This is a genomic window from Haloarcula nitratireducens (assembly GCF_019599505.1).
Genome location: NZ_RKLT01000001.1, coordinates 938,885 through 1,048,665, shown reverse-complemented (window position 1 = coordinate 1,048,665; position 109,781 = coordinate 938,885). Strand labels below are relative to the sequence as shown.

Sequence of the window (109,781 nt, the reverse complement as noted above, 5' to 3'; positions counted from 1 at the left end):
ACGCCGGACTCGCCGCCGTGCGAGCTGCGGTAGTCCGCGATGAACGCCTCGTTGGCCCACCCGGCGAGTCCGCCGAGGAGGCCCAGTGTGCCGACGGCGACGAGGACTATCGGAATGATCGACGGAACCAGGTTCTGACCGACGAAGTAGAAGCCAGCGCCGAGATACAGCGCGCCGGCCCCGATCGCCGCCGGCAGCGGCCAGCGACTCTCGTGGGCGTGTTCCTCCTCCTCGTCGCCTGCGTGTTCGCTCGCCACTTCGGTGGCCTCGGCCATGTCCCACGCTGGGGGTGCTGTCGTTAAATAACTGGCCGGAACGAGCGCGGTTCGTCGGCGTCGCGGGGTTTCGCGTATCGAGTGAAATAGCCGGTCGCTGCTGAAGGTCGATAATACAAAGCATCGCACACTGGCCGGGAGTGCGCTCTGTCGCACGACCTGGGGAAGGGCAGGCCTGCCTGAGAAGCATCCGCGCGCCGAAGGCGCGCGGTTCACCGGTCGCGCGGAGCGCGACCGGCCTTTTTCATCGACGTTTTTCAACGAGCGGTGCGCGAAGCGCACCCGAGGCAGAAAAAGGTCGTTCTACTGGAACGTCCGGCTGACCTTCTCGTCGTCGCTCAGCGAGGGCTCCGCGGTGTCGAAGCGCTGTTCGATCTCGTCGTAGCGCTCGCGGGTCTCCTCGGTGACGCTGGGGCCGACCTCGTCGAGCGCGTGCTCGAAGTGGTCCATCGTCACGCGGACGTTCGAGACCGAGTCGCCGATGTCCTCGGGGTCGACGTTGTTGATGAACTCGCGGGTCGCGGCCATCGACGCCTCGCGGCAGACCGCCTCGATGTCGGCACCGACGTAGCCCTCGGTCCGGCGGGCGAGGCTGTCGAGGTCGACGCCCTCGGCCAGCGGTTTCTCGCGGGTGTGCACGTCGAGGATGGCGCGGCGCGCCGCCTCGTCGGGCACCGGGACGTGGACGTGGCGGTCCAGGCGGCCCGGGCGCAGGAGCGCGTCGTCGATGAGGTCGGGTCGGTTGGTCGTGGCGACCACGACGACGTCCTCCATCTCCTCGATGCCGTCGAGTTCGGTCAGCAGCTGCGAGACGACGCGCTCGCCGACGCCGGAGTCGAACCCGCCGCTCCCGCGTTCACCGGCGATGGAGTCGATCTCGTCGAAGAACACCACGGTCGGGGCGTTCTCGCGGGCCTTGCTGAACACTTCGCGGACGCCCTTCTCGGACTCGCCGACGAACTTGTTCAGCAGCTCCGGCCCCTTCACGGAGATGAAGTTCGACTGGGCCTCGTTGGCGACGGCCTTCGCCAGCAGGGTCTTCCCCGTGCCCGGCGGGCCGTAGAGCAGGACGCCCTTCGCGGCTTCCAGGTCCATCGACTCGAACACGTCGGTGTATTCGAGCGGCCACTGGATGGTCTCGCGGAGCCGCTCTTTGGTGTCCTCTAGGCCACCGACGGAGTCCCACGTGATGTCGGGGACTTCGACGAACACCTCGCGGAGCGCGGAGGGTTCGATGCCTCTCTTGGCTTCCTTGAGGTCCTGCTCGGTGACTTCGAGCTTCTCGAGCACCTCGGCGTCGATCTCGTCGGCTTCGAGGTCGAGCTCCGGACGGATGCGCCGGAGCGCGTTCATCGCGCCCTCCTTGGTCAGCTGTTCGAGGTCGGCCCCGACGAAGCCGTGCGTGCTCTCGGCGTAGCCGTCCAGGTCGATGTCGTCGGCGACGGGCATCCCGCGGGTGTGGACCTGCAGGATCTCCTTGCGCCCTTCCTTGTCCGGGACGCCGATCTCGATCTCGCGGTCGAAGCGGCCACCGCGGCGGAGCGCGGGGTCGATGGCGTCGACGCGGTTGGTCGCGCCGATGACGATGACCTGGCCGCGCTCTTCGAGGCCGTCCATCAGCGAGAGCAGTTGCGCGACGACGCGGCGTTCCACGTCGCCCTGCGTCTCGCCGCGTTTGGGGGCGATGGAGTCGATCTCGTCGATGAAGACGATGGCCGGGGCCTCCTCTTCGGCCTCCTCGAATATCTCGCGGAGCTGCTCCTCGCTCTCGCCGTAGTACTTCGACATGATCTCCGGCCCGGAGATCGTCGTGAAGTAGGCGTCTATCTCGTTGGCGACGGCCTTCGCCATGAGGGTCTTCCCCGTGCCGGGCGGGCCGTGCAGGAGGACGCCTTTCGGCGGTTCGATGCCGAGCTGCTGGAACAGTTCGGGGTGGCGCATCGGCAACTCGATCATCTCGCGGACCTGTTCGAGCTCGTCGTCGAGTCCGCCGATGTCCTCGTAGGCCACGTCGGGCGACTCGCGGTCGTCCGCGCCTTCCTCGCCGCCGCGGATCTGCTCGGCGGGCTTCTCGCTGACCTGGATGTCAGTCGAGTCCGTGACGACGACCGTCCCGGAGGGGTCGGTCTCGGCGATCTTCAGCGGGATCTTCTGGCCCGACATCGACGAGAGCGGGCCGAGTCCGAAGCTCACGGGGACGGTCTGGCCCTGCGTGACGGCCTGCCCGCTGAGGTTGTTCCGAATCATGGGACCGACGTTCCCGCGGACCCGGAGGTTCTGCGGGAGCGCGACGGTGATCGCCGTCGCCGGCTTCACGTCGGCCTTCTCGACCGTGACGCTGTCGTCGATGCCGACGCCGGCCTCCTGGCGGAGCTGCCCGTCGATGCGGACGATGCCGTTGGCCTCGTCTTCGGGGTAGCCGGGCCAGACGCGCGCGACGGCGCGCTGTCCCTGCTTGCCTTCGAGGACGATGTAGTCGCCGTTCTCGAGGTCCATCTCGCTCATCGCGGCCCGATCGATGGCCGCGAGTCCGCGCCCTGCGTCCTTCTGCTTAAGTGGTTTGACGGTGAGTTTCATCAGATATCACTCTCCTCGTCCGACACTTCGATAGTGAGGACGCCGTTGTTGATAAACGCTCGTGCCTCGGCGGCTTCGGGGAGTTCCCGCTCGTACTGCTCGTCGTCGCGGACGACGATGACCGTGCCGTCGACGACGTCCACGCTGGCGTCGTCGGCGGCTCCCACGTCCGCCGCGAGCACGACGCCGTCTTCGTACTCGAACCGGCGGAGGGGCGTCTCGTCGAACAACTGCTGTTCTGAATTCATCCTAACTCTGAGTAAGTGAGACAACTATATAAACCTATCGCCCACATTCGCTGTACGGAAGCCCTTTACGGAAATAGATGCTTGAATGCGGTTCACACCGAATTCGCGTCCTACGTTCTTTTATCTGTCGGGTGCGTTCACACGGCGTATGCAGACGGTCGTCCACGACGGGCGGACGACGGCGTATCGGGTAGTCGAAGGAGACGAATCGGGACCGGTCGCTCTGTACGTTCACGGCAGCGGCGGCTCACATCGGGTGTGGGCCAACCAGTACGCCCCCGGCGGTCCCACGCACCCGGCCGCCGCGGTCGACCTGAGCGGGCACGGGGAGTCCGAGGACGTGGACACGCCGCCGGGGACAGACACCTTGACCGCGTACGCGAGCGACGTCGTCGCCGTCGCTCGGGAAATAGACGCGAACGTCCTCGTCGGCAACTCCCTGGGCGGGGCCGTCGCCCTGTGGGCGGTTTTAGAGACCGACTGGCGACCGGACGCGCTCGTGTTGACGGGGTCGGGACCGTCGCTCCCGGTCTACGACGCGCTCAGGGAGTGGCTGGACGACGACTTCGACCGGGCCGTCGAGTTCCTCCACGGCCGGGACCGACTCTTACACTCGACGGACGAGACGCTTCTCTCCCGGTCACGAGAACAGATGCGAGCGGTCGGCCGGGCCGTCACGCGTCGGGACTTCCTGACCTGTCACGAGTTCGATGTCACCGACCGCCTCGGCGAGATCGACGCGCCGACGCTCGCGCTGTGCGGCGAACACGACAAGCTCACGCCGCGAGAGTACCACGAACGACTGGCCGCCGAGATTCCGGACGGCGAGTTCGCGTTCGTCCCCGACGCCGCTCACCTCGCTATGCTCGAACGGCCGGCGGCGTTCAACGATATCGTCGCCGATTTCCTTCGGTCCCGTCTCGGTACGAACGAGGACTGACCGCTCTCAGCGGCTCGGAGACCCGTCAGTAGTACCGCGGCGAGAACGCGAAGAAGAGCAGGGCGATGCCGAGCATGATTCGCGGGCCCGCCCGCCCGAACGCCATCGGCGCGACGACCGAGAGGAACAGGACCACGCCCATCGGCACGACGGTCTTCACTCCGGGCTTGGGGTAGTCGAACGGCGCGACCTGCGCGACCGCCAGGGCGGTGACCGCCGCGGCGAGTGGCACGGGGTTCGTGATACCGGCGAGATAGGCGGTGGCCAGGACGATCGCGCCCAGCGAGTTTGGCATTCCCGGTCGCTCGTTAGGACCGTCGAAGTACGTCGAGTAGAACGCCGTGCGAACGATGGAGAGGACGGCGTAGAGGGACGCGACCACCGAGACGGCGACGAATATCAGCGGACTTGCGTCTGTGACACTCCCGAACCGGCCGGTCAGCAGGACGTAGACGAACAGGCTCGGCGTGACGCCGAAGGAGATGACGTCCGTGATAGAGTCGAGCAGCGGTCCGACCTCGGAGCTATCGCCGTTTCGGGCGATGATTCCGTCCAACGCGTCGACGATGACCGAGAGCAGGAGGAGGCGAGCGGCGAGATGGAGGTCGGTGAAGGCGACGGCCCCGGCGACGAACCCGACGACGGCGTTGACCAGCGTCACGCCATCGGCGACACTGAGTCGGCGCTGTACCTCGAATCCCATGCCTGCCCGGTCGGACACCGCCTACATGAAAGAGTCGAAACGGAGTTCACGGCGGACCCATCGTAGCCGGCCTCCGTCCGACGGCCCCGGGCCGGTCGAGGCGTCGCTGTCGGCGCGACCCGACTCGGTGTCGTTCTGCGAGACTCCCGCTCACTCCTCGGGGAGGTCGTAGCCGACGACGAAGCGGGCGGCCGTCGCCAGCGTCCCGGTGACGAGGACGTACAGTTGCCAGCCGCCGCGGACGACGGGGAAGATTCGGTCCACGTTCTCCGGCTCTGCCCGTCCGGGAGTGGGGTCGACGCCGGTATCCATCTGGACGGTGCTGGTGTTGCCGATGGATTTCAGGGAGGGCCTGCTCGACCCGCCCGAACCCGTCTCCCACTCCACGAACGTCTGGACGATACCCCGCTGCGTCGAGAGTTCGAGTCGCCCCCTGAACACGTAGAACTCGTCGTGGATCGGCCAGAGGAGGTTCGCACCGCCGGTGACGGTGTCGAAGAGGACGTGGCCGACGGCGTAGACGACGATGCAGAACCACGCGACGCGGACGCCGTAGGCTCCCCACTGCGTACGTACGTACGATTCGTCTCGCCAGTAGAGGTCCACCGCGAGGACGAGCGCGAGTATCGCGGGGATGACGAGGTTCGTCGTCGCGGTCCGATGACCCGCTCGCGAGAACAGCGCGATGAACGCGTCGACGTCGGGAATCGTCACGACGACGAGCGAGAGGAGGAGCGATCGCTTATCGAACGCCGCGCCGAGCAGCGTCGCCGCCAGCAGACCGACGAACGCGTAGTGGACGACCAGCGATGGCATACGTTCACTGTTGTCACTACAGTGATGAGCGTTGCGGCAGTCCGAACAGAGTAGGTTTATAACGGTTCTGAGAGCGTCGAGAAAGACTGCCGGTGACCGCTAAACGAGACGAACCGCCGGGCGTTTCATGGTCCACCCGGCTCGTTCGAGCCGTCCGCGCCCGGCTACTGAAGTTCGGTCGCGCGTCGGCGGAGACCGACGTTCATCTGCTCGAACCCGCGGACCAGTCGCCGGTCGAACCGGTCGACGAGACGGGCCGCGAGGGGACCGTCGACGGTCTCTCGCTGGACGAACCGACAGTCGCCGCCGGTCGTCGGTTCGAGCAGGAACCGGTGCTCGGCGTCGACGCCGAACAGCGTCGACTGCCAGCTGAGTTCTCGCTGCGGGTCGACGACCGTGACCTCCGGGGAGAACGACACCGTCGGCAGTCCGGGGACCGAGAGCCTCGCGTCGACCGTTTCGCCGACGGCGAACTCGCCGCGCACCGAGAGCAGCGTGTTCCAGCGGGGATACGCGGAGACGTCGGTCAGTACGTCCCAGACCGTAGCCGGCGTCGCGGGAACGTCGATTGCGGTGGCGACCTCTGTCATCGCCCCTCTCTAAGGGCGGTCCGGTGAAAAGCCTCTCGCGTCTTTCGGTTAGTGTGGCTAACGCGACCGATCGGCGACGCGCTGGTCCCGCGCCGCGGCGGTAGTCGCGCGGCGCAATGAAGCTTTAAGACCCGCCCGCTCCAGCACAGGCGTATGGATAAGGAGAGCATTCCACAGGAGATAACCACGCTCGTCGGGCGCGAGGTCTACTCGAACAACGGGGTCTTCGTCGGCGAGGTCGAGGACCTCCGGCTGGACCTCGACCGGCACGAGATCACGGGGCTGGCGCTGTATCAGCTGAACACCGAGCTGTTCGACGCCGAGACCCAGTCCGCCCGCGGCGTCATCGTCCCCTACCGCTGGGTGCAGGCCGTCGGCGACGTCATCATCATCAACGACGTCGTCGAACGCCTCCACCAGACCGACGCCGAGGAAGACGAAGAAGAGGTCGCGGCCTAACTCCCGTTCGTTCCCTCGCCGCTCGAACTATCGACGCCCATCGCTTCGAACAGTTTTCGCTTGACCGCCTCTTCCGTGAGCTCGAGTAACGTATCGCGGTTGTCGTCGTTCGTCTCCAGCCCGGTGAAGATGCCGAGCGGAATCTCGACGCTGGCGTCCGTCGAGTGACCCGCCGTCTCGCCCATCTCGCCGAAGGCGTCGGCGAGGACTTTCCCGATGTTCATGCGGATGTCCTTCGACCGGGCCGCCAGGTAGATGGTGTCGTCGGCGATGGCGAAGACGGCCGTCGTCGTGATGCCTTCGAGGTTGAGGAGGTGCTGTGCGGCCTGTGAGAGCGCGTCGCGGTCCCGGATGAACCCGGCGTTCGAGACGAGGTGACTCCCCTGCACCTCGCGGTTCCGGATGGCCTCGGCGAGGACGTCGAGCGTCTCCGGGCTCATCGACGGCGACTCGACCTGTTCGAGCGTGTCGTGGTCCGCGAACGGATACAGGTACGCCGCGGCGGTCAGGTCCGCCGGCGTCGTGTCGCGCTTGAAGTCCAGCGTCTCGGCGCGAATGCCGTACAGCAGGGCGGTGGCGACGGTCTGGTCCAGCGTGAGATCGAGCTCCTGGATGTACTTCGTCAGGATGGTCGAGGTGGCCGAGACGTTCGGCCGGATGTCCGAGAACGTGGCGTCGTGTTCGTCCTCGTGCTCGTAGTGGTCGATGATGACGTCGACGCTGTCGACGTCCGGCTCGCCGCCCTTCGCCACGTCGACCAGCGCGAACGTGTCGTAGTCGGTCAAGTCGACGGACTCCCGCGAGGCGAGTTCGATACCGAGCAAGTTCACGAACGCCCGGTTCTCCTGATGGCCGATCTCGCCCTCGTAGATGATGTCCGCCTCGACGTCGCGGCTCTCCGCGATGGCTCGAAGCGCAGCGGCCGACGCGATGGAGTCCGGGTCGGGCGAGCGGTGGATGAGAATCGCCATCCTATCTTCGGTGGCGTCGATGACGTCGCTCAGCTGCGACGCCTTGAACTCCAACTCGCCGGTTTCGAGCGCCCGGAGCGCCGAGTCGGCGATGACCGTCGAGGGGTTGATGACCACGTCGGCTCCCAACTCGGTGAGTTCGTCGCCCGATACCGGGTCGTCGGCGCGGGCGACGACGAACTGCTCGCCGTCGGCGTTCCGGATGTTCTCGACGGCCTCGGCGTTGGCGTCGACGTCCGAGGACATGATGAGGACGACGTCGCGATCGCGCAGCGTCTCGACGACGTCGGGCTCGCGGATGTCGGCCTGCTGTGCGTTGAGGTCCTGGTCGCGCAGCGCCTCTACTCGGCCGTCGTCCGCGTCGAGGATGAGGACGTCTTTCCCCTCGTCGACGAGTTCCTCCGCCACGGCGTGGCCAACGCTCCCACACCCCAGGATGGCGTACGTAGACATCGAGGCCATCGTAATGCCGCTGGCTGCACTCATTAGCTCTTGATGTGGCCGGCACACACTTATATCACACCGTCTCTGCCACCGTGACTGCGGCCCCGGAATGCCGCTCGCAGACCGGGCGAGCCGCCGGTGTCTCCCGATTCGAAAGGAAACGTATTTACAAAGCCCCCCGCAACCTGTGTGTGCAGGGCCGGTAGCTCAGTCTGGCAGAGCGACGGCCTCTTAAGCCGTCGGTCGAGGGTTCAAATCCCTTCCGGCCCGCTTCTGCCCGAACACTTCGTGAGGAGCGACGCGGCTACGGAGGATTTGAACGATGGCACGAGCGAGCGAAAGCGAGCGACGTGCAGGTAGTTCAAATACCGAAAGACGCCACAGGCGTCTTTCGACCTTCGCAAACGCGTAGCGTTTGCTCAGTCCCTTCCGACCCGCTTCCCTACGTCGTTTACCGCGGCCGGTCTGTCTCTCCAATGACAGCAAGCGCAAGCAGGGGGCTCATGCGAACTCGGGGGTAAAATCGCCGTATGGGAAGCTATCCACGATCCGCGCGAAGTGCCCAGATGAAGTGCATATCCTGCAACGCGCCGGTAGTCCAGCGAGTAGACGACCGATACGTCTGTGTCGACTGCGGCGAATCGCCGATCTCGACGGCGGAAGCTCAGTAAGCGGTCTCAATACGTAGCGAAACCGAATCGAGTGCGAGTTCGAACTACTCGGAGCGCGACCGCCGACGCTTTCGCCCGTTGACCGGTCTATCCCGGGCGAACGTGTCAGGTTCTGCCACCAGAAAGGATTTACTCCTCTCTTGAGTGGACCGACGTATGACGTTGCCCCTCCTCCAGATGCCGGGCGCACCGGAACTACTCATCATTCTGTTCATCTTCGTCATCGGGCTGGTGATTCTCGTCGGTGCAACCTACTGGGTGTACAACGACGCGCAGAGCCGCGGGAACGATAACGCGGCCCTCTGGGCCGTCCTGACCGCGCTGGGGTTCTTTATCGGGCTCGTCCCCGGTTTCCTCGTGATCGTCATCTATCTCGTCGTCGGCCGCGAATAATCCCGCTCAGTCGAGGGGTTTCACCATCTCGACGTGCGGAATCCCCGCTTCTTCGAACTCCTCGCCGACGGCTTCGTAGCCGAGACGCTCGTAGAACCCTCGCACCTGTGTCTGCCCGTGTAGTTTCGCGTCGGTCGCGCCGCGGTCCACGGCCACTGTCTCGACGGCGTCCATCACGCGGACGCCCAGTCCCTCGCCGCGGTAGTCGGCGAGGACGGCGACCCGTTCGACCTTCGCAGTCGCCTCTCCGACGAGTCGGAGGCGAGCGGTCGCCACCGGCTCGTCGCCCTCTGTCAACAGAACGTGCGTGGCGACGTCGTCCTTGTCGTCCATCTCCTCGGCCTCGGAGACGCCCTGCTCCTCGATGAAGACGGTTCGGCGAACCGACCGGGCTCGGTCGCCGAGCGCCGCCTCGGAGCCGACGTAACAGTCGTAGGTGGTCATGGACCACTGTATCCCGCCGTTCAGGGAGTATCTTGCGCTCGGCGGACCGCGCTCGCCGGAAACACCTATCTGTTGGCGAGACAACGTGTAGTTGCATGTCTCACGAATACGTCAGCGACCACGAACACGACGTGTCGGTCGAGTACCTCTATCCCGCGGACTCGGACGTACTGGACATCTACGAGCGCGACGACCGCCTCTACCTCGAGGTGGCGACGGTCTGTCCGGAGTGTAGCGAGACGCTGGCGCTGACCGCGCCCGTCGAGTCCGTGACCGAGGTAGACGTAGACCTGCCGCTGGACGAGGAGTACTACGACTGAACGATTCGAGAACGATTCGAGCGGTCGGGACGAACCGCCGGAAGGCGAGCCCAGTTAGCTCTCGGGGCTGTAGTTGGGCGCTTCGTCGGTAATCATCACGTCGTGGGGGTGGCTCTCCTGCTGGCCCGCCGCGGAGACGCGGACGAACTCGGAGCGCTCCTTGAACTCCGGGATCGTCTCGGCACCGACGTAGCCCATGCCGGACTGCATCCCGCCGACGAGCTGGTGGAGCTCGGATTCGAGCGACCCCTTGTACGGCGTCGCGGCCTCGACGCCCTCGGGGACGTACTCCTCGTTCTCGTCGTCCTCCTTGAGGTAGCGCTCGCCGCCGCCCTCGTTCATCGCGCCGACGCTGCCCATCCCGCGGTACTGCTTGTACTTCTTGCCGTTCATCGTGATGACGCGGCCCGGTGCCTCGTCCGTGCCGGCGAAGTACGACCCGAGCATCACCGCGTCGGCACCGGCGGCGATGGCCTTGATGGCGTCGCCGGAGTAGCGGATGCCGCCGTCGGCGATGACGGGCACGTCCCGCTTGCTGGCCACGTCTGCGACCTGTGCGACCGCGGAGATCTGGGGCATCCCGGACCCGGTGACGACGCGCGTCGTACAGATCGAGCCGGGGCCGATGCCGACCTTGACGCCGTCGGCGAAGTCGACGACGGCTTCCGCGGCCTCGCGGGTGCCGATGTTGCCGACGACGACGTCGGCGTCGACCTCGGCCTTTATCTCGCGGGCGCTGTCGATGACGTTGGCGTTGTGCGCGTGGGCGCAGTCGATGAAGAGGATGTCCGCGCCGGCCTCGTCGGCGATCTGGGCGCGGTCGACCTCGAACGGGCCGACGGCGGCCCCGGCGCGGAGTTTGCCGTCGTCGTCGCGGGCGGCCTCGTCGTACTCGCGGCGCTGGAGGACGCCCTTCATCGTCACGAGTCCGACGAGCCGGTTGCCGTCGTCGACGATGGGGACGCGCTCAATCTTGTGGTCGTACATCAGTTCGAGCGCCTCGCGGGGGCTCACGTCCTCGGGGGCCGTGACGACCTCGTCGGTCATGGCCTCGGTGACCGCGTCGGACTCGCCGACTTCGAGGTACGGGCGGATGTCGGTCCCGGAGATGACGCCGAGCACTTCGTTGTTCGCTTCGTCGACGACGGGCGCGCCGGAGACGCCCGCTCGCTCCATCATCTCGTCGACCTCTCGCACCGTCTGCTCGGGACTGGCGGTGACGACGTCGCGGATGATGAGCTCGTCGGCGCGCTTGATGCGCTCGATCTCGGCGGCCATCTCGTCCGCGTCCATGTTGCGGTGGAGGACGCCGAGGCCGCCCTGTCGGGCCATGGCGATCGCCATGTCGCTCTCGGTGACGGTGTCCATCGCCGCCGTCAGCACGGGGACGTTGAGCTGCACGCTCTTCGAGACGCGTGTCGCGGTGTCTGCCTCGTCGGGTTCGACGCGGGACTCCTTCGGTCGCAGCAGTACGTCGTCGAAGGTCAACGCCTCCGGAACGCGGAGCTTCTCTGAGAAGGGCTCGGAATCGTTCGCCATGTAAACCGTCCAGTACGGCCGGGGAAAAACGTTGCGAGACTCGCCAGGAGTGGGGTTCGCTGACATACGAGGGTGTTCAGCAAAACCCCCCGCATCGACACAGTTGTCCAGTTCGATGTGGCTGTTTCGCACGTTTCACGGGGTGTGGGGGCGTTTCTCACACAACGTTTAATACTCTACTGAAAGATAGTTACAGATATGTGTCCCTTCGAACCCACCTCTGTGGCCACCGACCGGCAAGCGCTGTGCTCGACGGCGGCTGAGAATACATTTCAGGGTGGGTTCGACAAGCAGAAACGGTGTGTCCGCGGCTCTCGGGACGACGTAAGAGACACCCACCGGGTACCGGGATATCCCCGACTCGCCCACTAGATGAGCAGCTCCAGACACCCGGTCGCCCTCGACATCGAGCGGCGGGTCGGTCGCGGCGGCCGACTGTTAGCGACTGTCATGGCCCTGCCGTTAGTCGACGGTATCTTCCCGGTGCTCGTCCTCGCCGGCGCGCTCTCGACGTGGACCGGCATGCTCGAAGTCGGCCTGCTGGTCTTCGGCGGGTCCGCGATGGTCGCCGTCGTGCTGGCCGAGATGGAGGGCGGTCCCCGCGAACAGGCCCGAGCGGTGCTCCTCATCGGGGCCGTCCTCGTGCCGCTCGCGGTCGTCGAAGCGGCTATCGCACCGACGATCGCCGGCGTCGTCCAGCTCCCCGTCTTCCAGCGGTTCGCCGGCATCGTCATCCTCGCCATCGCCGCCCAGACCGCGAGCGCTCGGATCGGCGAGATACTGCCGCGACCGGCGGTCATCGTCGGCCTCGGCCTGCTCGCCAGCGTCGACCCGTCCGGCGCGACGCTGGTCGTCGAGGCCAACCCCGAGATGCTCGCCCGCGCCGCGGCCACCGCCGGCGTCGGCGTCGGGTTCGCGCTCCTCGTCGCGCTGGCCAGCCCGTGGCTCCGCAACGCCGTCGACATCGACCGCTTCCGCTTCGGGAGCGCCGTCGCGCTCGGCATCCTCGCGCTCTCCGTGCTCGGACTGGTCCCCACGGACGCGCCGGTCGCGCTCGCCGCGTTGGCCGTCACCGCCCTCCTCTCGTTCGACCCGGACAACGCCCGCGAGCGCCACAGCGAGTACCGCCCCGACGCGGTGGACCTGACGGCCGCCTTCGCCGACGGCGGTGCCTCTCAGGGCGTCGCCGCCGACGAGCAGACCGACGAGGGCGAGACCGTCGAGTACGACGCCAATCAGGAGCGCGCCCCGTGGCTCTGAACGGGAAGGCTTAGGACTCTCACGCCCGGCGGATTCGACATGGCCGACAACCGCGTCGTGCAAGGGCGAATGCAGACTCCCGAGAGCCTCGCCGAACTCGTCGAGGGAGAGAGTGTCATGGACGCCGAACCGATCGAGGACGCCGACCGCGAGTGCCCGGAGTGCGGCGGCAACGTCCTCGAAGTGGGGTACATGCCCTCCGCGATGGAGTTCGTCACCGGCTACAAGTGCCAGGACTGCGACTGGTCCGAGGTCGACCGCGACTGACCGCCGTCTGCCAATCGAAATCCCTTTAGTGCAACTGCTCAAACGACGGAGTGCGGGGTCGTGGCCTAGTCCGGGAAGGCGGCTGACTCCAGAGGCCACGTGCCTGGGACGAAACTCCAAGGGCTGATATACTGAGCGGCCGGCTGATCACCGGTCCGCGACGATGACCCTCTGGAGTTCCGAGGCACAGGACGGAGATATCAGCCGATCGGGGGTTCAAATCCCTCCGACCCCATTTCCTGCCGCGAGCAACACCGCGAGCGGCAGGAATATTGACGAGGTGGATTTGAACCTCGGCAGTCGCAGCGCGAACGCAGTGAGCGACCGTCTGCCTCTGGTTCACAATCCCTCCGACCCATCTCTCGCCCTCCACACTCGAAACAGCTCCGTGAGTGTGTCTACCGACTGATTAGTTCCGCTGGTCTCTCGCTAGCTAAGTCGAGAGATCAAGACTCCCGATCGTCGGTATCGTCCAGCAGTCCATCTACGACGTCGCCGTCTATGCGCTCGTCGGTCGCCTCTCCTGACTCTGCGTACCCGTAGGCTAATCCGGCCGCACCGCCGAGTAGGCCCGCTCGCTGTGGGTCGTCGAACTCGCCTGCTTGACCGACGTACCGCGTCGCCATCTTCTGGCCTTCGATCACGGCCTCGATATCGACCTCCGAGAGCCACTTCGCGTACGCTTCGTCGAGGTCGCCGTGGTTCATCTGGCTCAGATACTCGGCCGTGCCCAGCGTGGCACCGGCCCCATGGCTCCCGGCGCCCGGCGTGGACGCGAGCTGTGAGCTCCGGTCCTTGGCGTTCACGGCGAGCTGTAACGGCTCGATTCTGGCCGCTAGTGACTGGGGGTTTGCACTGGCGTAGGCTCCGGTCGCTGCGCCGCCGGCCAGAAGCGCGGCGATCCCGGCGGTCGTAGAGAAGGGGGCTGACACCGCAGCGGTGCCGAATCCGAGCACGGCCCCCAGCGAGTACTTCCCCACGTCCTTCGGGTCGGCGTTGCTCGCACTCCGAGCTAGTCGCTGTCGGAGGCCCGTCACGTCGACCGACGGTTTGGCTAACTGCGTCGTGGACGCAGACTCCGACGTCTCCGGCTGGGAATCGCCGATCCCCGGCATCGCGGCTATCTGCTGTCCCAGCTCCGCCATCGAATCGGATTCGGCGACGACCTGGTCGAGATGGGTCTCTTCGGACCGTTTTCCGAACAGCGCCGCGACCGCGTACAGAGCGGATTCCGCGTCGTCCGCGTCGGCGATCTCCGCGTCGATCTCGTCGTGGAACTTCGCGGCGCTCGACTCCTCGGAGTCCACGCTCTCGTTCAGATCCTCGGCGGTACGAGCGGCCGTCTCGAACGTCTCCTGGTCGGTATCCAGAGCGAACTCGTACTGGTATCCCTGTAGGTCCGTAACTACGAGTTTGTCCGACCGCCAACTCGAAGACCTATCGACTCCGACAGTCTCGGTGAGGGGAACTTCGACGAGTTGCGCTTCCCCGTCGCGCGGAAAGAGGGCGAGAACTCGTTCGTCGGTGATGAGGAGATGTCCCGAATCGAGTACCCCCGCCGAGATCTTCCACGACGAACCCTCCACTGTCTCTACGGTACACTTCTTGAGTTCGCAGATGAACTCGGGTCGCTCGTCCCGTCTCAGATAGCCGCCCAGTGGTTTGTCGTAGGACTCGTGTCTCGAGCGGAGGTTGTGAAAGGAGACGCTCTCGTGCGGGGCATCTGTCGCTATTTCGGAGAAGTGCTTCCCCATCTCGTTGTCATCGACACCTTCGATTGCTGCGACTTCTCCTGGCGAGGGTGACCCGCATTCAGGACAGTAGCGAGCAGATGGAACGGTCCGCTGACACTCCTCACACAGATAGCCGGGCATAGTAAGAAATCGTCATCAGCCCACTTGTGACTTCCTCCGCCCTACTCGCTCACCGCTGACGCGGTTCGGTCTGTGAGGGCTGGGGATCCCGAAATGACGCGAGACCGAACGCTGCCCGATCGACGCTCCGAAAAATTGGGTTCGCGGCTGGCGTCGTTATCTCTCTGTGAGACCGAGCTGTTCGAGCATTTCCCGCGTGTCGTAGTGCGCCCGGTGTTCCAGAATCTTCCCGTCTTCGAGCAGGACCTTATCCATTCCCTCGAGTTCCATCGCGTTACCGGTCGGCGGGAACTCGCCGAACTGTCCCTCGTGCGTCCCCGTGACTGTCCACTTCGCCATGACGATGTCGCCGCTCGTGAGCATCTCTTCGATGGTCACGTGGAAGTCCGGAAACCCCTCGTGGAGCTCTCTGAGATACGCTTCCAACCCGTCGCGGCCCGTTACGACTTCCGGATGGCCGGGGTCGTGGACGGTGATAGACTCGGCGGTCACCTCGGGTATCTTCCCGTACTGCTTCTCGTTCCAGAGCTCCTGGTAGTCCCGCATGAGCCGTTCGACGTCTGGTGTGGCTGTTGCCATATGCGTCCTCCCTGGCGAACGTTCGTCCCGATACTCTCCCGTCGCTCGGCGCGTCAGAACGTTCGTCCGTAGCTACGGTCGCCGATGTGTTAATAGTTACCACGGATCGGGCGAGCGGACTCGTCTCGGAGCGTTGTTTCGATAGGCGCGGGCGTCTTGGAACGAGACGGTCGAAGTCAAGAATCGCCGGCAGAGAAAGAGACAGCGTCGAGGCCTACAACCGCTGATCGAACTGCTGTTGGAACTTCGAGCGGAGTTCCGTCTCGGAGGTGGACTCGTCGTGGTCGGCGAGCGCGTCGACGATCTCGGACGCTTCGGGTCGGGAGAACTCGATCTCGTGGTCGTCGTCGGTGTCGAAGACGTCCAGGAACGCGTCGTCGAGGGTGTGCTCGTCGCTGTCGAAGTGTTCGTCCTTGAACCCGAACTCGCGCTGGAGGAACTCCTTGACGTTGAGGGCGCGTCGCTCGTCGCGTCCGGACTCCGCCACTCGGTGCTCGGCGAGGGCGTTGATCACTTCTCTGCCTTCGCTCTCTGTGAGTTCGACCGTTTCGGTCTCTGTGTCGCTCATGTGTGCCTCCATCGGGCTATACCACGTTTCGGGAAAAAGCGAGCTGTGCTTGCATGTTCCACGGGCGACGCGGTGACCGCCGGCCCGTCGCTCGGTAATCCCGGATTACGCGAGCGACCGGATACCGGGTGGTCGGGGGTTAGCACGACGCTATCGTGATAGAGTCTGCCATACAAAGTGCTTCTCGCGGGAGGTTGTCGCGTAGATGGCGCACAGCAGCGGACGCCGAGAGCGGCCGACGTTCCCGCGAGAGACGCGCGATAGGTTCGCCGACGACCGATGAATCGCGCTCTCGTCGTCGTGGTCGTGCTGGTAGCTACCGCACCGATAGCGACCGTTACCGGCGGCTCGCTCGCGGCGACGACGGACATGGGCGCTGCGGATGGCGGTATGGACGGCGGAACAGACGACGGCACGGACGGCGGTAGCGGTGACGAGGAGACGACGCAGAGCGACTCGTCGGGGACCGGGGGAGTCCGACTCGTGGACGTCGACGAGGACCTCCGGATCAACGAAACGGGGACCGTCTCGATCAAACTGGAGAACGAGGACCTCGGGGATCTCTCGGACGCGACGGTCGTGCTGCGCTCTGCGAACCCCGAGATCCGCGTCGGGAGCGGGCTCAACGGGAGCCGGTTCGTCGGCGACTGGGAGGAAGGCGAGCGAAAGCGGGTGAAGTTCGCCGTCACGCCCACCGCGGACGCCAGTCGACAGCGCTACCCGCTCACGGTTGTCGTCCGCTATCCGGACTCCGAGGGGGACACTGTCCAGTCGGCACCGCTCTCCTTCGGCGTGAAGCCCGAGCGGGAACAGGGGTTCCACGTCGACGACGTCGACGGGTCGCTCCGGGCGGGCGACGACGGCGAGATCGACGTGACCGTCGAGAACGACGGCCCCCGAGATGTCGAGCGGACGGTGCTGGTCGTCCGCGAGACGGCCGACGGCGTCGCGCCGCTGAAGTCCGAGGTCGCCCTCGGCGAGTTCGAGAAGGACGACTCCCGGACCGTCACGCTCCCGTTCCGGGTCGACCGGACGGCGAAACCGACGACGCGGCAGTTCGAGTTCGCGCTCCGGTACACGACGAAAGACGGCGAGCGACGGGCGAGCGGGCCGCTGTTCGGCGACGTCAAGATACGGGAACGGGAAGACGTCATCGACGTCGCGGACGTGGATTCCGACGCGCAGGTCGGCGCGCGCGGGACCGTGACCGTCACCCTCGAAAACGAGGGGGACGAGGATCTGACGGACGCCAGAGTGACGTTCTCCTCGCTCGACGCCGGGTTCCGCTTCGGCGACGCGCGGAACACGACGCGGTTCGCCGGCGAGTGGGAGGCCGGCGAGGAACGGACGTTCGACCTCCCGACGCGGTTCTCGAACGACTCGGCGACCGACGAGTACCCCGTCTCGGTGACGACCCGCTACACCGACGAGGACGGGGACGACCAGGTGGCCGACGACGTGCAGTTCGGCGTCGAACCGGACGACGAGCAGTCCTTCGACCTGGAGGACGTCTCCGGGGACCTCCGGGTGGGCGACGACGGGACCATCGAGGGGACGGTGACGAACGACGGGCCGCGCGACGTCACCGACGCGGTGCTGGTGTACCGGTCCGACATCGAGGGAGTGACGCCGCGACAGCGCGAGGTTCCCCTCCGTGACCTCGACGAGGACGAGGAGGTCGACTTCGAACTGCCGCTGCGAGTCGACGACACCGTCGAGCCGACCGACCGGCAGTTCGAGTTCGCCGTCCGCTACACGAACGACGAGGGGGAGCGGCGGACGAGCGACCCGCTGTTCGCGACGGTGCGGATACGCGAGGAAGTCGACGTGATCGAGGTGGTCGAAGTCGACTCGGCCTCGCAGGTCGGCGACCGCGGGACGGCGAGCGTGACGCTCGTCAACGACGGCGAGGAGGAGCTACGCGACGCCCGGGTGACGTTCTCCTCGCTCGACCGTTCGCTCCGCTTCGGCAACGCCTCGAACACGTCGCGGTTCGTCGCCCGGTGGGACCCCGGCGAGGAGCGGACCTTCGACCTCGCGACGCGGCTCCCGGCGGAAGCCGCGACAGGCGAGTATCCCGTGTCGGTGAGGACGCGCTACACCGACGAGGACGGCGACGAGCAGGTCGCGGACGACGTTCAGTTCGGGGTCACGCCGGACGCCGAACAGGGGTTCGACGTCGACGACCCCGAGGGACAGCTGCGGGTCGGCCGGGACGGCACGATCTCCGGCGTCGTCGAGAACGAGGGGCCACAGGACGCCGAGTCGGCAGTTCTCCGGGTGATTCCGCCCGGCGACGACTTCGCGGCGCTCGAATCGGAGTACGTCCTCGGGAACTTCGACAGCGGCGAGAACGCGACCTTCGAGTTCCCGATCCGCGTTCGCGACGGGGCGCGACCGGGTCGCAAGCAGTTCGAGTTCGTCGTCGAGTACCGCAACGACGAGGGCGACGTGCTGGAGAGTCAGCGGCTGGCGGCCCGCTATCGGGTCGCGGGCGCGGCCGACCAGTTCCGGGTGACGAACGCCGAGAGCGACGTGCAGGTCGGCGAGGACGGCACCGTCGCGCTCACCCTTCGCTATACGGGCGAGGAGGAACTCACCGATGCGGTGGTCCAGTTACAGTCGGTGAGCGGCGACCTGACCGTCGGCGCGGGCGGCGGGGTCAACGGGAGTCGCGCAGTGGGCCAGTGGGACCCCGGCGAGCGCCGGACTGTCAGGTTCCAGGTGGCCGCACCGAACGACACGGCTCCACAGGACTACCCGTTCGACGTGCGGGTCACCTACGAGGACGAAGACGGCGACCGGCAGCGCTCGGAGGCGATCTCCCTCGCCATCCGGCCCGCCCCGGAACAGTCGTTCTCCGTCAGCGGCGTCAGCGGCGCGCTCGAAGTCGGGGCCGAGAGCGACCTCACCGGACGGGTCGTGAACGACGGGCCGCGCGACGTCGAGAACGTCGTCGTCGAGATCCGTTCGACGACCGAGTCGCTCGCGCCGCGGGAGACGGAGTACGCCGTCGGCAACCTCTCTGAGGGCGAGTTCTCGCGGTTCCGGTTGCCAGTCGTCGTCCCGGAAGACGCGGCGGCCATCCCGAAGCAGGCCCAGTTCGTCGTGCGCTACACGACCGCCGACGGCGACCGGCGCGCGACCGACCCCCTCTCCTCGACGCTGTCGGTCGCGGGCGAGACCGACACCGTCCGCGTCGTCGACTTGAACGAGAGTGTCCGGGCGGGCGAGGACGGCAACGTCACGGTGACGCTCGAAAACGCCGGCGAGGAAGCCATACGGCAAGTCAGGGTCTCGCTTCGCTCACAGAGCGGCGAACTGCAGGTCCAGGACTCGGCGAACGCGTCGCGGTTCGTCGACGAGTTAGCGCCCGACGAGCGGCGGACGGTCTCGTATCAGGTGACGGCCCCCGAGGACGGGGGCGGCCAGCGCTACCCGCTCCGACTCCGGGCCACCTACGAGGACGAGACGGGCGACAGCCAACCGGCCGAGAGCACCCTCCTCGGCGTGACCGCCGCGCCGGAACAATCGTTCGCCGTCGGCAACGTCTCGGGGACGCTCCGGGTCGGGTCGGAGGGGACGCTCCTGGCGACGGTCACCAACCGCGGCCCGACGACGGTCACCGACGCCGTCGTCCGCCTCTCCGCGGGGAGCGAGAACGTCGTGATCCGGGAGAACGAGTCGCCAGTCGGCCGCCTCGCACCCGAGGAAGCGGCCACCGTCTCGTTCCCCGTCGAGGTGCTGGACGAGACCGAACCCGGCGACCGGCGGGTCTCCTTCGTCGTCGAGTACCGGAACCGCGACCGCGAGAACCGCGAGAGCGACTCGCTGCCCGGCGTCGTCGGCGTCGCCGACAGACGCCCGGTGTTCGGCGTCACCACCGGGAACGCCGCTATCGAGGCCGGCGACACCGAGCTGATAACGCTCAACGTCACGAACAACGCGGACGTTCCGGTCGCCAACGTCGACGCCCGAGTGTTCGTCGACGACCCGCTGAGCACCGACGACGAGCAGGCGTTCGTCGACCGCCTCGAACCGAACGAGACCGTCCGGTTGACGTTCGCGATAAGCGCGACCGAGAGCGCGACCCTGAAGGACTACCCGCTGCTCGTGGACTTCCAGTACGACGAACCCGACGAGGAGACGAAGCTCTCGGACACCTATCGGGTCGCCGTCGGCATCGTCGAACCGGTCGACGACGGGATCCCGTGGCTCCTCCTGTTGGCCGTTCTCCTGGTCCTCCTCGCCGTCGCGGCGGTGCTCTATCGCCGTCGGCGTTCGGCCGACGAGAACGGGAGAGAGGGGGGAACCGGGACGGACGACGACCCGGAGACGGCCGGAGGCTGACCCGTGGCGTCACTGGACGACGTTCTGGGTCGCATCAACGACGTCGTCGTCGGGCGGCCGACCACCGTGGTCGTCGCCTTCCTCCTCGTGACGGGGCTGTTCGCCCCGGGGCTGACGACCATCTCGACCGAGGCGGGGACCGAGCAGTTCACGCAGGACAGCCCCGCCCAGACGGCGTTCGACCGGGTGAACGAGGACTTCGGTCCGACGTTCGAGACCGGCGGCGGCAGTACGCAGTTGATTCACCGGGGGCGGAACGTCCTCTCGAAACCCGAACTCCTGCGGATGCTGGGAATCTTGGAACGCCTCGAATCGCGCGAGGACCTCCGGGTCGCCTCGACGAACAGCGCGGCCGGGACCGTCGCCCGGACGCTGGACCCGTCGGCGACGACGCCCGACGAACAGATCCGCGCCGTCGAGGACGCCGCTCCGGCGGAGATCGACCGCGCGGTGGGCGAGGCCGCCGAGGGGCCGGGCTTCCGGAGCCTCCTGAGCGAGGACTTCAACGCGGAGTCGGCCCGGGCGTCGGCGACGATAACCGTCGTCCAGCACCGCATCCCCGGCGGCGTCGACGAGGCCGCGGGAATGGGCGGAGACAGCCCGCTGACACCGATTCAACAGCGAATCCAGCGAATGGTCCAACCGGCGGGCGGGAACGTCGTCGTCTTCGGGTCGGGGCTCGTCGCGGCGGAGTTCTCGACCATCATCTTCGACTCGCTGTTCATCGTGGTCCCCGCCGCCGTCGCGCTCATCTTCGTCTTCCTCCTCTACGCCTACCGCAACCCCGTGGACCTCTTTCTCGGCGTTCTCTCGCTGCTCATGACCGTCGTCTGGACGCTCGGCTTTCTGGGGCTCACGGGCATCCCCTTCACCCAGTTGCTCATCGCGATCCCGCCGCTGTTGCTCGCGGTGGGCATCGACTTCGGCTTGCACGCCATCAACCGCTACCGCGAGGAGCGCGCCGAGGGATTCGACGTCCGTGAGTCGATGGCCGTGTCGAACCGCCAGTTGCTGGTCGCCTTCTTCATCGTCACCGGGACGACGGTCATCGGGTTCAGCGCGAACACGGTCAGCGACCTCGGGCCGATACGGGACTTCGGTATCATCGCGGCCGTCGGCATCGTCTTCACCTTCCTCATCTTCGGCGTGTTCCTCCCGGCGGCGAAGGTGGCGGTGGACGAACTGTTCGAATCGCTGGGGATCCCGATGCCGTTCCAGCGACCGCTCGGCCGCGAGGAGACGCCGCTCGGGCGCGTCCTCCCGGTCGGGGTCGCCGTCGCGCGACGGGCGCCCGCGGCGTTTCTCGTCGTCGTGCTGCTCGGGTCCGCGTGGGCGGGCTACTACGGCACCGGCGTCGACACGGCGTTCTCACAGGACGACTTCCTCCCGCCGGAGGACAATCCCGACTACCTCGAAGAGCTGCCCGAGCCGTTCCGACCGGGCGAGTACACCGTCACGGAGCGGACGAACTTCCTCGAAGAGAACTTCGCCTCGGCACAGGACGACACCGTCGTCGTCTACCTCAGGCGGCCGTTGCGCCAGGACGACGCCCTGGAATCCATCCAGCGGGCGGGGCTGGACCCGCCGGAGTCGTTCGTCGCGGAGAACCGGCGGGCCGAGGCCGAGAGTATCCTCGACGTGATCCGGTCGCACGCGAACCAATCCGCGTCGTTCGCTCGCCTGCTCCGCCGGAGCGACGTCGACGGCGACGGCGTTCCCGACGACAACGTCGAGGCCATCTTCGACGCGCTCCTGTCCTCGTCGGCCCGCGAGCAGGCGCTTCGCTACGTCACCGAGGACCTCCGGAGCACGCGCGTCGTCTACACGACCGAGAGCGACGCCGAGCAGTCGGCCGTCACGCGCGACGCGCGGGTCGTCGCCGACCGCTATCGGTACGACGCCACCGCGACCGGGGCCGTCGTCGTCTTTCAGGACGTCGCCGACGCGATCCTCCTGTCGTCGGTCCGGAGCCTCCTCGTCGCGCTGACCGCGACGGCCGTCTTCCTCGTCGTGATCTACTACGCGCTCGTCGGCCGGCCGTCGCTCGGCGTCGTCAACCTCGTCCCGATTCTCGTCACGATCGCCCTGCTCGCCGGAACGATGCGGTACTTCGGCCTCCCGTTCAACGCGCTCACCGCGACCATCCTCTCCATCTCGCTGGGGCTGGGCATCGACTACTCGGCGCACTTCGTCCACCGGTTCGTCGACGAGTACGACGCGCGCGTCGACGACGAGAGCGAACTCGCCTCCGAAGGACGGGGGACGGAGACGCGGACCGACGCGGTCGTCTCGGCGCTTCGGGCCACCGTCACCGGTACCGGCGGCGCGCTCACCGGCAGCATGCTGACTACGGTCAGCGGAACCGGCGTCCTCGTGCTCGCCATCACCCCGGTTCTGGGACAGTTCGGCGTGCTCACGGCGCTCTCCATCCTCTACTCGTATCTCACGGCGATGGTCGTCACGCCGAGCGTCGTCGTGCTCTGGGCGCGGTACGTCGGCTGATCCCCCTCAGGGGTCGAACTCCACGTCGCCGAACTCGAAGCGGGCCCCGCCGCTCTCGCTCTCGCTTATCTCGAAGGTCCAGCCGTGCGTGGTCGCCACTTGCGCGACGATTGTCAGGCCGAACCCGGTCGTCTCGCCGGTCGAGTAGCCGGCTTCGAGGACCCGCTCTCGCTCCGCCTCCGGGATGCCTGTGCCGTCGTCCTCGACGAAGAACCCGTCGGCCGTCCGTCCGGTCCGAACGGTCACGTCCTCTCCGGCGTGGGCCGCCACGTTCCGGTAGAGGTTGGCGAACAGTTCCTTCAGTCTCGGTTCGCTCGCGACGACGCGCGCGTCGCCGAACTCGTTCTCGAGCGAGGCGTTCTCGGTCTCCGTGTTCTCCCACGTCTCGCCGGCCAGCGCCGAGAGCGAGACGGAGTCGTCCGTCTCGATCTCCTCCGTGCGAGCCAGCGCGAGGAGGTCGGAGACGATGTCCTTCATTCGGTCGGTGGCCGCCTCGATCTCGTCGAAGTACTCCTCGTCGCCGGTCTTGCGCGCTTCCTCCGTGTAGAGTTCGACGATGTTGATGGGGTTTCGAAGGTCGTGGGACACCATGCTCGCGAACTGGTCGAGGCGCTCGTTCTCGCGTTCGAGGGCCGCTTCGCGCTCCTTTCGCTCGGTGACGTTCTCGACGGTACAGACGAACCCGTCGTTCGTGATCGGCGAGACGGTGACGTGAAGCGTCATCTCGGAGCCGTCCGGTTCGGTGACCGTCGTCTCCGTCTCCCACTGGTCCATGGCGGGCTCGAACGTCGGTTCGACGTACGCGGTCACTGCTTCGGGAACGACACAGCCCCAGTCTCTTCCCAGTAGTTCGTTCTGGTCGTAGCCGAACAGGTGTGCGAACGCCTCGTTGACGTAGTTGAACTCGAAGTCGGGGGTCACGAGCGCGATGCCCTCGTTCGTGACCTCGATGGCCTTGAATCCGCGGTGGATCTCCTTCTCGGCGCGCCGGTTCTCGACGGCCTGTCTGATATGTTTCGCGAGGACCGCGAACCGGATGTCGTCGCTGCCCTTCTGTAGGTAGTTCGTCGCGCCGGCGGAGAGCGCGTCCGACGCCGCGTCCTCGCTCCCGGCCCCCGTGAAGATGATGAAGGGGAGGTTCGGGTCGGCGTCGCGAACGGTTCGCAGGAGGTCGATGCCGGTCCGGTTCTGGAGTTCGTAGTCGCTGACGATACAGTCGATATCTACCCCCTCGTCGGCGTAGCGGTCGAGCGCGGCGTCGACCGAACCGGCCGAGCGTATCTCGGTGATGTTCGGCTCCCGGCCCAGCTTCAGCTCCGTCGCTCGACGGAACTGCTCGTCGTCGTCGACGTGGAGGACAACGATGTCGGAAGCGAGCGTTCGGTCCGGGGATACTGGCTCTACGCTGTCCATCCTGTCACTCGGCGTAACCAAGACCGGTCGGTAGTTAACTGTAGTGATATCTGGGATATCTCGCCCGATTCTGTCGGTAACTGGCCGAAAATAGCGGCGTCGATCGCCGCCCCGCCGAATCGGGGTGCCTCGGTGCGGGCGACTTAGATTCGCCCTCGGTTCGTCGGTACTCGACGGGGGCGTGTCGCTCGGCGTGAACAAGATTGAAGTAGTGTCGTGATCAATGGTAACATGGAGCCACCGACGCTCCCGGCGGGAACGACCGCCGTCGCCACAGGATTGGTATCGGTGGCCGAGTGTACGTCGGCGGGACGGCGAACTCGCCGACGTATTCGTTTCGGTTCTGCGACAGTCGTTTCAGTGAGCGACGCGTCGTCTCTCTAACCATGAGCGTGCTGGCCGCAGTCATCAGAGCGGGCGAGACGCCGCCCATCGGCGCAGGGATGGTCCCGCGGACCGAGGCGCACCTCTACGCCGACGGTCTCTCTCGGCTGGTGGCGTTCCGCGTGACCGACGGGCCGGCGTTCGAGCGGATCGACGGCGCGTACGCTCCCGACCTCGGCGACCGACCGGCGTACCCGGTCACCGACCTCTTGCTCGCGGTCCCGGCGCTGCGCTCGCTCTCGTCGGTCGGCCAGCGACTCGACGCGCTCTCGACGAAGGCCGAGGCGAACTACGGCCGCGATTTCGCCGCGATGGTGTTCACGACGGCCGTCGAGTGGGGCAGCGACGGCTACGGTCGCCTGTTCGAAGCGCGGAGTCAACTGGAGGCCCACCCGTTCGACGGCGAGATAACCGTGACGCTGACGCCGGCGGCGACGGACGAACAGGCCCGCGCGCTGCGCTCGAACCTGGAGCGTATCGACGGCCCGACCAGAGTGTACGCGCAGTCCGACGAAGCGGCGGACGAGCAGCGGTAGGACGGCGGGACCGCCGGAGGGGTTTTTACTACGGACGCGTAGCCCCTGATATGGACGCCGCGCGGCTCCCCGGGACCAGTCAGCCGGCGCAGGTGGTCGCCCACGTCGACATGGACTGCTTCTACGCGGCGTGCGAACGGCGGCGCGAACCGGCACTTGAGGGCGAGCCCCTCGTCGTCGGCATGGGCTACGAGGGCGGCGAGACCCACGGGGCCGTCGCCACGGCGAGCTACGAGGCCCGCGAGTTCGGCGTCGAGTCGGCGATGGCCATCTCCGAGGCGCTGGAGCGCCTCCCGCGGAAAGTCGAGGCGGTCGACGATCCCGACCTCTCCGTCGAGGAAGCGGGACACTATCGCTCCGTCGACCTCGATTACTACGAGGCCGTCGCCGGCGAGGTCAAAGAGATCATCCGCGACGCGGCCGACGTGGTCCGCGAGGTCAGCATCGACGAGGCCTACCTCGACGTCACCGAGACGGTGGCGTGGGACGACGCCGAGGCGTGGGCCGCCGACCTGAAGGCGACCATCGAATCCGAGGTGGACGTGGCGGCGAGCGTCGGTCTCGCACCCACGCTGAGCGCCGCGAAGGTGGCGAGCGACCGCGAGAAACCCGACGGACTGGTCGTCGTCCGCCCCGGCGAAGTCCGCGAGTTCTTCGCCGACCTCCCTGTCGAGGAGGTCCACGGCGTCGGCCCGGTGACCGCTCGCGAACTCGCCGGGCTGGGCATCGAGACGGCGGGAGACCTCGCCGACGCGGACCCGGGGACGCTCGACGACCGCTTCGGCGAGCGCGGCCGGGAGATCCGCCGCTACGCCCGCGGCGAGGACACCCGCGCCGTCACGCCCAAGGGCGACCCCAAGAGCCTCTCGCGGGAGTCCGCCTTCACCGAGGCCGTCGACGACCCGGCGGAGAAACGGCGGAAGGTCGAGACGCTCGCGGCGGCGGTCGCCGACCGCGCACACCGGAAGGAGGTCCGCTATCAGACCATCGGCATCAAGGTGGTCGAACCCCCCTACGAGATCCACACGCGCGCCCGGTCGCTGCCCGGTCCCGTCGCGGACGCCGACCTCGTCGAGTCGGTGGCGCTGGACCTGCTCTCGGAGTTCGCGGACGCCGCCGTCCGGAAGGTCGGCGTGCGCGTCTCGAACCTGGACTTCTCCGCCGGCGAGCAGGCCAGTCTCACCGGGTTCGAGGGCGACGACTCGGCTACCGAGACGCAGGCGGAAGGCGGTCGGACGCCGGACGAGCGGACGGAGAACGGGCGGACGCGGCGCGACGCCGCCGTCGCGTCCTCGCCCGAGACGTCGGACGGTCAGATATCGCTGACCGATTTCGAGCGCGGCGAGGCGGGGACCGAAGGCGCGGACGGCGAGCCGAGCGGCGAGACGACCGAGGGCGACGCGGATACGACCCAGAGCGACGGACAGGCGTCGCTGGGCGACTTCGAGTGAGCCGACTCAGGAGACGCCGTTCTCCAGGTTCTCCAGCAACTTGCCGACGAACAGCCCCGCGCGCGGCGATATCGTGTCTTCTTCGGGGACCGTCGTCGGGTGGGCCGCGAGCGTCGCCACGAACCGCTCGCCGTGGGTCATCGCGTTGAGCATGTCGACGACGTCCACGACCAGCCCCTCGTCGTCGACGTTCATCTCCGGGTGCCGCGCTTTCTCGGCGTCGGAGTAGGTTATCGTCCACGCCGGGCCGCCGACGGCGTCGACGACGGCCGAGAGCGGCGCGACCTCGATCGGTCCGTCGGCGCTCCCGACGTAGACCGTTCCGTCCTCGACGAAGGTGTCGTAGCGGGTCATGTGGTCGCGGGCCGGTTCGAGTAGTACGAGACGAGCCAGCGCAATAGCCCTTGCTCACGTATCAGCCGCGAAACCGTTCCGTAATCTGACATTCGTCTGACGGAGAGTTATGGGACGCGGCGTGGTGGGTCCGGACACGAACGCATGGCAGAGACTGAACGAATCACCGTCGCGGACACGAGTTCCGGACCCGGTGGGGGCGAGGAACCGGGACGGTCCGTCGACATCCCGGTCGTCGAACTGCTAACGGGCCGGGGGTTCATCACGGGCAAATCGGGGTCGGGGAAGTCGAACACCGCGAGCGTCGTCGCCGAGAAGTTACTCGACAACGGCTTCGGCCTGCTCATCGTCGACATCGACGGCGAGTACTACGGCCTGAAAGAGGAGTACGAGATCCTCCACGTCGGCGGCGACGAGGAGTGCGACATCCAGGTGACGGAGGAGCACGCGGGCAAGATCGCCTCGCTCGCGCTCGAACAGAACGTCCCCATCATCTTAGACGTCTCCTCGTTCTTGGACGAACAGGAGGCCGAGGACCTGCTGACGCAGGTCTCGAAACAGTTGTTCGCGAAAGCGAAGAAGCAGAAGCAGCCGTTCCTGATGCTCGTCGAGGAGTGCCACGAGTGGATTCCCGAGAAGGGCGGCATGGGCGAGGTCGGGCGGATGCTCATCAAGATCGGGAAGCGCGGACGCAAACACGGCCTGGGCATCGTCGGCATCAGCCAGCGGCCCGCGGACGTCAAGAAGGACTACATCACCCAGTGCGACTGGCTGGTGTGGCACCGGTTGACGTGGAACAACGACACGAAGGTCGTCGGGCGCATCCTCGACAACGACTACGCGGACGCCGTCGAGGACCTGAACGACGGCGAGGCGTTCATGATGACCGACTGGGCCGAGTCCGTCCGCCGGGTGCAGTTCCACCGCAAGAAGACGTTCGACGCCGGCGCGACGCCCGGACTGGACGACTTCGAGCGCCCCGAGCTCAAGTCCGTCAGCGACGACCTGGTCTCGGAGTTGGAGACGATAAGCGAGGAGAAACAGGCCACCGAGAGCCGCATCAAGGAACTCCGCGAGGAACTCGACAAGAAGAACTCCCGCATCGCGGAACTGGAGACGGAACTGCAGGACGCCCGCGACCTCCAGCGGATGGCCGAGCAGTTCACGAACGCGCTGGTGGGCCACGTCGAAGGGGTGAACCCCGGCCGCACCGCACAGGAGGAGATGCGTCGACAACACGCCAGTCTGAACTCCTTCGCCGAGGGCGAGGACGGGAGCGAACAGACGAACGCCGACGCGACGGGGACCGAAGCGGCGGCAGACGACGAGACCGCGGACCCGGACTCGGTGGCCGACACCACCTCCGGCGGCGGGTTCGGCGACGCCTTCAGCGCGTTCGCGGCCGACGAGATGGCGATGAACGGCGGGAGCGACGGTGAGACGACCGTCGAATCGAGCGAAACGTCGGCGAACGGCACGGCGGTCGACGACGCGTCGGCGAACGGCGCGTCTGCGAACGGCGAGTCCGCGGACGACGCGGAGACGGCCGACGACGCGGCGCTCGCGGCGGCCATCGCCGCGGTGGAGGACGACGCCGACGCCGACTCGGCGGGCGAGACCGAGGCCGACGACGCGGTCGTCGGGGAGATCCTCGCCGAGATCGAGGAACTGGAGGACAAGACTCGGCGGATGCTCGCCTACTACATGGAGCAGGGGCCGGGGACGCCGCTGAACGCCCACTTCTCGGCCGGTGGCTCGGGCGACCGCACGTCGGCGTACGCCCGAAATCGCGTCCTCAGACTCCAGGGTCTCGTCGAGCACGTCGGCCGCGGGAAGTACGGCTACCGGCTCCGCGACCTCGTCCGCGAGGAGAGCGACGAAACGCTCGACGAGGGGACCGTCGAGGAGTACGCCTCGCGCGTCGAGCGGGCGGCTATCGAGACGCACACCGAAGAATAGCGAAACTCCCTTCTCCGCTCAGTTCAGCGGCTCGACGAGGTCTTCGAGCGCCGCTCGCGGGTCGTCTGCCTTCGCCACGCCGCTGGCGAGCAGGACGCCCGTCGCGCCGAGGTCGCTTGCGGAGACGAGGTCCTCGCCCGAGGAGATGCCGGCCCCGCAGAGCACGTCCACGTCGCCGTCGACGCGGGAGGCGGCGTCGACTGCACCCGTGACGATGTCCGGGTCGGCCTGGCTGACCGGCGTGCCGGTGCCGATGAGTTCCGGCGGTTCGACGGCGACGGCGTCCGGACCCAGCGCGGCGGCCGCGCCGATCTGGTTGGGGTTGTTCGCGCAGACGATGGTCTCCAGGTCGGCCCGGTCGGCGGCGTCCAGCGAGGCGTCGATGTCGGCGAGTTTCAGGCGGTTCTCGGAGTGGTTCAGGAGCGTGCCGACCGCGCCGGCGTCGGCGACGGCCTCCGCGAGCGTGCTCCCGGTGTGACTGCCGTGCTCGTTCGGGCTGACGTGCTGTGCCCAGGTCTCGACGCCGGTGTCGGCGACGGCGTCTATCTGGGCCGCCTGCGGCGCGACGGCGATGCGGACGTCGGAGTCGTCGCTCACGTCGGCCGCGGCGGTCGCTACCTCGATCGGATCGCACGGATACGCCTTCAGGTTGACGAGTACGAACATGTCCCACCAACCGCAGGCCGCCGGGAAATAGGTTGCGAGCCAGCGGTTGACACGCCGGTAGCGACCGAGAGTGACCGTTAAGACGCTGGACGAAATACACCTCCAGAGATACCCCGTGACCCCCGCGGACGACCTCCCGACGGTACTCGTCGTCGAAGACGAACAGCACCTCGCAGACCTCTATACGGACTATCTGGACGACAGCTACGACGTGAAGACGGCCTACAGCGGCGAGGAGGGAATCGCGATGCTCTCGGACGACGTGGATATCGTCCTCTTGGACCGGCGGATGCCGGTCGTCTCCGGCAACGAGGTCCTCGCCGAAATCGAAGAGCGGGGACTCCGGTGTCGGGTGGCGATGGTGACGGCGGTCAACCCCGACTTCGACATCCTCGAGATGCGCGTCGACGACTACCTCGTGAAGCCGGTGACCCGCGAGGCCCTCTTCTCGGTCGTCGAACGCCTCCGAAAGGTGGCGTCTTACAGCGATAACCTCCAGGAACTCACGACGCGAAAGCTGAAGCGAAACGTCCTCCAGGTCGAGAAGACACAGACCGAACTCGACGAGAGCGAGCGGTATCAGCGGCTACAGACCGAGATCGCGGACATCGAAGAACGCGTCGACGAACTCTCGGCGGAGCTAGACGTCGAAGAGAGAGACCTGCGCCTCTAGTCTTTCCGTTCGACCACGTCGCCGAGCGTGTAACTGCCCTCGCTGCTGCCGCCCGACCACTCGGTCTCCTCGCTGTCGCCGCCGGCGCTCAGGTCGACGCCGAGCGAGCGTTCGAGCTTCTTGCGCACGTCGTCGCTGGGCAGGGAGTTGCCCTGTTCGAGCTTGCGGATGAGGCTCGCCTTCTCGTTGAGTTGCTGTGCCAGTTCCTGCTGGCTGAGCCCCTTCGACTCCCGCGCATTTCGTATCTGGTCGTCGAAGTCCTGCGCGATCTCGTCCATCTCGTCGAACATGTCCCGGCGGCGCGAGGAGCCGCCCGAGGACGAACTGGACGACGAGGAGGAGGAAGACGACCCGCCGGACCCGCTCGACGACGTCGAGTACTTCGTCGACGCGGACGACGACTCCTGGGTCTTCACCTCGGTCCCGAAGTCGGTACACTCGTCGCAGACGTCGAGTTCGGCCCCCTCGATTTTGACGCGGTTAGGAGACGAGACCTCCTTTCCGCACATCTCGCACTGAACCATACGGCGGGGTTGGAGGTGCCACGGTATAAATGGTGCGCTGACCCTACTCCAGCGCCTGCATCGAGTAGTAGAAGCGCTGGACGGCGGTGAGGTGGCCGACGACGGCGAAGACGACGAGCAGCCACCCGACCAGCGAGAGCGGGCCGAGCGGCAGCGTGACGAACGCGGCCACACCCGTTGTGATTCCCACGAGGGCAAGACGGTCGGCACGGCCGAGCAGCCCGCCGTAGACGCGGTCCAGCCCGACGGCTTGAGCCTGCGTCCCGAGATAGGAGGTCATCAGGACGCCGGTCACCGCGGCGATGCCGAGCGCCCATCGATCGATACCCGCGGCCAGGCCGACGATGATGACGATGTCGGCGTAGCGGTCCAGGACGTGGTCCAAGAGGTCGCCGCCCGACGACGCGACGTTCATCTCGCGGGCGAGCGCGCCGTCGACGAGGTCCAGCCAGCCGTTCAGGAAGACGAGGAGAGCCCCGACGAAGTAGAGGAACGGGTTGGTCGCGGCGACGCCGTAGACGACGCCGGCGGCCACGGCCAGCAGGAACGCGATGACGCTGACGCCGTTGGGCGAGAGGCCGACGGTCCGTGCGGCCCCGACGAAGGGGCCGAGCGCGCGGTCGGCGACCGAGCGGAATCTGTCGAGGGTCATAGCCAGTCGACGTAGGAGACGGTTCCGGCGCTCGGTTCGCGGTCGTCGGCGAGGACGGCCTCTATCTCGGCCGCCACCTCGTCGGGGTCGCGCTCTGTCGTGTCTATCTCGTAGACGTTCTCGGCCCCGTGGTGGTGGACGGCCTCCGAGAGAATCACGTCGAGGGCTTCCGATTCCGCATTCTCGTCGGCCTTCGGATCCGAGTCACCGCGTTCTCGCAGGCGCTCGACGACGGTGTCGGGATGCGCACGCAAGACGACCACGCGGTCGGCGTCGAAGTTGTGCGCGAGGTGGGACTCGAAGAGCACGTCCTCTCTCCCGTCGAGCCACTCGGCCACGGCGTCCATGTCGGCGACCAGACTGCCGCGCTCCTCGTCCATCTCGGTCGAGAACTCCTCGGATTTGATGACGTCGTTGAGGTGGACCACGTCGAGGTCCGTCTCCACTCGCCCGGTCGCCGTGGTCTTGCCCGTCCCGGGCGTCCCGGTCACCGCGACCCTCACGCCTCGACCACCTCGATGACGTCGTTCAGGACCGAGACGGCGTGTTCGGTGTCCTCCTCGGTCCCGCAGGTGATGCGGATGCACTCGGGGAGGCCGAACGACGAGCAGTCCCGGACGATGACGCCCTCCTCTTGGGCGGCCTCGGCGACGGCGGACGCGTCCTCTACCTCCGCGAGGACGAAGTTGCCCGAACTCTCCCACGTGTCGGCGGCCAAGTTGTCGTAGATGTACTCCCGCGCCCACGCCGCCGTCTCGACGGAGCGCTCGACGTGGTCGTCGTCGGAGAGCGCGGCGAGCCCGGCGCGACAGGCCAGTTCGCTCGCCGAGAAGGGCGTGTTGATGCGGGCGTAGGCGTCGGCCCACGCCTCGGGGACGAGCGCGTAGCCGAGTCGGACGCCGGCCAGTCCGTACGCCTTCGAGAAGGTCCGCAGGAGCGCCACGTCGTCGCGGTCGGCCAGCAGCGACCGCTTGCTCGGCGAGTCGCTGAACTCGCCGTAGGCCTCGTCGACGAGGACGAGCGTCTGCTCGTCGGTCTCCTCGGCGATCTGCCGGACGGCCTCTGTCGTGAACTCCGCGCCCGTCGGGTTGTGCGGGCTGGTGAGGTAGACGATGCGCTCGCCGTCGTAGGCGGAGCGGACGACGTCGGCGGTCTGGGCGAAGTCCTCGCCCTTCGAGAGTTCGTACTCGCTGACCTCGCCGTGGTGGTAGCGAGCGCTCATCGCGTAGTAGGCGAAGCCGGGTTCCGGCACCAGCACCCCGTCGCCGGGTTCGAGCATGGCGCGGGCGAGGCAGTCGAGCGCGCCGTCGCCGCCGTTACTCAGCCACACCTGTTCCGGCGTGGCGTCCCACTTCTCGGCGAGTCGCTCGACGAGGTCGGCGTGCGACGATTTGGGATACGAGTGCATCCGCCCGGCGGCGTCGCGGATGGCCTCGACCGCCTTCGGACTGGGGCCGAACATGTTCTCGTTCGAGGCGAGTTTCACCATCTCCTCGGGGTCGAGACCGAGTTCCCGAGCGACTTCCTCGATGCCGCGACCCGCCCGGTAGACGGTGTGAGCGGAGAGGTCCCGTGGTTCCATGGATGTGCCAAGCGGGTGGGGCGGCTTAAGCGTGCTCACATCTGCGCTCGCTGGAATCCCCTTCGTCGTCGGCACTACCGAAAGCTGGTGCATTTCCGACAGCGTCTGAGCAGCATTTCATATGCAATATGACGGAAAGTCAGATGCGGCTAGGCGTAAATTATATTTTCTCTCACTCTTTGCCATCTATAACCCGGGACGAGTTCACCGGGCGTGTCGAATCACGCTCTCTCGGTGAAGGGACCCACTTGTTCCCGCAAAAGCGGTACCTACCTATGCCAGCAGACAATACCGACAATCACGAACGTACCGGGCCGTCCCCTGTGGCTGGTGAACACGCGGAGGTCCTCGACGTGCTGGAGCAGGCTCTCGACGCTGCCGATTCCGAGGACAAGAACTACTACGTCCGAGAGGCGCTCCAGTACGTTTATCTCAAGAACAGAGAGGAGATAGCGGGTCTATTGAACGACGCGATCGACGCCGAAGACGCCGATTCGACGGATTTCCTCGTCCGCGAAGTGATCGAACTCCTCGACATCGAGACCCAGGTCACGTCTGTCGGTCAGACTGGCCGAGACGGAGGGTCGGAGTGACTTCGCCGACGGTTCGGGCGTTCGATAGGAGCGCGTCGTCGCGTGGGAGACCTCACAGAGGGGTCGCGTTTCCCGAGAGCAGTCACCAGGACCATGGCCCGACCGAGTGACGACGACCACCGCGACCGCACGGCGACCGACGCCGTTGACGGGGAACCGGCGAGACGAGAGTCCGAGGGGGGCCAGAACGCCGACGACACCGACAGCACCGTTTCGAAAGGCGAGCCGGTCGCCGGGGACGACGAGACGATGTCGGTCCCGTGCCTGGACCCGTCGTGTGACGGAGACGCGACTACCCGATGTTACGATAGCAACGTCGAGCAGCGCGTAGCTTTCTGCGACGACCATATCGACGAGTGGCTGGCGAAGAGCCACATCACCGAAATCGACGACGATTGACCGGTCCGGATAACCGGGGAACCCGGACTCCCCGGCGATGGCCAATGACTCGTCAGCGCCGACGACGCGCGGGTCTTCGCGAACGCCTTCGACAGTAGGCGAGCGGGTCGCGGCCTGCCGATTTCCGGACGTTCAAGGGGATACCGCCTCACCGCCGAGTATGACCGCTATCGACGCCGCGATGTACGCGACGCACCTCGTGTTCGCCGGCTTGTGGGCGGGAAGCGTCCTGTTCGTCACCTACGCCGTCCTCCCGACGGCGATGAACGGGGACGCCCGGCCGGGACCGCTCTCGAAGGTTACGGGCAAACTTCAGACCGTCTCGCGGGCAAGCGCGCTCCTCCTGTTGCTGACCGGCGGGCACCTCGCCGCCACCAACTATACCGTCGGATCGCTGACCGGGTCGGGTCGGGGTCATCTGGTCATCGCGATGGTCGTGCTCTGGTTCACGCTCGCGGCCCTCGTGGAAGTCGGGACGGCGAAACTCTCCGACGGTTTCGACCGGCAGAAGGTCCGCGAACCGGCCCGCGAGGCCCGACCGTTCCTGCTCGGCGCGTCGCTGGTCGCGGTTCTCCTCCTCGTCGACGCCGGCGCGATCCTCGGCCTCTATTACTGACCGGATCTCCGAGAGGAGCGGCCGTCGAACCGATTTCGACCCCATAGACCTGTCCCGCGGGCGACAGTGGCGTTACTAACCGTGATATTGGGGGGGGGGTAACAGTTTTCCCCGACATGTCCTCTGACAACGTATGAGCGAAATAGCGAGCGCTGGGTCGGACAGGCTCGGAGCGGCCGACGTAGAGCAGAAAATTCGGGAGTTCGTCCGATACGTTCCGGCGGGCGATACGATCCCCGACGATACCTGGCGGGGGCGACACCGGAACATCCTCCTCGTCGTCCTCGCGCACGTCCCGTTTCTCCTCGTGCTCGGTCTGTACGACGGCACCGAGTCGCTGGTGACCGGCGCGACGATCCCCGAGGTACCGCTGACGACCCTCGCGTTCGAACTCGGGATCGTCGTCACCCTCGTCGGTCTGGCGGCGCTCCCGCGGTTCGGCCGGCGCGTGCGCACCGCGTTGGCCTCCACGGCGCTCCTGTCCTGTTCGGTCGTCCTCGTCCACCTCTCGGGGGGGTTCATCGAGGCCCACTTTCACTTCTTCGTCGGGATGGCGGTCATCGCCGTCTACGAGGACTGGGTGCCGTTCGCGCTGGGCATCACCTACGTCGTCCTCGGCCACGGCGTCTTCGGGATGGTGAATCCCGAGCGCGTTTACAACCACCCGGCGGCGATCGAACACCCGTGGGTCTGGGGGCTCGTCCACGGCGTCTTCGTCCTCGGACTGGCCGCGGCGCTGATGACGCACTGGTACTCGACCGAGCGGTCCCGCGAGGAGACCGAACAGAAACTGCGGGAGGTCCGAGCGAAGACCGAAGAGGTCGAGAACCTCGAAGCCAAGCGCGAGGAGATCGCGGCCGAGAAGGCCGAGGCCGAGGAGCTGAAAGCCGAGGCGGAGTCTCGACAGGCCGAGGTCGAAGCGCTCGTCACGCACCTCGAAGCGAAGGCCGACGCCTACAGCGACGGGATGGCGGCGGCGGCAGACGGGGACCTGACCGTCCGACTGGACCCCGAGAGCGAGAGCGAGGCGATGACCCAGATCGGGACGTCGTTCAACGAGATGTTAGACGAGACCGCCTCGGCGATGCGAGAGATCCAGTCGTTCGCGGAGACGGTGAAGGCGGCGAGCGAGGAGGCCGACGCCGGGACGGCCGAGGCCAGGACGGCCAGCGAGGAGGTGGGTCGCTCCATCCAGGAGATCTCCGACGAGACGGCCGATCAGCGCGAGCGCCTCGAACAGGTATCCGGCGAGATGACCGAACTGTCGGCGACGGTCGAGGAGGTCGCCGCCTCCGCCGAGACGGTCGCCCGGCGGTCCCGGGAGACGACAGAGATCGCCGAGGACGGCGAGCGGACGGCGACCGACGCGATAGCCGACGCGAGAGACGTGCAGGCGGCCATCGACGCCACCGTGGACAACGTCGAGACGCTCGACGAGCAGATGGCCGAGATCGGCGAGATCATCGAACTCATCAGCGACGTCGCCGAGCAGACGAACATGCTGGCGCTCAACGCGAACATCGAGGCCGCGCGAGCCGGCGACGGTGGCGGCGGTGACGGGTTCGCCGTCGTCGCCGACGAGGTGAAGCAGTTGGCCGAGGAGACGCGGGATTCGGCGACCGAGATCGAGCAACTCATCGAGCAGACCCAGACCCAGACGACCGCGACCGTCGAGCGGGCGCGGGAGGCCGAACGCGACGTGGCCGAGAGCGTCGAGGCGGTCGAGGAGGTCGTCGACGCGTTCGGCCGGGTCGCGGAGAACGCCGACGACACCGACGGTGGTATCCAGGAGATACGCGACACGACGGAGGAGCAGGCCGCGAGCACCGAGGAGGCGGCGTCGATGGTCGAGGAAGTCACCGACAGCAGCCGGGCGACGGCGACGGAGGCCGAGACCGCTTCCGCGGCCGCGGAGGAACAGGCCGCGTCCATGTCGCAGGTCAGCGCGAACGTCGAGTCGCTCAGCGACCAGGCGGACCGACTCCGCTCGCTGCTGGCGACGTTCGAGGTGGGAACCGGGTCACAGGCGCGGTCGGCGGGCGGAGACCGGGCGACGGTGCTGGAAGACGGCGGACGGCCGGAGTAAGCGTTCGCTCACAGCCGCTCTTCGACGTGATCGGCGCACTTCAGCGCCAGCGCCGCGATGGTCAGCGTCGGGTTCATCGACCCCGCCGTGACGAACACCGACGAGGAGGCTATCGAGAGGTTCGCCACGTCGTGCGTCCGCAACTGCGGGTTCACGACGCTCTCCTCGGGGTCGGTCCCCATCCGCGTCGTTCCCATGTGGTGATACGCCGGGCCGGACCCACCGTTGCCCGACCCGGCCGTCCACCTGATATCGACCCCCAGTTCCGACAGAACGGCGTGCTGGACGTCGTTGGCTCGGGCCATGGACCGCTTCACGCGCGGCCCCCACGACCACTGAATATCGGGGACGGGGTTGCCGTGGTCGTCGGTGGTCGAGGTGTCGAGCGTAACTCGATTCTCCCTCTTGGGTGGCTGGCCGACAAGGCCGCCCATCGCGGTGCTGTTACCGTACGCCTCGCGCAGGTCGCCCAGCAGCTCGTCGCCCCAGTTCTCGGCCGAGAGGGCCAGTTCGACGGGCGACGGGCCGGCGTAGTTCAGGAACTCCAGCTTGATGGGCGAGAACCGCGCGTCGCTGGCCGGGACGACCGTCTCGCCGTCGGCGACTCGCTCGACGGCCTGCCCCGGGTCGTCGTAGAACTGGTGGCACTCGCTGGTGATGAACCCGACGTGGTTCTGTCGGGTACGCTCCCCCAGAACTCCCCCCGAACCGGCGAAGAGGTGGTCCATGAAGTACCGGCCGACCGCTCCCGAGGAGTTGGCGAGGCCGTCCGGATGCGATTCGGATTTCGAGAGGAGCAACAGGCGCGGGATCTCGACGCCGCCGGCCGCGAGGACGAACTCGCGGGCTTCCTGCCGGCGTTCGGTGCCGTTCGGCGTCGCGTAGACGGCCGCGGTGACTCGACCCTCGCCGTCGGTTTCGAGGCGCTGGACCGGCACGCGGTCCAGCACCGTCGCACCCGCTTCCTCCGCGTCCTCGATGTGGACGCTCGCGTCGTACTTCGCCCCGGAGGGACACACCGGCTGGCAGGTGCCGTAGCCGACGCAGGGACCGCGGCCGTCGTAGGACTCGGAGTTGCGGGCGTTGGGGACGCCGTGCATCGTGATACCGAGCGACTCGCACGCCTCGGCGAACAGCGAGTCGCTGTAGGAGGGAGGGAAGCCCGCCATCGGATACGGCTCCTCGCGCGGCGGCGCGAACGGGTTGTCCGCGTCGCCCGCGACGCCCATCGCCGTCTCCGCGTCGGCGTAGTACGGCCGCAAGTCTTCGTAACCGATGGGCCACGCCGGATCGCCGTTGTCGTGGCTCCCCTCGAAATCCGACGGGTGCAGCCGCATCACCATCCCCTGCCAGTGGAGCGTGGACCCGCCGACGCCCTTCACCCGCGAGACGTTGAGCGGGTAGTATCGCTCGCCGCTGGCCGAGAAGGCGTCGCGCTGGCCGCCCATCTCCCACACCGACCCGCGGTGAGCGGGGCGGATCGACTCCTCCATGCGCTCCTGCCGGTCGGAGAAATCGAACCGCGGCCCGGCCTCTAAGACGACTACGTCGTGGCCGTCGCTGGCGAGACGACTGGCGACGAGCGCGCCCGCTGGCCCGGCACCGACGACACAGACGTCGGCCCGGGGGGCAGGCTCTCTGTCCATCTGAGGCCAGATTAGGCGAGCCTAAACTTATGCGTTGCCATGCCGATCGCTCGGCGAGTCGGCCGCGCGAAAACCGGTTCCGTCGCCGCCGCTAGGGGATCTTCACGGAGTGTTTCAGCGTGCCGATACCCTCGACCTCGATCTCCACTTCGTCGCCGTCTTCGAGCGGACCGACGCCCTCCGGCGTCCCGGTGGCGATGACGTCGCCGGGTTCGAGCGTCATGTACTCGGTGATCTCGGCGATGAGTTCCTCGACGGAGAAGATGAGGTGGTCGCGCGAGGAGGACTGCCTGGTCTCGCCGTTGACGCGGCACTCGATGCCGGCGTCGTCGGGGACGTGTTCCGGCGTGGCGACGAGCGGGCCGATGGGACAGGCGTTGTCGAAGGCCTTCCCACGGACCCAGTTCTGCTCTCGCTCCTGGTCGTCGCGGTTCGAGATGTCGTTGAGGCAGGTGTAGCCCGCGACGACGTCCATCGCGCCGGACTCGCTGACGTTCTTGCACTGCTCGCCGATGACGACGGCGAGTTCCGCCTCGTGGTCGATGCGTTCCTTGCCCGACGGCATCGTGAGGTTCTTGCCGTGAGAGGCGACGGCGTTCGGCGCTTTCAGGAACAGCAACGGCCGATCCGGCAGGTCGTTGCCCATCTCGTCGGCGTGATCGGCGTAGTTGCGACCGACGCAGACGATCTTGGTCGGCTCGCACGGCGGGAGGATGTCCACCTCCTCGGGCGAGTAGCTCTCGTCGCCGAAGGCGATACGGCCGTACGGCCCGGCGGCCGCGGTGACCTTGGGTTCCCCGTCCTCGACGGTCCAGCGACCGCCCCGGACGTTCCCCGCGGAGTCGCGGAATCGAACGCGCTTCATGGAAACGACGACTCGGGGCCGACGGATAAGCGTTTAGGAGGCTCGCGCCCCGTCGTCCTCTCCGGTTTCGACCATCGTCTATCCGCCCATCGGCAGTCGTTCAAAACCGGGCCGCGACGGGTGACCGAACGCCTTTTGAGACGGGACGGGCTACGCTCGTCGCATGAACGTCCTCGTCGTCGGTGCCGGGTCGATGGGGGAGTGGTTCGCCCGGACGCTGCGGGACCACACCGACGCGACGCTCGCCTTCACGGACACCGACAGCGACGCCGCTCGACGGGCGGCCGAGGCGGTCGGTGGGAGCGCGGTCCCGACCGACACCGACGACCGCTTCGACGCGGTCTGTATCGCCGTGCCGATGCCGGTCGCCGAGGTCGCCATCGAGGAGTACGCCCCCCGTGCGACCGACGCCGTCGTCGACGTGACCGGGAGCATGACCGCCCCGCTCTCGGCGATGGCGGCCGCCGCTCCGGAGATGCAGCGAGCGAGCCTCCATCCGCTGTTCGCGCCGGAGAACGCGCCGGGCAACGTCGCCGTCGTCACGGACGCGGGCGGCGACGCCGTCGACGTGGTGGTCGGCGCGCTCGCCGCGGCCGGCAACGACACGTTCGAGACGACCCCCGAGGAACACGACGAGGCGATGGAGACGGTACAGGCGGGCGCACACGCCGCCGTCATCGCCTACGCGCTCGCGGCCGCCGACGTCCCCGATCGGTTCCACACGCCCGTCTCCGCGGGCATGGCCGACCTCGTCGAACAGGTGACCGGCGGCGACGCCCACGTCTACGCCGACATCCAGGAGACCTTCGAGGGGGCCGACCGCGTCGCCGAGGCGGCCCGCCGCGTCGCCGACGCCGACCGCGACGACTTCGCCGCGCTCTACGAGACCCTACCATGAACCCCGAGACGCGCCAGCAGATACGCGAGAACGCCCAGTACCTCCGAAACGTCCGCCCGCTGGACCCCGAGGAGATCTTCGAGTACGTCGAGGGACAGCCACATCCCGCGGTCGTCAAACAGGTCCTTCGCGAGGAGGCGGTCGACCTCGCCATCGTCGAAGAAGACGACGGCACGTTCGTCCCCGCCCCCGAGGGGCCGCTCTCGCCGGCGGGACCGTTCCACGGCGTCGAGCGCTTCCCCGACGAGTACGAACGCCGCGTCGAGTCGATGCTCGCGGACGCCTACGGCGACGACTGGGCGCACGGCGAGAGCGGCGACCGACTCCGCGAGCGCATCCGCGAGGTCAAGGAGCGATACCTCGACCGCGCCGCCGTCGAGTACGACGACCTGACGGCTCACGGCTACGCTATCTACCACCTGCCGGATTACTACGCCGTCGCGCAGTACGTCCTCGCGGACCTGCTGGCCGAGGGCCTGCTCCCGTCGCAGCTCCGCGTCCTCGACGTGGGCGCGGGCGTCGGCGGCCCGGCGCTCGGCCTGCTCGACCTGCTGCCCGACGAGGCCCTCGTCGAGTACCACGCCGTCGAACCGAGCGCCGCGGCAGACGTGCTCGAAACGCTCCTTTCAGACGCCGGGCAGAACGTCGACGTCACCGTCCACCGAGAGACGGCGGAGGACTTCGATATCGAGGCCGAGACGGGCGAGGACCCGTTCGACCTCGTGCTGTTCGGCAACGTCCTCAACGAACTGTCCGACCCGGTCGCCGTCGTCGAGCGGTACTTCGACGCGCTCGCCGAGGACGGGACGATAGTGGCGCTAGAACCGGCCGACCGGAACACCGCGACGGGGCTGCGCGAGATCGAGCGGGCCGTCGCCGACGACGGACCCGCGACGGTCTACGCGCCGACGATTCGCCTCTGGCCCCACCAGTCCCCCGAGGGCGAGTGCTGGTCGTTCGACCGGAAACCGGACATCGAGGCGCCGTCGATGCAGCAGCGCCTCGACGACGCCGCGGGCGGCACCGGCGAGTTCGTCAACGTCGACGTTCAGTACGCCTACAGCGTCCTCCGGAAGGACGACCGGCGGGCCATCGAGCTGACTCCCGACCGGGGCACGCACGCCCCGATGTCTGACGCCGAGAACTACGTCACCGGCCGGGTGAACCTGCTGGGGATCAAGCTCAGCCACGACCTCTCGGAGGGCGACTCGAACCCGCTGTACCTGCTGGGCGACGGCAGTCAGGAGGTCGATCACTTCGCCGTCGTCACCGAGCCGTCGCTGTTGAACGACGACCTCCGAGAGGCCGACTACGGCGACCTGCTCTCGCTGCAGAACGCGCTCGTCCTCTGGAACGACGATGAGGAGGCGTACAACGTCGTCGTCGACGGCGAGACGACGGTTGATAGAGCGCGGTAGGAGAGGGGCCGGGTGGAACGAGGTGACGGCGGGCCCTCGGAACCGCGAGCGCGATAGGCAAGGGGTTTTTCTCACAGACCGCCCCAGACGCCGTATGGACGAGCCGACCATCCTGCTGACGAACGACGACGGCATCGAGAGCGCCGGCTTGCGGGCCGTCTACGACGGGCTCGACGCGGTCGGCGACGTGACGGTGGTCGCGCCGGCGGACGACCAGAGCGCCGTCGGCCGCGCCATCTCCCACGAGGTCTCGGTTCGAGAGCACGAACTGGGCTACGTCGTCGAGGGGACGCCGACGGACTGCGTCGTCGCCGGGCTGGAGGCGCTGGTGCCCGAGACTGACCTCGTGGTCGCCGGCTGTAACCGCGGCGCGAACCTCGGGGCGTACGTCCTCGGGCGCTCGGGAACCGTCAGCGCCGCCGTCGAAGCGACGTTCTTCGAGGTGCCGGCGATCGCCGTCTCGATGTACATCCCGGTTCGCGACGACACCGCCTTCGCCGACATCGAAGCCGACGGCGACAGCTACGCCGAGGCCGTCCGCGCGACGTCGTATCTCGCCGACCACGCCTTCGAGGCGGGCGTCTTCGAGCAGTGCGACTACCTCAACGTCAACGCGCCCGTCGCCGAGTGGGGACCGGCGGAGCTCGAGGTGACACAGCCCTCGCGGGTGTACGAGATGGGGGCCGTCCGCGACGGCGACGCCGTGACGCTCCACGACCGGATATGGGAGCGAATGGCCGAGGGCGACATCCCCGACCCCGAGGGGAGCGACCGCCGGGCCGTCGTCGACGGGAAGGTCAGCGTCTCGCCGCTGACCGCGCCCCACACCACCGAGCACCACGAGTCGCTCGACGCCCTCGCCGAGACGTACGACCCGGCCGCCGGCCCGTAGATTGATACGCGACGACGGTCGAACACGACGCAATGGCGACGACGGCGACGGCACGGGAGAGCTCCTACCGTCTACTCGTGGGGGCGCTCGCCGCCGTCCTCCTGCTCTCGTTGCTGTTCCTCTCCGTCGACACCGACCGGATGCTCTCGGCGCTCGCCGCGGCCGACCACGCTTTCGTCGCCCTCGCGGCTATCGCGGCGGTCGGCGCGCAACTGTGCTGGGGCACGGCGACGGCGACGATCCTGCGCGGCACCGACGCCTCGCTCTCCAGACGCCTCGTGCAGCTCTGTTACCTGTCGGGGACGTTCGGCAAACTGGTGCTCCCGCTGGGGAACGCGGGCGGGTCGGCCATCATCGCCTACGTCCTCTCGGAGAACAGCGACGGGCGCTTCCGCGACCTGTTCGGCGCGGTCGCGGCCAGCGAACTCCTGATCTTCGCCGGCTCGCTGGGCGGGACGGCGATCGGACTGTCGGCGCTGCTCCTCGACCCGCCGGTCGCGTTCGGTGGACCGTTCGTCTTCGGCCTGCTGACTGTCGTCGTCCTCACGCTACTGGTCAGCGGGACCGTCGTGGCCTACCACCAGCAGACCGTCGCGGCGCTCGTCGAACGCGTCGCCGCCGTCGTCAGAGGGACGGTCGGCCGCGTCTCGGCGCGGGTCGCCACGGCGCTCGAACCCGACCGGGTCGCCGACGGCGTCGCCACCTTCCTCGACCGGTTCGGCACCGCCACGAGCGACTCCCGCCGCCTCGCCGTCGCCAGCGCGTTCGCGCTCTTCGGCTGGCTCGCGTTCTCGTCGGCGCTGCTGTTCGGCCTCGCGGCCGTCGAGGTCTCCGTCTCGCTCGGACTCGCGCTGTTCCTCGTCCCCGCGGCCGGCGTCCTCGGGTTCCTGCCGACGCCGGGCGGCCTGGGGACCACGGAGGTCGGGCTCACCGGGGCGCTCGTCGTCGCCGGCGTCCCGCCGGAACTGGCCGCGGCCGGCGTCGTCGTCTTCCGACTCGCGACCTACTGGCTCGTCGTCGCCGTCGGCGGGGCGGCCTCGCTGTACCTCTCGGTCACGGTCTGGCGGGCGCTGGAGTGACCGCGGCTCGCCGCCGACGCCCGCCGATGGCCACCGTTATCCACCTGCCGCGGCATCGTCGGATATGAGCGACCGCCGATCGGCCGCGCTGTTCGTTCTGCTGGCGGCACTCTGGGGGACGTCGTTCATGGCGATCAAGGCGGGTCTCGACGCGTTCCCGCCGGTCCTCTTCGCGGCGATCCGGTACGACGTCGCCGGCGCGTTGATGCTCGCGTACGCCGCGACGACCAGCGACTACTGGCTCCCTCGCACCCGCGCGGACTGGCTCACGCTGCTGGTCGAGGGGACGCTCATCATCGCGCTGTACAACGCCTTCCTGTTCGTCGGCGAGACCGGCGTCACGAGCGGCGTCGCGGCCATCCTCGTCGGGATGAGTCCCATCCTCTCGACGGTGTTCTCCCGGCTCTTTCTCCCCGGGGAGCGGCTGTCGCTGCTCGGGACGTGCGGTCTCGCGCTCGGCTTCGTCGGCGTCGTCCTCGTCGCCCGCCCGGACCCCGCGAACGTGCTCGGTGCCGAGGCTATCGCGCCGGCGTTCGTCCTGCTCGCGGCGGCGTCCGTCGCGCTGGGAAGCGTCCTCGTCCAGCGCCTCGACGGCGGCATCTCCTCGGAAGGCATGGTCGCGTGGTCGAACGCGTTCGGCGCGGTCTTGCTCCACGCCATCAGTCTCTCCCTCCCTGGCGAGTCGCTCGCCCAGGCGGAGTTCTCCGCCGTCGGCGTCGCCGCGCTCCTGTATCTCGCGGTGTTCGCCAGCGCCGTCGGCTACGTCATCTACTTCGACTTACTGGCCAGCCTCGGCGCTATCGAGATCAACCTCGTCTCCTACGCCGCCCCGATATTCGCTGCTGTCGCGGGCTGGCTGGCGCTGGAGGAGACGCTCGCGCCGCTCGACGTCGCCGGCTTCCTCGTCATCTTCCTCGGGTTCGTCCTGCTCAAGCGGCGGGCGCTCGCGGCGGAGCTCTCGCCGGTGTTCGCCCGTCTCGACGGCTGGCTCCCCGGCCGCTGACGGCGCGTCGAGAGTCTCCCAGTCTACGTCGGCGAACGTATTTGCCGGTTCACCCCGAAGCGTCCCGCATGGAACCGGACCTCCGTTATCTGGCTCGTCTCGTCGTCCTCTTTCTGTTCGCCGGCGCGTTGCTGGGGGCGGGTATCTGGGCGTACTGGGGACTCGGACTGGTCGTCGGTCTCGCGGCCATCGCGGCGAGCGTGGCGATGGTCTCCTACGCCGGCTACGACACCTATCGGCTCGCGGCCGCGGCCTGATCAGAACAGGCCGGCGACGAATCCGAGCCCCATCCCGACGAGGACGACGGCCGAGAAGACCGGCAGATAGCCCGCGTAGGACTCGACGGTCTCCTCGAAGCGCTCGTAGCCCGCGAGCAACAGCAGCGTCAGGCCGACGATGCCGACGATAACGGTGAGCGCGTACGCGCTCATCAGCTCGAAGCAGTGAGTCGACCCGGCACACAGCGCGATGATCTCGAACTCCTCCTCGTGGGCGAACCCGAGGAGGAAGGCGAACCACGCGATGCCGAGCATTCCTCGGTCGGTGGCGTCGTCGAGTTCGCCGTGCGAGTGGGAGTGGCCGCCCACGGACGGGAGAGCGCCCTTCAGTCGAGCAACGAAACCGTCCGAGGGGTGGTCAGCGGGGTGGTCGTGGGTATGGTCGTGGTCGGTGCGGTGGTCGTGACTATCACTGTGAGTGTGGTTATCGTGATGGCCGTGTTCGCCGCCGCTCCCGTGAGCGTGGTCGTGTTGACCGTCACCGCCGCCCGCTGCGTGTCCGTGGGAGTGACCGTGCGCGTACTCGCGGACGCCGAGCGCGATCAGGAGAACGCCGGCGACGATGCTCACCGGGCCGCCGATTTCCACGCCGGGGGCCAGCGTCAGCGGTTCGTTGACCTGCGTCAACTCGAAGTAGGACTTGGCGTAGAAGAACACGGCGACCATGGCGATGCTGCTGACGAGGTGGCCGACGCCGATGAGGAGGCTCGCGGCGAACCCGTACAGCCACTTGTTCGACTGGTCGAGGGCGTAGGAAGCCGCGACGGGCCAGCCGTGGCCCGGTTCGATGCCGTGGATTGCACCGAGTGCCACCGCGCCGAGGAGCAACCCGAGGGCGTCGCCGTGCAACATCAGTGTCTCTGCATTCTCGGACGCATTCTTAGTGGTTGTTAATACTCGGTGGGGGGTTCCCTCATATTCGTCCAGCCGGCTCGATCATATTCGGTAAGAAATTTCTTGCTCGGACGTGCACTGCCCGCTATGCACGAGACGGTAATCGACCTGCTCGCACAGAACGAGAGCCATGCCGAGGAGTTCGACGCCCGCTTCGACGACGTACAGGACGGGCAGGCCCCCGACGCCGTCACGGTCTGTTGTTCCGACTCCCGCGTCCTGCAGGACCAGATGTGGGGCAACGAGGAACCCGGGCACATCTTCACCTGCGGCAACATCGGCAACCGCGTCGTCCAGCAGACCGAGGCGGGGCAAGTCGTCTCGGGCGACGTGCTTTATCCGCTGGTCCACACCGGCACCGAGACGGCGGTCGTCGTCGGACACACCGGCTGTGGCGCGGTGACGGCCACCTACGACGCCCTGACCGACGGCGTGGACGAACCGGCGGGCATCGAACACTGCCTCGACCTGCTGAAACCCCATCTCGAACCGGGCGTCGAGGCGCTCCCCGACGACCTCGACCGGGCGGACGCGATCAATCACCTCGTCGAATACAACGTCGACCGACAGGTCGAACTCCTCCGCGAGAGCGACGACGTGCCCGACGCGGTGGACGTCGTCGGCGTCGTCTACGACTTCCAGGACGTCTACGGCGGCCGGCGCGGCGAGGTCCACGTCGTCAACGTCGCCGGCGAGACCGACGTCGAGACGCTCCGAGAGGACCACGACGAGATCGCCGACCGAATCGACCGACTCTGGGAGTACTGACGTTCGACCCGCGTCGGACGATTCGCTATTCTCGCGACTGAGCGCCTGTTGCACTTGCAAGTACGCCCGTTAGGGATTCCAGACCCGTACGCCGGCCCGATGCCTGACAACCCGCAGAAACAGCCGAGCGACGAGGTGGACCGCAACCAGATCCAACAGTCGAAGACCGAGGGCGCGGCCTACCAGACCTCGGTGGCGTACATGGCGAACACCGTCGCCAACGACGGCGGTAAGAAGGAGGTCGGCGAGTACGTCGTCGGGTACGCACAGGAGGAGGCCGAAGGGATGTACGAACTCGTCGGGGAGGGCGAGTTCGAGTTCGTCGAACCGGACGACGAGAACTGCCACCTCGAAGTCGTCGTCGCCGACGCCGGCGACGAGCGGTTCGTCCCGTACTGCGACGTGAGCGCGACGCTCGAACGCGACGGCGAGGCGTACGGCCCCTTCGAGCTATCCTTCCTCTGGCACCCGGGCGTCTACCACTACGGGTCGAACGTCGAGGTGCCCGAGAGCGGGACCTACGACCTGCACGTCACCGTCGAACCGCCGGAGTTCCACCGCCACGACGAACAGAACGGCGACCGCTTCGGCGAGACTGCCGAAGTTACGTTCGAGGAGATCGACGTGGAAGCCGGACAGGACTGAGACGGCGGTTCTCGATGGGTCTGAGGCGTCGACGGTGCGTACACCGCGACGTAGCGGACTCTCGCCGTCGCTACGGCGCGTGTGGGACGAGAGCATTTCGGAGCTCGCCGGCACCGAAGACGCTGAGGCAGGCGACGAAGGCGACGGTGCCCAGTTTACCGCCGGCCCCGCCGAAAGCGGGGGCGACGGCGACGAAGACGACGCCGCAGAGCGCGCCGGCGAGTCCGGCTCCACCCGCGCTCTCCACTCGCTCGGTCGTCGACATGCCGACGAACGACGAACAGAACGCGACGGTCGCGACGAGGTCGCCGACGTCGGGAAACGCGACGGGAGCGACGAGCCCGGCGGCGAGACCGACGAGCGACGAGGCCAGCACCGGGCCGAGGTCGAGGCGCTCGCTCAGGGCGATAGTGAGGACGGCGCTGCCGACAGCGACCGGAACCGTGAACGCTAGATTACCCCACTGCGGCGGCGCCCCGGGGCCGAACGCGACGCCGGGCAGCAGTCCCGTCGTCACACAGCCGAACAGGGCGAGCGTGCCGAGCTTCCCGCCCAGTCCGGCGAACGTCTCCTTCGCGGCGACGAACGCGAGACCGGCGAGTGCCCCCGCGAGCAGGACGAACTCGACCGCGGGGAAGACCGCGGGCGACGCCATCCCGACGAACGACCCGCAGTAAGCGGCGGTATCGACGTCGGGGACGCCGACGCCGGTGACGGCTCCGACCAGCGCCGACGCGACCACCGGTCCGAGTCCGGCGTCGACGCTCAGGAGGGACGTCACGGCGGCCGCGGCCGCGACGACGGCAACGCTCGTGGCGTCCGTATATTCGGCTGTCGGTGTTTTCGACCCGGTGAGCGCGTCGTCGTACTCGACGGCCGCGGCCACACCGCCGGCGAGTGCGACTCCGCCGCCGAGGCCGAGCACCGCGACCGAGCTATCGGTCGGGACGGCGATGGACCGACCGAGCAACGCCGCAGGCGTCACGAGCAACGTCGCGTACCCCGCGAGTCGAGCCAGTCTCTGCACGCGTCACACTCTTCGAATACCACGGGAAAGCGTTGCGTTTCGTCGCTTACCGGGCGGCCGGACGCGACGGGAGAGACCGTCGACTCCGACGCTGTTACCACACCTCGGACGGCGATGCGATGCCGCTATCTGCCGCCGTCGCTGGCGGTAGTGCCCGCTCTCTCGTCCTTCGCTGTGACGGGTTCCGGTCTCCCCTATTCCGCGAGGAACGATTCGAGGTGGTCGCGGTACGCCGCCGGTCGGTCTTCGGTCACCCAGTGCCCGGCGTCGTCGAGGGCGACGACGTCGCCACCGACCTCCCTCGCGAGCCGATACCCGTCGTCGACCGGCTGTTCCGCGTCCGCCGCTCCCCAGAGGCACAGCAGGTCGGCGTCGCCGGTAGTCGATGCGCGTCCGCCGTCCGTACCGGCGTCCCCGACCGCGTCGTACTCGACTTCGGTCGTGTGATTCGTGTTGGTCGCCACGGCCGCCCGGGCGAACGCTCGCTGTCCCCCCGCTCGGAGCCAGGGCTCGGTCATCCCCTCGACCCACTCCGGGTCCGGCTCCTCGCGTTCGAGCCCGTCGACGAACGCCCGGTCGAGCCGCTCCCGGAACGCGTCTTCGTCCATCTCGAGCGTGGCGGGAAGTCCGAGCGAAGTGATGTACTCCACCGGCCAGGAGTCGTACAGCGTCGCGTTCGAGAGAACCAGCTTATCGACCCGGCCCTCCGTGTGGGCGGCGTACCGGACCGCGACGCCACCGCCGATGTCGTGACCGACGACGTGGAATTCGTCGAGTCCCAACTGGTCGACGAGGTCGGCGACGGCCTGCTCCTGGGCGCGGATAGAGCGGTCGAACCCGTCGCGCCGGTCGCTGTTACCGTAGCCGACGAAGTCCGGAACGACCGTTCGGAACTGCTCCGTCAGCGGGGGCGCGGTCCGCCGCCAGAGGAACGACCACGTCGGGATACCGTGGAGGAACAGGACCGGCGTTCCGGTGCCCTCGTCGCGGTACGCGAGCGACAGGTCGTGACCGTCGACGGTGACTGTCGTCTCCGCCTGTGACTCGGTCCAGGACTGGTGGTCCACGTCCGGGGTTCGTCGGCGACCGTTATAACGCCTGTCGAGCGTTCGGACGGCGACGCGTCCGGTCGGCCGGAGATTTAAAGAGCAGCTATCGGAAAGGAGTTCGACGGGCAAACAGGTAACAAACGGTCTGAGACGCGTGTTTGGAGCTATCTGGACTCACGTTGCTCGACCTTGTTCGGGTCTGTATTCACGTTACACAGTCCTGCGTACTTTACCGCTTCTCTGCTACAAAAAGTTCGACGACGGAACCAGCAGCATTGAGGAGCACGAGTGAGTAGTCCGTTAGAACCCACCGCCGGTGATGAGTTCAGTGAAGTCCTGGATCGACAGGGCCGCTAGGACGACTGCTAGGAGTACAAGCAACGCGTTGACCACGTTTAGTGCATTGGTGTTGCAGTACTCTCCCATCGTCTCGCGATCATTAACCGCCCAGAACAGCAGCGTAGCCGCGACCGGCAGTGCGAAGATCCCATTGTACATCGGAAACAAAATCACCATATCGACGACTGAGAGATCCAGCCACCAGCTCACCACCGGCGAGAGGCTCCCGATTCCGGTCAGTACCGCGAACAGCACGTTGAACAGCCGATCTCCCTTCTGAACCGTGTATCCCGCGGCCTGCGGAATAATGTAGGCCGGCGTCCACATAATCGGGATAATGCTGTTGAACGCCGCGGCAATCACACCGCCAACGAATAATACCATCGCCCACGCCCCGAGCACCTCGACCATCGCTTTGCCCGGCGTAATAAACGACTCGAGTTCCGTAAAGCCCATTGGACGCAGCAGCGCCGCCGCGGCGATCAAGATCGCGATCGTTGTGATCCCACCGACAGCATAGCCGATCGCCAGATCCGTCCGAGCCTCCGGCAGGTCGCTCTCATCTGTCCAACCCTTCGTATGGACGAGAATCGACTCCAGGAAGAAGTTCGGCCACAGTGCGGTCGTGCCAAGCAGACCTGCTGCCATCGCTAGCGCACCCAGTGTGTCAGTGCCTGGTACGAATCCGGCCATGACACTACTCGGGTCGGCGCCGCTCGGCAGGGCGACGATCACATAGACGACCATTAGCGAGAGCATCATCGCGATCATCATGTTCTCGACGGTGTCGTAGTGTAGCAGTCCGACGCCAATCGCAACGAACGTCGTGAGTACGGCGATGGGCTGCCACGCCACACTACCCCCGAGCAGGAACGAGATACCAGCGCCGACCGCAGCGACGAGCCCGAGCGTCCAGGCAACGCAGCCGACCGACAGGAAAATTGCGATTGTCGTTGCCAGTGGTCGACCCAGTTTCTCGCGAGTGAACACCATCAGCGACTCTCCATGGATTCCCAGCCGAGCGCTCATATCTTGGGCGACAAATCCGAGCGACGCCGCTCCGACGACGGCCCATAGCAGCGTGTACCCATGCATGACGCCAGCCTGGCTGGCAATGAATACCGAGCCGGAGCCAAAGTAACTGGCAACCATCACGAACGCTAGTCCATACTTCTGTGAGAACCCCACCAGACCCCGAAATGGAGTCCTGTTTTCCGTGCTCATGGCCTGCTAGTCATTCGTCGATGGTCAATTTGCAATGACGACTGAAATCCGATACGTGCCCACGTTTTTCGCCGGGGATATAATTTAGTTGATATGAAGCTCACTTTCTTGGTAGTAGAGGCGGTTGAATCGCTCCGCCTGGTCAGCTTTGCTTTGAGACGAGTTCTGGTCTCACTTGCGCAGTTACTGACGAGACGTCAGCGTCCTACTCTGGTACTCCGACGCCAGACAATCCGAATCAATCAGCCAGAATTGGATTGGGATATATCACTGATAGCTATCGGAGAGGGATAAGTTGCTTGGATATGACTGCTCCCGTGGCGGCTGCGCTCAGTCACGACGACAGTTATGTGATGGCGGTTCTGGTGCTAACTACCAGAACTAACTGTTATGCGTTACCGACTCCCCCGCTGCTCTACTTTGTTCAACTCGACAAAATCCACCACGGTTCGACACGGAATCATCTGTGACGTACCATAGAAGTTTGACTGGTGGTAAGATTCTTGTTTCTTCCCACCATAGTCTATTCTATGTCAGCGGAGACGGACCGGCAAGGTCGGCTGTACATCCCCAAGGAAGTGCGGGCGAAGTACGGCGAGAGGTATCACATCGTGACCTACGAAGACAGGATCGAACTCATCCCTGTCGCAGACGACCCGCTCGCCGCCGTCCGTGAGGCGGCAGGCGGTCTTCGTGATGCGTCCGTCGAGGAGATTCGAGAGGACATCGAAGCGGAAGCCAAAGCCGAGGCCCAAGAGAAGGACGCCGATAGATGACGGTGTACGTCGAGACTGACTTCTTGCTCGCACTCGCCAAGGACTCCGACTGGTTGCAGGGGTCGGCGGAAGAAGCGCTCGACGAGTACGAGGTCGAAACGTCGCCGTTCTCGTATCTTGAACTCGTCCTCGCCCGAGAACGCTACGAGTTCGACTACGTGCCGCTCGTGGCGAACCTGCTCGAACTCGTCCCCGTACGAGACGAAGAAGAGAAACAGGTGGTACTGAAAGCCGTCAACTACTACGACGAAGGGATGACGCCGTTCGATGCGTTCCACGCGGCGACTGCGGAGACGCGGGGAATGGACGTACTCTCGTCCGAGAAAGACTACGAGGACATCGAGGTATCGAGAGTGCCGTTGAAGCCGACGGACGAGGAGTAGTTTCGGGTCCTCAGCGACTCTCGCGCTGCTCCACTTTGTTCAACTCGATGAGCAGGCGGAACATCGCCTTCACGAGGTTGGCGTCGACGTCGAACCGCTGGGCGTTCTCGCCGGCGCGGTCCATCACGGCCTGTTCCTGTTCCTCGTCGGTCGTCGGTAAGTCCTTCTCGGCTTTGACCTGCGCGATGGTATCGGCCACGTAAGTCCGCTGGGCGATCTTCTCGACGATCTCGCGGTCGATCGTCTGAATCTCTTCGCGCAGTTCCTCAAGCGACATGTCCTCGGGGTTGGGTGGCTCGTTTTCGCTCATACTGTGTGTGTTCCCTCCGTCTGCGTGGTCGTCAGCAGGGTCGTACCGGGCCGCTCGTCCCAGCGTTCCTCGACGGTTTCGAGCGCCGGGCGGTCGCCGACGGCGGTGAAAGAGGGGCCGGTTCCCGACAGCGAGACGCCGCCGACGTCGGCCATCGACTCGACGATGGGCTCGGCGTCGAACCCGAGCGCCGCACAGAAGGCCAGTCCGTTGACCGTCATCGCTCGCTGGTAGTCGCCGTCGAGCGCGAGGTCCTCGACGAGGCGGGCCATCGGGGCGACGTGCCGACAGCGCTCTACGTCGGCGTCGGCCGAGAACGCCCGTTCGGGCGGCGACCAGACAAGCACGTCCCAGTCGACTTCCTCGCGGGAGAGCACCTCGTCGCTGTCGTTGTCGGTGACGGTGACGCCGCCGAGCATGGACGCCGAGGCGTCGTCGAAAGCCCCGGTAGCGGTGACGCCCACGTCGCGGGCCGCCATCACGCCGAGTCGCGCCATGTCCGCTCTGGTCATCCGGTCGGTGGCGTCGAGGGCGTCGAGCGTCGCCATCACGGCGGCGTTGGCCGCCGCGCTGGAACTCTTCAGTCCGGCGGCCATCGGCACGTCGCTCTCGGTGCGGACGCGACCGCCGACGACGGGCGGCGTGCCGACCGCGCCGCCGTGGGCGTCGACGACGTACTCGACGCAGCGTTCGACGAGCCGAGTGTCGCCGTCCGGCGCGCCGGCTATCTCGCCGGTGACCCCCTCGTCGTCGGTCGAGAGCGACACCGTCGCCGTCGTGTACTCGTCGATCGCGAACGCCGACCCGCGGCCGGTGGCGAGCGCGTTCAGGACCGTGCCAGCGGCCGGTGCTGCTGCCGTGCCTTCCATCGCTCGTCTCTCCCGGCGCGGACTATTTACCAACTGCGGAAGCGGTCGTACAACGCGTCGTTTTTCCCCCGGCGGCTGGAAATCCGACTATGAGCCACCGGTCCGACATCGCCCCCGACACCCTCTCCGTCGAACTCACCGAGGACGGCATCGCCGTCGAGTACCTCGACGGCCGGACGGCCTTCTACCGCGGCGTCCCCGCGAAAACCGAGGGGAGCGTCCGAACCGCTCCGGGCAAGGACACCCACGTCCTCATCACCGACGAGACGGAGACCTCCGGCATCCTCGTCTACGTCAACGACCTGCGAACCCACGACGACATCATCGAGTCCAGCGGCGTCGGCCGCGTCCTCCTCGACAATGGGGACGAAGACGAGCTGTTCCCCGGCGTGACGGTGCGCGACAGGGAGATGCGCGTCGAAGTGGACGTGGACTTCGACGTGGCCGACGGTCGCGTGTTCGTCTTCGAGGAGGACGAGATGGGCGAGCGCAGTTACGAGGTCGTCGCCGAGGAGTAGCGCCGGCGATAGACGGCTCTCGCCGGGCTTCCACAGGGCGGCCGTAGAACGCGAGAGCGCTACTGGATGTACGAGGGGTCCTCGTCGTCGCAGTTCGATTCGTGCTGGCGTGCGTCGTTCTCGTCGTCGAACATCAGCCCGCACGTCTCGCACTTGTACCAGGTCATCTCGTCGCGTTCGGTAGAGACCACCATGTGAGTCTCTCCGACGGCCGGGCGTAAATTGTTTTCCCGCGAGACGACACGGGGACTCGCACCGGCGTGCGTGCACCCGGCAGTCTCAAGGGGGCCGGACGGCTAGCCGATGGCATGAGCGGTTCTAGCGAGACGGGAATCGAACTCGCGGTCGAGGGGGCGCACAAGCGCGACGCCGGGCGCGGCATCGCGCGCCTCCCCGAGTCCGTGCGGAGCGAACTCGGCGTCCTGAGCGGGTCGCCGGTCGTCGTCGAGGGCGACCGGATGACCGTCGTGAAGGTCTGGCCGGGCGACGAGGAGGGGGCGACGGTCCGCATCGACTCCGATACGCGGGCCAACGCCGGCGTCAACATCGGCGACACGGTGACCGTCAGAGCGGGGTCGGTCACGGAGGCGACGGAGATCACCATCCAGCCGATGGCTCCGCTGCCGGGGGGCGACGAGTACGAGCACATGGTCCGGACGCGGCTCGTCGATCAGATGGTGCAGGCCGACGAGCGGACCCACATCGACGGGCTGGGCACGTTCCTCGTCCGGACGACGAGTCCGGACGGCCCGGTACGGGTCACCGACGGGACGAACGTGACGCTCCTGCCGCCGAGCGACGAGAGCGGTAGCGGAGAGTCGAGTTCCGGAGCGGCAGGACCGAACGAGCAAACGAATGCTCAGACGGGCGAGACGGACACGGGCGTTAGTTACGAGGACATCGGCGGACTGGACGAGGAGTTAGACCGCATCCGCGAGATGATAGAGATGCCCCTCTCCGAACCCGAGGAGTTCCGGAAACTGGGCATCGACCCGCCCAGCGGCGTCCTCATGCACGGCCCGCCGGGGACCGGGAAGACGCTCATCGCCCGCGCCGTCGCCAACGAGGTGGACGCGTACTTCGACACCATCTCCGGGCCGGAGATCGTCTCGAAGTACAAGGGCGAGAGCGAGGAGCGACTGCGGGAGGCCTTCGAGAGAGCCGAGGAGAACGCCCCGGCCATCCTCTTCGTCGACGAGATAGACTCCATCGCGGGGTCTCGCGACGAGGACGCCGACATGGAGAACCGCGTGGTCGCGCAGTTGCTCACGCTGATGGACGGCCTCGAAGACCGGGGGCGCGTCGTCGTCATCGGCGCGACCAACCGCGTCGACGCCGTCGACCCCGCGCTCCGCCGCGGCGGCCGCTTCGACCGCGAGATCGAGATCGGCGTCCCGGACGAGAGCGGCCGCCGCGAGATTCTGGACGTCCACACGCGGGACATGCCGATTCACGAGGACGTGGACCTAGACCGCATCGCCGCCCAGACCCACGGCTTCGTCGGGGCCGACCTCGCGTCGCTGACCACCGAGGCGGCGATGGCGGCGTTGCGGGCGGAGCGCGAGGATAGCGAGGTCCGCGGCGAGGACTTCGACGAGGCGCTGGCGACCGTCGAACCCAGCGCGATGCGGGAGTACGTCGCCGAGTCGCCGGCGGTCTCCTTCGACGACGTGGGCGGGCTTCCCGAGGTCAAGCAGACGCTGACCGAGGCCATCGAGTGGCCCCTGGAGTACGGTGACCTGTTCTCGGCGACGAAGACGGACCCGCCCAGCGGCATCCTCATGTACGGCCCGCCGGGGACCGGCAAGACGCTGCTCGCCCGCGCCGTCGCCGGCGAGAGCGACGTGAACTTCATCCACGTCGCCGGGCCGGAGATCATGGACCGCTACGTCGGCGAGAGCGAGGAGGCGGTGCGAGAACTGTTCGAACGCGCCCGACAGACCGCCCCGAGCATCATCTTCTTGGACGAGATCGACGCCATCGCCAGCCACCGCGGCCAGGGCAACGAGGTGACCGAGCGCGTCGTCTCCCAACTGCTCGCGGAACTCGACGGCATCACCGAGAACCCGAACCTCGTGGTGCTGGCCGCGACCAACCGCCGGGACATGATAGACGATGCCCTCCTGCGACCGGGCCGACTCGAACAGCACGTCGAGGTGCCGAACCCGGACCACGACGCCCGCGAGGCGATTCTCGCGGTCCACACCGAGGGCAAACCCGTCGCCGAGGACGTCTCGCTATCGGACCTCGCCGCCGAGACGGAGGGGTTCTCGGGGGCTGAACTCGAAGCCGTCGTCCGCGAGGCGTCGATGCTGGCCATCCGCGAGGCCGCCGAGGAGATGGGGCCGGCCGAGGCCAGCGAGCGCGCCGACGAGGTGACTATCGGAGCCGAACACTTCGAACGCGCGCTGGAACGGGAACGCGAGCGCTGACCGCCGGGGAATCGGCGTTCCGACGGTCTCCGCGTTCGCGCCGTCCGCCGGTTCGGGGTGTGTTGACGCATAACTTTTCACAGCCGCCGGCGTACCGCCTGGTATGCGCGACGACCAGACCGAACCGCTCCGGCACTACGTCGACGGCGAGTGGCGAAGCGGGCACGGAACCGAGACGTTCGAGACGGTGAACCCCGCGACGCGGGAGACGCTGCAGACGGTCCACCGCGGGACAGAGGAAGACGTCAGCGACGCCGTCTCGGCCGCCGAATCGGCCGTCGAGGAGTGGCGCGCCCTCTCGTACATCGATCGGGCGGAGTACCTCTGGGACGTGTATCACGAACTCCGCGACCGAACCGACGAACTCGGCGAGATCGTCACGAAGGAGTGCGGCAAAGAGATATCCGAGGGCCGCGCGGACGTCGTCGAAGCGGCCCACATGGTGGAACTCGCGGCCGGCAACGCCCGCCACCCGCACGGCGACGTGGTCCCCTCGGAGATCCCGAGCAAGGACGCCTACATGCGCCGCAGTCCGAAGGGCGTCGTCGGCTGTATCACGCCGTGGAACTTCCCGGTGGCCATCCCCTACTGGCACATGGCGGTCACGCTGGTCGAGGGCAACACCGTCGTCTGGAAGCCCGCCGAACAGACGCCGTGGTGCGGCCAGACCGTCGCCGAGATGTTCGAGGACGCGGGGATACCCGACGGCGTGTTCAACCTCGTGCAGGGCTACGGCGAGGCCGGAAACGCAATCGTCGAGGACGACCGGGTCGATACGGTCCTCTTTACCGGCAGCGCCGAGGTCGGCCACAAGGTCGACGAGAAGATCGGCGGCCGCGCGGGGCGCAACGCCTGCTGTGAGATGGGCGGGAAGAACAGTGTCGTCGTCACCGACGCCGCCGACATGGACATCGCGCTGCACTCGACGGTCATGTCCTCGTTCAAGACGACGGGCCAGCGCTGTGTCTCCGCTGAACGCCTCGTCGTCCACACGGACGTCTACGAGGAGTTCAAGCGCAAGTTCGTGGACCTCGCCGAGGACGTGACCGTCGGCGACCCGCTCTCCGAGGACACGTTCATGGGACCGCTGGCCGACGAGGACCAGATAGCGAAGTTCCAGCGGTACAACGACGCGGTCCGGGATTCGGACGACGCGACGGTGCTCGTCGACCGCGCGGAACTCGACGCCGAGGAGATTCCCGAGGGGCACGAGGACGGCTTCTGGGTCGGTCCGTTCGTCTACGAGGTCGACGCCGACACCGACCTCGACCCGTTCCACGAGGAGGTGTTCGGGCCGCACGTCGCCCTCGTGGAGTACGACGGCGACATCGAGCGCGGCGTCGAGATACAGAACGACACGGAGTACGGACTGGCCGGCGCGGTCGTCTCCGAGGACTACCGGCAGATAAACTACTACCGCGACCACGCGGAGGTCGGCCTCGCCTACGGCAACCTCCCGTGTATCGGCGCTGAGGTCCAGCTACCGTTCGGCGGCGTCAAGAAGTCCGGGAGCGGCCCGCCCCACGCCCGCGAGGTCGTCGAGGCCGTCACCGAGCGGACGGCGTGGACGCTCAACAACTCGAAGGAGATCGAGATGGCACAGGGCCTCTCAGCGGAGATAAAGACGGACGAGGAGCGGTAAGCGAAGCGGACGAAAGCGGTGGACGAGGAGTGACGAGAAAGGCTGTCCGGACAGCCTTCGGCGGACGAGCGACGCCGTGTGGCCGAGCAGCGAGACGGGCTGTAGCGCTGGCATCGACGTGAAAAGCGCCTTGCCAGCGAGATATCGTTACGGACCCAACGGTAAAAAACACCCGGTGTCGGTCGACTAGCGGTCCTCGTTGTCGTCTATCACAGTCGTCTCGTTACTGGTGTCGTTCGCTTCGCTGTCGTCCACGTCACTATCGCCCGTCTCGCTGTCGCCACCGCGGAGCCGACCGACCAGCGGGACGCCCCGACCGCCGAGCAGCCAGCGAAGTCCGAGCGCCGGCACCGCCAGGACTCCGAGCCACGGCGCGACGGCCGCGATCGTCACCAGCGTCGCCCGACCGAAGACGTAGACGTCCCGCACCGACCCCATGAACACGGCCGCGAGCGACTGCTCGTGGTACTGAGTCCGTATCTGCGTGACGCCCGGTTGAGGCTCGTTTAGCTCGACCCGGAGCGTCGAGTACGCCACCCGCTGTTCGAGCGAGCGCTTCTGCGCCTCCAGTCGCTCTATCTCGCCCTGCACGTCCGAGAGTTCCTCCTCGATTCGGAGCAGTTCCTCCGTGTCGTTGGCCCGGTCGTAGAACGTCCGGAGCCGGTCGCGGCGCTGTTCGAGGTTCTCCAGTCGCGCTTCGAGGTCGACCAACTGGTCGGTGACGTCCTTCGTCGTCGTCTCCTCGGTCACGACGGTCCCCTCCGAGCCGACGGCCGCTTGCATCGCCCGGTAACGCTCGCTCGGGACTCTGAGGACGACGTAGCCGGAGACCCATTTCGCCTCGCCGTTGCGGTGGAGGCGCTGGTTCGAGTCGCTGACGTAGCCGCCGTACTCTCGGGCCTGCGACACGATAGCGTTGCGCCGCTGCGAGAAGTTGTCCACCTCGACGACCATCCGTCCGGTCCTGATTATCGCGCGCTGCTGGGCGGCGGCGTTCACTTGGGCGTTTCCGTTCGTGCTAGCGTCGGAGTTCTCCTGGCCGCCGCTCGTAGCGCCAGCGTCGTCGCCACCGCTGCCCCCGTTACCGCCGTCGCCGGCCATTTGGGCACCGTCGCCCCCAGCCGAATTACCGCCGAGGCCGGCACACCCGGCGAGCAGGAGCGTCGCCGCGACCGCGAGGACCACTATCTTTCTCGACATGACGGCTAGCAGTGCTCGTCCGCCGAGTATAGTGTCGCCGATGGCTCAAAACGCGTTTTTTGTGAAAGAGCGGCTGGACCTATCGCAACGCCGTCCGGCGGTCGGCGAGCGCCGGGAACTCCTCGCGGACCCGTTCGACCTGTTCGGGATCGACCTCGGCGGTCACCAGCGCCGCGTCGTCGCCGGAACTGGCGAGCGCCGTCCCCCACGGGTCGTACACCGTCGAGCGACCGAGTAACTCGCTCTCGTCGAACGTGCCGACGCCGTTGGCCGCCGCGACGTACAGCAGGTTCTCGACGGCGCGAGTCCGGGGGAAGAGATTCCAGTGTTCGACGCGGGGGTAGGGCCACGCGCTCGGGACCAGCGCCAGCGTCACGCCGTCGTCGACGAGACGCCGGTACAGCTCCGGGAACCGAAGGTCGTAGCAGGTGGTCACGCCGATAGTAAAGCCCTCGAAATCGACGGTCGGGAGGCGCTCGCCGGGTTCCAGCAGGTCCTGTTCGGCCGACCCGTAGCCGAAGAGGTGGTGTTTGCGGTACACCGCCCGTCGCTTCCCGTCACGGTCGAAGAAGACGGCGGTGTTCGCCAGGCCCTCTTCGGCCGGGACGGCGAGGCCGTCGGCCGCGCTGGTCTCTAAATCCTCGACGATACTCCCGGCGAGGACGCCGACGCCGTGCTCGACGGCGGCTTCGCGGACCGCCGAGAGCGTCTCGCCGTCGAGCGCCTCGGCGTTCCGGGCGTAGCTGTCGAACGCGAAGTAGCCGACGTTGAACAGCTCGGGCAGGACGACGAGGTCGGCGTCTCGCCGCCCGGCGGCGGCGATGGCTTCGACGGCGCGTTCGACGTTCTCTGTCACTTTCGCCGGTTCGACCTCGAGCTGGGCGAGCGCGAGCTTCATGCCTCGACTTCCAGTTCGTCCCGCAGCGCCTGTTCGAGGTTCCGCATCTCGTCGTCCAGATTGCGCTTGAAGAACCGTTCGACGCCGGGGAGCTTCCCGTCGACGATGAACCGGTTGGTGAGGCGAGTCCCGCCCTCGTCGGTCGGTTCGAGTTCGTGTTCGCCCTGTACCTTCATCACCTTCGACCGGCCGACGAAGCGGACGAACTCCGGTTCGCGCCGCTCTACGTCCTCGGTCTCGACCCGGATAGTCCGGTCGACGAACGGGATGGGGAGCGAGAGGAACCACGTGGACTCCGTCTCGCTTTCCACTTCCCAGTCCTCGACGACGCTGATCGGACGCGCTCGCTGCTCCGGGTCGGCGATAAAGTCCCAGACGCGCTCGGGCGATGCCGACACTGTCATCGACCGCTCTACCCGGACAGTCATACGGGACTCTCAGGGGTCCGGACGAATGAATCCACCGACTGTAATGACAATCGAAACGGTTTCTACACCGACCGAACGGCGCAGTTCGGGCCGGCGAGCGCGTCTCTTCCGTGGCTACGTTAGCTCGGTGTGACGCGCCACGTCGTCGACTTCGACCGCCCCCACTTCTCGATGTCGACCTCGTCGGCTTCCTCGGCCAGCCGGGGCAAGCGAGCGCCCACCTGTTTGGCCGAGAGACCGAGCTGTGAGGCGATGTTCTTCGCGCGGAAGTAGCTGTCTCCGCGCGAGACGCTGTCCCGGAGGTAGTCCAGAATGCGTCGGTCTTCCTCGCTGAAATCGGCCATACCCGCGTTACGTGCCGAGCGTTCTTAATCGTTCCTTTCGGACACCGCGCTCACACGGACTGTTGTAGCTGTTTGCCGGTGATCGCCGACCGGACCGGCGTACCGGAAAGAGATTACAACAATCCGTATCAGCCGTCGTAGGCGTGGATAGCGACCAGTGCCAGTCCCGCCGCGAGCATGGCGACGCCGAAGGCGACGCCGCTGTTTGCCAGCAGTCCCGCGGTCTCTCCGCCCTGTGCGTCCAAGATGGCGTAGTTGTAGCTGTAGAGCGCCGTCATCACCGACGCGCCGACGGCGACGAGTCCGAGCGCTAGTCCGAGCCCGACGCCCATGTCCGACTTCGTCTGCGTAGCCATGTCAGAGCGTATCGCTGTGGCGCACTTAGTTCATTCGGGGTGAGGTAGACACAGCACATATAACGACCGACGAGAGAGACCTGTGTGATGGCAGGATTCGGACTACTGAAGATCGCCGCTGCCGTCTTCGTGGTGCTCGGCCTGAGCGTGGGGGGCGCGTTCGCGCTCGGCGTCGTCGGGACGCCGACGGTCGAATCCGTCGAGAACCACTTCAGCGACGTCTCGAACGAGACGACGGGGGTACGGACGACGCTTCTGCTGCACAACCCGAACCCGGATTTCGTCGGGAGTCTGCTCGGCAGCACGTCCGTCGAGTACACCGTGGCGATGAACGGCGTTCGGATGGCCTCGGGGAACAAGAGCGGTCTGGCACTGGAACAGGGTAACACGAGCCTCGACTTCTCGACGCGGATGCGAAACGGGCAGATTCCCCCGTGGTGGCACACCCACATCGAGAACGGCGAGCGGACGCAGGTGACCATCGACGCCGACGTCTCCTCCTCGCTCGTCGGCGGTCGCTCCATCTCGGTTCAGCAGGACAAAGAGATAGAGACGGACATCATCGGGCAGTTCAACTCGACCGAGACGCGACCGATAGAGTCCGAACGGGCGCTGCTCTCGAACCCGCTCCTCTACGTCAACGAGACCCGAGGGCAGTGGGACCAGGGGAACCTCACGCAGGCGGAGACGCCGATGAAGCTCGATTTCACGGTGTTCAATCCCAAGCCCTACCCCTACACGATCACGAAGATCGGTTACGAAATCACGATGAACGACGTGACCGTGGGCGAGGGTGAGACGGACCGCGGCTACACCATCGGTCCGGGGCAGACGAAGACGCTCGGGACCACTACGGCCATCGAGAACGAGAACTTAGACGAGTGGTGGGTCACCCATCTCGAACGCAATCAGGTGACGGACCTCTACATCGACTTCTACCTGATCGTCGAGGCCGGCGGCGAGCGGTTCCGCGTCGACCTGCGCTCGCTCGACTACTCGAAGACCATCGAGACGGACGTCTTCGGGAACAAGGGACAGTACCCGACCGGAGCGAACGCGAGCGCCGACGGCGATGCGGACGCCGACGGCGGGCCCGACGACGGAACTGATGCGGGAACGCCGACGCCGACCGAGACGGCGACGGACTCCGACGGCGGCCTGTTCGGCGACGACGGCGAGACGGCGACGCAGACGCCGACGGACGCCGAGACGCCGACGGAGGAGGCGTCACCGGCCGAACCGTCGAAGACGCCGATACCGCCCTCGACCGGCGTGACGACCGAGACGGACGACGGCCTGCTCGCGCTCGGCCGCTGACGGACCGCTGCGGCCCAGCGGTGGCAGTCTCAGCTCGTGCCTTCGACCGGCACCTCGATGAGGGCCATGTCGCCGCCGACGGCCTCGTCGAGCGCGCTCTCGAGTTCTTCGGCCGAATCGGCTCGGTAGCCGTCGATGCCGAAGCTCTCGGCGAACGTGACGAGGTCGGGCGTGGTGAGTGTCGTCCCGAAGGACTCGCCGGTGTGGTCCGACTGCTTCCGAGAGATGAGTCCGTAGTCGTCGTCGCAGAAGACGACGATGGTGTACGAACAGCCCAGTCTGGTCGCGGTCTCGATCTCGGCGGCGTTCATCAGGAAGCCGCCGTCGCCCGTGCCGACGACGACGTTCGAGTCGACCGCGAGGTCCGCGGCCAGTCCGCCGGGGACGCCGATCCCCATCGACGCCAACCCGTTCGAGATGATGCAGGTGTTGGGTTCGTAGGTGGGGAAGTTCTGGGCGATGGCCATCTTGTGGTTCCCGACGTCGGAGATGAGCACGTCGTCGTCGGCCATCGCGTCGCGCAGCATCGGGACCACGCTCTCGACGGTGAAGGGCGCTTCTGCGGTCGGTTCGCGGTCGATGTCGTCGACGATGTGGTCCCGGCGGTCCGCGTACCACTCCGTGTCGAACTCCGGGGCCTTGGCCTCGCACCACTCGGTGAGTTCGCGGAGCGTCTCGCCGATGTCCGCGATGACCTCCACCTGCGGGTTGTAGGCCTCGTACACCTCGGCGGGTTGGCTGTCGACGTGGACGACGGGGCTGCCGTGTTCCCACCCCGCCGGGTCGTGCTCGGCGATGTCGTAGCCGACGGTGAGGACGAGGTCCGCCTCCTCGAGCGCGCTCGCGGCCTCGCCGTGCGCTCCCGAGTCCAGCGTCAGCAGCGAGTGCTCGTCGTCGTCCGAGACCGCGCCCTTGCCCATGTACGTCGAGACGGTCGGCATGTCCGTCGCCTCGACGAGGGCGCGCAACTGCGAGGACGCCCGCGTGCGAACCGCGCCGTTGCCGGCGATGGCGATCGGTCGGTCGGCGTCTTCGAGGAGCGATTTCACCCGGTCGAGGGCCTCCCTGTCCGGCGCGCCGACACGGACCCGGTCGCGGGTCGGCATCGGCTCTACGTCGGCGTCCTCGGCGGCCACGTCCTCGGGGAGTTCGAGGTGCGTCGCGCCGGGTTTCTCGTGCTCGGCCATCTTGAACGCCTTGCGGACCGACTCGTGGATGATGTCGGGGTCGTTGAGCTGGGCGTTCCACTTCGTGATGGGGCCGAACAGGTCGATGACGTCGAGCGCCTGGTGGCTCTCCTTGTGGAGGCGTTCGAGGCTCCCCTGTGCGGTGATGGCGACGAGCGGGCTCTTATCGAGGTGCGCGTCCGCGACGCCGGTGAGGAGGTTCGTCGCGCCGGGGCCGAGCGTCGAGAGGCAGACGCCGGCGTCGCCGGTCAGTCGCCCGTGGACGTCGGCCATGAACGCCGCGCCCTGCTCGTGTCGCACCGGGACGAACGTCACCTCGGAGTCCCGGATCGAGAACAGGAGGTCCTCCATCTCCTCGCCCGGCAGGCCGAAGACGTGCTCGACGCCCTCGCGTTCGAGAGACGCGACCAGGAGATCGGACGCCCGCATCACTCTACCCACACCGTCTTGCGGTTGACGAACTCGCGCATCCCGGCACCCGAGAGTTCGCGGCCGTAGCCCGACTCCTTGATGCCGCCGAAGGGCACGCGGGGATCGGACTTCACGAGCTGGTTGACGTAGACGCAGCCGGCGTCGATTCGCCCGGCGAGGCGTTCGCCGCGTTCCCTGTCCTCGGTCCAGACGCTCGCGCCCAGCCCGAACTCCGTGTCGTTGGCCTTCCGAATGGCTTCCTCCTCGTCTTCGACTTCGTACACCGGCGCGGCCGGGCCGAACACCTCTTCGCTGTCGACGGGACAGCCCTCGGGAACGTTAGCGAGGACCGTCGGCGGGTAGTACGCGCCCTCGCGGTCCAGCGGTTCGCCGCCGGTCAGCAGGTCCGCGCCGGCGTCGACGCTGTCTTCGACCTGTTCGTGCAGGTCTTCGAGCAGGCTCTCGCGGGCCTGCGGGCCGATCTCCGTGTCCTCGTCGGTCGGGTCACCGATCGTGTACGACTCCATCTGCTCGACGAACTTCTCCTCGAACTCGTCGTAGACGTCCGTGTGAACGATGAAGCGCTTCGCCGCGATACAGGACTGGCCGCCGTTCTGGACGCGCGCCCACGCACCCGTCTCGGCGGCCTCCTCGACGTCAGCGTCGTCGAGGACGACGTACGGGTCGCTCCCGCCCAGTTCCAGCACCGTCTTCTTCAGGTTCTCGCCGGCCGTCGCGGCGACGGACCGCCCGGCGGGACCGCTCCCGGTCAGGGTCGCCGCCTTCACCCGGTCGTCTTCGAGGACGCCCTCGACCTGGTCCGAGGAGACCAGCAGCGACTGGAACGCCCCCTCGGGATAGCCCGCCTCGCGGAACACCTCCTCGATGGCCTCCGAGCAGCCGGGGACGTTCGAGGCGTGTTTCAGCAGGCCGACGTTGCCGGCGGTGACGTACGGCGCGGCGAACCGAAAGACCTGCCAGAACGGGAAGTTCCACGGCATGACCGCCAGTACCGGTCCGAGCGGTTCGTAGACGGTCTTGGCGGTCGACCCCGCCGGACTCGGATGCCCCTTCTCGGCCAGGTACTCGCTGGCGTGTTCGGAGTAGTGCTCACAGACCCACGCGCACTTCTCGACCTCCGACTTCGCCTGCGTGATGGGTTTCCCCATCTCCTCGGTCATCGTCTCGGCGTAGCGCTGTTTGTTCTCACGGAGGACCTCGGCCGCGCTCGCGAGCAGGTCCGTCCGCTCCTGGAGCGGGCGGTCCCGCCACGAGTCGAACGTCTCGACCGCGGTCTCGAGGGCGGCCTCTACGTCGTCCTCGCCGTCCTCCTCGTACGAGTCGACCCGCTCGCCGGTCGCCGGATTAGTGACCTCCATGACACGCCGAATTCGCCGCCCAGACGGTTAAGTGTGCGAGAAGATTGGAGCGTTGCCGGGAGCGCGAATCGAATCGCTATCGATAATTTACCGAATCGTCGTGTGTTCGGACTCCTCGTCGAGCGCGAGGTTCGTGGCTATCTCGGCGTTCCTGACCGCGTATTCCGCGGTCTGCTGGAGGCTGACGAGCACCTCGCGCACCTGCAGCAGGCTCTCGTTGTCCATCTCCGGGAGGTCGTCGAGGATGTCGTGTTCCTTGTCGCCGATTTTCGAGTAGGTCTCGCGCACCTGAATCGCGGTGTCGTAGTCGCGTTCGACGGCGGCCTGCACCGCGAGGCCGGTTATCTCGTTGACTTCGTCGGTGAAATCGCGGATGCGACGCATCGTCGAACTCTCGACGTCGAGCGAGTGGTCGGTCGTCTCTAAAGCGATCTCGGCGATGTCCTCGGCGTTGTCGGCGGTGAGTTCGAGGTTCTTCGCGATGGAGCGGTAGCCGATGAGCGGGAAGCCGTCTTCGAGCCCCACCGCCCGCGCGAGGTTGGGGTTCTGATAGGCGGTGAAGATGAGGCGCAGGAGGAGGACGAAGATCTTGTTCGCCTGCCGCTCCCGGTTCAGCGCCCGCTGTGCGAGGTCCGGGTTACCGTGAGCCAGCGCCTTGACGGCCTCGTTCCGCATCGTCGAGCCGGTCGACTCCAGCCGTTCGAGGAGGTTGTCGAGCGTGAAGTCCTCGGGGTCGACCGAACAGCGGATGGTGATGCGGTTCGGTGTCTCCTCGATGACGCCGAGTCCCATGAGCTGGGTCTCGGCGTTGTAGACGGCGTTGATGTGGGCGGATTCGAGCGTCTCTCCTTCGGGCGCCTCGACGTGGATGATGCGCCGACCGAGCACGTACTGGGCGACGATGGCACGCTCGACGGCGTCGGCAGAGAGGTTCTCGGCGTGGATTACCGCCTCCGACTCCTCCGTCTGGACGGACTCGGGGAGAACGGTCAGCGTTCCCTTTCCGCCCATCCGAAGCGACACTTCGTCTCCTTTCTCGACGTTGTGCTCGCCGGCCCACTCCGACGGTAGCGTCATCGCGAGCGTCGACGGACCCAGCCGCTGCACTTTCCGCGTTTCCATATGGCCTTTGTTATTCGCGGTAGACCTTAATCTTCACTATACGCCAATTAATATGCTCGGACAAATACAATCAATTGTCGCGCAGGTCGATTTCGCCACGCTCGTCAGGCCAGCACCTCGACGAGACGGCGTTCGAACCGGCCGACGCGGACCTTGAGCCAGCCGGCCAGTTCGGCGTCGAGGGCCGCGTCGCCGGTGTCGATTCGAAGCGACCCGATCTCGTCGAGCTTTCGACGGGAGGCGACGATCTCGATCTCGCACCGGCGAATCACCTCCGGCGAGAGCTGTTGATTTCCGCGGCCGAAGACGAACCCCTGTCCGCCGATGGGCGAGACGACGATCACGTTCTCCTCGCCCAGCGAATCTAAGATGTCCGACTCGGCGGCGTCCTTCGCGAGGAGGTTGCCGTCCCGCCAGACGTCCACACCGAGCGTCGTCCCCTCGAACCCCAGTCGCTCCTTTATCGCGCCGACAGTACTCCCCGGCCCGAGGACGTACGTGACGCCGGGGCGGACGCTCTCCGCGACGCCCTCCGCCAGCGTCTCGACGGTGCCGCCGCCGAGCTGTTTCGCCGACTGGCGCTGGTCGGCCACCGGCACCGTCGCCACGGCCCGGAGTTCGGTCACGACCTCGCCGCCCCTGAAGGCGTCCTCGTCGATGTCGTTGACCTCTGCCGGTTCCGTCTCGGTGAACGTCGCGGCGATGCGACCGGCCGCCCGCGGCGAGACGCCGAACACCGAGGAGTACACTTTCACGCCCGCCGGGACGCCGAGCATCGGCGTCTCGTCGTCCAGTTCGTCGAGCGTCTCCGCCGCGTCGACGGCCGTCCCGTCGCCGCCGACGAAGAGGATGGCGTCGACGCCCGCTTCGACGAACGCCCGCACCGCCGTTCTCGTGTCCGCCGGCGTCGTCGTGCCGGGGTCCGCGGGGTGGCCGACCACCGTCGGGTCGAACCCGGCGTCGCGCGCGATCGACGCTCCCATCGGGTCGCCGTAGGTCAGTAGCTCCACGTCGGTCCCCACCTCGGCCAACGAGGTGAGCGCTTCGCGTGCCCGCTCCGGAGCGCGCGGCTCCGCGCCTCGTTCGCGCGCCTCGGCGACCTTTCCGTCGGTTCCCTTCAGCCCTACGCGGCCGCCCATGCCGGCGATGGGGTTGACCACGACGCCGATTCGTCGCATTGGCGGGCCTACGACACCCGGCGGCAAAAGACGCCCGGGAACGTGCCTTTCAAGCCACCGCCCGCAGAAGGCACGGATATGATCTCACTCCTGCAAACGGGCGTTCAGACCGGCGTCATCAGCGCCGCCGGCGCGGTGCTGACCATCGGCGGGCTGCTCCTCACCGCCGCCTGGTACCGCTACCTCGTCCGGTGAAAACTCACTCGCTCTCGGGCTGTTCGACTCGCTCACCCAGCCACGCGGCCGCGTCTTCGACGACCGACTCGTCGGTCCCCTCGAAGCGAACCGTCACGTACTCGCCGGGGTAGCTCCCGACCTTGACGGCGAACTTCCCCCGCACCTCGTCGATTCGAGAGAGCAGCGCGCTCTCGGGTTCGGCGGCGTCGACGGTGCGGACGTACCGCTGCTGGCCGCTGAACTCGTCGGCGACCTCCTCGAACATCCGCTTCATCTCCGAGGGGACGCCCGGTAAGACGTAGCAGTTCTCGACGACACAGCCCGGCGCGACGCCGTCGTGATTCGGCAGGACGCGACTGCCCTCGGGCACCTCGCCGGTCCCGTCGGCCAGGTCCTCGCGCGTGTAGCCGCCGTTCTCCGCCAGCCACGAGAGCGCCTCCTCGCTCTCGACGACCTCCCGGCCGAACGCCGCCGCGACGCCCTCGATGGTCACGTCGTCGTGGGTCGGGCCGAGGCCGCCGGTGACGAGGACCGCGTCGTAGTCGGCGTGGTACTCGTTGACGACCCGGGCGATGTCCGCGGTCCGGTCGGGGACGACGGTCGTTCGCTCGACGGTGACGCCCCGCTCGGCTAACTGCCGGCCCAGCCACGCGGCGTTCGTGTTGACCGTCTCTCCGGCGAGCAGTTCGTCCCCGACCGTGACCACCGCGACGCGCATACGCCGGGGTAGGGCGCGCCGACACAAATACTGTCGGTCACCGTCCGAATCTATTTTATCTGAGAGATGTTCCCCGGAAACAGTGACTCGAACACCCAGAAAGCCGCGACGCGCTCGACTCGGTGCGGCCGCTGCGCGCTTCGCCTCGCTGACGCTCGGCTTCGGTGCTTGTCGGTCCGCGCCAGCGTCGAGCGTATCGCCCCTTCCAGTCCCACCCCATAGTTGGCCGAGCAGCCGACGTAGCGGGACTGAGCGGACTCTGCGATTCCGCGAGGGTCGGAAGACGCTCCGCGTCTTTCGGGGCTTTCCGGCTGTTCGCGGTTGCAGCGGAACGTGTTAACCTAAACGCCGATACGACGGCTAGCGCATGCCCGGCGGCGGGCCGTCGTCGCCGATGTCGTCGTCGGTCTCCTCCTCCTCTAAGTCGATGCCGGCTTCCTTCCGGCGGCGTCTTGCCGACTGGACCTGCCGGTAGTAGTACAGCGTGCCGATGCTGCCGAGGACGACGGCGACGACGAACAGGCCGCCGAAGATGTAGAGGTCACGCTGGAGGTAGTAGCGGACCCGCAGCTGCTGGGCCGAGACGCCGTCGGGCCAGCTGACCGTCATGCGGTCGGTGGCCTCGTCGACGCTCGTCTCGTAGCCGCCGGGGTTCACCTGCGAGAGCAGCGGGACGCCGACGCGACCGTTCGGCGGCAGCGTCACCGAGTAGGTGGCCCCCTGGAGATGAGTGGGCGTCCCGTAGGCCTTCCCGCTACGGGGGGCGGTGTAGGCGATCTGTCCGGTGACGTTACCCTCTCCCGGGAAGTTGATGGTCGTCTGGCTCCGGCTCTGCGTCGCGTTCATCGAGGAGTTCGCCGGCGTGACGACGGTGCCGTTCTCGTAGCGGAACTTGAGCGCGCTGATGGGGACGCTCTGTTCCCTGCCGAGGCCGTCGCGGTCGTACACCGCGAGAGTCTCGTTGTTCCGGACGGCGTAGACCGCCTCGTACGACGATTTGTTCAGGGTGACGCTCACGTCGGCCCGCGCGTCCCAGTCGTAGCTGGCGTTCTGGTTCAGCTGGTCCGACGAGACCTGGTTCGAGCCGAACAGCCCGGCACAGCCGGAGAGTCCGACGAGCGCCAGGACGGCGACGAGAGCGAGGTAGCGACGGTGCATGTATCAGGGGACGACGGCGAGCAGTTCCGAGGGCATGAAGCGGCCGATGTCCGACAGGAGACCCGGCGCGTCGGTATCGGGGTTGCAGACGATGCTCTGTTCGAGGAGACCGATGCGCTCGACGGTGACGATGTCCTGTGCGTGCCCGGCCCGGTTGACGGTCGCGCGGGCCTCCGAGCGGGTGACGCTGTTGGCGTTGACGCGGGCGTTGCCACGGGTCCAGTCGTAGAGGCGGTCGACCTCCTCGTCGGCGAGTCGCGGGTCGTCGCCGGCGACGAACCGAAGCGGGATGTGCTGGACCAGTCCGAACCGCTTGCGGATCTGTTCGGGCGAGCCCTGCCCGAGGTCCAGGTTCTCGGCGGGGATCCGAACCGTCTGGCCGAACCCGACGTCCAAGACGAACCCGTCGTCGTCCCACGAGTCGAGCGTGCCGACGTACGTCTCGCCGGCCTCGTGGGTGGTGACGACCTCGCCGAACTCCTCGCGGAGCAGGTTCCGGGCGACGGTGGCGTCGGGACCGTCGATAGTGACCGTCGGGAAGTCGTCCTTCCGGTGGCCGACGTCGAACTCCACGTCGAGATCGCCGAGTTCGTTCGCGACCAGCGACCGCAGCCCGTCCAGCGAACGATCGCGGGCGTCGCCCGTGACGTACACTTTGGTGCCGAGGACGACCATTAGGCCTGTGCGTCCATGTCTACGTTCAGTTCGTCGCGGAGCTCCTCGATGCGGTCCTCCATGGCGGTGACGAGACGGGTGTTCTCCATCGTCTCGACCTGGTTGCCACACTGGGGACACTCGAAGCCGAACTCCATGGCCTCGCCGAACTCGAAGCGGATGCCGCAGTTCTCACAGAGGTAGAACTCGTTATCGCGCTCGTACTCGCGGCGCTCTTCGAGCCCGTCGAGTAAGCGGTACAGCTCCTCTTCGAGTTGCTCGGGGATATTCTCGTACTCGAACGTCCAGAGGTAGGTGAGCCACCCCGAGTCCTCGTCTCTGAGCCGGCGGTACGACGCCAGATCGTTCTCGTAGAGAATGAAGAGCGCGCGGCGCACGTCGTTGAGTTCGAGTCCGAGCTCCTCGGCCAGTTCCTCGTCGGTCACTTCGCCGTCCGGCGGCGCGGCGGCGACCGGCATCCCTTTCGGTCCGACCAGCTCGTGGAGGTATTTCTGTATGACCGGGTCCTCCAGGAGTTCCTCAAAAGCCATTGGCTGAGGTTCGGGCCGTGAAGCGTTTAAACCCACCGGACCCGGCCGATGCTCGGGAAACAGCCGTCGAAGCGCCTCCCGGAGACTACTCCGCTCGCTCGTCGGGGTCGACGACTCGCTTGCCGGTCTCCATCGGTACGACGACGCGGTCGGGGTCCTCCCACTCGCGGTCGAGTTCCCGACCCTCGAACAGTCGGTCGAGGAAGACGGCCAGCGACGCCACTTCGGAGTGCGGCTGGTTCGTCACGCCGACGTTGAAGTCGGCGCGTTCGTACACCTCGAAGGGGACCTTCTCCGCGCCGACGACGAGCAGGAGAGGGCCCTCGGCGTGCGCTTCGCGCACGTCGGCCTCCACGTCCTGAATCGGCTCGCCGTACATCGTCAGGTGGACGACCGTCCCCTCGAAGTTCCGGATGAACCCCTTCGGTTCCTCGGTCGTCTCGACGGCCATCGGACCGCCGAAGCGCTCGGTGATGTCGACGATGGTATCTGTCCGATCTCGGGCGGACCCGGCCATCACGACCCGGTCCGCACCGAGGGCTCTCGCGGTGAGGCCGACGTGGGTGGTCATGCGCTCGTCCCGGCCGGGGCGATGGCCGAGACGGAGGACCGTCACGTCGTGGTCGTCCTTCATCCGTTCAGCGCGCTCTCGATGGCGTCGCGGACCGGCGCGTAGGCGATTTCGTTCTCCCACTGGACCTGGTTCCCGTCGACGATCACCGCCGGCGTCCCGCGGAGTCCCTTGTCGATGGCCGCCTGTCGGTCGGCCTTGATCGTTGGGTCGTACGTCCGGTTCGTCGCGGCCTGTCTGACGACGTCGCCGCCCGCGTCGAGACCGTCGGTGAGTTCGGCGTAGACGTCCGGGCCGAGGCGACGCTGGTTCTCGTAGAGGCGCTTCGAGTAGGTGAAGTACGCCTCGTCGCCGGCTTCCACCTGCACCGCGCGCGCGGCGTTGGCGGCCTGCCACGTCACCTGACTGTCCATCACCGGGAAGTCGTGGAACTCGTAGCGGATCGATCCGTTGCTGATGTAGTCGGACTTCACCTTCGGGTACACCGCCGTCGAGTACGTCCGGCAGTGCGGGCAGGCGTAGTCCTCCCAGGCCGTGACGGTCACGTCGGCGTCCGGGTCGCCTGCGACCGGCGCGGGGAGGAGGTCGCCGGTGGCCGTTCCAGTCCCGTCGGTCGAGCCGGTTCCGCCGTTCGAGTTCGTTCCGCCGGAGCTCCCGTCGCTGCCGTCGGCACTCCCCTCGCCGGTCGGACCGGTCGAGCCGAGTCCGGAGCAGCCCGTGAGACCTCCCGCGAGGGCGACGCTGCTTGCGAGGAATGCGCGGCGACTGAGGCGCGTCATACCCTCCTTTCACGACGCGAGCTATAAAACGACGTTGGCATTCCCGTACCGGAACGCTATTTGGCGGTCCCGCGACAGTGCGCGTATGGAACTCGAAGGGAAGCGAATCGTCGTCACGGGCGGTGCCGGCTTCATCGGCAGTCACCTCGTGGAGCGGCTCGTCGGCGACAACGACGTCGTCGTCGCCGACGACGGGTCGAACGGTCACAGCGAGTGGGTCCACGACGAGGCGTCTGTCGTCGAGGGCGACCTCACCGACCCCGCCGTCGTCGAGGATGCGGTCACTCCCGAGACGGACCTCGTCGTCCACCTCGCGGCCTCGAAGCTCGTCGACACCGACGCGCCGCGGCGGCAGTTCGAGGACAACAGCACGATCACGTACAACCTCCTCGAACGGATGGACGAGGCGGGCGTCGATAACCTCGCGTTTACGTCGTCTTCGACGGTGTACGGCGAAGCCCCGCGGCCGACGCCCGAGGATTACGCGCCGCTTGAACCCATCAGCGTCTACGGGGCGACGAAACTCGCCGAAGAGTCCCTGATCTCGACGTACGCCCACAGCCACGGCCTCCAGTCGTGGGTGTTCCGCTTCGCCAACATCGTCGGGCCGCGACTGCGCGGAGCGGTGATTCCGGACTTCGTCGAGAAGCTGCGCGAGAACCCCGACTCGCTCACGATTCTCGGCGACGGCCGCCAGCAGAAGTCCTACATGCACGTCACCGAATGCGTCGAGGCGATGGCGTACGCCGTCTCCCACGCCGACGCCGACCACAACGTGTTCAACCTCGGCACGCGCACGACCACCTCCGTCGACCGCATCGCCGACATCGTCGCCGACGAGATGGGAATCGACCCCGAGTACGAGTACACCGGCGGCGACCGCGGCTGGACCGGCGACGTGCCGCGGATGCGCCTCTCCGTGGACAAGCTGGCGGCGCTGGGCTGGGAACCCGACCAGTCGAGCGACGACGCGGTTCGCCAGTCTGTGCGGGAACTGTTGGACGAACTCTGAGCGGGGGGATTCGCCCGGCTCACGGAGAGAACGTCCCGGTCAGCTCCGCCTTGCCGACGACGTGCCCCTCGGCGGCGTCGTACAGCTGGTCCTTACTCGCCCCCCGCGGGAGCGCGACCGTGGTATCGAGCGCGTACAGGAGGAAGCGATAGGTGTGCTCGCGGTCGGGGGGGTTCGGCCCGCCCCAGCCGACTTCGCCGTAGTCGTTCTGTCCCTCGGTCGCCCCGTCGGGCGTCCTGCCCGCCGCGATCTCGCGCGTGCCCGCCGGGATGTTCCAGACGAGCCAGTGGTCCCACACTTTCCCCGCGGGTTGCTTCGCGTCGGGGTCGTCGACGATTAAGACGAGCGACTCGGCCGTCGCCGGGGCGTTCTGTATCCGCAACGGCGGGCTGACGTTTCCGGCCGCGTAGCCGTGTTCCTCGGGAATGCGCGCTCCGTCGTCGAACGCCTGACTGGTGAGTTCGAAATCCGCCATACCTAGACAGTGATTCCCAAAGTGCAAAAGCGTCGTCCCGGTAGCCATTTGCCCGTCGGTCGCCAACCGAAAGGCGTGCAGGTCGTCGGGTACCACTCGCGCGTCGAAGACCACGCTGGCCTCCTGCTGGCCGAGGGCGGGAGCGTCAGCCTCGAACGACTGAACCCGGGGACCGAACTCTCCTACTCGCTGGGCGAGCGCCACTGCGCCGGCGCGACCGACGGCGAGATCCATCACGCCTGCGAGAACTCGCCCTCCCCCTATTGCCCCGAACACACGAGCAGGTGGCCCTGTGCGCGCTGTACCGGGGAGTGTAACAAACCCATCGACGCCTGTGACGAGGAACACGCCGTCTATCTGGCGGTCTTCGCCCCCGACACCGTCAAGGTCGGCGTCACCCGCTCGTGGCGACTGGAGACTCGCCTCCGCGAACAGGGCGCGGATCGGGCGGCCCACCTCCGAACCGTCGCGGACGGCCGCATCGCCCGACAGATCGAGGCCGACATGGCCGGCGACCTCGGCGACCGAGTCCGGGTTCCGACGAAGATAGCCGGGTTCGACGAGTCGGTAGACGAGGCGTTCTGGGAGAGGGTGCTGGCCGAGTACGACCCGCTCTCGACCTACGAGTTCGACTACGGGCTCTCGCTGGCGAAGCGCCCGATGGCCGAGACGCTCGCCACCGGCACCGTCCGGGGAACGAAGGGTCGGGTCGCTGTCCTCGACAACAACGGCAGCACCTACGCCGTCGACCTGCGACAGCTCGTCGGCTACGAACTCACCGACGGCGGCACCGATCGAGACCTCCAGTCGAGTCTCGGCGCGTTCGACTGAGTTCAATTAACGCCCTTCAATTCGTGCACAAAACATTTATCGGAGCGTGTCGCGCTCACGGTCGTGCGACGTGATGTACTACTGGCTGGTGCCATCGCCCTCCTCACGCTGACGATGGTCGCCAGCGCGACGGCGGTCCCCGGCGTCCTCTCGGAGCCGACCGAGGACGTCCGTCCGAGCCACCTCGACCTCCGCGATTCCTACGTCGACGCTCACGACGTCACGGGAGAGACGGTGACGCTCTCGCTCACTTCCACCCTCGAACACCGCGGCGGGGCGGCCGAGAACGTCACCGTCGTGACGCGGGCGATCGACGCCGACACCGGACTGGTGGCGACGACCGAACGACAGACGCTCGGCGACGTGACCGGCGAGCGGGACGTCTCGTTCACCCGGAACCTCACGGTCGAGCGCGACGGCGACTACCGCATCGAGACGACGGTGGCGGAAGACGGCCGGCGCGTCTCCGTCCAGCGGCGGACGGTCCGCAACGTGGGCGCGCTGACGCCGGCGTACGCCCGCTCGACGGTGGCGTTTCACCGGTTCGAGAACGCGAACACGCCGCTCCGGGCGATCTCCTACCGCATCGTCGACGTGGCGGACAATGAGACGACGCTGAACGTGACGGCGTATCTCACCAACAGCGGCGACGACCAAGCCGGCGGCCTCTCGCTCCGAGTACGCGCGAGACAGGCCGATTCGAACGTCGTCGCCGACGAGTCGGCGCTCCGGGTCGGTCAGATACGTCCCGGGCGGACGCAGACGGCCAGCACCGCGCTGACCGTCCCCGACGGCTACAACTACTGGCTGGACGGTATCCTCCGGTCCGACGGCGTCATCGTCGCCACGGAGAGCGCGCCCGCGAACCTCGACCCCGAGGAGACGCTGACGGCGAACGAGACGCGACGCGACGTCGGCTTCGACTCGGGCGACTTCGCGGAGGAGACCGTCGAGGACGGAGGAATGGACGGGCGAGCGGCGACGTCGACCGCCGGTGGGAGCGGTCCCGGCTTCACCGCTCTCGCCGCGCTCGTCGCACTCGTCGCCGCGACGCTCGGACTCGTACGGAGGCACCCATGACCGAGGAACCAACCACTGACCCGACCGTATCGACCGATCAGAGACCGGCCGACGCCGACGACACCCGCCGCCCGCCCGGCGGAGACCAGCCGTCGAGCGACGCGAAGGACGCGGACGACAACGACGCCGGCCGCTCCGCCGTCGAGTACCTCGAATGGGGGGCACTGACGGTCCTCGCCCTCGTCGCGCTGGTGGCCACGTTCCGGCTCTACTTCTCCGTCTCGGCCGCCGTCGACACGTTCGTCACCCGCCGATACCGGCCGCTGTTCATGGCGGGGTTCAACCTCGTCGTCTTGCTGGCGTGTGGCATCGGACTCTCGACCGTCGTGCGTCGCCTGTCCTGACACGACAATCCTTTTCAGCGGCCCAGCCGAACCCGGAGGTATGGCAGACGAACCAGAGAACGCCGACGACGCGCCCGAATCGAGCGACGACGGTGACGAGGAGAAATCCTTCCGCGAGCGAGTCGAAGAGATCCGCCAGCAGCGCGCCGAGGAGCGCGAAGAGGGCGAAGAGGGCGAGATGAGCCGCGAGGAGCGCATGGAAGAGATGATGGGCGGCGGTGGCGGCCCCGGCGGAATGGGCGGCGGTGGCGGCAACCCGTTCGCACAGATGATGGGCGGCATGATGGGCGGCGGCGGTCCCGGCGGCGCGGGTCCCGGCGGGATGGGCGGCGGCCCCGGCGGCCAACCCGGACCCGGCCGCGAGGCCGAGGGCGGCAGCGACAACGAGGAACTCACCCGCGAGATGCGAAAGCTCCGCGACGAGGTCCACGACGTGCGACGCACGCTCGATCGCATCGCCGACGCGCTCGAAGACTGACGTTTCGGACTCCGTCTCCGGTTCTCCGTTTTATCGACGCCGCAGCGGCGGCTGTGCGGTCTGCGAACGGTGCGACGAAACGAGTCGCACTCTGCCGTCAGCCCTGGTACGCGAGGTTCATGACCCACTGCGAGAAGGTGTCGTCGTGGGGGTCGACCTCCTCGTCGCCGATGAACGGCGAGAGCATGTCGCCGGCCATCAACAGCGAGAAGTCGAGGTCGCGGGCGGCGGGCGTGAGGTAGTACGTGTTGTGTCCCTCGTAGATGGTCTCCTCGCGCTGGATGAGACCCTTCTCGAAGAGGGACTCGACGATGCGACTGCCCTTCCGGGAGGAGACGTCCAGGTCCTTCCAGAAGTCGCTCTGGTGGACGCCGCCGGACTCGCGGATAAGCTCCAGCCCGGCCAGTTCGTCCTCGGAGAGGTCCGCCTCCGACGCTGCAGAACTCATATGTAGTGTATACTGACGGTCGGCCGCTTAAATCTGACCTTCGACCGGGCGATACTCCGTTCGGCAGGGCGGCCCGTCCGCGAAGTCGTATCGCCGGCGCTCGCCTATCGAGATGAGCGACGACGACCGCGTCCCGAAGCCGTCGCCGTGGACGCAGACGCCGTACTCGTGGTCGCCGATGGTCTCGCCCGCGCGGTCCAGCCACGCGTCGACCGCTTCGCCGGGTTCGACCTGCAGGTGGTCCCGGAGCCGGTCGGCGTTGGCCGCCTGCTCCTCCCCGGCGTCGGCCCGGAAACTCGGAATCCGGTAGTCGCCGTCCGCGCCGACGTTGACGACGACGTGGACGCCGGGATTCAGGTTCCGCACTGCGAGCTGGCCGTCCCACTCGAAGAGCAGCGCCGCGTTCTCGTCGGCCAACAGGAGGTTGAACCCCTCGTACTCGGCCTCGCGGAGCGCTCCTTCGACGGCGCGAGCGGCGTCCTCGGCGGTCTCGTGGCCCAGACAGTCCCGGACGAGGAGCCCACGGGAGCGCTCGCCGGCGAGGTCGGCGTCCACCCAGCGGTTAGTGAGCGCCACGAGCAGCCCGTGTTCGTTGTAGCCCTCCCACGTCCCGCTCGCCTCTTCGTCGGCCGGCGCGACGACGCGGGACCCCCAGTGTCGCGGCGCGGGCGGCTTCGACGGTCGGTCGACGCGCTCGTCGCGGTTGGCGGCGAACGCGACCGGCGCGTCTTCGAAGACCTGCCACGCGAGGACGATAGTGCACACGGAGCCGAGTACGCGCCGCACCAAGAAAACCGCTCTGGCGTCAGTTCCGCATCGCGGCCCGGACGGCCGCTCTGTCGACGGTCCCCGACGCCGTCCGGGGAAGCGCGTCGGTGACGCGGACCCGCTTCGGGACCTCGTGGGGCGCGAGTTCGTCTCGGCAGTATTCCAGGACTGACTCCGGCGAGGCGTCCCCCGCGACGAGGGCGGTCACACGCTCGCCCCACTCCTCGTCCGGCAGGCCGACCACGGCGGCTTCCTCGACGCCGGGACACTGCCGAATCACCGCCTCGACGGCCGCGGCGTCGACGTTCTCGCCGCCGGTGACGATGCGGTCGTCCGCCCGTCCGACGACCCACAGCCGCCCGTCCTCGTCGCGATAGCCGAGGTCGCCGGTCTGGAGTCCGTGGGGGCCGAACGCGGCGTCCGTCGCGGCCTCGTCGAGGTAGCCGGGTGTCACCGTCGGCCCGTCGACGACTAGTTCGCCGCGTACGCCGGGTCCGACCGGGTCGCCGTCTGCGACCACCTTCACGTCCGTACAGACGAGGGGCTGGCCGACGGTGTCGCGGTGTTCGAACGCCGTCTCCGGGCGCGCCGTCGCTATCTGGGAGGCCGCTTCGGTCATCCCGTAGGTCGGACAGACCGGGATGTCGCGCTCCCGACAGCGCTCGACGAGCGAGGGCGGCACCGGGCCGCCGCCGAGCAGGACGAACCGGAGCGTCCCCGCGGGGTTCCAGCCCGCATCGACGAGCCGTTTGAGCATCGTCGGCACGAGCGAGACGCCCGTGACGCCGCGCTCGTCGACGGCTCTCGCGGTCGCTCCGACGGCGAACTCACGCTGGACGACGACGGCCGCCCCGTAGAGGACACAGCGGACGAACGGGGCGATACCCCCCATGTGGTACGTCGGGAGGCAGACCAGCCAGCGGTCGCCCGGCGAGACGCCGAGTCGGAACGCTGAGGCCGTCGCGCTGGCGACGAGGTTGCCGACGGTCAGGCGGACTCCCTTCGGGTCGCTGGTCGTCCCGGACGTGAACAACACGAGCTGGGTCGCGTCGCGGTCCAGTTCGACCGGTTCGGCGGTCCCGCCGTCCTCGACCGCCTCGTCAGAGAGCGAGCGTTCGACGCCGCCGCCGTCGGGAGCGTCGACCGAGACGACCGGGCGGTCGGCTATCTCCGTCGCCAATTCCTCGGTGTCGCGCTCGCAGACGAGCGTGTCGGCGTCGAGCGCCTGCAACTGCGTCGAGAGCGTCTCGGCGTCGAGTTCGACGTTCAGCGGGGCCAGCGTCAGTCCCCGTCGCATCGCACCGAACAGGAGGCGGCCGACCGCCGGCCGGGTGTCCACCAGCGTCGCGACGCGGCCGTTCGGCGTGTCCAGCGCCTCGAGCGCGGCCGCGACCTCGTCGACGGCGGCGTCCAGTTCGCGGTAGGTCGTCGTCCCGCCCCCGTCGGCGTCGACGACGGCGGTTCGCTCGGGCGTCGTCCCTGCGCGATGAGTCAGCAGGTCTCGCGTCGGCCACTCGACCGGCTCACGCATCGGTCTGCACCTCCGACGGATCGACGCCCAGACCGTCAGATTGCGGGACGGAGATCCGACCCTCCGAGACGGTCGTCGGGTCCGGCGCGAGGTCGCGGGCGAGTCGGTCGCCGGTCGCCAGTCCGCAGGCCGCCACGTCGGGAATCGCCGCCGCGACGTGGACCGCGGCGAGGCGGGCGACGACGGCGTCGACGGTCGTCGTCACGACCGGCTCGATGCCCCGTTCGCGGGCCTGCATCGCCAGCGTGTAGGCGTCTCCGGGGCCGCCCAGTACCATCGGCTTCAGAATCAGCACGTCGGCGGCGTCGGCGTCGAAGACGGTTCCGACCCGCTTCTGGACGAGCGACTCGTCGAGGGCGACGCCGACGCTTCCACCGCGAAGCGCCGCGTGGCCCGCGAGGTCGTCGGCCGCGAGCGGTTGTTCGACGTACTCGACGGCCAGCGACTCGAAGGACTCGAACGCGGATTCGGCCTCCGGGCGAGTCCACGCGCCGTTCGCGTCGGCGCGGAGCGTCACGTCGTCGCCGACCCGCTCCCTGACCGCTCGGACGCGCTCGACGTCTTCCTCGACCGAACGCGCGCCGACCTTCAGTTTACAGCAGTCGAAACCGGACTCGACGGCCTCGGCGATGGCGTCGGCGGTCTCCGACGGCGTCCCGTCACCGATGGTGGCGTTGACCGGGACCGACCGACAGCGGCGGTCGGCACTGTCGGCGTCGAACCACTGGTAGAGCGGAACGCCGTCGGCCCGCGCGTCGGCGTCCAGCATCGCCGTAGCGACGCCGTGGCGGGCCGCTGGCACCTCGGCCGCGTCGAGGTCGCGCAGCGAGGTCGCCGAATCGAGCGCCGTCTGGCAGTCCCCCAGCGACTCCGTCCAGCCCGGCAGCGGCGTCGCCTCGCCGATGCCCGTCTCGCCGCGGTGGTCGGCGCGGACGACGAATCCGTTTCGCTCCTCGATGGTCCCGCTGGCGGTTTCGAGCGGCGACTCCAGCGGGAGGGAGAACGGTTCGACCTTCATAGGAATCGAGGGAGCGCGAGGCCGGCGGCGAACAGTATCGAGTGGACGAACAGCGTCTGGCCGACGCGTTCCAGCGCCGGGTTCAGCGCCTCGCCGTCGGTGCGGGTCAGCACCGTCTTCGTCACCGACGCCGCCAGCGGGAGCGAGAGGAGCGGCGCGAGCGCCCAGAGCCCGTAGTCGGGGTCGAGCGCGAACAGGATCGGCACGACGTAGGCCATGCCCACGACAGCGAGAAACTCCGCGCGGCTCCAGCCGTAGCCCAGATAGACTGCCAGCGTCTTCTTGCCGGCGGCCATGTCCGTCTCCCGGTCCCGGACGTTGTTGACGACGAGGATGGCCGTCGAGAGGCCGGCGGCGGGGAGACTGGCGGTTATCGCCGCGGCGGTGACGCTGCCCGCGGGGAGGCCCATTGGAAACGTCCCGGCGGCAGGCATGCTCGCGACCGCCTGCACGTAGTAGGTGCCCGTCACGGCGACCAGTCCGAAGTAGACGAAGACGAAGAGGTCACCCAGTCCGCGGTAGCCGTAGGGGAACGGACCGCCGGTGTAGAGGACGCCGGCGGCGATGCCCGAGAGGCCGACGACGACGATGGGGAGGCCGCCGATGGCGACGAGATAGACGCCGACGACGACTGCCAGCGCGTAGGTGAGGATCATCGCTCGCTTGACCGCGTCGGGTTCGATGAGGCCGCCGGCGGTCACTCGCGTAAAGCCCTGGCGTTCGTTCGTGTCCGCGCCCTTCACCGCGTCGTAGTAGTCGTTGGCGAAGTTCGTCCCGACCTGGATGAGCAGCGCCCCGACCAGCGCCGCGAGCGCCGGAAGCGGGGCGAACACGCCCTCGTGGACGGCCAGTCCCATACCGACGACGACCGGCGCGGCCCCCGCGGGGAGCGTCTGTGGCCGGGCCGCCATGAGCCACGCCTTCCGCTTCGAGATGTCTGCCGTCGCTGCACTCATTGGGCGGAACTCGGGACGCTACCCCCAAAGCGACTGTGGTTCGGGGAGCCCGACGACGGCCCGGCACCGCCCCGCTCGAAGTCGCCGCGGAGAACTACGCGGCTACCGTGCCCGGGAAACAGAACGGAAGAGCGTTGCTGTCGCGGTAGGCGGTAGGCGGTCGGCGGTCGCCGTAACCGATTCGTACCGGAATCGCCGTAACCGATTCGTACCGGAATCGCCGTCGGCGATTCCGGCCTTTTTCATCGCCGGGAGAGCGAAGCTCTCCCGTGCTCGCACTCGCGGCGCGAGTGCGACCGACGTTCGCAAGCGCGTCGCGCTTGCGAGCCCATCAGAAGTCGAAGACTTCTGAGGGCGTTTTTCAAGGAGAGGTTCGCGCGCCGCGAAGCGGCGACGCGAACCCGACGCAGAAAAAGGTCGTTTAGTAGTGCCAGGGCACCCCGTCGAAGTCTGGCTCTCGCCCCTCGTTGAAGGCGTCGCGGCCCTCCTGGGCCTCGTCGGTCATGTAGGCCAGTCGGGTCGCCTCGCCGGCGAAGACCTGTTGGCCGACCATGCCGTCGGAGTCGAGGTTGAAGGCGTACTTCAGCATCCGCATCGCGGTGGGCGACTTCTCGTTCATGCGCTCGGCCCACTCGATGGCGGCGTCCTCTAACTCCGCGTGCGGGACGGCCTCGTTGACCATGCCCATGTCGGCGGCCTCCTCGGCGTCGTAGGTCTTCCCGAGGAAGAACACCTCGCGGGCCTTCTTCTGGCCGACCTGCCGGGCGAGATACGCCGAGCCGAAGCCGCCGTCGAAGGAACCCACGTCGGGGTCGGTCTGGAGGAACTTCGCGTGTTCCTCGCTGGCGATGGTCAGGTCACAGACGACGTGCAGCGAGTGGCCGCCGCCGACGGCCCAGCCGGGGACGACGGCGACGACGGGTTTCGGGATGTGGCGGATCTGGCGCTGGACTTCGAGGATGTGGAGGCGGCCGACGTTCTCGGGCGCGTCGTCGTCGCCGACGTCTCGCGGGTCGCGGCGCTCCCCGCTCGCCCGTTCCGAGTCGCGCGGCGATTCGCTGTCGGCGTCGTACTCGTAGCCGCTCTCGCCGCGGATGCTCTGGTCGCCGCCGGAGCAGAACGCCCACCCGCCGTCCTTCGGGGAGGGACCGTTACCGGTGATGAGGACACAACCGACGTCGGTGAGTCGCTTCGCGTGGTCTAACGCCTCGGAGAGTTCGTCCACCGTCTCCGGGCGGAAGGCGTTGCGTTTCTCGGGGCGGTCGAAGGCGATGCGGACCGCGCCCGTCTCCGTCGAGCGGTGGTAGGTGATATCTGAGAAGTCGAACCGCTCGACGGGTTCCCAGCGGTCGGAGTCGAATAGCTCTGAGACCATACCGGGCATGACAGCGCCCCCCGCAAAAAGATTCGCCGCACGGCGAACGCTTTTACGGCTGGTCGGAGCGCATCGGGGACGTATGCCCTCCGAAACGACCGACCGGACGCTCGAGATCGGATTAGCGACGCTCTCGGCGCTGATCCTCGCGTACAGCCTCGTGATTCAGGGAACGATTCTCCTCGGATCGCTCGCCGTCGCCGTGGTCTGGCTCGTCTACCTGTTCCATCGGTTCGTCCTCGTCCTCGCGCGCATCGCGAGCGCACTGGAGCAGCTGGCCCAGCGACGCGTCGAGGACCCCACAACCGCCGAGACGACTGAAGCGGAAGCGACCGAGGCGACGGCGACCGCCCAGCCGACGGATTCTCACCGGGAACCCGAACGAGAGTTCTGATAATCGGGGAGGTGGGTTTTTACGCGGCTGTTTCGGAGTAGACGGTACACCAGCCCTCCATGAGCGAGACGTTCTACGAGGTACTCGGCGTCGCCGAGGACGCGACGACCGACGAGATCGACGCGGCCTATCGAGAGCGCCTGAAGGAGACCCATCCCGACGTGAACGACGACGCCGACGCTCGCGTCGCGACCCGAAAACTCGTCGAAGCCCGCGACGTCCTCGTAGACGAGACGGAGCGGGCGCGATACGACAGGGTCGGTCACGCAGCCTACGTGGGCAACGATCCCGAACCGGGGGGTAGCGACGTCGCCAGAGCGGCGCGGAATGCCGGCTACGGGACCGGAAGCGAGGAGTCGACCCGGGCGGATTCGAATACTGACGACGAAGACGGCTCCGTCGGCGAGAACGACGGGCGCGCTCGACGGCGGAGCGGGGACCGGACGCGGCGCGAACGGCGGGCGAGCGAACGCGTCCGCGGGAATCGGTCCGAGCGGGAGACGGCCACGGAGACCGCGAGCCGGGCCGAGAATACGGCGGAGACGGGCACAACGGGGACGAGTCCGACCGAGGCGGCTGCTACCGCGACGGCGACGGGCGGGACCGCTACGGGCGCTACGGCCGCGGGAGCCACCGGGAACGGTGATGGCGGTGTATGGAACACGTCCGCGGGATACACCGTCAGAGAGAGCGTCGAGGTCGGCCAGCGCGGTATCCGTCTCTTTCCGACCGAGAACGAGCTGACGGTACTCGGGCTCATGGTCGTCCTCTACCCCGCGCTACTGTTCACCACGGTGATGCCGGGCTTCCCGCTGTACGTCAACGCCATCGTCGGCGCGTGCGGGCTGCTGATCGTCGGTTACCTCCAGTCGATGCCGCGCGTCGCGCTGCTCGTCTTCGGCGGCTGGAGCCTCGTCACACCGCTGGCGCTGTTCGCGCTCGACGTCGGCTTCCTCTCCATCGTCGGGATCGTCGCGCTGTGTGGGACGTGGCTGCCGCTCGGATTCTCCGTGCTGACGTTCTCCGTCCTGCGATTGTGATAACCCCTATACGTTCGGCCCCCCTCGATGCGGTATGGCTCGGTCACGCCGCTCGGTTCTCGCGTCGCTCGCCGCCGCGGCCGGACTCTCCGGTTGCTCCGGCGTCGTCGAACGACTCCCGGACGACGGCTCCGCGCTCGAAGAGCGGGTTCGAACGGCGGCGGAAGCGGCCGGCGAGCAGGTCGACGGGAGAGATCCGCCGACCGAGCCGTTCGACGACGCGACGAGAGAGCGAGCGTCCGAGACCGGACGGGCGATTCGGGATTCGGTCGTCGTCTTAGAGACCGACCGACGGCGCGGCACCGGATGGGCGGTCGGCGACGGACGGATCGTCACGAACGCCCACGTCGTGCTGGGGGCGTCGTCGATGTCCGTCGAGACGTTCGACGGGACGACCGGCACCGCGGAGCGAGTCGGCTACTACGAGGACATGCGGCCCGACCTCGCGCTCCTCGACACTGACGTCTCGGTGCCGTCGCTCTCGCTCGGCGACTCGGCCGATCTGGAGTACGGCGACCCGCTGGTCACCGTGGGCCACCCGGGGCGACTCGGGAAGTGGCTCATCACGCTCGGACGGTTCTACCGACGGCCCCGCGGCATCGACTGGCTGCTCTCGACGGTGCCGGTCCAGCAGGGCAACAGCGGCGGCCCGTTGGTCACCCTCGACGGGGACGTCGTCGGCGTCGTCTCGGGGAGCACGACCGGCGGCGACCGACCTGACTTCAGCAAGAACGATACGGCTTTCACCGAACTCCCGGAGACGGAGGGAGAGACCACGGCAGTCCCGGAGGGGACCCTCGAAGAGTCGCTCAGCGAGTGGCGATAGCCCGGCGGCTGCGCGCAGTCAGTTCCCCGCGTCGGTCGTGACTCGCCTCGGAATCGAACCGGAGTTCGATGACCTGCGTGCCCGCGCTGTCGACCGACTTCTCGAACGCTTCTTCGAACGCCGCGCGGTCTTCGACCCGTCGGAACTCCAGTCCGTAGAGGTCGCCCGTCGGGCCGAAGTCCAGCCCGTGCGGCGTCCGGAACTGCGACTCGAAGGTGTCGTGGTCCGCGATGGGGAGCATCCCGAAGATGCCGCCGCCGTCGTTGTTCACGAGGACGATGGTCGCGTCCACGCCACAGCGGCCCAGCGCGAGCAGACCGTTCATGTCGTGGTAGTACGCGAGGTCGCCGGTCACCAGCACCAGCGGGTCGTCCGTCGCGCTGCCCGCACCGAGCGCCGTCGAGGTGATGCCGTCGATGCCGCTGGCCCCGCGGTTGCCCAGCACGGTGAGATTCGCGGTTCGGGGGCGGCCGAAGCGGTCCAGGTCGCGGACGGGCATGCTGTTGGAGACGAACAAGGTCGTCGGGTCGGGCGCGAGCCGGGACACGTCGGCCAGCACGCCGCCCTCCCAGTAGCGGTCGTCGGACGCGAGCGCGTCTCCGACTGCCTCCCAGTGGACCTGCTCCGCGGCCGCGAACCGCTCCCGCCACGGCTCGCTGCCCCGTTCGGTCACGCGCTCGCCGAGGGCGCTCGCGGTGGCGTTCGGATCCGCGACCAGCAGGTCGGAGGCGGTGAACTCGGCTTCGGTCCACCCGCCCGCCGGGTCGACGACGAACTGGCGGCAGCCTGTATCCCGAAGATAGTGCCGGAGCGGTTTGGACGTGGGCGACGCGCCGAAGCGAAGCACCACGCCGGGGTCGGCCCACGACGCGACGGCGTCGGAGCCGAGGTAGGCGTCGTAGCCGCCACAGACCGGGACGTCGAGGCGGTCGACGTGCGGGCCGAACCGGAGGTCAGACAGCGGGTCCGCGAGGACCGGGAAGCCGGTGGCTCCCGCGAGCGCTTCGAGCGCCTCGGGAGCGAGGCCGTCGTCCGCGGGTCCAGCCACGATGAGCCCCCGGTCGGCGGATTCGACGGCGCGGGCGACGCGGGTGATCTCCTCGGACGGAAGTTCGGGCCGCCCCTGCTCGGTCCGGACGAACGGGCCGTCCCGACCCTCGGCGGCCAATCGGTCGCCGTCCGCCCAGTCGTCGGACACGCCGTCCGGGTCGTCGTCGGGGACCGGCGTCGGTTCGAGCGGTTTGCGAAAGCGGCAGTTGAGATGCACCGGGCCGGGGTCGCTGGCGGTCGACGCGGCGAGCGACCGAGCGGCGGTGGTCCGCAGCATCCTGACCTTCCGCGGTTCGGCCTCGGGTTCGGGCATGTCCCGGTACCAGCGGACCGCGTCGCCGTACAGTTTCTCCTGGTCGACGGTCTGATTCGCGCCGCTGTCCGTGAGTTCCGGCGGTCGGTCGGCCGTGAGCAAGAGCAGCGGCACGCCGGACTGGTCGGCTTCGATTACCGCCGGGTGGAAGTTCGCGGCGGCCGTTCCAGAGGTGCAGACCAGCGGCGTCGGCTTCCCCGTCCGGCGCGCGCGGCCGAGCGCGAAGAACGCCGAGGAGCGCTCGTCGAGGTGCGAGAACGTCCGTATCTCGGGATGCTCGGCGAAGGCGACCGTCAGCGGCGTCGAGCGGCTGCCCGGCGAGAGACAGACCGACTCGACGCCGCCGGCGACGAGTTCCTCGACCAGCGTCTCGGCCCACAGCGCGTTGACGTTCGGATAGCCCATGTGTCACTCCAGTTCGTCCAGCATCGGGCGGTACTTGAGCTGCACTTCGTCCCACTCCCGGTCGGGGTCGCTGTCGGCGACGATGCCCGCTCCGGCGAACAGCGTGGCCGTCCGGTCGCGGGCGACCGCCGAGCGGATGCCGACGGCGAAGGTGCCGTTGCCCGCGGCGTCGACCCAGCCGACGGGGGCGGCGTACCACCCGCGGTCGAAGGCCTCCGTCTCGCGGATGGTCCGCAGGGCCTCGTCCGGCGGGAGACCGCCGACGGCGGGCGTCGGGTGGAGCGCCTCGACCAGCGAGAGGACGTGTTCGTCCCGTCCGAGTTCGGCGGTAATCGACGTTCTGAGGTGCTGAACCGTCGCCAGTCGGCGGACGGTCCGCTCGCCGATGCGCACCGAGGAGGCGAACGGCTCTAACTGGTCGCGGATGGCGTCGGCGACGAGCTGGTGCTCGTGGACGTCCTTCTCGCTGTCGAGCAGCTCCGCGGCCAGCCACTCGTCTTCGGCCGGGGTGTCGCCGCGGCCGGTCGACCCGGCCAGCGCCTCGGTCCGGACGGTTCGGCCCCGGAGCGAGACGAGGCGTTCCGGCGTCGCGCCGAAGAAGGTCCCGTCGCCGGGCGGCGCGAACATGAACCGATAGCAGTCGGGGTACGTCTCGGCCAACCGGTCGAGGACGGTCGGGACCGACAGGTCTTCGCGCAGGCTCACGCGCAGCGCCTGCGCGAGGACGACCTTCTGGAGGCGGCCGCTGTCGACCCGTTCCAGCGCGTTGCCCACCTGCTCGCGCCAGACGGCCTGCGACGGGGTTCGTTCGCGGGCGTCCACGCCCGGCGGGTCGGCCCGGGGCGACGCGGCGGCGTCGGCCAGCCGGTCGCGCCACGTCTCGAGCAGTCGGTCGGCGTCGGTTTCGGCCGACGCGCCGGTCCCAGTCGTCGTGAGCCACGTCTCTCCGTCGGTCTCGGTCACCTGCAGTTCGGGGAGGAAGAACGCGGCCCCGGGAAAGCCGTCCCACGGGGAGTCGTCGCCGTCGCGGTCGCCCTCGTGGAAGGCGAAGCCGCCGAACAGGCGGGGGCGCGCGGCGCTCGGCAGGCCGGCCGGGACCTCACAGCGGTCGAAGAGCCTCTCGGCGGCCGTCTGCACGTCGGCGAAGCGCGAGGAGCCGTCGGCGGTCACGAGGGCGGCGGCACCGCTCGCGGCGATCGCCTCCGAATCGGTGGCCCACGCGAACGTCGGGCGCGTATCGGCGTCGAGAACCGGGCGGGGCGTCCCGCGCTCGATTCGACAACCGCGCGTGACGACTGCCGTCTCGCCCACCGTCCGCTCGTCACCACGCAGTGGTTCCATCACGTCGGTCTTAGGATGCCGCCCCTTTGAGCCTGACTATACCCGAAACCGGCGGTGCCCCGCCGCTCACTGACCCGCCGCTGGTTCACGATGCGGGAACTGAATATGGAATTTCGAAAACCAGATAGCGACGAACCGGATTAATAGTTGTTCGATACCGTAACGACCCCCGTCAGGTTTAAATATGCCTTCCCCAAAGGTGGCAACGTTGCGATGCCAAAGGTAGAGATCAACGTCCCGGAACATCTAGAGATGCAGATCGCTCAGCTGGTCGAGCGAGGCGAGTTCCTCAACCGCGAGGAAGCCATCGAAGACCTCCTCTCCACCGGGCTGAAAGCGTACAAGACGTCCGGCCCTCAGGACGAGGACGAGGAACCCGGATTCGAGGAAGACGGTATGATGGGTCACGACGACGAGTACGTCTTTTAATCGGCGGGCCGTGTCAGTCTGTTACCCTCTCCCAAGCAATTCTTATACGAGTCCCGTCGAATACACATCACAATATGCACAAAGACGAGCTACTGGAGCTCCACGAGCAGATGGTGACGATCATGGAGTTCTTCCGCGACGAGATGGACAGCGTCGACCCCTCGCTGTTCGACCCCTACGACGAACTCGACGTTCGGCCCTCGGACGTCCACAAGTCCAAGAGCGAGCACAAACACGCCGTCTTCGTCCTCGGGAACGCGCTGGCGACGGCGATGAGCGAAGACGAGTTCTCCGACGCCGGGCGAGTCGGCAAGCGGATGAAGGAGCTGGCCGAGGACGCCGAGCGGAAACTCTGAGTCGGACTTTCTCTCTCCTCTCTACTCTTCGTGTAGCGCGGTGAATATCTCCGGGTCGGTCTGGAACTTCAGGACGTTGTGGACGACGGAGTTGCGCACGTTCTGGACGACATCGCCGTGGTTCTTGTAGAACTCGTGAATCCACCGCGATTCGGCGGTGCGGGTGGGGAACATCATCACCGACTTCCACTGGTACTCCCCGTCCGAGAGGAAGTAGATGAGCGTGTGCTCGTCGTCGCGGATCGCGACCATCGCGTCGTGCCACGCGTCGGCGAAGTGTTCCGGGTTGAACTTGAACTCGAAGAGCGCGAAGTTGAACAGCGACTCGTTGGGGACGATGGCCTCCCGGAAGACGTCCTCCTCGCGCATCTTCCGGATGGACTCGCTGACGGTGACGTGCGAGACGTCGATGTCGTACCTCGTCTCGAGGATGCTCGCGAGCTCGCGCGAGGACCGCTGGGGTTCGGCGGCGAGTTCCCGTAGTATGTGGACGTCCCGCTGTTTGAACTCCCAGTCCGGGGTCTCGGCTACCATACGTACTCTCCTCTGTCACGAGATTTGACAGTTGCGGCTCGCACGGTCAGCTCTCCAGCGCGACCAGCGTCTCCACGTCCGGGAGAGTGGCGGATTCGTCGGTTATCTGGGCCATCCGCTCGGTGTGCTTCTCGGCGGCGTACGTCTGGAGGTCGGCGGCCGAGGGGCCCGACGTCTCGCGGCCCGAACCCGCGCTGATGCCGTCGGTCGTCGTCCGCTGGACCAGCGGCAGGAGTTCGTTGACCGTGTCGTGCAGCAGCTGCGGGTCGACGCCGTCGGCGACCAGCGCCTTCAACTGTGACATCCCGAACCCGACGTGGCGGCCCTCGTCGCTCCGGATGGCCCGAATCCCCTCGGTGAACCCTGGAAGCGTCGGGAGGTCGCTCTCCCCGCGACCGAAACTCCGTTGGAGCCCCCAGTAGGCGGTCTGTGCGAGGATGCCCTCGATCGTCAGATGGTAGTGACAGTAGGCGACTGCGCGGTTCTCCGGCGTATCCGACTCCAACAGGCGGTGCATCGCCTCGTCGGTGCGGGCCAGCAGTTCGTCGTAGGCCGCGTTGATCCAGCGGTCGTCGGTCGGCGAGGTGGGGTCGAGGCCGCGCGCCTCCTCGACGGGGTTGACGACCTCGCGCCAGTAGCGCTCGAAGAAGTCGAGATGCCGGGCTTCCTCGTACAGCTGCGTCGAGAGGTACGCCTGCGATTCGGCGTCCGAGAGCGCGACGGCCAGCGGCGCGAGGTCCTCGGTCACCGCTCGCTCGCCCGCGCCGAACTTCGCCACCGTCGCTCTGAAGTTCTCGAACGTCTTCGGGTGGGCGTCGACCAGCGGGTCGCGGTCCCGAGCGATATCGACGTCGGCCGGGTCCCAGTGGCGCTCGACGGCGTTGCGGTAGTACCGGAACGATCGGTCGTCGCGGTCCACCGCCAACCGGAACGTGTCGTCGGACATACGCGCTCGTCAACCCGAATGTAGTAAAGGGTTGACGATGCGGGTCGGCGTCGCCCGGCCGCTCTCGGCCGCTTAGCGCCCCTCGAACTCGGGGTCGCGCTGTTCCATGAACGCCGTCGCGCCCTCCTCGTGGTCGTCGGTCGTGAAGGCGAGGCCTTGCGCGGTCGCCTCGCGGTCGAGCGCCTGTTCGAAGGTCCCCTCGGAGCCGCGATTTAGCAGTCGCTTGGCCTGCGTGAGCGCGACGGTCGGTCCCTCGGCGATGGTCGTCGCGAGGTTCTCGACGCCCTCCTCGAAGGCGTCTTCCTCGAATAGGCGCGTGAAGATGCCGAGTTCGCGGGCGGCGTCGGCGTCGAGCAGTTCGCCGGTGAACACCAGTTCCTTGGCCTTGTTCGGCCCGACGATGCGCGGCAGCGAGTAGGAGATGCCGGAGTCGATGGCGAGACCGACCTGCCGGAACCCGAAGCCGATCTTCGCCTCCGGGCTCGCCAGTTGGATGTCGCAGGCCAGCGCGAGCCCCGCGCCGGCCCCGAACGTCGGGCCGTCTATCTTCGCCACGACCGGGAGGCGGCAGTCGTAGACGGACTCCACCGCGGCGTTGATCGCCGAGACGACGAGTTCGGCGCGGTCGGCCGGCGGCTGGTCCTCGGCGACCCCCTCGATCATCGCGCCGATATCGCCGCCGGCGCAGAAGGCGGGACCGGCCCCCTCGACGACGACACAGCGGGCGTCGCTGTCGGCGATGGTCTCGAAGCGGTCGGTGAGTTCGCGGGCGGTATCCACGGCAAGCGCGTTCCGCACGTCCGGTCGATTGAGCGTCACGGTGGCGACGTCGCCTGTGATGTCGAGTACCACGTCGTCGGCAGACATACCGCGGACCACCGGGGCCACCGGAATAACTCTGCCGCCGGGCCAAACCGTGTTGGGTGCGCCTTTTTGCGTGATACACTCCATCCGTCCGTATGCGACTTCACTGGCATCGGCGGGACCTGCGAGCGGCGGACAACGCCGGCCTCGCGCGCGCCAGCGCGGACGACCCCGTAGTCCCGGCGTTCGTCTTCGATACCGCCGTCCTCGACCACGCCGCCCCGCCCCGCGTCGCGTTCATGCTCGACGCGCTCGACGGCCTCCGCTCGTGGTACCGCGACCGCGGTAGCGATCTCGTCGTCGCCCGCGGCGACCCCCGCGAGGTCCTGCCCGAACTCGCCGCCGAGTACGGCGCGGACGTGGTGACGTGGGGGAAGGACTACTCCGGGCTCGCGCGCGAACGCGACGCCGACGTTCGACAGGCCCTCGACGCCGCCGACGTGGCCCGCGAGGCGGTCCAGGACGCCGTCCTCCACGAGCCCGGCGAGATAACGACCAACGACGGCGACCCCTACAGCGTCTTCACCTACTTCGGCCGGAAGTGGAGCGAGCGCGAGAAAGACGCCCCCTACGACGCGCCCGAGCGCGAGGCGCTGGCCGACGTCGAGGGCGACGCCCTGCCGACGCTCGACGAGCTGGGATTCGACGAACCCGAAGCGGACGTGCCGCCGGCGGGCACCGACCGCGCCCGCGATCTGCTCGACTCCTTCCTCGAAGACGACGTCTACCGCTACGAGGAGCGTCGGGACTACCCCGCCGACGACTGCACGTCGCGCCTCTCGGCCCACCTCAAGTTCGGTACCATCGGTATCCGCGAGGTGTACGAGGGCACCGCCGAGGCCCGGAGCGCGACCGAGCCGGGCAGCGACCGAGATTCCTCCGTCGAGGAGTTCCAGTCCCAACTCGCCTGGCGCGAGTTCTACGCGCAGGTCCTCTTCGCGAACCCGAACGTCGTCACGGAGAACTACAAGGAGTACGAGACGGAGATTCGGTGGAACACCGACGAGAGAGGGCTACGGGCGTGGAAGGACGGCGAGACGGGCTATCCCATCGTCGACGCCGGGATGCGCCAACTCCGCGAGGAGGCGTTCGTGCACAACCGCCTCCGGATGATCGTCGCCTCCTTCCTCACGAAGGACCTGCTCGTCGACTGGCGAGAGGGCTACGACTGGTTCCGAGAGAAGCTGGTCGACCACGACACGGGTAACGACAACGGCGGCTGGCAGTGGGCGGCCTCGACGGGGACCGACGCCCAACCGTACTTCCGCGTCTTCAACCCGATGACGCAGGGCGAGCGCTACGACCCCGACGCCGAGTACATCAAGCGGTACGTCCCGGAACTGCGGGACGCCGGCGCGGAGATAATTCACAACTGGCACGAGGCGTCGCCGACCCAGCGAGAGAACGCGGCCCCCGACTACCCCGAGCCGATCGTGGACCACAGTCAGCGCCGGGAGGAAGCGATCGAGATGTTCGAGCGAGCGAGGGACTGAGCGAGCGCGAGACGGTACGCCGTCTCGCGCTCTATGGTGTGCGATACCATACGGTTCCTAAACGTTTAACAGTGGGCCGCGCGACGTTTCCTGTGGAGGAGATTTCATATGTCAGAACACTCCGAACCGGAGCTGCCACCGCTCCCGTACGACTACGACGCGCTGGAGCCTCACATCTCCGAGCAGGTGCTCACGTGGCACCACGACACCCACCATCAGGGCTACGTAAACGGGCTGGAATCGGCCGAGGAGACGCTGGCCGAGAACCGCGAGTCCGGCGACCACTCCTCGACGGCCGGTGCGCTGGGTGACGTCACCCACAACGGCTGTGGGCACTACCTCCACACGCTGTTCTGGAACAACATGTCGCCCAACGGCGGCGGCGAACCCGAAGGCGAACTCCGCGACCGCATCGAGGAGGACTTCGGCTCCTACGACGGTTGGAAGGACGAGTTCGAGGCCGCCGCGAAGGCCGCCGGCGGCTGGGCGCTGCTGGTCTACGACCCCGTTGCCAAGCAACTTCGCAACGTCAAGGTCAACAAGCACGACCAGGGCGCGCTCTGGGGCGCACACCCCGTTCTGGCCCTCGACGTCTGGGAGCACTCGTACTACTACGACTACGGTCCGGACCGCGGCTCGTTCATCGACGCCTTCTTCGAGGTCGTCGACTGGGACGACGCCGCAGACGAGTACCAGACCGCGGTCAGTCACTTCGAGTAACGGCTCCTCACCGCGATATTTTTTCGAGTGCGACAGTCGAGCGCCAGCAGTGAGTCGCTCAGTTGCGAGACCGCTCGTCGACGGCCGCGTTCGCCGCGCCGTCCGTCTTGGTCTCGACGCCCGTGATAGAAAGTCTCGCACCACCGGCGTCGCTCTCGGTTATCGTCGCGTCCCAGCCGTGGGACTCGGAGACGTGTTCGATGATCGCGAGCCCGAGCCCCGTCCCCTCCTCGCTCGTCGTGAACCCGTGTTCGAAGACGCTCTCGCGCTCCGCTTCGGGGATCCCCTCCCCGTCGTCGGCGACGTAAAACCCGTCGTCGTCGGCCGTGATGGTCATAGTCACGCCGTCGCCCCCGTGCTCTACGCTGTTCCGGAACGCGTTCTCGAGCAGTTGCAACAGCTGCTCTTCGCTACCGACGACGGCGCGGTCGGTGTCGACTCGTAACGTCGCGTCGCGGGTCTCGACGTGTCCCCACGCCTTCTGTGCGACCGCCGCCAGCGATACCGTCGCTTCGTCGGTGACCGACCCGCCGCGGGCGAGGGTTAACATCTCGCCGATGAGTTGGTCCATTCGCCCGAGGGCGCGTTCGAGCCTATCGAAGTGCTGTGGACTGCCGGTCTCACGCGCGAGTTCCAGACTCCCGTCCGCGACGTTCAACGGGTTTCTGAGGTCGTGAGAGACGACGGACGCGAACCGGTCTAACTGCTGATTGCGGTGTTCGAGTTGGCGCTCGCGCGTCTTCTGTTCGGTCATCTCGTGGACGAGAACCAGCCGCCCGATACGGTGGTCCCTGTCGTCGTACAGCGGCGTCACGTGCACGTCGAAGTAGCGGTCGTCTCGGGCGATTTCCGTCCGCGTCTCCGAGGAGACCTCGAGGACGGCGGTATCGCGCAGCGCCGGCCACTCCGCGAAGGCGTCCGCGACGGGCTCGTTCACGACCCCGTCACCGCCTAGTAACTGCCGTCCCGCGTCGTTGACCTCGGTGAGTCGGCCCTCGCCGTCGATGACGAAGACGGCGCTGTTCAGCGACTCGACGACCTTCTGATGGGCGATCGGGGAGATGTCGAGGAAACCGGCCCGCAGGACTGCCCACGAGAGCGCGGCGCCGGTCGCGGCGAACGTCATGGGCGTCGTGTCGACGCCGACGTCGCCGAACAGATAGAGCGCGTTGCCCGCCCACGGGACGGCGATCGCGGCGAGCAGGCCGTACACCTGCTTCCGATACAGTTCCCCCGACGAGAGCGCGAACCGGACGATCAGGACCGAGGAGACGGTCACGAGCAGGTACGAGTACGCGACGTGCGCCCAGAATACGTCGCCGGAGACGACGACCCACCCGAGCATCTCGGCCGTGGACCGTCCCTCGACCGTATAGAGCATCTCCGGAGCGACCGCCGCGACGGTGAGCAGTATCGCGGGTTCGACGGCGAGCAACGCGTACGTTCGCCACCCGAGCCACTTCTCGTGACCCGTGTATTCGAGCGCGAAGACGAACAGACCGGCCACGGTGACGACGATGCCGACGTACCACGCACGCGACCAGAACAGCGCCCACCACGTCTCCCGTGACAGCACGGCGGCGGCGGCACAGCCGCACCAGACCGCCTGCCCGATCAACAGAACTGACAGCGGCTTGGCACCGACTCGGTCTCGACGGTCCCACGCGTACATCGCCAGCGCGGCGACGAACACCCCCGAGGCTAGCAGCACGAACGCGTAGCCGACGAAGACCGAAACCATCCATCTATCACCTAGCGTAGAGGAACAAAGTTGTTACGACGGCTTCGAGGGATTTACCCAATGCCTCTGCGTACCCGGGGTAATGCCAGTCGAGAAGCGCGAATTCGACGAGATCCTCTCCTTCGAACTGCACGAACCGGCAGACATCCTCGACCCGGAGAAGCTGTACACGATTCCCGAGATCGCTCGGCTCTTGCAGGGACTCCCGGTCGACGCCGAGTTGAGCGAGTTCAACGAGTCCGTCTTCGTCGACTGGGCCATCCCGTGGATGATCTTCAACCAGGACTCGCTGGTCTTCGCCGAACCGGACGCCGAGGACGTGGTCGGGCTGTACGGACTCGACGACGAATGAACCTGCTCGTCGCAGGGGGCGACCGGGTCGACGCCGGCAAGACGACGTTCTCCGTCGGTTTGCTGGCTCACACCGACGCGCGCGGGTTCAAGCCCCGCGCCGGCAACAACTACTGGTTCGACCACGACGACTTCCTGCACGCCACCGAAGAGGGCCGTCTCTTCGGGAAGGACGCGAAGCGCTTGGCGGCCGCGTCGCCGGGCGAGGTCCGACCGGAGGCCATCAACCCGATTCACCGCCTCTGGCATCCCTCGCCCGGCCCCAGCACCGGACTGCTCGGGAAAGACGACCAGCAGTTCGTCGTCGACAGGGTCGGTACCGACGGCGTCGGCGAGTTCGTCGTCAACGGGACCGTCGATACTCCGGAGTCCGTCGCCGAGCGCCTCCCGCTCGACGCCGCCCCGCGGGTCACGTCGGTGCCTGACTTCAACGACCTCATGGGCGCGATGCACGCCGAGGCGCTCGACTCGCTCGCCGAGGACATCGCCGCGACCGACCGCGCCGTCGTGGAGTCCTACGGCGACGTGGCGCGTCCGCTCGACGGGTTCGTCCCGGACGCCGTCGCCGTCGTCGAACCCGGTCGAGCGCGCTTCTACGACGGCGACCGCTACGCGAAGGCCTGCGAGATAGCCACCGGCGGTCCCGGCGACGGCCAGTTAGAGGAGCGCGTCGAGAAGGTCGTCGACCTCATCGATCGGAAGGGCGCGGTGCGACTGCCGGCGCTCGACGGCGAGACGCGGGCGGACCCCGAGGCCGTCGCGGACGCCTACGACCACGCCTACGACGCGCTGCTGGCGACGGCGTTCGAGTGAGGCGCTCGACGAGCCCTCAGAACCGGGCGGCCTGCCACGCCAGTTCGATGTCGTGGTACGCGTTATCGGTGACGCTCGGGCCGTGGCCGGTGTGCATCTCGTCTAGGTCCTCGCCGACGGTATCGAGGACGCGGTCGATGCTCTCGACCAGTTGGTCGCGGTCCCCCTCTTCGAGGTCGGTGCGGCCGAAACTCCCGTTGGCGAAGATCAGGTCGCCGGCGAACAGCACGCTCGCGGCCGGCGAGTGGAAACAGAGGTGGTCGTTCTTGTGTCCGGGCGTGTGCAGCGCCTCGTACTCGTGGTCGCCCAACTGGACCGTCTCCCCGTCGGCGATGGCGTCGGTGACGCCGTCCTGTTCGGTGTCGTATCCCCAGACGTCGACGTCGAACGCGGAGACGACGTCGCCGAGGTTGCCGACGTGGTCGTAGTGGGTGTGCGTCAGGACGACGGCGTCGAGGCCGCCGGCGTGGTCTTCGACGGCCGAGACGACGTCGAACTCGTTGCCCACGTCGACGAGCACCGTTCGGTCGCCCGTCACCAGAAACGCGTTGCTCGTGAACGACTGGACGCCCCGAGCGAGGTTTCGTATCACGCTCCCCCGTTCGTCGGGCAGTCCAATGTGGCTGTCGCTCCGGGCCGGTAACCAGACCTTTCGTGCCCGCTACGGCCGACACCCACAGGGCTATGTAGGTGGATATAGAAACGAGGGCAGTAAGAACAGCATGTCTGAATCGGACCCGCCCGTCGTGTTGATCGTCGAAGACGAACCGGATGTCGCCGAGACGTACAAGCTCTGGCTAGAGGGCGAATACGAGGTCCGGATGGCCCAGAACGGGGACGAGGGGCTCGAACTGCTCGACGAGTCCGTCGACATCGTCCTCTTAGACCGGATGATGCCCGGTCTCTCGGGCGACGAAGTACTGAGTCGGATCCGCGAGCGGGAGCTCGACTGCCGCGTGGCGATGGTAACCGCCGTCGAGCCGGACTTCGACATCTTGGAGATGGGGTTCGACGCGTACCTCTCGAAGCCGATCCGGAGCGAGCAGCTCCACGAGACGGTGACGAACCTCTTAGACCGGTCGGAGTACGACTCGATGCTCCAGGAGTACTACGCGCTCGTCGAGAAGCGAGCGACGCTGGAGGCGACCAAATCGGGGGCCGAACTCGCCGAGAACGACCAGTACGAAGATCTAGACGACGAGATCGAAGAGATGCAGGACGGCCTCTCCGACACGCTCGGTGGGATCGAGGACGACGACGACTTCATCGCGACGTTACGCGGACTGAGCAGTGGCGAAGAAAACTGAGGGGGTGAATGACATGTACGATCTCTCATCGGTTGTCGAATTCGACGCGCTTCGGGAGGTACGGCCCGGGTCGAGTATCCTCATCTCCGGTCCCGCGATGACCGGGAAAGAGCGACTCGCCTACGACATTCTGGCGGACGGCGCGCGCAACGGCGACGGTGCCGTCGTCGTGACGACTAGCGACAAGGCGGAGGACGTCGTCACGGATTTCCGCGAGCTCGTTCCGGAGCTGAACGACTCGCAGCTCGGCGTCGTCGACTGCCGCGGCGAGGGCAGTTCCGGCGGCTCCTTCGAGGGCGCATACATCCATCAGGTGTCCTCGCCGAGCGACCTCACGGGCATCGGGATCGGCATCACGAAGGCGCTCGAAGGCCTGCACAACTCCGGCCGCGAACGGGGCCGACTGGCGCTCGTTTCGCTGTCGACGATGCTCACCTACACGGACAAGAAGACGGTGTTCAAGTTCTGTCACGTCCTCTCCTCGCGGCTGGACGCGGCCGATTACATCGGCGTCTTCACCATCGACTCGGGGGCGCACGACGAGCAGACGATTCAGGTCATCAAGCAGGCGTTCGACGGGCTCATCGAGGTCCGCGACGCGGATGGCGGGGGTCGCGAATCGCGCGTGCTCGGGCTCTCGGGCGAACCGACCGACTGGAAGCGACTCTGAGCCGCCGGCCGCGGGGAGGAAGAATTTTGACCCTCGGGCGTTCCCTCCCCGTATGGAAGTCACGCTGTTAGAGGCCACCGACGACCCGGAGGACCTCGTCTGTAAGGCGGCCCGTAACGACTACAGCGACGAGTTCGTCGGCGGCCAGTCGCTCGAAGCGACGATGGAGACGGTCGAGGGCGACTCGCTCGAAGCCAAGAAGGAGACGCTCATCGGTCACCTGCTGGAGCACGGCCACTTCGGCCCGTTCGAACACCCGCAGATCACGTTCGCCGTCGAGGGCGTCTCGCGGTCGTGTATGGCACAGATCACCCGGCACCGACACGTCTCCTTCGACGTGCAGTCGATGCGGTACGTCTCCTTCGACGAGGTGGACCCCGACGACGTCCGGGAGGGCGAGATGGTCGTCGTCCCGCCGTCGGCGACGGACCCCGACTGGGTGGGTCGAAATCAAAAGGCCGACGCCGACGAGGCGGACGTCGAGAAGCGCGAGGAGATATTCCGGAACACCGTCGCGGACGCCGTCGAGTCCTATCAGGAACTGCTGGACCTCGGCATGCCGCCCGAGGACGCCCGGTTCGTCCTCCCCATTGGGACGAAAGTCAACATGGTCATGTCGATGAACGTCCGCATGCTGATGCACGTCGCGGACATGCGGGCGGCCGCCGACGCCCAGTGGGAGATCCGGAACATGACCGAAGACCTTCTCGACATCGCGGCCGACTGGTGTCCCATCACGTTCGACCACTACGAGCGCGAGATGAAGAACCGGAAGAACCGACTCGCCCCCTGACAGGTCGGTCGCCTGACGAACCGCTCTCTGTGGAGACGACCGTTCCGGTGCCGTACGGCGCCCGGAGACGGGCAACCTATTTCTACTAGTGGGTGCAAACTCGAATAGATATGAGTCGTGATAACAGTAGACGAATGTTCCTCAAGCGCACCGGCGCGCTCGGTACGCTGGGCATCGCCGGCCTCGCCGGGTGTTCGACCGAACCGAGCGATGGCGGAGACGGCGGAGACGGGGGCAGTGACGGCGGAACCGGTGACGGCGGCGACGGCGGTAGCACCGGAACCGGGACGGAGGGCGGCGACGGCGGTGACGGCGGGGCCAGCGACACGCCCGACGTGTTGATGGTCGTCGGCTACCCGCAGAGCGGCGTCCAACTGTTCAAGGACTACTACTCCGACTACGGCGACGATACCGTCGACATCCTCGTGACCGACGGGTTACAGGACGGCAGCCTCCCGGGCGACGTCGGCAACGACATGTCGAACGTCCAGGGGACCGCCCCGTCGGCGTCCGGTCCGGGCGTCGAGACGTTCACGAACCTGTTCCTCGAGGAGTTCGACTACGAGCAGGCGGGCGTGTTCACCTCGCAGGCGTACGACGCCAGCGCGGTCCTGATTCTGGCCAACCTCATGGCGGGATCGAACGACGGGGCGGCCGTCCGCGACAATATGCGCGTCGTCGCCAACCCCGGCGGGACGACCTATACCCCGTCGGAACTCCCCGACGCGGCGGCGGCGGCCGCCGCCGGCGAGAACATCGAGTACGCGGGGGCCTCCAGCAACGTCAACTTCGACGAGGCGGGGGACATCACCTCCGCGCAGTATCAGGTGTTCGGCTTCACGCAGTCGGGCGTCGAGACGCGAGACACTATCGAGTTCGGGGGGTCGGGCGACCTGCCGCAGCCGGAGCCGTCCGGGAGCGGCAGCGGGAGCGACCGAACCGTGAGACTCGGCGTCCTGCAGCCGGAAACCGGCGACCTCGGGCCGCTCGGCCAGCCGATTCGGGACGCCGCCTTGCTCCCGGCCATGCAACTCCGGGACGCCATCGACCAGTCAATCGAGACGCAGGTCGGTGACACCCAGTCGCAGGCGCAGGCGGCCGTCAACGCCGCCAACTCGCTGGTCAGCGCCGGTTACCCGATGATTACCGGGGCCGCCAGTTCCGAGGCGACGATTCAGGTCGCCCGGAACGTCCTCGTCGACAGCCAGGTCGTCGGCTGTTCGCCGGCCTCCACCTCGCCCGCCATCACGGACCTCGAAGACGACGACTTCGTCTTCCGGACGCCGCCGAGCGACGCGCTGCAGGGGCAGGTGCTCGCCCAGGTCGCCACCGAGGAACTCGGGGCGTCCTCGGCGTCGACGCTGTATCTCAACAACAGCTACGGACAGGCGCTCCAGGAGAGCTTCGTCAGCGCGTTCGAAGAACAGGGCGGCTCCGTCGTCCAGCAGGTCGGCTTCGAGTCCCAGCAGTCCTCGTACACGTCACAGCTGAACAGCGCGCTGAATCAGTAGCGTCAGTTCGACCCGGAATTCACTATTTTCGCCGCTCAGCCGCCGAGGAACTCCCGTCTGACCTGCTGGTCGGCTAGCAGCGTCTCGCCGGCGTCCTGATAGCGGTTCCGTCCCTGGACGAGGACGTAGCCGCGGTCACAGCGTCTGAGCGCCTCCTTGGCGTTCTGTTCGACCATCAGAATCGCGGTGCCGTCGTCGTTGATGCCGTCGATGCGGTCGAACATCTCGGCGACGAGGTCCGGCGCGAGACCCGCCGAAGGTTCGTCCAAGAGGAGCAAGTCGGGGTCCAGCATCAGCGCGCGACCCATCGCCAGCATCTGCCGTTGACCGCCCGAGAGCGTCCCCGCCTTCTGGGTCGAGCGCTCGCCGAGGATCGGGAACCGGTCGTACACCGCCCGAATCCGGTCCTCGGGCACCTCGTCTAAGATGTACGCGCCCATCTCTAAGTTCTCGCGGACGCTCAGCGACGCGAAGACGTTGTCGGTCTGGGGGACGTAACCGATGCCCTGGTGGATTATCTGGTCCGGGCGGCGCGCGCTGATGTCGGTGCCGTCGAACAGTATCTCGCCGCCCATGTGCGTCGTCAGGCCGAAGACGGACTTCATCACGGTGGACTTCCCCGCGCCGTTGGGGCCGACGACGACGACGTACTCGCCGTCGCCGACGTCCATGTCGACGCTCTCCAACACCTGTAAGTCGCCGTAACCGGCGTCCAGGTCGCGGACCGAGAGCAGGCTCTCGGTGATCTCTGGGAGCGTCGCGTCCTCGGCCCGGGTCGCGCGCTGACTCATACGTCGCCTCCCAGATACGCCTCCAGGACGCGTTCGTCGCGCTGGACGGTCTCGGCGTCGCCCTCCGCGAGGACCCGCCCCTGATGCATGACGATGATGTGTTCGCAGTGTTCCATGATGACGTCCATGTCGTGTTCGACGAGCAGGAACGTCAGGCCCTCTCGCCGGAGTTCGTCGATGCGGTCCAGCAGTTTCTCTTCGAGCGTGGGGTTGACGCCGGCGAGCGGTTCGTCCAGTAAGACCATCTCGGGGTCGGTCATCAGGACGCGGGCCATCTCCAGCAGTTTCCGCTGACCGCCCGAGAGGTTGCCGGCGTTCTCGTGGGCGAGGTGGTCGATCTCGAAGAAGGAGAGCGTCTCCCACGCGTCCTCGACGACTTCGGCTTCGTCGCGCTCGACCGCCTCGCGGAGGCCCGGAAGCACCGCCCGAATCGCCGACTCGCCGACCTGCCCCGGCGGCGCGAGCATGACGTTTTCCAGCACCGTCATCTCGGAGAGCTCCCGGGCGATCTGGAACGTGCGGACGAGGCCGCGCTCGGCCAGCGCGTAGGGCGGGAGCCCGGTGACGTCTCGCCCGTCGAACCGGACGGTGCCGGCGGTCGGTTCGTGAATGCCCGTGATGCAGTTGAACGTCGTGGACTTCCCGGCCCCGTTCGGGCCGATGAGCCCGGTCAGCGAGCCGGGAGCGACGCGGAAGGACGCGCCGTCGACGGCGGTGACGCCGCCGAACTCCTTGCGGAGCCCCTCGACTTCCAACAGGGGCGAGTCGATGGCCTCGCTGGTCGTCGGCACGCCCTCGCTCGGACCGCGTTCCGCTCCGACCGTCTCGGCGTCACTCATCGGTCTCACCCCCGCTATCGGCGGGTCGGTGTCGCGTCAGGTCGACGCTGGTCGCCGGTTCGCTCCGGTTGCCCAGTATCCCCTGCGGGTAGTTCTGGATGATGTAGATGAGGACGACGCCGATGAGAACGAACCGGAGCGTGCTGACGTTGCTGATCGTGTAGGCTAAAAGCGGCGTCGGGTCCAGCGACCCGAGCGCGGCGACGGCTTCGACGACGTTGCCCGGCGCGTTCGTCCCGAACGTCGGGAAGTACTCGCCGAGGCGGGCGGGCAGGTAGAAGAGGAGCGCCGAGAACGTCGCCGCGCCGAGGACGCTGCCGGTGTTGGACCCGGACCCGCCGATGATGAGCGCGGCGAAGACGTAGAACGTGATGGCCGGGCGGAACTGCGCGGGGCTGATGTACCCGGCCCCGCCGCGGAACAGCGCGCCGGCCAGCCCCATCAGCGCACAGCCGATCATGAACGCCTTTATCTTGAACAGGCGGGTGTCCTTCCCGAGCGACTGGGTCACCGTCTCGTCCTCGCGGATGGCCTTCAGGACGCGGCCGAAGGGCGATTTGACGAGTCGGTTCAGGACCCAGTACGCGCCGACGACCAGCGCGAAGAGGGCGAGGCCGTAGGCGATGTTGACCACGTTCGGCCCGGAGACGCCGAGGCTTTCGGCGATAGCGACGAGCGGCCCCCCCAAGCCTCTGACGACCTCGGCGATCACGTCGTCGGGTGCGGGAAAGGAGATGCCCGTCGCGCCGCCGGTGCCGAATCGCCTGCCGAACACCTGTACCTCCGCGACGCCCTGCCAGTTGACGAACAGGCGGATTATCTCCGAGAGCGCGACCGTGACGATGGCGAGGTAGTCCGCCCGCAGCCGGAGCGCGGGGAGGGCGGCGAGCGCGCCGACCAGCGCGGCCATGACCATCCCGCCCAGCAGGCCGAACCACAGCGGGAGACCGAATCCGGGGACGCCGCCGGCTCCGGGATCGGCCGGCGCGGTCAGGATGGCCGTCGTGTACGCGCCGACGGCCATGAAGCCGGCGACGCCGATGTTGAACAGGCCGGTGTAGCCCCACTGGAGGTTCAGCGCCAGCGTGAGCAGCGCGTAGGCCCCGATTAACACGGTGACGCTCCCGACGAACCCGGCCGCGAGGTTCGCGGATTGGGCCGCGCCGACGGAGAAGGCCAGTACTGAGAGCACCAGCCAGATGGCGAGGACGAACAGGGCGACGAGCGCGGCGTCGGGGAGTGCGAGCAGTCTCGCCCGAACGTCTTCGACGGCGCTCATGCCGTACTCACCCCGCTGAAGATGCCCGACGGTCGCAGGAGCAACACGACGATGAGGACGGCGAAGGCGGCGGCGCGGGTCAGCCCCGACGGGAGCCAGATGAGCGCGAGGCTGTCCACGAGGCCGATGAGGACGCCGCCGGCCATCGCGCCGTAGATGGAGCCGATGCCGCCGACGATGACCGCCGCGAAGATGAGCAACAGGAGGATCCAGCCGAAGTTGAAGGCGATGGTGCCCCGTTCCAGCACGAGCAGATAGCCGCTGACGCCCGCCAGCGCGCCGCCGAGGACCCACGTCAGGCGGACGACCCGCTCGGTCGGGATCCCGGTGATCCGCGCCAAGTCCTCGTTGTCGGCCATCGCGCGCATCGCCTTCCCGAGTTTCGTCCGCTGGAGCAGGAGGTGGACGGCGAGCATGAGTACCACCGAGACGACGAGGAGCGCGATCTCGTTGTCCGTGACGGTGACGCCGGCGCCCAGCTGGACCTGCGCGCCGACCGTGGCGACGCCGCTGGTCTGCGTGCTGAAGACGAACGCGATGAGATAGCGAAGCGCCAGCGCCACGCCGATGGAGGCGATGAGCAGCGAGATGTTGTCCGCGCCGCGCATCGGACGGTAGACGAGGCGGTCGACGGCCAACACGACGCCGACGGTGCCGACGGCGGCGGCGACCAGGCCGAGGAGGACGAAGGCGTACGTCGAGGCGGTGCTCAGTTGCCGCCCGCCGTCGAACAGGAACAGGTCGGCGATGGGGGCGCTCGTCGCCAGGTTGGCGAGGACGAAGGCGGTGACCCACCCCGCGAACGCGCCGACCGTCACCGTATCGCCGTGGGCGAAGTTGGCGAAGTCGAGGATGCTGTAGGTCATAGAGAGGCCGATGCCGGCCAGTCCCACCGCTAATCCGACGAGTAAGCCGTCCAGTACCATCGACGCGAGCGACCCCGCGGTCAGCGATCCACCCATGACGCGGTAGCCCAGCGCGTACACCGTCGTCCCGGCGAGTTTGGTCACGAGGTCGGCCAGTAGATAGGCGACGGCGACGGCGACGACGCCGGTCCCGGGTCGCTCGATGGCGACCCGCCGCCCGTCCGCGACTGTGTCAGCGATTCCCATTGTTGGCTGTGTTTCTGCACTCGAACGTAAATAACTCTCCGGTGATTTCGGGTCGCTACGCGGCCGGAATCGGGGATCGAGCGGTGGCGTATGACAGCGCACTGTCGGATAATGCCGTTATCGACTTCGCCGAACTGGGTCGTGCGGGACGTTGACGGTTGCCAACAGCCGACAGTATAACGTCGGCTCGCCCGAACCACCGGACATGGGCGCTACCGAGCAGGGACCGAGCGACGACCCGGCGAGCGACGCGCGAGCGGACTACGACTACCAGACCGACGCCGTGATGCGGCCGGGCATGGTTTCGGACCTCGCGGAGCGAATCGCGGGCGACGTCCGGTTCGACGAGTACTCCCGACAGCTGTACGCCACCGACGCCAGCGCGTACGAGGTGACGCCGGTCGGCGTCGTCTACCCGGAGTCGACCGACGACGTGGCCACCGTCGTCGGCTACTGCGCGGGGCGGGAGATTCCCGTACTGCCCCGCGGCGGTGGGACGAGCCTCGCCGGGCAGGCGGTCAACGAGGCCGTCGTCCTCGATTTCACTCGACACATGGACGGCGTGCGAGAGATCGACCCCGAGGACCGAACTGCGACGGCGGACGTGGGAGTTCGACTCGGCGATTTGAACGACGAACTCGCCGCCCACGACCTGAAGTTCGCGCCGGACCCCGCGTGGGGCGATAAGTCCGCGCTAGGCGGTGCCATCGGCAACAACTCGACCGGCGCGCACTCGCTGCAGTACGGCAAGACCGACCACTACGTCGAGTCCTGCGAGGTCGTTCTCGCGGACGGCACCGTCACCACCTTCGGCGAGGTGGCCGTCGAGACGCTCCGGGAACAGGGCGACCCGGAGGGCGACCTCGAAGCGCGCATCTACGCCGAAGTCGCGCGAGTCGTCGACGAGGAGACCGACGCCGTCGAGTCGGCGTTCCCGCAGCTGAAGCGCAACGTCTCGGGGTACAACCTCGACCGCCTCGTCGGCGAGGCCCGCGGCGAGTACGGCGACGAGGGGACGGTCAACCTCGCGCGACTGCTGGCCGGGAGCGAGGGGACGCTCGCGGTCGTCACCGAGGCGACCGTCTCGCTGGAACCCGTCCCCGAGACGAAGGCGATGGCGCTGCTGACCTACGAGGACCTCGTCTCGGCGATGGAGGACGTGGCCCCGATCCTCGACCACGACCCGGCGGCCGTCGAGGTGCTCGACGACGTGTTGCTCGATCTGGCGGCGGATACGGAGGAGTTCGGCGACCTCGTCGCCGAGATGCTCCCGGCGGGCACCGGCGCGGTGCTGCTCGTGGAGTTCTACGCCGAGGACGACGCCGAGGGGAAACAGAAGGTGGCGGACCTGCTGGCCGACCGCGTCGGCGACGTGGCGACCGAGCGCGACCCGAGCGACGGCGCGGCCGATATCACCGCCGCCGACGTTCGGGCGTTCCACGCCCGCGAGGCCCACGACGACGACGAGCGGGCGCGCTTCTGGAAGCTCCGGAAGTCCGGCCTGCCGATTCTCCTCTCGCGGACCAGCGACGCCAAACACATTAGCTTCATAGAGGACGCCGCCGTCCCGCCGGAGAACCTCCCGGAGTACGTCGCGGACTTTCAGGACCTCTTGGAAGACGAAGGGACCTTCGCCTCCTTCTACGCCCACGCCGGGCCGGGCTGTCTCCACATCCGGCCGCTCGTGAACACCAAGACCGTCGAGGGCGTCGAGCGGATGGAGGCCATCGCCGACGGCGCGACGGACCTCGTCAGAGAGTACGGCGGGAGCGTCTCGGGCGAACACGGCGACGGCCGCGCACGCACGCAGTGGAACCACAAACTGTACGGCGACGAGGTCTGGGGCGTCTTTCAGGACCTCAAACGGGCGTTCGACCCCGACTGGTTGCTGAACCCCGGCCAGGTCGTCGGCGTCTCCGAGGACACTGTCGAGGCGGGCGGGGCCCCGCGGCGCGCCCGGACCGTCGACATGACCGAGAACCTGCGATTCTCGCCGGAGTACGACTTCGAGTACGAGTTCGACCCCGCGCTGGACTGGCCCAACGAGAACGGGATGCAGGGGATGGTCGAACTGTGCCACGGCTGCGGCGGCTGTCGCGGCCCGCAGGAGACCACCGGCGGCGTGATGTGTCCGACCTACCGCGCGGCCGACGAGGAGGTGACGAGCACTCGGGGCCGAGCGAACATGCTCAGACAGGCCATGAGCGGCGACTTACCGGACGACCCCACGGACGGCGAGTTCGCCTCGGAGGTGATGGACCTCTGTATCGGCTGTAAGGGCTGTGCGAAGGACTGCCCGAGCGAGGTCGACATGGCGAAGCTGAAAGTCGAGGTCGAGCACGCCCGTCACGAGCGGGAGGGCGCGAGCCTCCGCGAGCGGCTGTTCGCCAACATCGAGACGGTGAGCAGGGCGGGCAGCGCGCTCGCGCCGCTCTCGAACTGGGCGCAGCGGCTCCCCGGCAGCGGCGTAGTGAGCGAGAAACTGCTCGGCATCGCCCGGGAGCGGGACCTGCCGACGTTCGAGTCCGAGTCGTTCACCGACTGGTGGGCCGATAGAGGACCGCGGGTTTCGGAGGCCGACGCCGAGCGGCGGGCGCTGTTGTTCCCCGACACCTACAACAACTACAGCGACCCGGCGGTCCTCCGCGCGGCCGTCGAAGTTCTGGAGGCGGCGAACGTTCACGTGCGAGTTCCCGACGACGTGACCGCGTCGGGCCGGGCGGCCCACTCGAAGGGGTTCGTCGACGTGGCCCGCGAGCGGGCGGCGACGAACGTCGCGGCCGTCGCGCCCGAAGTACGGGACGGCTGGGACGTGGTCGCCGTTGAGCCCTCCGACGCGGTGATGGTCCAGTCCGACTACCTGGACCTCCTCGGCCACGACCACGATGCAGCGACGACGGTGGCCGCGAACGCCTTCGGCCTCTGTGAGTACCTCGACCGGTTCGCGCTGGACGCGGGCGTCGACTGGGACCCCGACGGGGCGGCGCTGACCTACCACGGCCACTGTCACCAGAAGGCCGTCGGGAAGGACCACCACGCCGTCGGTGTCCTCCGGCGTGCCGGCTACGACGTGGACCCGCTGGATTCGGGGTGCTGTGGCATGGCCGGCAGTTTCGGCTACGAGGCCGAGCACTACTCGATGAGCAAGGCCATCGCTCGCATCCTCTACGAGCAGGTCGACGGGAGCGACGGCGAGGCGGTCGTCGCGCCCGGCGCGTCCTGCCGGACCCAGTTAAGCGACCGGCCGCGGGGGAGTAAGCCCACCCATCCGGTCGAGAAACTGGCCGACGCCGTCGGCGGCGTCAGACGGTAGGGGGACCATTCACAGCGCTTTTATGCTGTCCTCGGGTCATAAGACCTAGATGTCTCGCGCGGCTGCCGCCGTCGTCGTCGCTCTTCTGCTCGTTCCCAGCCTCGCCGCCGGACCCGCGCTCAGCGCGCCCGAACCGGCGAGCGTGCAGACCCCCGACGGCTTCACCGAGACGACCTTCCGCGTGACGGTGTACGAGAACGGCTCCGCGACGTGGGCCATCGAACACCAGACGCCGCTGTCCAACGAGTCCGAACAGGAGACGTTCGAGGCCTTCGCCGAGGAGTTCGAGCGCAACGAGACGGAGCTGTACGCCGACTTCGTCGAACAGGCCGGGTTGCTCACGCAGTACGGGACCAACCAGACGGGGCGAGCGATGGGCGCGCGGACGTTCGACCGCTCCGCCTCGGTCAACCCGGTCCAGAGCACGGGGACGGTTCGCATGTCGTTCCTCTGGACGAACTTCGCCAACGCGACCGGCGAGCGGGTCGTCGTCAGCGACGTCTTCCAGGGCGGGTTCTACATCGGACAGAACCAGTCGCTGGTCGTCGAACGGGGGCCGGGGCTGGGGTTCGCGGAGGCCCAGCCGTCTCCGGATTCGCGGAGCCAGCCCGGCTCGCTGGCCCGCAGTGAGACGGTCACCTGGGTCGGCGAGCAGTCCTTCACCGACCAGCGACCCTACGTCGAACTCGGGCCGCGCGAAGTAGTGCTGGCGAACGAGCCCGGATCCGGTGGCGGCTCGCTGCTGGCGGGCGACATGCTGCCCTTCGTCGTCGGTATCGTCGTCCTCGCGCTCGGTGCCGTCGCCGTCGCGGCGTGGCGTTCCGGCGTCGCCGAAGCGGCCCTGGGAGGCGCAGATACCGGGGGAGCGCCGCCCGAGACGACGCCCGGTGGCCAGTCCAGAGCGCCGTCCCAACCGGAGCCCGAACCGGCGGTCGCCGACGACGAGTTGCTCACCGACGACGCCCGCGTCCTCAAACTGCTCGAAGCCAACGGCGGCCGGATGAAACAGGTCGACATCGTCGACGCCACCGACTGGTCGAAGTCGAAGGTCAGTATGCTCCTCTCGGAGATGGAAGACGACGGCGAGATCAGCAAACTCCGGGTCGGCCGCGAGAACATCATCAGTCTCGCCGGCGAGGAACCGGACGCCGCCGGCTCTCCCTTCGAGGAGGAGTGAGAAACCCACACAGAGCGCTTTCGAAACACAATCATTATACGTATCTCCGTCCTCCGATTCAATGTACGCTCCGTTGGTGTAGTCCGGCCAATCATATCACCCTCTCACGGTGATGACCAGGGTTCGAATCCCTGACGGAGCATTTCTCAATTTCGACGTACCGAGCGATAGCGACGTCGTTGGCTGTCGAACTCGGGACCGTGAGCGATTCGTCGGTTCTTTCACACGACGGAGTGTCCGACCGTGTATGTCGACACCCGTCTTGCCGACGCTCGCCGCCGTCGTCGTACTGCTCTGCTGTAGCGCCTTCTTCTCCAGCAGCGAGACGGCGCTGTTCTCCCTCTCGCGGGAGTGGCTGGCGGCCGCCGCGACGACGGACCCGCGAGCGGCCGCCGCCGAGGACGTGTTGGCGGACCCACACCGCCTCCTCGTGACGATTCTCGTCGGGAACAACGTCGTCAACATCGCCCTCTCGAGCCTGCTGACGGCGGTGTTCGTCGAGCGGTTCCAGTCGGGCATCGCGGTGGTTCTGACGACGCTACTGGCCACCAGCGTCGTCCTCGTCGCCGGCGAGATCGTCCCGAAGTCCTACGGACTCGGCCACGCGCAGACGTTCGCGCTCCGGGTCGTGACGCCGCTGCGATACGTCGAGCTCCTGTTGTACCCCGTCGTCACCGTTTTCGACGCGTTCACTCGGTGGATCTCGACGCGCATCGGCGGGCAACAGACCATCGAGGAGACGTACGACGAAGTTGATGGTCCGGCGGACGCGACCGACGCGAAACGACGGTGAGGCCGCGACGAGGCGGGGCATCCGCAGAAGCGAGCCGGTTCAGGACTCGTCCCACTCGGTCTTACAGTCCTCGCTACAGAAGTGGACGGTCTGAACGCTGTCGTCGGCGACCCACGTCGTTACCCGGTGTGTGACTTCGTTGACTATCGCGTCGCCGCAGACCTCGCAGTTCGGTGCCTCCTCCTCGTCGACGTCCTCGTGGT

At 67.4% G+C, this 109,781-nt stretch carries 113 protein-coding genes and 3 tRNA genes (2 of these 116 running past the window's edge); 54 read left to right on the top strand and 62 right to left on the bottom strand.

Annotated features, from left to right (window positions below):
• From EGH23_RS05340 to EGH23_RS05330, 3 genes are all read right to left on the bottom strand, one after another.
• Window positions 1-275 carry the 5' end (the start) of a cytochrome c oxidase subunit 3 gene (locus tag EGH23_RS05340; protein ID WP_220578967.1) on the bottom strand. 544 nt of this gene lie to the left of the window's left edge, so 275 of the gene's 819 nt are visible here — the first part of the coding sequence; its start codon is at window positions 273-275; the stop codon falls past the left edge of the window.
• 303 nt (window positions 276-578) lie between these two features.
• Complete coding sequence (locus EGH23_RS05335; protein WP_220578966.1) at window positions 579-2,852, bottom strand: CDC48 family AAA ATPase; 2,274 nt, start codon at window positions 2,850-2,852, stop codon at window positions 579-581.
• On the bottom strand, window positions 2,852-3,100 hold the full coding sequence (locus EGH23_RS05330; protein WP_162315990.1) for a DUF7127 family protein: 249 nt from the start codon (window positions 3,098-3,100) through the stop codon (window positions 2,852-2,854). The genes EGH23_RS05335 and EGH23_RS05330 overlap by 1 nt, the downstream gene beginning before the upstream one ends.
• Window positions 3,101-3,248: 148 nt before the next feature.
• On the opposite strand from EGH23_RS05330, the gene EGH23_RS05325 reads away from it, so the two are divergent.
• Window positions 3,249-4,040 (top strand): alpha/beta fold hydrolase, encoded by a 792-nt coding sequence (locus EGH23_RS05325; protein WP_220578965.1) that lies wholly within the window; start codon window positions 3,249-3,251, stop codon window positions 4,038-4,040.
• A gap of 25 nt (window positions 4,041-4,065) precedes the next feature.
• Here EGH23_RS05325 and EGH23_RS05320 read toward each other — a convergent pair whose 3' ends face one another.
• From EGH23_RS05320 to EGH23_RS05310, 3 genes are all read right to left on the bottom strand, one after another.
• Window positions 4,066-4,743 carry a protein sorting system archaetidylserine synthase gene (locus EGH23_RS05320; protein WP_220578964.1) on the bottom strand — a complete coding sequence of 226 codons (678 nt, stop codon included), beginning with the start codon at window positions 4,741-4,743 and terminating at the stop codon, window positions 4,066-4,068.
• 150 nt (window positions 4,744-4,893) lie between these two features.
• Window positions 4,894-5,559: a metal-dependent hydrolase gene (locus tag EGH23_RS05315; RefSeq protein ID WP_220578963.1), complete on the bottom strand. Its 666-nt coding sequence runs from the start codon at window positions 5,557-5,559 to the stop codon at window positions 4,894-4,896.
• A gap of 164 nt (window positions 5,560-5,723) precedes the next feature.
• Window positions 5,724-6,149 carry an SRPBCC domain-containing protein gene (locus tag EGH23_RS05310; RefSeq protein WP_220578962.1) on the bottom strand — a complete coding sequence of 142 codons (426 nt, stop codon included), beginning with the start codon at window positions 6,147-6,149 and terminating at the stop codon, window positions 5,724-5,726.
• A 153-nt stretch (window positions 6,150-6,302) separates the two neighbouring features.
• On the opposite strand from EGH23_RS05310, the gene EGH23_RS05305 reads away from it, so the two are divergent.
• Complete coding sequence (locus EGH23_RS05305) at window positions 6,303-6,608, top strand: PRC-barrel domain-containing protein (RefSeq protein WP_220578961.1); 306 nt, start codon at window positions 6,303-6,305, stop codon at window positions 6,606-6,608.
• Here the strand turns inward: EGH23_RS05305 and EGH23_RS05300 are convergent.
• A complete protein-coding gene (locus EGH23_RS05300) occupies window positions 6,605-8,065 on the bottom strand; it encodes a DHH family phosphoesterase (protein ID WP_220578960.1) in 1,461 nt (486 codons plus the stop codon). The genes EGH23_RS05305 and EGH23_RS05300 overlap by 4 nt on opposite strands.
• Before the next feature lie 154 nt (window positions 8,066-8,219).
• On the opposite strand from EGH23_RS05300, the gene EGH23_RS05295 reads away from it, so the two are divergent.
• Together EGH23_RS05295 and EGH23_RS05290 are read left to right on the top strand one after the other, a co-directional pair.
• A tRNA-Lys gene (locus EGH23_RS05295) sits at window positions 8,220-8,293 on the top strand.
• 557 nt (window positions 8,294-8,850) lie between these two features.
• Window positions 8,851-9,087 carry a hypothetical protein gene (locus tag EGH23_RS05290; RefSeq protein WP_220578959.1) on the top strand — a complete coding sequence of 79 codons (237 nt, stop codon included), beginning with the start codon at window positions 8,851-8,853 and terminating at the stop codon, window positions 9,085-9,087.
• Window positions 9,088-9,093: 6 nt separating this feature from the next.
• Here the strand turns inward: EGH23_RS05290 and EGH23_RS05285 are convergent, their stop codons facing one another.
• A complete protein-coding gene (locus EGH23_RS05285) occupies window positions 9,094-9,531 on the bottom strand; it encodes a GNAT family N-acetyltransferase (RefSeq protein WP_220578958.1) in 438 nt (145 codons plus the stop codon).
• A 95-nt stretch (window positions 9,532-9,626) separates the two neighbouring features.
• Here EGH23_RS05285 and EGH23_RS05280 point away from each other — a divergent pair, with 95 nt between their 5' ends.
• Window positions 9,627-9,851: a hypothetical protein gene (locus EGH23_RS05280; RefSeq protein ID WP_220578957.1), complete on the top strand. Its 225-nt coding sequence runs from the start codon at window positions 9,627-9,629 to the stop codon at window positions 9,849-9,851.
• Window positions 9,852-9,905: 54 nt separating this feature from the next.
• Here the strand turns inward: EGH23_RS05280 and guaB are convergent, their stop codons facing one another.
• Window positions 9,906-11,390, bottom strand: a complete 1,485-nt coding sequence (guaB, locus tag EGH23_RS05275; RefSeq protein WP_220578956.1) for an IMP dehydrogenase — start codon at window positions 11,388-11,390, stop codon at window positions 9,906-9,908.
• A gap of 372 nt (window positions 11,391-11,762) precedes the next feature.
• Between guaB and EGH23_RS05270 the strand changes: the two genes are divergently transcribed.
• The 3 genes from EGH23_RS05270 to EGH23_RS05260 all read left to right on the top strand — a co-directional run bounded on the left by EGH23_RS05270 (window position 11,763) and on the right by EGH23_RS05260 (window position 13,152).
• A complete protein-coding gene (locus tag EGH23_RS05270; RefSeq protein WP_220578955.1) occupies window positions 11,763-12,650 on the top strand; it encodes a DUF5794 domain-containing protein in 888 nt (295 codons plus the stop codon).
• Between the two features lie 39 nt (window positions 12,651-12,689).
• Window positions 12,690-12,917, top strand: coding sequence for a DUF5795 family protein (locus EGH23_RS05265; protein WP_162316003.1), 228 nt, complete (start codon window positions 12,690-12,692; stop codon window positions 12,915-12,917).
• Between the two features lie 54 nt (window positions 12,918-12,971).
• Window positions 12,972-13,152, top strand: a tRNA-Trp gene (locus EGH23_RS05260).
• Between the two features lie 211 nt (window positions 13,153-13,363).
• Here EGH23_RS05260 and EGH23_RS05255 read toward each other — a convergent pair.
• The 3 genes from EGH23_RS05255 to EGH23_RS05245 all read right to left on the bottom strand — a co-directional run bounded on the left by EGH23_RS05255 (window position 13,364) and on the right by EGH23_RS05245 (window position 15,938).
• Window positions 13,364-14,791 (bottom strand): zinc ribbon domain-containing protein, encoded by a 1,428-nt coding sequence (locus EGH23_RS05255; protein WP_220578954.1) that lies wholly within the window; start codon window positions 14,789-14,791, stop codon window positions 13,364-13,366.
• Between the two features lie 156 nt (window positions 14,792-14,947).
• A complete protein-coding gene (locus EGH23_RS05250) occupies window positions 14,948-15,370 on the bottom strand; it encodes an ester cyclase (protein WP_220578953.1) in 423 nt (140 codons plus the stop codon).
• Window positions 15,371-15,584: 214 nt separating this feature from the next.
• The gene (locus tag EGH23_RS05245) at window positions 15,585-15,938 is read right to left on the bottom strand and encodes a hypothetical protein (RefSeq protein ID WP_220578952.1); all 354 of its coding nucleotides are present in this window, start codon (window positions 15,936-15,938) and stop codon (window positions 15,585-15,587) included.
• Between the two features lie 279 nt (window positions 15,939-16,217).
• Here EGH23_RS05245 and EGH23_RS05240 point away from each other — a divergent pair, with 279 nt between their 5' ends.
• Together EGH23_RS05240 and EGH23_RS05235 are read left to right on the top strand one after the other, a co-directional pair.
• On the top strand, window positions 16,218-20,288 hold the full coding sequence (locus EGH23_RS05240; protein WP_220578951.1) for a COG1361 S-layer family protein: 4,071 nt from the start codon (window positions 16,218-16,220) through the stop codon (window positions 20,286-20,288).
• Between the two features lie 3 nt (window positions 20,289-20,291).
• Window positions 20,292-22,790, top strand: coding sequence for an efflux RND transporter permease subunit (locus EGH23_RS05235; RefSeq protein WP_220578950.1), 2,499 nt, complete (start codon window positions 20,292-20,294; stop codon window positions 22,788-22,790).
• Window positions 22,791-22,796: 6 nt separating this feature from the next.
• Here the strand turns inward: EGH23_RS05235 and EGH23_RS05230 are convergent, their stop codons facing one another.
• The gene (locus EGH23_RS05230; protein ID WP_220578949.1) at window positions 22,797-24,203 is read right to left on the bottom strand and encodes a response regulator; all 1,407 of its coding nucleotides are present in this window, start codon (window positions 24,201-24,203) and stop codon (window positions 22,797-22,799) included.
• A gap of 386 nt (window positions 24,204-24,589) precedes the next feature.
• Between EGH23_RS05230 and EGH23_RS05225 the strand changes: the two genes are divergently transcribed.
• Together EGH23_RS05225 and dinB are read left to right on the top strand one after the other, a co-directional pair.
• Window positions 24,590-25,123, top strand: a complete 534-nt coding sequence (locus tag EGH23_RS05225) for a hypothetical protein (RefSeq protein WP_220578948.1) — start codon at window positions 24,590-24,592, stop codon at window positions 25,121-25,123.
• Window positions 25,124-25,173: 50 nt separating this feature from the next.
• On the top strand, window positions 25,174-26,574 hold the full coding sequence (gene dinB / locus EGH23_RS05220; protein ID WP_220578947.1) for a DNA polymerase IV: 1,401 nt from the start codon (window positions 25,174-25,176) through the stop codon (window positions 26,572-26,574).
• Window positions 26,575-26,580: 6 nt separating this feature from the next.
• On the opposite strand, the gene EGH23_RS05215 is transcribed toward dinB, so the two are convergent.
• Window positions 26,581-26,928, bottom strand: a complete 348-nt coding sequence (locus tag EGH23_RS05215) for a hypothetical protein (protein WP_220578946.1) — start codon at window positions 26,926-26,928, stop codon at window positions 26,581-26,583.
• A 144-nt stretch (window positions 26,929-27,072) separates the two neighbouring features.
• Here EGH23_RS05215 and EGH23_RS05210 point away from each other — a divergent pair, with 144 nt between their 5' ends.
• Complete coding sequence (locus EGH23_RS05210; protein WP_220578945.1) at window positions 27,073-28,887, top strand: helicase HerA domain-containing protein; 1,815 nt, start codon at window positions 27,073-27,075, stop codon at window positions 28,885-28,887.
• Between the two features lie 18 nt (window positions 28,888-28,905).
• On the opposite strand, the gene tpiA is transcribed toward EGH23_RS05210, so the two are convergent.
• Entirely contained in the window at window positions 28,906-29,553 is a 648-nt protein-coding gene (gene tpiA / locus EGH23_RS05205) for a triose-phosphate isomerase (protein ID WP_220578944.1), read from the bottom strand.
• 70 nt (window positions 29,554-29,623) lie between these two features.
• Between tpiA and EGH23_RS05200 the strand changes: the two genes are divergently transcribed.
• On the top strand, window positions 29,624-30,226 hold the full coding sequence (locus EGH23_RS05200) for a response regulator transcription factor (protein ID WP_425433197.1): 603 nt from the start codon (window positions 29,624-29,626) through the stop codon (window positions 30,224-30,226).
• Here the strand turns inward: EGH23_RS05200 and EGH23_RS05195 are convergent.
• The 4 genes from EGH23_RS05195 to hisC are packed head-to-tail and all read right to left on the bottom strand — an operon-like array spanning window position 30,223 to window position 32,984.
• Complete coding sequence (locus EGH23_RS05195; RefSeq protein WP_220578942.1) at window positions 30,223-30,750, bottom strand: multiprotein bridging factor aMBF1; 528 nt, start codon at window positions 30,748-30,750, stop codon at window positions 30,223-30,225. The genes EGH23_RS05200 and EGH23_RS05195 overlap by 4 nt on opposite strands.
• A gap of 43 nt (window positions 30,751-30,793) precedes the next feature.
• The gene (locus EGH23_RS05190) at window positions 30,794-31,402 is read right to left on the bottom strand and encodes a CDP-alcohol phosphatidyltransferase family protein (protein ID WP_220578941.1); all 609 of its coding nucleotides are present in this window, start codon (window positions 31,400-31,402) and stop codon (window positions 30,794-30,796) included.
• Window positions 31,399-31,905, bottom strand: coding sequence for an adenylate kinase family protein (locus tag EGH23_RS05185; RefSeq protein WP_220578940.1), 507 nt, complete (start codon window positions 31,903-31,905; stop codon window positions 31,399-31,401). Before EGH23_RS05185 ends, EGH23_RS05190 begins: the two co-directional genes overlap by 4 nt.
• On the bottom strand, window positions 31,902-32,984 hold the full coding sequence (gene hisC / locus EGH23_RS05180) for a histidinol-phosphate transaminase (protein WP_220578939.1): 1,083 nt from the start codon (window positions 32,982-32,984) through the stop codon (window positions 31,902-31,904). The genes EGH23_RS05185 and hisC overlap by 4 nt, the downstream gene beginning before the upstream one ends.
• A gap of 275 nt (window positions 32,985-33,259) precedes the next feature.
• On the opposite strand from hisC, the gene EGH23_RS05175 reads away from it, so the two are divergent.
• From EGH23_RS05175 to EGH23_RS05160, 4 genes are all read left to right on the top strand, one after another.
• Entirely contained in the window at window positions 33,260-33,577 is a 318-nt protein-coding gene (locus EGH23_RS05175; RefSeq protein WP_220578938.1) for a hypothetical protein, read from the top strand.
• 93 nt (window positions 33,578-33,670) lie between these two features.
• Window positions 33,671-33,976, top strand: a complete 306-nt coding sequence (locus EGH23_RS05170; RefSeq protein WP_220578937.1) for a hypothetical protein — start codon at window positions 33,671-33,673, stop codon at window positions 33,974-33,976.
• Between the two features lie 160 nt (window positions 33,977-34,136).
• Window positions 34,137-34,592, top strand: a complete 456-nt coding sequence (locus tag EGH23_RS05165; RefSeq protein ID WP_220578936.1) for a transporter — start codon at window positions 34,137-34,139, stop codon at window positions 34,590-34,592.
• 133 nt (window positions 34,593-34,725) lie between these two features.
• Entirely contained in the window at window positions 34,726-36,678 is a 1,953-nt protein-coding gene (locus EGH23_RS05160) for a methyl-accepting chemotaxis protein (protein WP_220578935.1), read from the top strand.
• An 8-nt stretch (window positions 36,679-36,686) separates the two neighbouring features.
• Here EGH23_RS05160 and EGH23_RS05155 read toward each other — a convergent pair whose 3' ends face one another.
• Together EGH23_RS05155 and EGH23_RS05150 are read right to left on the bottom strand one after the other, a co-directional pair.
• Window positions 36,687-38,324, bottom strand: a complete 1,638-nt coding sequence (locus EGH23_RS05155) for a GMC family oxidoreductase (RefSeq protein WP_220578934.1) — start codon at window positions 38,322-38,324, stop codon at window positions 36,687-36,689.
• A gap of 91 nt (window positions 38,325-38,415) precedes the next feature.
• Window positions 38,416-39,189, bottom strand: a complete 774-nt coding sequence (locus EGH23_RS05150) for a fumarylacetoacetate hydrolase family protein (RefSeq protein WP_220578933.1) — start codon at window positions 39,187-39,189, stop codon at window positions 38,416-38,418.
• Window positions 39,190-39,352: 163 nt separating this feature from the next.
• On the opposite strand from EGH23_RS05150, the gene EGH23_RS05145 reads away from it, so the two are divergent.
• The 6 genes from EGH23_RS05145 (at window position 39,353) to EGH23_RS05120 (ending at window position 44,736) form a co-directional block, all read left to right on the top strand.
• A complete protein-coding gene (locus EGH23_RS05145) occupies window positions 39,353-40,087 on the top strand; it encodes a prephenate dehydrogenase/arogenate dehydrogenase family protein (protein ID WP_220578932.1) in 735 nt (244 codons plus the stop codon).
• Window positions 40,084-41,505: a small ribosomal subunit Rsm22 family protein gene (locus EGH23_RS05140; RefSeq protein WP_220578931.1), complete on the top strand. Its 1,422-nt coding sequence runs from the start codon at window positions 40,084-40,086 to the stop codon at window positions 41,503-41,505. Before EGH23_RS05145 ends, EGH23_RS05140 begins: the two co-directional genes overlap by 4 nt.
• Before the next feature lie 94 nt (window positions 41,506-41,599).
• A complete protein-coding gene (gene surE / locus EGH23_RS05135) occupies window positions 41,600-42,397 on the top strand; it encodes a 5'/3'-nucleotidase SurE (protein WP_220578930.1) in 798 nt (265 codons plus the stop codon).
• Between the two features lie 32 nt (window positions 42,398-42,429).
• Window positions 42,430-43,476, top strand: a complete 1,047-nt coding sequence (locus EGH23_RS05130) for a lysylphosphatidylglycerol synthase transmembrane domain-containing protein (RefSeq protein ID WP_220578929.1) — start codon at window positions 42,430-42,432, stop codon at window positions 43,474-43,476.
• Between the two features lie 64 nt (window positions 43,477-43,540).
• Window positions 43,541-44,479 (top strand): DMT family transporter, encoded by a 939-nt coding sequence (locus tag EGH23_RS05125; RefSeq protein WP_220578928.1) that lies wholly within the window; start codon window positions 43,541-43,543, stop codon window positions 44,477-44,479.
• 68 nt (window positions 44,480-44,547) lie between these two features.
• Window positions 44,548-44,736, top strand: coding sequence for a hypothetical protein (locus EGH23_RS05120; RefSeq protein WP_220578927.1), 189 nt, complete (start codon window positions 44,548-44,550; stop codon window positions 44,734-44,736).
• Here the strand turns inward: EGH23_RS05120 and EGH23_RS05115 are convergent, their stop codons facing one another.
• Window positions 44,737-45,609, bottom strand: coding sequence for a hypothetical protein (locus EGH23_RS05115; protein ID WP_220578926.1), 873 nt, complete (start codon window positions 45,607-45,609; stop codon window positions 44,737-44,739).
• 129 nt (window positions 45,610-45,738) lie between these two features.
• Between EGH23_RS05115 and EGH23_RS05110 the strand changes: the two genes are divergently transcribed.
• Both EGH23_RS05110 and EGH23_RS05105 read left to right on the top strand, forming a co-directional pair.
• Window positions 45,739-46,419, top strand: a complete 681-nt coding sequence (locus EGH23_RS05110; protein ID WP_220578925.1) for a carbonic anhydrase — start codon at window positions 45,739-45,741, stop codon at window positions 46,417-46,419.
• A 99-nt stretch (window positions 46,420-46,518) separates the two neighbouring features.
• On the top strand, window positions 46,519-47,064 hold the full coding sequence (locus tag EGH23_RS05105) for an iron transporter (protein ID WP_220578924.1): 546 nt from the start codon (window positions 46,519-46,521) through the stop codon (window positions 47,062-47,064).
• 70 nt (window positions 47,065-47,134) lie between these two features.
• Here the strand turns inward: EGH23_RS05105 and EGH23_RS05100 are convergent, their stop codons facing one another.
• The 3 genes from EGH23_RS05100 to EGH23_RS05090 all read right to left on the bottom strand — a co-directional run bounded on the left by EGH23_RS05100 (window position 47,135) and on the right by EGH23_RS05090 (window position 50,703).
• Window positions 47,135-48,091 (bottom strand): hypothetical protein, encoded by a 957-nt coding sequence (locus EGH23_RS05100; protein WP_220578923.1) that lies wholly within the window; start codon window positions 48,089-48,091, stop codon window positions 47,135-47,137.
• A gap of 194 nt (window positions 48,092-48,285) precedes the next feature.
• Window positions 48,286-49,158 (bottom strand): alpha/beta fold hydrolase, encoded by an 873-nt coding sequence (locus tag EGH23_RS05095; RefSeq protein ID WP_220578922.1) that lies wholly within the window; start codon window positions 49,156-49,158, stop codon window positions 48,286-48,288.
• 282 nt (window positions 49,159-49,440) lie between these two features.
• Window positions 49,441-50,703 carry an Nramp family divalent metal transporter gene (locus EGH23_RS05090; RefSeq protein ID WP_236044615.1) on the bottom strand — a complete coding sequence of 421 codons (1,263 nt, stop codon included), beginning with the start codon at window positions 50,701-50,703 and terminating at the stop codon, window positions 49,441-49,443.
• 530 nt (window positions 50,704-51,233) lie between these two features.
• On the opposite strand from EGH23_RS05090, the gene EGH23_RS05085 reads away from it, so the two are divergent.
• Window positions 51,234-51,479, top strand: coding sequence for an AbrB/MazE/SpoVT family DNA-binding domain-containing protein (locus EGH23_RS05085; RefSeq protein ID WP_220578921.1), 246 nt, complete (start codon window positions 51,234-51,236; stop codon window positions 51,477-51,479).
• Window positions 51,476-51,862: a PIN domain-containing protein gene (locus EGH23_RS05080; RefSeq protein ID WP_220578920.1), complete on the top strand. Its 387-nt coding sequence runs from the start codon at window positions 51,476-51,478 to the stop codon at window positions 51,860-51,862. The genes EGH23_RS05085 and EGH23_RS05080 overlap by 4 nt, the downstream gene beginning before the upstream one ends.
• Before the next feature lie 10 nt (window positions 51,863-51,872).
• On the opposite strand, the gene EGH23_RS05075 is transcribed toward EGH23_RS05080, so the two are convergent.
• Complete coding sequence (locus EGH23_RS05075) at window positions 51,873-52,172, bottom strand: chorismate mutase (RefSeq protein WP_425433196.1); 300 nt, start codon at window positions 52,170-52,172, stop codon at window positions 51,873-51,875.
• Window positions 52,169-53,041, bottom strand: a complete 873-nt coding sequence (locus EGH23_RS05070; protein WP_220578919.1) for a shikimate kinase — start codon at window positions 53,039-53,041, stop codon at window positions 52,169-52,171. Before EGH23_RS05070 ends, EGH23_RS05075 begins: the two co-directional genes overlap by 4 nt.
• Window positions 53,042-53,130: 89 nt before the next feature.
• Here EGH23_RS05070 and EGH23_RS05065 point away from each other — a divergent pair, with 89 nt between their 5' ends.
• Window positions 53,131-53,559, top strand: coding sequence for a DUF5796 family protein (locus tag EGH23_RS05065; RefSeq protein WP_220578918.1), 429 nt, complete (start codon window positions 53,131-53,133; stop codon window positions 53,557-53,559).
• Window positions 53,560-53,618: 59 nt separating this feature from the next.
• On the opposite strand, the gene EGH23_RS26800 is transcribed toward EGH23_RS05065, so the two are convergent.
• Window positions 53,619-53,753 (bottom strand): DUF7128 family protein, encoded by a 135-nt coding sequence (locus EGH23_RS26800; RefSeq protein WP_268899412.1) that lies wholly within the window; start codon window positions 53,751-53,753, stop codon window positions 53,619-53,621.
• A gap of 114 nt (window positions 53,754-53,867) precedes the next feature.
• On the opposite strand from EGH23_RS26800, the gene EGH23_RS05060 reads away from it, so the two are divergent.
• Window positions 53,868-55,991: a CDC48 family AAA ATPase gene (locus EGH23_RS05060; RefSeq protein WP_220578917.1), complete on the top strand. Its 2,124-nt coding sequence runs from the start codon at window positions 53,868-53,870 to the stop codon at window positions 55,989-55,991.
• A gap of 103 nt (window positions 55,992-56,094) precedes the next feature.
• Complete coding sequence (locus EGH23_RS05055; RefSeq protein ID WP_220578916.1) at window positions 56,095-57,633, top strand: aldehyde dehydrogenase family protein; 1,539 nt, start codon at window positions 56,095-56,097, stop codon at window positions 57,631-57,633.
• A gap of 186 nt (window positions 57,634-57,819) precedes the next feature.
• Here the strand turns inward: EGH23_RS05055 and EGH23_RS05050 are convergent, their stop codons facing one another.
• The 5 genes from EGH23_RS05050 to EGH23_RS05030 form a co-directional block, all read right to left on the bottom strand.
• Entirely contained in the window at window positions 57,820-58,833 is a 1,014-nt protein-coding gene (locus EGH23_RS05050) for a DUF4349 domain-containing protein (RefSeq protein ID WP_220578915.1), read from the bottom strand.
• 79 nt (window positions 58,834-58,912) lie between these two features.
• Window positions 58,913-59,731, bottom strand: coding sequence for a carbon-nitrogen family hydrolase (locus tag EGH23_RS05045; RefSeq protein WP_220578914.1), 819 nt, complete (start codon window positions 59,729-59,731; stop codon window positions 58,913-58,915).
• Window positions 59,728-60,159 (bottom strand): SRPBCC family protein, encoded by a 432-nt coding sequence (locus EGH23_RS05040; protein ID WP_162316050.1) that lies wholly within the window; start codon window positions 60,157-60,159, stop codon window positions 59,728-59,730. The genes EGH23_RS05045 and EGH23_RS05040 overlap by 4 nt, the downstream gene beginning before the upstream one ends.
• 119 nt (window positions 60,160-60,278) lie before the next feature.
• The gene (locus EGH23_RS05035) at window positions 60,279-60,503 is read right to left on the bottom strand and encodes a DUF7123 family protein (protein WP_135302945.1); all 225 of its coding nucleotides are present in this window, start codon (window positions 60,501-60,503) and stop codon (window positions 60,279-60,281) included.
• 128 nt (window positions 60,504-60,631) lie between these two features.
• Window positions 60,632-60,859, bottom strand: a complete 228-nt coding sequence (locus tag EGH23_RS05030) for a hypothetical protein (RefSeq protein WP_236044614.1) — start codon at window positions 60,857-60,859, stop codon at window positions 60,632-60,634.
• An 87-nt stretch (window positions 60,860-60,946) separates the two neighbouring features.
• Here EGH23_RS05030 and EGH23_RS05025 point away from each other — a divergent pair, with 87 nt between their 5' ends.
• Window positions 60,947-62,176, top strand: a complete 1,230-nt coding sequence (locus tag EGH23_RS05025) for an LEA/WHy family protein (protein WP_220578913.1) — start codon at window positions 60,947-60,949, stop codon at window positions 62,174-62,176.
• A gap of 29 nt (window positions 62,177-62,205) precedes the next feature.
• Here the strand turns inward: EGH23_RS05025 and EGH23_RS05020 are convergent, their stop codons facing one another.
• The 10 genes from EGH23_RS05020 to EGH23_RS04975 all read right to left on the bottom strand — a co-directional run bounded on the left by EGH23_RS05020 (window position 62,206) and on the right by EGH23_RS04975 (window position 72,061).
• On the bottom strand, window positions 62,206-63,792 hold the full coding sequence (locus EGH23_RS05020; RefSeq protein ID WP_220578912.1) for an acetolactate synthase large subunit: 1,587 nt from the start codon (window positions 63,790-63,792) through the stop codon (window positions 62,206-62,208).
• On the bottom strand, window positions 63,792-65,153 hold the full coding sequence (locus EGH23_RS05015; protein WP_220578911.1) for an NAD-dependent succinate-semialdehyde dehydrogenase: 1,362 nt from the start codon (window positions 65,151-65,153) through the stop codon (window positions 63,792-63,794). The genes EGH23_RS05020 and EGH23_RS05015 overlap by 1 nt, the downstream gene beginning before the upstream one ends.
• Window positions 65,154-65,240: 87 nt before the next feature.
• Entirely contained in the window at window positions 65,241-66,275 is a 1,035-nt protein-coding gene (locus EGH23_RS05010; RefSeq protein WP_220578910.1) for a phosphate signaling complex PhoU family protein, read from the bottom strand.
• Between the two features lie 104 nt (window positions 66,276-66,379).
• The gene (locus EGH23_RS05005) at window positions 66,380-67,453 is read right to left on the bottom strand and encodes an ATP-NAD kinase family protein (RefSeq protein ID WP_220578909.1); all 1,074 of its coding nucleotides are present in this window, start codon (window positions 67,451-67,453) and stop codon (window positions 66,380-66,382) included.
• Between the two features lie 199 nt (window positions 67,454-67,652).
• Window positions 67,653-68,348 carry a competence/damage-inducible protein A gene (locus EGH23_RS05000; RefSeq protein WP_220578908.1) on the bottom strand — a complete coding sequence of 232 codons (696 nt, stop codon included), beginning with the start codon at window positions 68,346-68,348 and terminating at the stop codon, window positions 67,653-67,655.
• 360 nt (window positions 68,349-68,708) lie between these two features.
• Window positions 68,709-69,506, bottom strand: coding sequence for a DUF5803 family protein (locus tag EGH23_RS04995; RefSeq protein WP_220578907.1), 798 nt, complete (start codon window positions 69,504-69,506; stop codon window positions 68,709-68,711).
• 3 nt (window positions 69,507-69,509) lie between these two features.
• Complete coding sequence (locus EGH23_RS04990; RefSeq protein WP_220578906.1) at window positions 69,510-70,181, bottom strand: DUF2110 family protein; 672 nt, start codon at window positions 70,179-70,181, stop codon at window positions 69,510-69,512.
• Window positions 70,181-70,711, bottom strand: coding sequence for a transcription factor E (gene tfe / locus EGH23_RS04985; protein WP_220578905.1), 531 nt, complete (start codon window positions 70,709-70,711; stop codon window positions 70,181-70,183). Before tfe ends, EGH23_RS04990 begins: the two co-directional genes overlap by 1 nt.
• 85 nt (window positions 70,712-70,796) lie before the next feature.
• Window positions 70,797-71,345 (bottom strand): tRNA (cytidine(56)-2'-O)-methyltransferase, encoded by a 549-nt coding sequence (locus EGH23_RS04980; protein ID WP_220578904.1) that lies wholly within the window; start codon window positions 71,343-71,345, stop codon window positions 70,797-70,799.
• Window positions 71,342-72,061 (bottom strand): DsbA family protein, encoded by a 720-nt coding sequence (locus tag EGH23_RS04975; RefSeq protein WP_220578903.1) that lies wholly within the window; start codon window positions 72,059-72,061, stop codon window positions 71,342-71,344. Before EGH23_RS04975 ends, EGH23_RS04980 begins: the two co-directional genes overlap by 4 nt.
• An 85-nt stretch (window positions 72,062-72,146) precedes the next feature.
• Between EGH23_RS04975 and EGH23_RS04970 the strand changes: the two genes are divergently transcribed.
• A complete protein-coding gene (locus tag EGH23_RS04970; RefSeq protein ID WP_220578902.1) occupies window positions 72,147-73,073 on the top strand; it encodes an NAD-dependent epimerase/dehydratase family protein in 927 nt (308 codons plus the stop codon).
• 19 nt (window positions 73,074-73,092) lie between these two features.
• Here EGH23_RS04970 and EGH23_RS04965 read toward each other — a convergent pair whose 3' ends face one another.
• Complete coding sequence (locus EGH23_RS04965) at window positions 73,093-73,548, bottom strand: YbhB/YbcL family Raf kinase inhibitor-like protein (RefSeq protein WP_220578901.1); 456 nt, start codon at window positions 73,546-73,548, stop codon at window positions 73,093-73,095.
• Window positions 73,549-73,623: 75 nt separating this feature from the next.
• On the opposite strand from EGH23_RS04965, the gene EGH23_RS04960 reads away from it, so the two are divergent.
• The 4 genes from EGH23_RS04960 to EGH23_RS04945 all read left to right on the top strand — a co-directional run bounded on the left by EGH23_RS04960 (window position 73,624) and on the right by EGH23_RS04945 (window position 76,281).
• Window positions 73,624-74,379 (top strand): DUF2797 domain-containing protein, encoded by a 756-nt coding sequence (locus EGH23_RS04960; protein WP_425433195.1) that lies wholly within the window; start codon window positions 73,624-73,626, stop codon window positions 74,377-74,379.
• A 63-nt stretch (window positions 74,380-74,442) separates the two neighbouring features.
• The gene (locus tag EGH23_RS04955; protein WP_220578899.1) at window positions 74,443-75,459 is read left to right on the top strand and encodes a DUF7490 domain-containing protein; all 1,017 of its coding nucleotides are present in this window, start codon (window positions 74,443-74,445) and stop codon (window positions 75,457-75,459) included.
• Window positions 75,456-75,803, top strand: coding sequence for a DUF8060 family membrane protein (locus EGH23_RS04950; protein WP_220578898.1), 348 nt, complete (start codon window positions 75,456-75,458; stop codon window positions 75,801-75,803). Before EGH23_RS04955 ends, EGH23_RS04950 begins: the two co-directional genes overlap by 4 nt.
• A gap of 40 nt (window positions 75,804-75,843) precedes the next feature.
• Window positions 75,844-76,281, top strand: coding sequence for a hypothetical protein (locus EGH23_RS04945; protein ID WP_220578897.1), 438 nt, complete (start codon window positions 75,844-75,846; stop codon window positions 76,279-76,281).
• 97 nt (window positions 76,282-76,378) lie between these two features.
• Here EGH23_RS04945 and EGH23_RS04940 read toward each other — a convergent pair whose 3' ends face one another.
• From EGH23_RS04940 to EGH23_RS04915, 6 genes are all read right to left on the bottom strand, one after another.
• The gene (locus EGH23_RS04940) at window positions 76,379-76,729 is read right to left on the bottom strand and encodes a helix-turn-helix transcriptional regulator (protein WP_162316068.1); all 351 of its coding nucleotides are present in this window, start codon (window positions 76,727-76,729) and stop codon (window positions 76,379-76,381) included.
• A 27-nt stretch (window positions 76,730-76,756) separates the two neighbouring features.
• Window positions 76,757-77,494, bottom strand: coding sequence for an NRDE family protein (locus EGH23_RS04935; protein WP_220578896.1), 738 nt, complete (start codon window positions 77,492-77,494; stop codon window positions 76,757-76,759).
• Between the two features lie 40 nt (window positions 77,495-77,534).
• Window positions 77,535-79,028 carry a class I adenylate-forming enzyme family protein gene (locus tag EGH23_RS04930; protein ID WP_220578895.1) on the bottom strand — a complete coding sequence of 498 codons (1,494 nt, stop codon included), beginning with the start codon at window positions 79,026-79,028 and terminating at the stop codon, window positions 77,535-77,537.
• A complete protein-coding gene (locus EGH23_RS04925; protein WP_220578894.1) occupies window positions 79,021-80,046 on the bottom strand; it encodes a mandelate racemase/muconate lactonizing enzyme family protein in 1,026 nt (341 codons plus the stop codon). Before EGH23_RS04925 ends, EGH23_RS04930 begins: the two co-directional genes overlap by 8 nt.
• Entirely contained in the window at window positions 80,043-81,002 is a 960-nt protein-coding gene (locus tag EGH23_RS04920; RefSeq protein ID WP_220578893.1) for a 1,4-dihydroxy-2-naphthoate polyprenyltransferase, read from the bottom strand. Before EGH23_RS04920 ends, EGH23_RS04925 begins: the two co-directional genes overlap by 4 nt.
• A gap of 421 nt (window positions 81,003-81,423) precedes the next feature.
• Window positions 81,424-82,377: a 1,4-dihydroxy-2-naphthoyl-CoA synthase gene (locus EGH23_RS04915; protein ID WP_220578892.1), complete on the bottom strand. Its 954-nt coding sequence runs from the start codon at window positions 82,375-82,377 to the stop codon at window positions 81,424-81,426.
• Window positions 82,378-82,459: 82 nt separating this feature from the next.
• Between EGH23_RS04915 and EGH23_RS04910 the strand changes: the two genes are divergently transcribed.
• From EGH23_RS04910 to EGH23_RS04900, 3 genes are read left to right on the top strand one after another with little or no spacing between them, the layout of a single operon-like run.
• Window positions 82,460-82,771: a DUF8066 domain-containing protein gene (locus tag EGH23_RS04910; RefSeq protein WP_220578891.1), complete on the top strand. Its 312-nt coding sequence runs from the start codon at window positions 82,460-82,462 to the stop codon at window positions 82,769-82,771.
• 59 nt (window positions 82,772-82,830) lie between these two features.
• Window positions 82,831-83,811: a J domain-containing protein gene (locus EGH23_RS04905; protein ID WP_220578890.1), complete on the top strand. Its 981-nt coding sequence runs from the start codon at window positions 82,831-82,833 to the stop codon at window positions 83,809-83,811.
• Window positions 83,812-83,845: 34 nt separating this feature from the next.
• Entirely contained in the window at window positions 83,846-84,637 is a 792-nt protein-coding gene (locus tag EGH23_RS04900; protein ID WP_220578889.1) for a S1C family serine protease, read from the top strand.
• Here EGH23_RS04900 and menD read toward each other — a convergent pair.
• Both menD and EGH23_RS04890 read right to left on the bottom strand, forming a co-directional pair.
• Window positions 84,621-86,405 carry a 2-succinyl-5-enolpyruvyl-6-hydroxy-3-cyclohexene-1-carboxylic-acid synthase gene (gene menD / locus EGH23_RS04895; protein WP_220578888.1) on the bottom strand — a complete coding sequence of 595 codons (1,785 nt, stop codon included), beginning with the start codon at window positions 86,403-86,405 and terminating at the stop codon, window positions 84,621-84,623. The two genes, EGH23_RS04900 and menD, sit on opposite strands and share 17 nt — an antisense overlap.
• Before the next feature lie 3 nt (window positions 86,406-86,408).
• A complete protein-coding gene (locus tag EGH23_RS04890) occupies window positions 86,409-87,746 on the bottom strand; it encodes an isochorismate synthase (protein ID WP_220578887.1) in 1,338 nt (445 codons plus the stop codon).
• 213 nt (window positions 87,747-87,959) lie between these two features.
• Here EGH23_RS04890 and EGH23_RS04885 point away from each other — a divergent pair, with 213 nt between their 5' ends.
• Together EGH23_RS04885 and EGH23_RS04880 are read left to right on the top strand one after the other, a co-directional pair.
• Window positions 87,960-88,175 carry a DUF7120 family protein gene (locus tag EGH23_RS04885; RefSeq protein WP_162316079.1) on the top strand — a complete coding sequence of 72 codons (216 nt, stop codon included), beginning with the start codon at window positions 87,960-87,962 and terminating at the stop codon, window positions 88,173-88,175.
• A 74-nt stretch (window positions 88,176-88,249) separates the two neighbouring features.
• Window positions 88,250-88,531: a UPF0058 family protein gene (locus tag EGH23_RS04880; RefSeq protein WP_162316080.1), complete on the top strand. Its 282-nt coding sequence runs from the start codon at window positions 88,250-88,252 to the stop codon at window positions 88,529-88,531.
• Window positions 88,532-88,552: 21 nt separating this feature from the next.
• Here the strand turns inward: EGH23_RS04880 and EGH23_RS04875 are convergent, their stop codons facing one another.
• The 3 genes from EGH23_RS04875 to EGH23_RS04865 form a co-directional block, all read right to left on the bottom strand.
• On the bottom strand, window positions 88,553-89,065 hold the full coding sequence (locus tag EGH23_RS04875) for an AsnC family protein (RefSeq protein WP_220578886.1): 513 nt from the start codon (window positions 89,063-89,065) through the stop codon (window positions 88,553-88,555).
• A 46-nt stretch (window positions 89,066-89,111) separates the two neighbouring features.
• On the bottom strand, window positions 89,112-90,011 hold the full coding sequence (locus EGH23_RS04870; protein ID WP_220578885.1) for a ferritin family protein: 900 nt from the start codon (window positions 90,009-90,011) through the stop codon (window positions 89,112-89,114).
• A 72-nt stretch (window positions 90,012-90,083) separates the two neighbouring features.
• Window positions 90,084-90,878 carry an enoyl-CoA hydratase/isomerase family protein gene (locus EGH23_RS04865; RefSeq protein ID WP_220578884.1) on the bottom strand — a complete coding sequence of 265 codons (795 nt, stop codon included), beginning with the start codon at window positions 90,876-90,878 and terminating at the stop codon, window positions 90,084-90,086.
• Window positions 90,879-90,970: 92 nt separating this feature from the next.
• On the opposite strand from EGH23_RS04865, the gene EGH23_RS04860 reads away from it, so the two are divergent.
• Window positions 90,971-92,368: a cryptochrome/photolyase family protein gene (locus tag EGH23_RS04860; protein WP_220578883.1), complete on the top strand. Its 1,398-nt coding sequence runs from the start codon at window positions 90,971-90,973 to the stop codon at window positions 92,366-92,368.
• 108 nt (window positions 92,369-92,476) lie between these two features.
• Complete coding sequence (sod, locus tag EGH23_RS04855; protein WP_220578882.1) at window positions 92,477-93,088, top strand: superoxide dismutase; 612 nt, start codon at window positions 92,477-92,479, stop codon at window positions 93,086-93,088.
• A gap of 58 nt (window positions 93,089-93,146) precedes the next feature.
• On the opposite strand, the gene EGH23_RS04850 is transcribed toward sod, so the two are convergent.
• On the bottom strand, window positions 93,147-94,829 hold the full coding sequence (locus tag EGH23_RS04850; protein ID WP_220578881.1) for a sensor histidine kinase: 1,683 nt from the start codon (window positions 94,827-94,829) through the stop codon (window positions 93,147-93,149).
• A gap of 82 nt (window positions 94,830-94,911) precedes the next feature.
• Between EGH23_RS04850 and EGH23_RS04845 the strand changes: the two genes are divergently transcribed.
• Together EGH23_RS04845 and EGH23_RS04840 are read left to right on the top strand one after the other, a co-directional pair.
• Window positions 94,912-95,181: a DUF5827 family protein gene (locus EGH23_RS04845; RefSeq protein WP_220578880.1), complete on the top strand. Its 270-nt coding sequence runs from the start codon at window positions 94,912-94,914 to the stop codon at window positions 95,179-95,181.
• Window positions 95,178-95,993 carry an ATPase gene (locus tag EGH23_RS04840; protein WP_220578879.1) on the top strand — a complete coding sequence of 272 codons (816 nt, stop codon included), beginning with the start codon at window positions 95,178-95,180 and terminating at the stop codon, window positions 95,991-95,993. Before EGH23_RS04845 ends, EGH23_RS04840 begins: the two co-directional genes overlap by 4 nt.
• Before the next feature lie 16 nt (window positions 95,994-96,009).
• On the opposite strand, the gene EGH23_RS04835 is transcribed toward EGH23_RS04840, so the two are convergent.
• Window positions 96,010-96,585 carry an MBL fold metallo-hydrolase gene (locus tag EGH23_RS04835; protein ID WP_220578878.1) on the bottom strand — a complete coding sequence of 192 codons (576 nt, stop codon included), beginning with the start codon at window positions 96,583-96,585 and terminating at the stop codon, window positions 96,010-96,012.
• A 130-nt stretch (window positions 96,586-96,715) separates the two neighbouring features.
• Between EGH23_RS04835 and EGH23_RS04830 the strand changes: the two genes are divergently transcribed.
• The 4 genes from EGH23_RS04830 (at window position 96,716) to EGH23_RS04815 (ending at window position 100,274) form a co-directional block, all read left to right on the top strand.
• Entirely contained in the window at window positions 96,716-97,300 is a 585-nt protein-coding gene (locus EGH23_RS04830) for a HalX domain-containing protein (RefSeq protein WP_220578877.1), read from the top strand.
• 13 nt (window positions 97,301-97,313) lie between these two features.
• On the top strand, window positions 97,314-97,970 hold the full coding sequence (locus EGH23_RS04825) for an RAD55 family ATPase (protein ID WP_220578876.1): 657 nt from the start codon (window positions 97,314-97,316) through the stop codon (window positions 97,968-97,970).
• A 52-nt stretch (window positions 97,971-98,022) separates the two neighbouring features.
• Complete coding sequence (gene thyX / locus EGH23_RS04820) at window positions 98,023-98,763, top strand: FAD-dependent thymidylate synthase (protein ID WP_220578875.1); 741 nt, start codon at window positions 98,023-98,025, stop codon at window positions 98,761-98,763.
• A 110-nt stretch (window positions 98,764-98,873) separates the two neighbouring features.
• On the top strand, window positions 98,874-100,274 hold the full coding sequence (locus EGH23_RS04815) for an ABC transporter substrate-binding protein (protein WP_220578874.1): 1,401 nt from the start codon (window positions 98,874-98,876) through the stop codon (window positions 100,272-100,274).
• A 35-nt stretch (window positions 100,275-100,309) separates the two neighbouring features.
• Here EGH23_RS04815 and EGH23_RS04810 read toward each other — a convergent pair whose 3' ends face one another.
• From EGH23_RS04810 to EGH23_RS04795, 4 genes are read right to left on the bottom strand one after another with little or no spacing between them, the layout of a single operon-like run.
• Complete coding sequence (locus EGH23_RS04810) at window positions 100,310-101,065, bottom strand: ABC transporter ATP-binding protein (RefSeq protein WP_220578873.1); 756 nt, start codon at window positions 101,063-101,065, stop codon at window positions 100,310-100,312.
• Window positions 101,062-101,904: an ABC transporter ATP-binding protein gene (locus tag EGH23_RS04805; protein ID WP_220578872.1), complete on the bottom strand. Its 843-nt coding sequence runs from the start codon at window positions 101,902-101,904 to the stop codon at window positions 101,062-101,064. Before EGH23_RS04805 ends, EGH23_RS04810 begins: the two co-directional genes overlap by 4 nt.
• Window positions 101,897-103,183, bottom strand: coding sequence for a branched-chain amino acid ABC transporter permease (locus tag EGH23_RS04800; protein WP_220578871.1), 1,287 nt, complete (start codon window positions 103,181-103,183; stop codon window positions 101,897-101,899). Before EGH23_RS04800 ends, EGH23_RS04805 begins: the two co-directional genes overlap by 8 nt.
• Complete coding sequence (locus EGH23_RS04795; protein WP_220578870.1) at window positions 103,180-104,295, bottom strand: branched-chain amino acid ABC transporter permease; 1,116 nt, start codon at window positions 104,293-104,295, stop codon at window positions 103,180-103,182. Before EGH23_RS04795 ends, EGH23_RS04800 begins: the two co-directional genes overlap by 4 nt.
• Before the next feature lie 205 nt (window positions 104,296-104,500).
• On the opposite strand from EGH23_RS04795, the gene EGH23_RS04790 reads away from it, so the two are divergent.
• The 4 genes from EGH23_RS04790 to EGH23_RS04775 all read left to right on the top strand — a co-directional run bounded on the left by EGH23_RS04790 (window position 104,501) and on the right by EGH23_RS04775 (window position 109,578).
• Window positions 104,501-107,608, top strand: a complete 3,108-nt coding sequence (locus EGH23_RS04790; protein WP_220578869.1) for an FAD-binding and (Fe-S)-binding domain-containing protein — start codon at window positions 104,501-104,503, stop codon at window positions 107,606-107,608.
• A gap of 49 nt (window positions 107,609-107,657) precedes the next feature.
• Window positions 107,658-108,785 carry a helix-turn-helix transcriptional regulator gene (locus EGH23_RS04785; RefSeq protein WP_220578868.1) on the top strand — a complete coding sequence of 376 codons (1,128 nt, stop codon included), beginning with the start codon at window positions 107,658-107,660 and terminating at the stop codon, window positions 108,783-108,785.
• Between the two features lie 67 nt (window positions 108,786-108,852).
• Window positions 108,853-108,927, top strand: a tRNA-Glu gene (locus tag EGH23_RS04780).
• Window positions 108,928-109,032: 105 nt separating this feature from the next.
• The gene (locus EGH23_RS04775) at window positions 109,033-109,578 is read left to right on the top strand and encodes a DUF21 domain-containing protein (protein ID WP_220578867.1); all 546 of its coding nucleotides are present in this window, start codon (window positions 109,033-109,035) and stop codon (window positions 109,576-109,578) included.
• 39 nt (window positions 109,579-109,617) lie between these two features.
• Here EGH23_RS04775 and EGH23_RS04770 read toward each other — a convergent pair whose 3' ends face one another.
• A protein-coding gene (locus EGH23_RS04770) for a DUF7576 family protein (protein WP_220578866.1) crosses the window boundary here: on the bottom strand, window positions 109,618-109,781 show its 3' portion. 22 nt of this gene lie beyond the right edge of the window; only the last 164 of its 186 coding nucleotides appear in the window; the start codon falls outside the window, past its right edge; it ends in the stop codon at window positions 109,618-109,620.

Bases quoted from the DNA above. Each gene is read 5' to 3' on its own strand.
- EGH23_RS05075 (WP_425433196.1), bottom strand. From the start codon at position 52,172: ATGAGCGAAAACGAGCCACCCAACCCCGAGGACATGTCGCTTGAGGAA.
- EGH23_RS04800 (WP_220578871.1), bottom strand. From the start codon at position 103,183: ATGAGCGCCGTCGAAGACGTTCGGGCGAGACTGCTCGCACTCCCCGAC.
- hisC (WP_220578939.1), bottom strand. From the start codon at position 32,984: ATGGAACCACGGGACCTCTCCGCTCACACCGTCTACCGGGCGGGTCGC.
- EGH23_RS05020 (WP_220578912.1), bottom strand. From the start codon at position 63,792: ATGCGGGCGTCCGATCTCCTGGTCGCGTCTCTCGAACGCGAGGGCGTC.
- EGH23_RS04875 (WP_220578886.1), bottom strand. From the start codon at position 89,065: ATGGTAGCCGAGACCCCGGACTGGGAGTTCAAACAGCGGGACGTCCAC.
- EGH23_RS05140 (WP_220578931.1), top strand. From the start codon at position 40,084: ATGAACCCCGAGACGCGCCAGCAGATACGCGAGAACGCCCAGTACCTC.
- EGH23_RS05285 (WP_220578958.1), bottom strand. From the start codon at position 9,531: ATGACCACCTACGACTGTTACGTCGGCTCCGAGGCGGCGCTCGGCGAC.
- EGH23_RS04990 (WP_220578906.1), bottom strand. From the start codon at position 70,181: ATGGTCGTCCTCGGCACCAAAGTGTACGTCACGGGCGACGCCCGCGAT.
- EGH23_RS05230 (WP_220578949.1), bottom strand. From the start codon at position 24,203: ATGGACAGCGTAGAGCCAGTATCCCCGGACCGAACGCTCGCTTCCGAC.
- EGH23_RS05325 (WP_220578965.1), top strand. From the start codon at position 3,249: ATGCAGACGGTCGTCCACGACGGGCGGACGACGGCGTATCGGGTAGTC.
- EGH23_RS05330 (WP_162315990.1), bottom strand. From the start codon at position 3,100: ATGAATTCAGAACAGCAGTTGTTCGACGAGACGCCCCTCCGCCGGTTC.
- EGH23_RS04865 (WP_220578884.1), bottom strand. From the start codon at position 90,878: ATGTCTGCCGACGACGTGGTACTCGACATCACAGGCGACGTCGCCACC.
- EGH23_RS04795 (WP_220578870.1), bottom strand. From the start codon at position 104,295: ATGGGAATCGCTGACACAGTCGCGGACGGGCGGCGGGTCGCCATCGAG.
- EGH23_RS05255 (WP_220578954.1), bottom strand. From the start codon at position 14,791: ATGCCCGGCTATCTGTGTGAGGAGTGTCAGCGGACCGTTCCATCTGCT.
- EGH23_RS05225 (WP_220578948.1), top strand. From the start codon at position 24,590: ATGAGCGTGCTGGCCGCAGTCATCAGAGCGGGCGAGACGCCGCCCATC.
- EGH23_RS05090 (WP_236044615.1), bottom strand. From the start codon at position 50,703: ATGAGCACGGAAAACAGGACTCCATTTCGGGGTCTGGTGGGGTTCTCA.
- EGH23_RS05010 (WP_220578910.1), bottom strand. From the start codon at position 66,275: ATGGAAACGCGGAAAGTGCAGCGGCTGGGTCCGTCGACGCTCGCGATG.
- EGH23_RS05060 (WP_220578917.1), top strand. From the start codon at position 53,868: ATGAGCGGTTCTAGCGAGACGGGAATCGAACTCGCGGTCGAGGGGGCG.
- EGH23_RS05125 (WP_220578928.1), top strand. From the start codon at position 43,541: ATGAGCGACCGCCGATCGGCCGCGCTGTTCGTTCTGCTGGCGGCACTC.
- EGH23_RS05065 (WP_220578918.1), top strand. From the start codon at position 53,131: ATGAGCCACCGGTCCGACATCGCCCCCGACACCCTCTCCGTCGAACTC.
- tpiA (WP_220578944.1), bottom strand. From the start codon at position 29,553: ATGTTCGTACTCGTCAACCTGAAGGCGTATCCGTGCGATCCGATCGAG.
- EGH23_RS04900 (WP_220578889.1), top strand. From the start codon at position 83,846: ATGGCTCGGTCACGCCGCTCGGTTCTCGCGTCGCTCGCCGCCGCGGCC.
- EGH23_RS05155 (WP_220578934.1), bottom strand. From the start codon at position 38,324: ATGGACAGAGAGCCTGCCCCCCGGGCCGACGTCTGTGTCGTCGGTGCC.
- tfe (WP_220578905.1), bottom strand. From the start codon at position 70,711: ATGGCTTTTGAGGAACTCCTGGAGGACCCGGTCATACAGAAATACCTC.
- EGH23_RS04965 (WP_220578901.1), bottom strand. From the start codon at position 73,548: ATGGCGGATTTCGAACTCACCAGTCAGGCGTTCGACGACGGAGCGCGC.
- EGH23_RS05240 (WP_220578951.1), top strand. From the start codon at position 16,218: ATGAATCGCGCTCTCGTCGTCGTGGTCGTGCTGGTAGCTACCGCACCG.
- EGH23_RS04905 (WP_220578890.1), top strand. From the start codon at position 82,831: ATGAGCGAGACGTTCTACGAGGTACTCGGCGTCGCCGAGGACGCGACG.
- EGH23_RS04930 (WP_220578895.1), bottom strand. From the start codon at position 79,028: ATGCGTGAGCCGGTCGAGTGGCCGACGCGAGACCTGCTGACTCATCGC.
- surE (WP_220578930.1), top strand. From the start codon at position 41,600: ATGGACGAGCCGACCATCCTGCTGACGAACGACGACGGCATCGAGAGC.
- EGH23_RS04945 (WP_220578897.1), top strand. From the start codon at position 75,844: ATGGCAGACGAACCAGAGAACGCCGACGACGCGCCCGAATCGAGCGAC.
- EGH23_RS05305 (WP_220578961.1), top strand. From the start codon at position 6,303: ATGGATAAGGAGAGCATTCCACAGGAGATAACCACGCTCGTCGGGCGC.
- EGH23_RS26800 (WP_268899412.1), bottom strand. From the start codon at position 53,753: ATGGTGGTCTCTACCGAACGCGACGAGATGACCTGGTACAAGTGCGAG.
- EGH23_RS04940 (WP_162316068.1), bottom strand. From the start codon at position 76,729: ATGAGTTCTGCAGCGTCGGAGGCGGACCTCTCCGAGGACGAACTGGCC.
- EGH23_RS04915 (WP_220578892.1), bottom strand. From the start codon at position 82,377: ATGGTCTCAGAGCTATTCGACTCCGACCGCTGGGAACCCGTCGAGCGG.
- EGH23_RS05290 (WP_220578959.1), top strand. From the start codon at position 8,851: ATGACGTTGCCCCTCCTCCAGATGCCGGGCGCACCGGAACTACTCATC.
- EGH23_RS05120 (WP_220578927.1), top strand. From the start codon at position 44,548: ATGGAACCGGACCTCCGTTATCTGGCTCGTCTCGTCGTCCTCTTTCTG.
- menD (WP_220578888.1), bottom strand. From the start codon at position 86,405: ATGGGCTATCCGAACGTCAACGCGCTGTGGGCCGAGACGCTGGTCGAG.
- EGH23_RS05055 (WP_220578916.1), top strand. From the start codon at position 56,095: ATGCGCGACGACCAGACCGAACCGCTCCGGCACTACGTCGACGGCGAG.
- EGH23_RS04995 (WP_220578907.1), bottom strand. From the start codon at position 69,506: ATGCACCGTCGCTACCTCGCTCTCGTCGCCGTCCTGGCGCTCGTCGGA.
- EGH23_RS05310 (WP_220578962.1), bottom strand. From the start codon at position 6,149: ATGACAGAGGTCGCCACCGCAATCGACGTTCCCGCGACGCCGGCTACG.
- EGH23_RS05115 (WP_220578926.1), bottom strand. From the start codon at position 45,609: ATGTTGCACGGCGACGCCCTCGGGTTGCTCCTCGGCGCGGTGGCACTC.
- EGH23_RS04775 (WP_220578867.1), top strand. From the start codon at position 109,033: ATGTCGACACCCGTCTTGCCGACGCTCGCCGCCGTCGTCGTACTGCTC.
- EGH23_RS05335 (WP_220578966.1), bottom strand. From the start codon at position 2,852: ATGAAACTCACCGTCAAACCACTTAAGCAGAAGGACGCAGGGCGCGGA.
- EGH23_RS05130 (WP_220578929.1), top strand. From the start codon at position 42,430: ATGGCGACGACGGCGACGGCACGGGAGAGCTCCTACCGTCTACTCGTG.
- EGH23_RS04850 (WP_220578881.1), bottom strand. From the start codon at position 94,829: ATGGTTTCGGTCTTCGTCGGCTACGCGTTCGTGCTGCTAGCCTCGGGG.
- EGH23_RS04980 (WP_220578904.1), bottom strand. From the start codon at position 71,345: ATGAAGGACGACCACGACGTGACGGTCCTCCGTCTCGGCCATCGCCCC.
- EGH23_RS05215 (WP_220578946.1), bottom strand. From the start codon at position 26,928: ATGACCCGCTACGACACCTTCGTCGAGGACGGAACGGTCTACGTCGGG.
- EGH23_RS05025 (WP_220578913.1), top strand. From the start codon at position 60,947: ATGGCAGGATTCGGACTACTGAAGATCGCCGCTGCCGTCTTCGTGGTG.
- EGH23_RS05040 (WP_162316050.1), bottom strand. From the start codon at position 60,159: ATGACTGTCCGGGTAGAGCGGTCGATGACAGTGTCGGCATCGCCCGAG.
- EGH23_RS04920 (WP_220578893.1), bottom strand. From the start codon at position 81,002: ATGAGTGCAGCGACGGCAGACATCTCGAAGCGGAAGGCGTGGCTCATG.
- EGH23_RS05035 (WP_135302945.1), bottom strand. From the start codon at position 60,503: ATGGCCGATTTCAGCGAGGAAGACCGACGCATTCTGGACTACCTCCGG.
- EGH23_RS05315 (WP_220578963.1), bottom strand. From the start codon at position 5,559: ATGCCATCGCTGGTCGTCCACTACGCGTTCGTCGGTCTGCTGGCGGCG.
- EGH23_RS05070 (WP_220578919.1), bottom strand. From the start codon at position 53,041: ATGGAAGGCACGGCAGCAGCACCGGCCGCTGGCACGGTCCTGAACGCG.
- EGH23_RS05030 (WP_236044614.1), bottom strand. From the start codon at position 60,859: ATGGCTACGCAGACGAAGTCGGACATGGGCGTCGGGCTCGGACTAGCG.
- EGH23_RS04880 (WP_162316080.1), top strand. From the start codon at position 88,250: ATGCACAAAGACGAGCTACTGGAGCTCCACGAGCAGATGGTGACGATC.
- EGH23_RS04975 (WP_220578903.1), bottom strand. From the start codon at position 72,061: ATGACGCGCCTCAGTCGCCGCGCATTCCTCGCAAGCAGCGTCGCCCTC.
- EGH23_RS05165 (WP_220578936.1), top strand. From the start codon at position 34,137: ATGACCGCTATCGACGCCGCGATGTACGCGACGCACCTCGTGTTCGCC.
- EGH23_RS05270 (WP_220578955.1), top strand. From the start codon at position 11,763: ATGAGCAGCTCCAGACACCCGGTCGCCCTCGACATCGAGCGGCGGGTC.
- EGH23_RS04815 (WP_220578874.1), top strand. From the start codon at position 98,874: ATGAGTCGTGATAACAGTAGACGAATGTTCCTCAAGCGCACCGGCGCG.
- EGH23_RS05190 (WP_220578941.1), bottom strand. From the start codon at position 31,402: ATGACCCTCGACAGATTCCGCTCGGTCGCCGACCGCGCGCTCGGCCCC.
- EGH23_RS05245 (WP_220578952.1), bottom strand. From the start codon at position 15,938: ATGAGCGACACAGAGACCGAAACGGTCGAACTCACAGAGAGCGAAGGC.
- EGH23_RS05300 (WP_220578960.1), bottom strand. From the start codon at position 8,065: ATGAGTGCAGCCAGCGGCATTACGATGGCCTCGATGTCTACGTACGCC.
- EGH23_RS04870 (WP_220578885.1), bottom strand. From the start codon at position 90,011: ATGTCCGACGACACGTTCCGGTTGGCGGTGGACCGCGACGACCGATCG.
- EGH23_RS05005 (WP_220578909.1), bottom strand. From the start codon at position 67,453: ATGCGACGAATCGGCGTCGTGGTCAACCCCATCGCCGGCATGGGCGGC.
- EGH23_RS04830 (WP_220578877.1), top strand. From the start codon at position 96,716: ATGTCTGAATCGGACCCGCCCGTCGTGTTGATCGTCGAAGACGAACCG.
- EGH23_RS04805 (WP_220578872.1), bottom strand. From the start codon at position 101,904: ATGAGTGACGCCGAGACGGTCGGAGCGGAACGCGGTCCGAGCGAGGGC.
- EGH23_RS04970 (WP_220578902.1), top strand. From the start codon at position 72,147: ATGGAACTCGAAGGGAAGCGAATCGTCGTCACGGGCGGTGCCGGCTTC.
- EGH23_RS04845 (WP_220578880.1), top strand. From the start codon at position 94,912: ATGCCAGTCGAGAAGCGCGAATTCGACGAGATCCTCTCCTTCGAACTG.
- EGH23_RS04950 (WP_220578898.1), top strand. From the start codon at position 75,456: ATGACCGAGGAACCAACCACTGACCCGACCGTATCGACCGATCAGAGA.
- EGH23_RS04810 (WP_220578873.1), bottom strand. From the start codon at position 101,065: ATGAGTCAGCGCGCGACCCGGGCCGAGGACGCGACGCTCCCAGAGATC.
- dinB (WP_220578947.1), top strand. From the start codon at position 25,174: ATGGACGCCGCGCGGCTCCCCGGGACCAGTCAGCCGGCGCAGGTGGTC.
- EGH23_RS05265 (WP_162316003.1), top strand. From the start codon at position 12,690: ATGGCCGACAACCGCGTCGTGCAAGGGCGAATGCAGACTCCCGAGAGC.
- EGH23_RS04910 (WP_220578891.1), top strand. From the start codon at position 82,460: ATGCCCTCCGAAACGACCGACCGGACGCTCGAGATCGGATTAGCGACG.
- EGH23_RS05170 (WP_220578937.1), top strand. From the start codon at position 33,671: ATGGCCCGACCGAGTGACGACGACCACCGCGACCGCACGGCGACCGAC.
- EGH23_RS05080 (WP_220578920.1), top strand. From the start codon at position 51,476: ATGACGGTGTACGTCGAGACTGACTTCTTGCTCGCACTCGCCAAGGAC.
- EGH23_RS05145 (WP_220578932.1), top strand. From the start codon at position 39,353: ATGAACGTCCTCGTCGTCGGTGCCGGGTCGATGGGGGAGTGGTTCGCC.
- EGH23_RS05250 (WP_220578953.1), bottom strand. From the start codon at position 15,370: ATGGCAACAGCCACACCAGACGTCGAACGGCTCATGCGGGACTACCAG.
- EGH23_RS04925 (WP_220578894.1), bottom strand. From the start codon at position 80,046: ATGAAGGTCGAACCGTTCTCCCTCCCGCTGGAGTCGCCGCTCGAAACC.
- EGH23_RS05045 (WP_220578914.1), bottom strand. From the start codon at position 59,731: ATGAAGCTCGCGCTCGCCCAGCTCGAGGTCGAACCGGCGAAAGTGACA.
- guaB (WP_220578956.1), bottom strand. From the start codon at position 11,390: ATGGCGAACGATTCCGAGCCCTTCTCAGAGAAGCTCCGCGTTCCGGAG.
- EGH23_RS04825 (WP_220578876.1), top strand. From the start codon at position 97,314: ATGTACGATCTCTCATCGGTTGTCGAATTCGACGCGCTTCGGGAGGTA.
- EGH23_RS04785 (WP_220578868.1), top strand. From the start codon at position 107,658: ATGTCTCGCGCGGCTGCCGCCGTCGTCGTCGCTCTTCTGCTCGTTCCC.
- EGH23_RS05050 (WP_220578915.1), bottom strand. From the start codon at position 58,833: ATGTCGAGAAAGATAGTGGTCCTCGCGGTCGCGGCGACGCTCCTGCTC.
- EGH23_RS04885 (WP_162316079.1), top strand. From the start codon at position 87,960: ATGCCAAAGGTAGAGATCAACGTCCCGGAACATCTAGAGATGCAGATC.
- thyX (WP_220578875.1), top strand. From the start codon at position 98,023: ATGGAAGTCACGCTGTTAGAGGCCACCGACGACCCGGAGGACCTCGTC.
- EGH23_RS04840 (WP_220578879.1), top strand. From the start codon at position 95,178: ATGAACCTGCTCGTCGCAGGGGGCGACCGGGTCGACGCCGGCAAGACG.
- EGH23_RS04860 (WP_220578883.1), top strand. From the start codon at position 90,971: ATGCGACTTCACTGGCATCGGCGGGACCTGCGAGCGGCGGACAACGCC.
- EGH23_RS05195 (WP_220578942.1), bottom strand. From the start codon at position 30,750: ATGGTTCAGTGCGAGATGTGCGGAAAGGAGGTCTCGTCTCCTAACCGC.
- EGH23_RS05210 (WP_220578945.1), top strand. From the start codon at position 27,073: ATGGCAGAGACTGAACGAATCACCGTCGCGGACACGAGTTCCGGACCC.
- EGH23_RS05000 (WP_220578908.1), bottom strand. From the start codon at position 68,348: ATGCGCGTCGCGGTGGTCACGGTCGGGGACGAACTGCTCGCCGGAGAG.
- EGH23_RS05015 (WP_220578911.1), bottom strand. From the start codon at position 65,153: ATGGAGGTCACTAATCCGGCGACCGGCGAGCGGGTCGACTCGTACGAG.
- EGH23_RS05085 (WP_220578921.1), top strand. From the start codon at position 51,234: ATGTCAGCGGAGACGGACCGGCAAGGTCGGCTGTACATCCCCAAGGAA.
- EGH23_RS05320 (WP_220578964.1), bottom strand. From the start codon at position 4,743: ATGGGATTCGAGGTACAGCGCCGACTCAGTGTCGCCGATGGCGTGACG.
- EGH23_RS05280 (WP_220578957.1), top strand. From the start codon at position 9,627: ATGTCTCACGAATACGTCAGCGACCACGAACACGACGTGTCGGTCGAG.
- EGH23_RS05175 (WP_220578938.1), top strand. From the start codon at position 33,260: ATGCCAGCAGACAATACCGACAATCACGAACGTACCGGGCCGTCCCCT.
- sod (WP_220578882.1), top strand. From the start codon at position 92,477: ATGTCAGAACACTCCGAACCGGAGCTGCCACCGCTCCCGTACGACTAC.
- EGH23_RS04890 (WP_220578887.1), bottom strand. From the start codon at position 87,746: ATGGAACCACTGCGTGGTGACGAGCGGACGGTGGGCGAGACGGCAGTC.
- EGH23_RS05150 (WP_220578933.1), bottom strand. From the start codon at position 39,189: ATGAAGCGCGTTCGATTCCGCGACTCCGCGGGGAACGTCCGGGGCGGT.
- EGH23_RS05105 (WP_220578924.1), top strand. From the start codon at position 46,519: ATGCCTGACAACCCGCAGAAACAGCCGAGCGACGAGGTGGACCGCAAC.
- EGH23_RS04790 (WP_220578869.1), top strand. From the start codon at position 104,501: ATGGGCGCTACCGAGCAGGGACCGAGCGACGACCCGGCGAGCGACGCG.
- EGH23_RS05110 (WP_220578925.1), top strand. From the start codon at position 45,739: ATGCACGAGACGGTAATCGACCTGCTCGCACAGAACGAGAGCCATGCC.
- EGH23_RS05160 (WP_220578935.1), top strand. From the start codon at position 34,726: ATGAGCGAAATAGCGAGCGCTGGGTCGGACAGGCTCGGAGCGGCCGAC.